Here is a 115,343-nt window from a genome sequence, read left to right on the forward strand (position 1 = left end):
ATCAAGGTCGTGACCAAGGAACCGGGCAGCGAAACCACGGGCAGCGTCGAGGTCACCGCGGGCAGCTACGGCCTGTTCGAGACCAAGGCCTACGTCGCCACGCCGCTCAGCGACACCTGGGGCCTCAGCGCCGCGCTGGTCGGCACCGGCAACGACGGCTACGTGAAGGATCCCGTCACCGGCAAGCGCTACAACGACGACGACACCAAGGCGATCCGCCTCAAGCTCGTCGGCAACCCGAGCGACACGTTCAAGGCGGTGTTCTCGGTCGACTACACGCACCAGGACGCGGCGCTCACGCTCGGCCATGCGGAGGCGCCGCTGATCCGCACCGACATTCCGGGCGGTCCGGTCGTGCTGCGCCCGGTCGATGCCGGCGACTACAACTACCGCACGCGCACCTCGTTCGATCCCGACCAGGGCCAGAAGCTCATCCACAAGGGCGCTTCGGCGGCGCTGACGTGGACGCCGTCGGATGCGTGGATGTTCAAGAGCATCACCGCCTACCGCGACCTCAGCTCGAAGGCCTTCATCGACATCGATGCCTCGCAGTTCTCGCTTGGCGACGTCTACGTCGGCATCGACCAGGACCAGTTCAGCCAGGAACTGCAGGCGCAGTACGACAACGGCGGCAACCTGCACGCGACCTACGGCCTGTACTTCATGCGCGAGCACGTGCCGTCGACGCAGTACGCGTGGGCGGACGACCTCTTCAGTCTCGGCGGCGTGCCGGCGACGTTCCTCCGCACGATCGGCGACGATCTCGAGACGCGCAGCGCGGCCGCCTACGGCCAGGTCAACTGGGAGTTCGCGCCGAGCTGGACCCTCGGTGCCGGCATCCGCTACACGCGCGAGACCAAGGACTACGAGCGCTCGACGAGCACGTTCTGGGGGCCGCCGCTGTCCTTGATCCTTCCGAACGGCACGGTCGCGTTCGACGCGAAGAAGACCTGGAACGCGGTCACGCCCTCGCTGAGCCTGCAGAAGGCCTTCAGCGACCAGCTCATGGGCTACGTCTCGGCCAACCGCGGCTTCAAGTCGGGCGGCTTCAACGGCCGCGCCAACGCCGCCGCCGAAGCGGCGCGTCCCGAGTTCGATCCCGAGTTCGTCTGGACCTACGAGATGGGCCTCAAGATGAGCTCGTCCGACGGTCGCCTGCTCGGCAGCGTCACCGCGTTCCACAGCAACTACGACGACTTCCAGGCGCGCGTGAGCGGCGAGGAAGCGGGCAGCTTCCCGGTGCTCAACGCGGCCAAGCTCAAGATCGACGGCGTCGAGTTCGAAGGCACCGCGCTGGTCGGCGAGGGCACGCGCCTGTCGGCGCAGGTCGGCTGGATGGACGCGCGCTACGACGAGTTCAACGATCCGCGCGTGCTCACCACGCCGGCGCTCGCGGGCCTGCACGACCACGTGCCGTTCTCGCCGAAGTGGACCGCGCGCCTCGCCGCGAGCCAGGTGTTCAGCCTCGGCGATTCGGGCAGCCTCACGTTCGGTGGCGACGTGTCTTACCGCGCCGACAGCTGGCTCAGCGTCGACAACCGAGACGTGCTCAAGCAGGACGCCTTCACGACGGCCGGCCTGTTCGGCATCTGGGACTCGCCGGACTACCGCTGGCAGCTGCGCGCCGGCGTGCGCAACCTGACCGACAAGCTCTACAAGACGGATGCGCAGGAGTTCTCGAGCGTCGGCAACATCCAGACGGCGTACTACGCGATGCCGCGCAACTACTACGTCACCGCGCGGTACAACTTCTGATGAACCACGTCCGCAACGCTGCCGCGGCCGGTTTCGCCGCGGCGATGCTGGCCTCGCTGTCGGCCTGCGGCGGTGCCGAGGCTCCGGCCTCGGCCCTGCCCACACTCAAGCTCGACGCTTCGCGCACGACCGTGTCGGGCCTGTCGTCGGGCGCGTACATGGCCACGCAGGTGCACCTCGCGTTCTCGGATCGCATCGCCGGTGCGGCGCTGCTCGCGGGCGGTCCCTACGGCTGTGCCGAAGGCAGTCTCGAGACCGCGCTCGGGCGTTGCATGAATCCCGCGCAGGGTGTCAGCGGTCCCGATGCGGCAGCGCTCGCCGCACGTGTTCGCGATCGTGCGGCCTCCGGTGCACTCGCGCCGCTGGCGGGACTCGAAGGCGATCGCGTGTTCGTGTTCCACGGCACGCTCGATACCACGGTCGGTGCCGGCGTCAGCGCGGCCTCGGCCGAGCTGTACCGCCAGCTCGGCGGTGCGGTCGTCGAGGAAGACGCCGCGCGTGCGATCGCGCACACGTTCCCGACCGAGTCGGCCGGCGCGGCCTGCGACAAGGCCGAATCGCCTTACCTCGGCAAGTGCGGTTTCGACGGTGCGCACGCGGTGTTCGCCGCGCTCGTGCCGTCACTCGCGGCGACGCCCGGTGCGGGCAACGGCGAGCTGCGCACGTTCGAGCAGGCGGCGTATGCCGACAAGGACAAGGCCCCGCATCTCGCGGAGAAGGGCTACCTCTACGTGCCCAAGGCCTGTGCGGCCGGCGAGACCTGCGCGCTGCACATCGCCTTCCACGGCTGCCAGCAGAACGTGGATGCGGTCGGTCAGGCCTTCGTCGCCGAGGCCGGCTACAACCGCTGGGCCGACGCTGCGAACGTGGTCGTGCTGTATCCTCAGGCGCAGGCGAGCTACGCGCCGCTCAATCCGAAGGCGTGCTGGGACTGGTGGGGCTACGGCGGTGCCGACTACGACACGCGCACGGGCGCGCAGCTTCGCTGGGTGGCCAACCTCGCGAAGGCGCTCGGCGCTCCCCTCGAGTGACGCGATGCTCCGCGGCAGGCATGCCGCGGAGCCTGCCGGCGTGACGACGGAGGCCGGCAGTGTGGTGGATGTGCCCGAGCCTCGTGTCGTGTTCTGCATGAACCACGATGGCCGCGTCGACCGGCGCGCGCATGATCGTCCCGCATCCCGCGTGCATCGCATGTCGAACATGCGCGCAGCCTCGCGATGTTGACCGATCTCGGCATCCTCGCCGCGGGCCTGCTCTGGCTCGGCCTGCTGTTCGGTGTCGCGCTCGTCGGTGACCGCCAGCCACGCATCCTCGCGCGGCACTGGTCGATCGTCTACGCGCTGTCGCTCGCGGTGTACTGCACCTCGTGGACGTTCTACGGCACGGTCACGCAGGCCTCGCGGTCGGGCTGGTGGATGCCGCCGACCTTCATCGGCACGATCCTGCTCTACGCGTTCGGCTTCGGCGTGCTCATGCGCCTCGTCGCGATCGCGCGCGCGCACCACAGCACCTCGATCGCCGACCTCGTCGCGATCCGCCTCGGTCGCAACCCGGTCATCGCGGCGCTGATCACGCTCGTCGCCGTGCTCGGCATCGTGCCGTACGTCGCGCTGCAGCTGAAGGCGGTCGCGATGAGCTACGGCATGCTCGCGCGGCGCCAGGAGCTCGCGGTCTCGGCCTGGCAGGACAGTGCGCTGTGGGTCGCGCTCGCGATGGCACTGTTCGCGATGCTGTTCGGCACCCGTCGCGCAAGCGCGATCGAGCACAACCGCGGCCTCGTGCTCGCGATGGCGTTCGAATCGCTGTTCAAGCTCGTCGCGATGCTCGCGCTCGGCGCACTCGTCGTCTCGGGCCTCGACCTGCCGGCCTCGACCGCCGTCGAACCGCCGCCGGCCGGCGGCGCGTCGGGTTTCGCGACGCTGGTCATGCTCGGTGCCCTCGCGACGTTCACGCTGCCGCACCAGTTCCACGCCGGCGTCGTCGAATGCCGCGATCCCGCGCACGTGCGCACGGCGCGCTGGCTGTTCCCGCTGTACATGCTCGTGGTCGCGCTGCCGATCCTGCCGCTCGCGCGCGCGGGCGATGCGCTGCTCGCGCCGGTCGGCGTGCCCTCGGATCTCTACGTGCTCGCGCTGCCGCTCGCGCAAGGCCACGACGGCCTCGCGCTCGTCGCGTTCCTCGGCGGCCTCAGCGCCGCGACGAGCATGGTCGTGGTCGCCACGCTCGCGCTGAGCCTCATGATCGGCAACCACTGGATCGCACCGTTGCGCGTGCGCTGGGGCTGGCGCCGCGCCGCCGGCGACCTGCGCGGCGAAGTGCTCGTGCAGCGCCGCATCATCATCCTGTGCGTCGTGCTCGCGGCGTGGATGTACAGCCGCGTGCTCGTCGCCAACGACGCGCTCGCCGACATCGGCGCGCTGTCGTTCTCGGCGCTCGCGGCGATCGCGCCGGGCGTGCTCGCCGCGGTCTACCGCCCGCAGATCGGTGCGCGTGCGGTCGGCGCCGGCCTCGTCGTCGGCACGCTCGTGTGGCTTTACGCTCTGCTGCTGCCGACGATCGCCGATGCCACGTCGCCGTGGATGCGCGAGGGGCCGTTCGGCCTCGCCTGGCTCGCGCCCGATCGCCTTTTCGGCCTCGACGACTGGAGCCGGCTCGGACGCGCCGTCGTCGCGAGCCTCGCCGCGAACCTCGCCGTGCTCGCGCTGGTTGCGCGTTCGCGCTTCGCGCATGCCGCCTCGACGCCGCGGCTCGGCGGCGTCGGCATCGACGAGCTGCGCGCACTCGCGACACGCTTCCTGCCGCCCGAGCAGGTCGCCACGCTGCTGCCGGCGGAAGGCGAGGGCATGCTCGCGCCGGAGGACACGGTCGCCGCGGTCGAGCACGAACTCGCCGCGGTGATCGGTGCGGCGTCGGCGCGCCTGCTGCTCACGGTCGCGCGGCGCGAGCAGGGTGCGGAACTCGAGACCGTCGCCGCGATCGTCGGCGAGGCCTCGCAGGACCTGCGTTTCAACCAGCGCGTGCTCGAGGCCGCGCTCGAGAACATGAGCCAGGGCATCAGCGTCGTCGACAAGGAGCTCGCCCTCGTCGCCTGGAATCGACCGTACGCGGCGCTGTTCGACTACCCGCCCGAGCTGCTGCGCGTCGGCGTGCCGGTGGCCGACCTCGTGCGCTGGAATGCGCGGCGTGGCCTCGCCGGCAATGACGAACTCGAGCATGAGGTCGGCAAGCGTCTTGCCCACATGCGTGCAGGCACGCCGTACGTCACCGAGCGCCGCTTCCCGGGCGACGACGACGGGCGCGTCGTCGAGATCCGCGGCAACCCGATGCCGGGCGGCGGTTTCGTCGCGACGTTCACCGACGTCACCGCGTTCCGTCGCAGCGAGACCGAACTCAAGCGCGTCGCCGAGACGCTCGAGCAGCGCGTCGGCGAGCGCACCGCCGAGCTCGCCTCGGCCAAGCGCGAGGCCGAGCGCGCGAACAAGGCGAAGGGCCGCTTCCTCGCCGCGGTTAGCCACGACCTCGCGCAGCCGCTCAATGCCGCGCACCTGTTCACGCACGCGCTCGCGCAACGCCTGCGTCACGAGGAGTACCGCGAGGCGCTCGGCCACATCGACGGTTCGCTGACCTCGGCCGAGGCGTTGCTGTCGGGCCTGCTCGACATGTCGCGCCTCGACAGCGGGCGCATGCAGGCGCAGCGGCGTGCGTTCGCGCTCGACGACTGGATGCGCGGCCTCGCCGCCGAGTTCCGCGTGCTCGCCGAGGAGCGCGGCCTCGGCCTGCACTGCATCCCGACGCGCGCCTGGGTCGACAGCGATCCGCAGCTGCTGCGCCGCGTCGTGCAGAACTTCCTCGCCAACGCGGTGCGCTACACGAGCCGCGGACGCATCGTGCTCGGTTGCCGGCGTCGTGGCACGTCGCTGTCGATCGAGGTCTGGGACACCGGTGTCGGCATCGCCGAGGCCGACCGCGGTCTCGTCTTCGAGGAATTCCGCCGCCTCGGCGACACGGGCGATGGCCTCGGTCTCGGCCTCGCGATCGCCGAGCGCATCGCGCGTCTGCTCGGCCATCCGTTGCGCCTGCGTTCGCGCGTCGGCCACGGCACGATGTTCGCGATCGAGGTGCCGCTCGCGGCGGCGAGCACGCCGTCACCGGTGCGCGCGGACGTCCCCGTGCCTGCCTTGCCGCGTAGCCGCGTGCTCGTCGTCGACAACGACGCCGCCGTGCTGCGCGCGATGCAGGCCTTGCTCGACGGCTGGCAATGCGACGTGCGTGCGGCGCGCACGCCCGAGCAGGCACTCGCCTCGTTCGAGCAGGACGGCGCCGACATCCTGCTGTTCGACTACCACCTCGATCACACGGTCACCGGACTCGACCTGCGCGAGGCGCTCGGCGCCGAGGCGCGTGCGCTGCCGTGTGCGATCATCACCGCCGACCACAGCGACGGCGTGCGTGACGCGGTCGCGGCTGCCGGCTGTCATCTGCTGCACAAGCCGCTCAAGCCGCTCGCGCTGCGCACGCTGATGGCGCGCATGCGCATGGTGGCGTCGGGGCACGTGTAGCGCAGGCTCGTTTCCGCCGAATCCTTCGCGTGAAGGGAGCGAAGGTCATGCGGGCCCGCCGGGAGAACGCCCTGGCGGTCACCGCCATGACGGCGTGCTGGTGCTCGACGCGACTCGCTTCGCGTATCCGTCGAGGTCTCGCGACTCGACACGTTCCGGAGCGACGGCATGCGCCGCCGCTCCGGTGCACGATCACACGGCGCGTCGGCGACGCGTCCATGCCGTCGCGAGCACGAGCAGTCCCGCGAGTACGGCGAGTGCGACGCGATCGAGCGTCGGCAGCGGCACGGCGTCGGGCGTGCCGCGCGGTGTCACCAACGCGGCCGTCGATGACACACCGTCCGCGTCATGCGTGCCGGTCGCGGACACCATGCCGGATGCCGCTGACGACGTTGCCTTGTCCGCCTGCGACTCGGCCACCGACGGCGATGCGATCGAGGTGCGCGCATCAACGCCGGTATCGGCCGTCGACGTCGCGATCGCCGCTCCCGTCGGTGTCGGCGGGACCTCGAAATCGTTCGCGAACAGCACGTCGGTATCCAGGGCGCAGGCGATGCCGACATCGTCGATATGGTCGTGACCGATCGTGCCGCCGCCGTTCGAGAGCGTGCAGACCTGGTGCGGGAAGCGCGGCGGCGACGCGATCGCCACCGCGTAGGTCGATCCCGAGGCGACGCTGTTGGGAAACACGAAGTTCGTCGCGTAGGCAGGGACGATCAACGTCTGGCTGCCGAGGGTCAGCCTAAGTCCCGAGCCGACGAGATCCGAGATCGTGCCACCGACGGTGAAACGGTCCGTCGTGCAGGCGATGCCGAGGAGGACATCCGACGTCGCCGTGCCGGTGCCCGCGTTGGTCGTGCACGTCTGGGACGGCGTGCCGGGTTGTGTCTCGACGGCGACGGTGTAGGCCGTGCCCGGCGCGACGTAACCCGGGAAGCGGAAGATGCCGTTCTGGCTGATCGCCATCGGCGCTCCGCCGTCAAGCGTGACGGTGAGACCGCTGCCGGTGAGGCCGCTCACGATGACGCCGATCGAGTACTCGGGTGGACCGGCCGTGTAGCTGACCGTGTCGAGGCCGATGAAGTCCGAATGTGCACCGCTCGGTCCGGCGCTCGTGACGTGATAGCGGAACGCGATGCGTCCCGAGCCCGAGTGCGGCAATCCCTCGGCGTGCGACAGCGTGAAGGACGTCCAGGTGGTCGGGTAGACGCCGAGCGCAAGATCGGGATTGATCGAGAGCAGCAGTCTCGAGAAGTCGCCGGTGCCGCTCGCGCCGCTGCCGACGTTCGTGCCCGCACCGTTGAGGCTGAGGCGCACCTCGATGCGGTCGGCGAAATTGTCGGGCAGCGACTTGCGCGTATGGAACGTGAAGGTCGCGCCGGCGCCGAAATCGAGCTCTGGCGTCACCAGCCAGTTGCTGATCGAGCCCGTACCGCCGGTGGTGTTGTTGAAGTTCGCGCTGATGAAGCTGTTGGCGCTGCCGGCGTGTGCATCGATGGGCCCTCCGTTGGCCACGCTCGGTCCTTGCGACCAGCCCGTGATGCCCACGGGCTGGCTGTTGTTCTGCTGGAACCATCCTCTGCCGGCGAGGAGCGCGATGTTCTCGAAGCCTTCCGAGAGCGATGACACGCGCGGTGCAGGGAGGGTTTCCGTCGTCGTCGACGTATTCGTGGAAGACGGTGCCGAGACGGTGTGGCCGCGCGAGCCCGTCTGGGCCGTGGCGTCCGTCATGGCGACAAGCGTGAGCAATGCGCAGAGCGCGTGATGGGGCGTTCGCATCGAGGGACTCCTTGTGGACATGGCGACGTACGCCTTGATCCAGCGAAGGAGAGTCGGTCGAACTATCACACGATCGGTGATCCGGGCTCCCGCAGGTCGTCCGTGGGACGTCGTGCCGCGTCCCGCAGGCGGCCGCGATCAGTCGCGGAAGTTCTCGTACTGCAGCGGCATCTCGACGTCGCTCTTGCGCAGGAACGCGATCGCGTCCTGCAGGTCGTCGCGCTTCTTGCCGTTGACGCGCAGCTGGTCGCCCTGGATCTGCGCCTGCACCTTGAGGCCCGAATCCTTGATGAGCTTGACGATCTTCTTGGCGAGCGTCTGGTCGATGCCCTGCTTGAGCGTGACCTTCTGGCGCGCGCTCGCGAGATTGGTCTCGGGCTCGGCGATGTCGGCGCAGCGGATGTCGATGCCGCGCGCGGCGAGGCGCTGCAGCAGCACGTCCTGCATCTGCTTGAGGCGGAACTCGGCATCGGCCTTCAGCGTGACCACGCCGTCGGCGAGTTCGAACGAGGCGCCGCTGCCCTTGAAGTCGAAGCGCTTGTCGAGCTCGCGGTTGGCCTGGTCCACGGCATTGGTGACTTCGTGGTCATCGAGCTTGGAGACGACGTCGAACGAGGGCATGGCGAGGCATCCGGAGGTGGGACCTGCCAGTTTAGCGCGCCGCTGCCGCGGGGTCCGCCAAGTGGATCGAGCTGCGTCCGATCCGAGCCAGGCTGCGAGCCGGGGTCAGGTTCATGTGTCCCGCGTTACTCACTCGAACGTGCCATCACGTCAGGACAAATGAACCTGACCCCATTCACCGGACCCCATTCACTTGCGCTGGCTTTACATCCGTTTGCGCGACGAGCGTCAACGGTGCGCGTGCGCCGGCGTTGAACACGGTGCAGCGGCCCACTCGCGCCGCCGCAACCGGTGCGCGATCATCGCGCGGCCGGCCCTGTCCCGAACCCGGAGAACCCCATGACGGTACGTCCCCTGCTGCTCGCCCTCGCCCTTGCGTCGACCACGTCGTTCGCGGCCGATCCCGCGCCGGCCACGCCCGCACCGGGCACCTTGCCCGAGCGCATGAAGAGCGCCGACGCGAACGGCGATGGCCTGCTCGACAAGGAGGAAGCCAAGGCCTTCCCGCGCCTGTCCAAGCGCTTCGACCAGATCGACACCGACAAGGACGGCAAGCTCTCGCCGGCCGAACTCGAAGCCGTGCGCGAGCGCGTCGCCGAGCGCCGCAAGCACTGAGTCAGCGCAGCACCTGCACGCCGACCTGCGCCCATGCGCCGGTCGGCGTCATCGCGGTGACCGTCTGTGCACCGGTGTCCGCGAAGGCATGTTCGAACGGCTGGCTGCCGCTCGTCTGTGCCTCGACACGACCGTTGACGAGCCAGGTCACCTCCTCGGTCGTGCCGAGGGCGCGCAGGCGCAGCATCGCGGGCTTGTCGCTGTTCGGCGCGCGTGCGATCGCGCCGCCGTCGTTGATGCCGTCGATGCGCAGCGACTGCGTCGCGTCGAGGCCGTCGGCAGTACATCCTGCCGCACGTGGCGGCAGGTTCGCGCGACGACGCTGCTCGCGGGACAGCCACGGGTACGCGAGAGCGGGCCAGCGTGCGACCTCGAGGCCGCGCTCCTCGGCCGCCGTGCATCCTGCGGTGAGGCGTGCGCCGGTCTTCGCGTCGACGCGCACGTGCACGAGTCCGCTGGTCCAGTGCGAAGCCTCGCGCTCGGGCAGCGTCGGCGGCACCACGCCGTCGAGGATCCAGGCCTTGCGCTTCTGGTGGCAGGTCGTCGCCGAAGCCGCATCGTAGGCGAGGCCGAGAGGCCAGCAGATCTCCGTCTCGGTCACCGATGACGGCGGCGCATCGGGCACCGCCGACAACGCCGCACGCGGCAGGCTGTCGACGACCTGGAACATGAGCGGCAACGCCGTGACCGCGCCGTACTGCCCTGGCAGCGGTGTGCCGTCGGGACGGCCGATCCACACCGCGACCGTGTGCCGGCGCGTGCCGCCGATCGCCCAGGCATCGCGGAAGCCGTAGCTCGTGCCGGTCTTCCACGCCACGCGCGGCTTGGCGCCGGTGTCGAACGTGTCGGCGCGGTAACCCGGGCGTGGGTTCGCCTCGAGCATCTCGCGCACGATCCACGCGGCACCTTCCGAGAGCACGCGGCGATCCTGCTGCGGGGCGTCGTTCGTGTAGCGCACGCGTCCGCCGACGCCCTTGCGGTTGAGCGAGGCGTAGGCGCCGACGAGATCCTCCATGCGCACGCCGGTGCCGCCGAGGATCACCGACAGGTTCGGCACCACGCCGCGCGGCAGGCGCAGCGTGAGACCCGTGTTGGCGAGACGCGCCGCGAAACGCACGGGGCCGACGCGATCGAGCAGGTCGACCGCGGGCACGTTGAGCGACAGCCGCAACGACTCGGCCGCACCGACCGGGCCGTTGAAGGCCATGTCGAAGTTGCCGGGACGGTAGCTGCCGAACGACTGCGGCGCGTCGACGAGCAGGCTTTCGGAATGGATGAGGCCGTCGTCGAGCGCGAGCCCGTACAGGAACGGCTTGAGCGTCGAACCCGGCGAGCGCCATGCGCGCACCATGTCGACGTGGCCGAGGCGCGCCTCGTCGCCGAACGTGGCCGAGCCGACGTAGGCGCGTGCGGCGAGGTCGGCGTTGTCGACGACGAGCAGTGCCGCCGAGGTGCGCTCGGGCAGCCGCGCGAGGTAGTCGCGCACGCGGCCTTCGAGCGCGCGCTGCAGCTCGATGTCGATCGTCGTCTCGATGCGCCGCGCGCGCGGTTGCGCGCTGCGCAGGCGTTCGGCGAGCAGCGCCGCGCTGAGCGGCGGTTCGAGCGTGCGTGCGACGACGCTCTCGACGCGCGCGTCGTGCACCTGCGCGGGCGTCCACACGCCGAGCGCGACCATGCGGTCGAGCACCTTGTCGCGCGCGGCGCGTGCGCGCTCGGGTTCGCGGTCCGGGCGCAACCGGCTCGGCGCCTGCGGCAACACCGCGAGCAGCGCGGCCTCGGCATGCGAGAGCCGGCGCGCCGACTTGCCGAGGTAGGCCCACGACGCGGCCTCGACGCCTTGCAGCGTGCCGCCGAACGGCGCGCGGTCGAGGTACAGCGTGAGGATCTCGCGCTTGGACAGGTGCGCCTCGAGCTGCAGCGCACGCAAGGCCTGGCGCAGCTTGCCGCCGAGGCTGCGCGACTGCGGCTCGAGGATGCGCGCGACCTGCATCGTCAACGTCGAGCCGCCCGAGACGATGCGGCGGTTCGCGACCATCTGGCCGAGCGCACGCGCGGCGGCGACCGGATTGATGCCGGGATGCCGGTAGAACCAGCGGTCCTCGTAGCCGAGCAGCGCATCGAGGTAGAGCGGCGAGACGTCGTCGGGCGTGACCGGATAGCGCCAGATGCCTTCGGCATCGGCGAACGCACGCAGCGGCGTGCCGTCGCGCGCGAGCACCACCGTGCTGCCGCCCGAGTCGGTCGGCAGCGGCAGCGGGAACAGCCGATCGAGCACGAACGCGGCCACGAGCAGCACGGCGATCGTGATGCCGATGCGGCGCATCCATCGGCGCAGGCGCGGGAATCGACGCGGCGTCGCGGCGTCGTGCGTGGCCGCGGTGTCGGGGCTCGCGGTCATGCGTGTGCGGAAGGTCGTGACGGGGCGGGGAGGGCGGTGATGCGGCGAGCCATCATCTGCATCGCACAGGCCCGCCGCCGGCACAGGGCCGGCGGCGGGTGGCGTGGATCAGGGCTTGCCGACCGTCACGCTGGTGACGCTGCTGCGGCCGATGCCGCGGACCTCGGGACGGTACATGTCCTCGACCAGCGGCGGCGGCACGAGGAACGTGCCCGGCGAGACCGCACGCACGAGGTAGAACACGTTCGCCTGCTGGCCCTGGTCGAGCTTGAGCGCGGCCACGTAGCGGTCGTCGCGGAACTCCTCGTGCTGCACGTCGGCGGCGCTGCTGCGGTCGCTCAGCGTGATGCCGTTGACGACCACGTCGGCCCACTGCTTGGCGTCGGTGAGGTTGAAGTTCTCGATCTCGAGGCCGCCCGGCAGCAGGTCGACGAGCAGCGCGTCGGGCATCGCCTCGCGCGCCTCGATGCGCAGGCCGACGATGAGGCCGTCGCCTTCCTTGAGCGGCGCGACCTGCCACGGCTTGCCGTCCAGCGTGTAGTAGCTGCGCTGGATGAACACCTTGCTGTCGTCGATCGCAGGCGCCGTGCGCGGCACGCCGGCGATGTCGATCGAGGCATACAGCGGCGGGTTGCCCTGCGGCGTCATGCGCACGCCGGCACGCAGCGCGGCGGCGTCGAAGCCGCGGCTCCAGATGCGGTCCGGCGTGACCGGGGTCGCGGTGCCGCCGATCTCGAGGCTGCCCGACACCACCGCGTCGCCGTCGGCGATGAGGTTCTTGCCGAGGCGCGCGATCGCGATCTGCTCCTGGGTGCTGAGGTAGAGGCGAGCGGTGCCACCCCAGCGTTGCGCGGACTGCTCGCCCTGGCGCTGCTCGACCTTGAGCGAACGCGCGAGGTCGAACACGCGTGCACCGTACTCGGGCTTCGAAAGGCCGTGGCGCTGCACGAGCGAGACCATCAGCGCGGTGTCGCGCAGGTCCGAGCCGTAGTCGCCGAGCCAGCGCGGGCGCTTGACGTCCTTCGCGAACGCTTCCTCGACAGCTTTCTCGGCGCGCGGCGCGTCGCCCATGAGCTTGAGCGCGACGCCGAGCTGCGCGAGCGGCAGCGCGGTCAGCGACTTCTGGCGCTCGTTGTCGAACAGCACGCGCAGCGTGCCGAGCGGCGCGCGGTTGACGCGGGCGAGCACGTAGGCCGACCATGCCTGGCCGGCGAAGCGCAGGTGGTCGGAGTTGTCGTAGCCGTAGTACGGGTTGCCGCCCGAGAGCAGGTCGTCCGACAGGCGCTTGAGCGCCTTCTGCAGCATCTCCTCGGGCACCACGAAACCCTCGTCGCGCGCATCGAGCAGGAACTCGGTGACGTACGGCGTGATGTACGTGTTGACGCCGGTGTCGCCGCCCCACATCGAGAAGTGACCCGTGCCGGCCTGCATCGAGGCGATGCGGCCGATCGCACCTTCGATGCGCTGGCGGCGCGTGTCTGCGTCGAGGCCGTCGACGTGCAGCTTCTCGGCCGTCGACGCATCGAGGATCAGCGCGGCGAAGCCCTTGCTCGTGGTCTGCTCGACGCAGCCGTACGGGTACTTGAGCAGGTCGGTCAGCGCGGCCGCGAACGGCAGCGGCGGCAGCGCGCTGACGGTCATGCGCGCGCTGACCGAATCCGCGATGAGGCCGTCGAGCGCACCTGCGCCGAGCGTGATCGGCGCGAGCGTGTCGAGCGACTGCGGCGTCGAACGCATGATCGACGGCCAGCCCGCGCGCACGACCATCTCGAACGCACGGCGGATGCGGATCGCCTCGCCGGCCTGGTCGGTCGAATCGGCCTCGACACGCACCGTGCCGACGCCGTAGCCCTCGAGCGCGGTCAGCGGTACGTTGATCGTCTTCTTGGCGTTGTCGGCGAGCGTCACCGTCTGTTCGCCGTCGCGCACCGCGATCGGCTTGTCGGCGAGCACGCGCACGCGGAACGAGCGCTCGGCGCCCGAGAAGTTCTGCAGGTCGAGCGTGACCGTGGACTGGTCGCCCGGCGCGAGCACGCGCGGCGTGCTGATCTCGGCCACGAGCGGCGCGCGCACGACGGTCTCGGCATCGGTGCTGCCGTAGCGGTCCTCGGCGAACGCGACCGCGGTCACGCGCAGCGTGCCGTTGAAGTCGGGCACCTCGAGGGCGATCTTGGCATTGCCCTGCGCATCGAGTTCGACCGCACCCGAGAACAGGTCCACGGTGAGCACCTTGGCGGTCGGGCGACGTGCCTGCGGCAGCGCGTCGAGCGCCATGTCGCCGCCGTAGCGCAGTTTCGCGGTGCCGCCTTCGAAGCTCTCGATGACGCGGCCGTAGAGGTCGTACGCATCGACGCCGAGGCGGCGCTGCGCGAAGAACCATCCGATCGGGTCGGGACGTGCGAAGCGCGTGATGTTGAGGATGCCGACGTCGACCGCCGACACCGTCACCTGCGCGGTCTTGCCGGCCAGCGCGGGCACCTTGACCGTCACCGGCAGCGTCGTCTGCGGCTTCATGAGCTGCGGCGCCTCGATCTGCACCTCGACCTTGCGGTCGCTGCGGTCCATCGGGATGAAGGCCTCGCCGACCGCACGCGCGGGCGTGATGCGCTCGGCCGCCGAACCGCCGCGGAACACCAGCGCGGTCAGGTAGACGTCGTGGCGCTCCCACTCCTCGGTGACCGGGATCTCGAAGGTGCTGCCGGCCTTGGCGTCGATGTTGCGCGTGTAGAGCATCTTGTCGGATTCGACGATCAGCACGCCGGGGCCGTTGTGCGGCGGCGTCAGCGTGACCTTGAGCGTGTCGCCCGCGCGATAGCTCTGCTTGTCGAGCGCGAGCTTGACCTTGTCCGGGCGCGCCTCGTCGCCGCGGTTGTCGTCGTTCCAGCTCCAGCCTGCGGTGAACGGGAAGCGCGTGACCAGGCCCGTGGCCGGGTCGAGGATCTCGACGCGGTAGCCGCCCCATTCGACGTCGACGTCGAAGCGGATCGCCTTGCCGGCCTCGGCATCGAGCTCGCGCGTCTGCGCGGTCTCGTAACGCTCGTTGTAGTTGAAGCGCCAGCCGCTCTCGCGGTCCCACACCCAGTGGTAGTCGCGGCGCTCGCGCACGAGCGTGAGCTTGAGGCCCTTGCCGTCAAGCAGGTCGCCCGCGGCGTTGCTGCGCACGAGCTCGAAGCCGGCGCGGCTGTTCGCGCTGGCGCCGTCCTTGACGTCGAACAACGGGCGCACGCCGACCAGCGCGTCGGCCGGCCACACGGTGCGCACGAGCGAACGCGTGACGGTACGGCCGCCGGTCTCGTAGAGGCTGCCTGCGACGACGGCCGAGACGGGCGCCTTCACGTTGCCGTCCTCGAGCACGGTCACGTCCTCGGTGTGGGCGCCGGCTTCGTCGAGCTCGGCGTCGATGATGTCCTTGGCTTCCTTCGGCAGCTCGATCGTCGGATCACCGAAGAAGAAATCCTTCTTGCTCGCGACCGGGTGCACGTCGGGCGCGAGCGTGAGGCGCGCGCTGAAGCGGTTGCCCGAAGCGGGCGCGCCGTAGAGGTAGTCGCCCTGCACCTCGAGCTTGAGCGGCTCGCCGGGCTTGAGCTGCTCCTGCGCGGTCTTGAGGTCGAGCTTCATGCGCTCGGGCAGGAACTCCTCGATGCGCAGCGTCATGCCCTGGGTGGCTTCCTTGCTGCCCGGGTCGAGGCGGAACTCGACCTGCCAGCGGCCGGTCGGCGCATCGGCCGGGATCTCGCGCGACCACTCGAAGTAGCCGAGCGACTTCGGCTCGAGCTTGGCCTCGGCGTAGAGGCGGCCGTCGGGCTGCTTGAGCGTCACGAACAGCGGCTGCGGCTTGATCGCGCGGCCGTCGTTGTCGCGCAGCAACGCGGACAGGCGCACGGTCTCGCCCGGGCGGTAGAGGTCGCGGCCGCTCCATGCGAACACGTCGAACCAGGCCTGGCGGCGGCCGGCGACGTCGAAATCGGAAAGATCCAGCGCGGGCTGGTTGAACGGCACCAGCGACACGTCGCGGCCCGAGCGCGCGACGAGCACGTGCTCGGCCTTGAGCGTGTACGACAGCAGCGCGTTGCCGCTCTCGTCGGCCTTGCCGCTCGCGACCGTCTCGCCCTTGCCGTCGAGCACGTGGAACTCGACGCCGCCGATCGCGTCGCCGCTCTTGAGCGAGGCCGCGTGCACGAACAGCGAATCCTTGTAGGCGCGCGTGTGCACGCCGATGTCGCTGACGAAGAAGAAGCTCGTCTCGAGCTCGTCGCGGAACGTGCCCGCCTGGCGCAGCGTCGCGAAGTACAGGCCCGGCTTGGCGAGTTCGTTGATGTTCTGGATCGGCAGGTAGTTGAGCGCGCGCTCGTTCTCCTTGCCCGCGAGCAGGAAGCGGTTGGCGTAGACGGAGTCCGCGATCTGCGCGACCGGCCTGCCCTCGCGACCGTACCAGCCGTACTGCGGATCGAGGTCCCACGAGCCGCGGCGGCCGTTCTTCTGGTACGCGGCGAAGAAGTTCGCGACCTCGTCGTCGCGCACGCGCAGGAACTCGACGTCCACTTCGTTGACGTTGACCGACACGACCGGCAGGCCGCGCGTCTCGCGCGCGGGCAGCACGCTGCCGTGCGCGGCGAAGCCGGCGGCGGGTTCGAGCGGGCCGGTGTAGACGTCCTTCGTGGCCTCGTTGCCGAGCGTCTTGCCGTCGGCGGCGGCGAGGCCAGGCTTGAGGCGCACCGTGTAGTTCGCGTTGGCCTGGATGTACGGGAAGCGCAGCGTCTTCGCATCCTCGTCGAGGCCCCAGCTGCCGGTCACGGCGGCGCCCTTCGAGTCGGTGACCGCGATGAGGTCGTCGAACGACTGCGAGCCCGCGACGGCCTGCGTGAACTCGATCGCGAGCGCGAGCTGGCCCTGGTGCTGCTCGGCGCGCGCCGAGGCGATCGCGAACCCGGCCGTGGCGGCCGGCGTCGCGGCCTCGGCCTGCACGGGGGGCTTGCCTCCCTGCAGATCGGGCACGCCCGACGGTGGCTTGCCGCATCCGGCGAAGAGGAGGAGCGACACGACGGCAGCAGCACCGACGCGACCGAGGCGCAGCACGGACGAGCGAGAGATCATCACGGATACCTTCCAGGTGAGGCGTGCAGGATCAGGCGGCGCCGCAACGGCTCCGCTCCCCGCACGAAGTATAGCGGGCGGGTTGTGGCGGCCTTCGGGCGGCGTCGTGCGCGTGGGGTGGCGTTCGCAGTGGGGGTGTGGCGTGGTTCACGGTTCGGGCGAGGCTGTGGCGCGCGATGGCGTGCCGGTCCGCGGCTTCCTCCGGCAGCCGTGCGCGGTTAGAGTCGGGGCGCGAACAGGCACCGGCCCCGACGGCCTCCTGTCACGGACCGTCGAGGTCCGTGCGAAGTGACGCGCTTCGTCGAAGCCGGTTCGGGCGTCGTCGGTTGGCCATCGGCAAGGAGCAGGGCATGGCATCGGGACATGACGTAACGATCATCTGCGCGCCATGCGGTGCTTCTGTCGGGCTGTGCCAGACGCGCTCACCGCTGTGGATGCTAAATCTGGCAGAGCTTTCAATGGCTTACTGGGTGATAGATAAGGCTGCACCGCGCGGTCTGCGTTCGTCCCGCGATACAGTAGCTTGTAGCGATGGTAGTGACGCATGATCGAGAGTCGCTTCTGTCTTCACTCGCTGAGTTGATGGAGCATTCTTGAGAACCGTTCGCTCGAGTGTCCTCTTCGAGGCCAGCGATGAGAGTGCGCTGAGAGCGCTTCTGGCCGACGTCGATACCGATGTACCACCACGCCACGAGCGCCGCACCACCGCTCACGTCGAGCGGTACGAAATAGTGCACCTGCTTGCAACGATACCCGCTGGTCAGTGGATATATCCGTTGGTCGTTCTTCACGCGGACCGCCCAGATTTCGTTCTCATTGATGGCGCTGCTCACCGAATCGCAGTTGAATGTGTGGAGGCGATCCCCGAGAACAATGCCAAGAAGGCTTTCTTGCGTGGCTTGGGGCACGGGCCTGAAATGCATTTCATCGAGCGTGCCGTGCCTGGAGAGAAGGTCCGTCCCACCGAACAGCTTCTTAAAGAAATCAACCAGGACAAGCCAGGCCCGCCATGGTATGGCGACAGTGCAGAGCGCGAATGGGCGGCAGCCATCGCACATTTCGCGGCGAAGAAGGCCGAATCTGTTGTGAAGATGGGCTATGAGCGGGGCGATGAGACTTGGCTGCTCGTCTACGACAACTGGCCTCTCCCAAAAGTCGAACCCGAGAGCGCTGCCCTGCACTTCGAGAAACATCCCATGTTCGCTGATATCTGCGACACCTTCGGTCGCGTGTTTGTGATGGGCGGACGGGGCGTTTGGGAATTTGGTGCAAGTAGCAGGAGATATTATCTTATCCGTAGTCCGCGTGAGGGGTAAGGCATGGCGTTTCCGAAGATGCTTCTGAGTCGATTTCGAAGCGGTCAGATGATGGATGCAACGCCGGGCTCGTTGGTTGGCATTATGCGGGATCGTCGCATGTGCACCGGCATCGCTTTGGGTGAGCAGGGCGCAGCTGCATCTCACTTGCTTGTCGACGAGGACGGGATGCCCACCATTTATGCGCTCGCGGCGATTGGAAGCCGCCACGTTCTACTCGCAGATGCGGGAGGGGGAATGTTTCTTGAAATTCCCGCTACGGAGTTCGACACAAACCGTTTGTCGCAGTGCGTTGGACAAGTCGCTCTTACGAAGGAAGGTCCGATGCTGTGTGCATCAGTGGGAGTTGACGGATTCCGTCGACATGTAGGGCAGTTCGTCTGTCTTATGTCGTTCCGACTGCTGGCGGACCGCGAAGACCTTCACCGCGGCGCGGAGTGGGTGGTTCAGTGGTCGTTATCGATCCGTAATGCTGTTGACGAGACGAGTCGCATTATTGGTAATCCTCCTTGGCCTGCCACTTCTCGACTGCAAGGATAGGAGGTTGCATGTGGAATTGATGCCATAGATAAAGGAGTTTTTCATGGCTGCGCGGGTATTTTTTTCCTATTCGCACGATGACGAAGAGCAGCGTAATCAGATCGAAAAGCACTTGGCTTTATTGAAGCGACAAGGGCTTATCGATGCATGGCACGATCGTCGTATTCTTGCTGGCGATCGCATCGGTGATGTCATCGATGCGGAGATCGAAAAGGCCAACATCATCCTGTTGCTTGTAAGTGCCAGCTTTATCGCGTCGGACTACTGCTACTCTCGCGAGATGGCACGGGCGATGGAGCGACAACGGCGCGGTGAGGCGATAGTTGTACCCATCATCGTTCGAAACTGCGATTGGCACAGCGCGCCATTCGGGAGTATCAAGGCGGTTCCCAGAGATGGCAAAGCCATCACGTCTTGGGCCAATCCGGACGACGCCTACACCGATGTCGCCAGAGAGCTCCGTGCACTGGTCGAGTGGTCCTTGGGGGTAGACAAGGTGGCTGCAGAGGTGCCAACCGTGGCACATGCCCCCGAAGTAAGCCGTGCTAGCGCGCATGAGGCTTTTCCGCGTTCAGGCAATCTTCGCGTTAAGCGGAATTTCTCTGATTTGGACAAGTCTCGATATTTGACTGATGCTTTCGATTTCATGGCGCGATACTTCGAGGGCTCGCTCGATGAGCTGTCGAAGAGGAATGCGGACATCCAAGGGGAGTTCCGTAGGGTGGATGGCGTGTCGCTAACAGCCATCGTTTACCGTAATGGCAAACGGATGTCGGCGTGCGCTGTTCGATTGAATGGAGGCGGTGCGCTGGGTGCGGGTATAACTTACTCTCAGGATGTGTCTCGAACGGACGGCAATAGCTTCAACGAGCGGGTTTCGGTCGAGGTAGACGACCAGTCGCTCTTCCTGCGTTCAATGGGTATGGCATCGATGTACTCAGGCCACGCCGACCGGGAGAAGCTTTCGCACGAGGGTGCGGCGGAACTATTTTGGGGTATGTTGTTAGGGCCACTTCAGTAGAGTTCGGGGAGGAGTTGTGGTAATACATACCGCAACGACAAAGTTTCCGCATTGGAACTATTTCATCGCATTGGAGGAGGATCTTGAGCGTGCCTCAAGGTATGTTGAGCTAGTAGAAGATAACGAGAAAACGTATTCTTTGGAGTTTGTGCACCTTCTCTTTGCAGCTGCAGCCGAAGTTGAGACGGTGATGGTTCTACTATGCCATCTGTTCGATCCTAAGTCGGAAGCGTCAAAATTTTCTCATTGCGTTAAGCCCTTGCGCGAAGCTTTTCCAGAAATGTGGCGAGAAAAGGTTGTGGTTCCTAGATTCGGGCTTACCCTTCAGCCATGGGATGAGTGGAGGAAAAAAAACAAGACACCCTTCTGGTGGCAGAGCTACAACCACGTTAAGCACGCGAGGCACAAATCGTTTGCCGAGGCTACGATGAAGAATGCGGTGAATGCGATGGCTGCCCTTTACCTGGTCACACTTGAGCTAAGTTGTCGAGAGCGGACTCATGATGGGCTGCACATTCTGGCGACCAAAGATGTGATGACCTCCATGATAGTGCCGCGGGCACGCCTGTTTGAGGTCGGTGGACGTCGTTGAGATCGATGTAGATCCCTTACTCAAGCTTCGGTCATTTTTATGGCAGTTGCTTCCGTTCAACGACGCCGACGATAGAGTCGCGGCATCTTGGGTGTGGGGCCCAGAGGCGTCTGAGCTGCGAGGATGCGTGTTCGGGCTAGACAGTCGACGCGTGAACCCTTCCCCGCCATCGGGTAAGGTGTCGCGCTTCTTCGTGGAGTCCTCGCCCTGTTCAACGATCTGCAACGGCTGTGGCGACAGCGGTCCTGGCGTCTGGTGCTGCTCGCAGCGACGCTCGCCGCTGCGATCGTCGCGCTCTCCGGCGGCTTCCGCCGCGCGGATGCGACCGGCGGCACCATGCCGGTTTCCGGTGCCGGCGTGCCGATCACCTCGGATGCGTTCATCGTCACGCCGCTGTGCGCGTGGAGCGCCGACCAGCGTCCCGGACAGCTCGCATCGAGGGCAGGGGAGCCGCGCTACCTGATCCTGCGCGCGAAGGTCGAGAGCCGATCGCGCGACTGGCTCGCGATGCGCGCCTACCTCGACAAGGATGTGGTCTGGCTTCCGCAAGGCCTTGGTGATCCCGTGCCGGCGGAACGCTCGCAGCGCGCCGACGACGCGACGCTGCGCTTCGATCTCGGCCCCGGCTTGCCGGTGCTCGTCGATTTGATCTGGGCGTTGCCGGCCGGCATGGCGCCGCCGGCGACATCGACGTGGGGCATGTTCAAGCGCCGCTTCGTCGAACGCAGCCACGCGAGCGGCGAGTCGATGTGGTTGCAGGACGGCCCGGGCTGGAAGTTCGCGTTGCCGATCTCGCAGGATTGCGTCGGAGGTGAGGCGTGAACCGCTCGCTGCCGATCCGTTGGGGACTGGTCGTCGCGACGCTCGCCTCGCTCGCGCTGATCGTCGCGCTGCGCCGGCACGAGCCCTCGATGGACGAGAAGACCGCGCCGATGCCGATCCGCGGCGCGACCGGGCAGACGCTTGAGGCGCGCAATTTTTCGGTCAAGGTCGGCAAGCTCAAGCTCGCGCGTGCCTACCTGCTCGATCCGCGCACGAGCGACGGCCCGGTGCGCGAGGCGAAGGCGGACGGCATCTGGCTGTCCGCGCTGGCGGAGGTCACCGTGACGCAGGCGAACGGTTACGTCGGTGCGCAGCTGCGTGCACGCGACGGACGCGTCTATCGCGCGGCGCCGGCCGAGCGCCCGGACCTCAAGGGATTCAATCTGACCGACCTGTACCTCGTGACGGGCTTGCCCGCCAATGGCGCCTACGTGTTCGACGTACCGATCGATGCGCTCGAGGGCGCGACGCTGCAGTTCTTCAGCGGCAACAGCGCGCCGGCACAGCTCGATCACCTCGCCGACGTCGACGTCGGGCTCGATGCCGCACACGTGAAGACGTTGCTCGACGCGGCGGCGCCGATGCTCGACCTGCGTTCGCCGGAGCGCGCGCCATGAGCGACATCGCACACGCTTCACCGGGATGGTGGCGTCGCCAACGCGCCTGGCTTGCCGCAGCAGTCGTACTCGGCGTGCTCGCGTTCTACCTGCCGTGGCGCATCAACGAGCGTGAGCTCGACCGCATTCGGCCGCGCACCGCGATCGCTGCGGCGACCGATGCGCAGGCATGGAGCGACTACGAAGGCGCGCGCTGGCGCATCGTCGGCGTGCGGCGCGAGGTAGCGCCCATCGGGACGGCCGCGGAATACCTGCATGCCGAGGCCACGCGGCTGGTGATCGATTTCGAAGTGATCGCCGGCCCTGGCATCGACGCGCAGCGCCTCGACCAGTGCAAGGGACGACTCGTCGACGCGGCCGGACGCAGCTGGGAAGCCAACTTTCCGGCCAAGCTCTCGACCTGGATGATGCGACAGCGCCTCAACGGAACCTGCGGCTCGCGCGCCACGGGCGAGCCCGCGACGGCGGTCGAGGGACAGCCGTTCGCGTTCACGCACGCCTACCTGATCCCTTCCGACGTCGCGCTGCAGGATCTGCATGTCGACCTGTTCTTCCCGCCGTTCACCACGACGCCGAAGATGGGCACCTACCTGCGCTTCGCGTTGCCGGCGCCGCGCGACTGAGCGCCCTCAGCCGCGCATCGCGCGCAGGCCGGCGATCGCGCGATCGAAGGTCGCGGCGAGCAGCACCACGCGCAGCAGCTGCGTGAACAGCGCGGGCCGCAGCGACATCGGTCCGTTGAAGAGCAGCGACAACGGTTGCCCGAACACGCGCCAGTCGTCCCAGGGCTGCGGCCCGACGAGGGTGGTCGCGAGGCCCCACGCGTGGGCGTCGACGAAGTCCAGCAGTGCCCAGCCCACGCACAGCACGAGCAGTGCCGGCAGGCCCGCGCGCAGCACGAGCCGGATCGCGTTGAGGATCGGGATGCCCTTGCCGTTCCAGCCGCCGCTGGCCTTGTCGACCGCCTTCTTCCACACCGGATGCAGGTGGCGGTAGCGGCGGCTGACCAGTCGCGCATGCGCATCGTGGCGGTCCAGGCGACCGCGGCGGCGCAAGTCCATGCCGTACACGATCGCGGCGATGGCCAGCCACACCAGCGGCATCACCATGGCGCTGCCGGCGGTCGACAGCAACGCCCACGCCGGATCGAACACCTGCTTGATCGGCGCGAGCGAGATCACGCCGACGAACGGGTTCTCCCACCATGTCGTCAGCGCGACATAGACCACGCGCGATTCCCACCATGTCGTCGCCCACGCCCAGCCGCGCGCGATCACCGCGGCACCGACGAACAGCCAGTAGGCCTCGCAGGCCGCGACCACGATCGACCAGCCGCCATGCTTCGTCGCCGCGAACCGGCGCTTCGATACTTCGCGCAAGCCCCACGACAGCACCAGCGCGATCCACAGGCCGCGCAGCGCGAGGATGTCCTGCAGCGGCTCGCGCCGCTCGAACGACACCCACGTCTGGTAGGTCAGCACGAAGTCGCGCTTGATCCCTTCCAGCAGGCCCCAGCCGGCGTAGTAGGCGAAGAACGGCAGCAGCGCCACCGCGAGCACGCTCAGCCAGGAACGCTGCGCGACCATCGGCGGCAGTCCGGCGGACGACTGCATCGTCGGCATCGATGGGCGCAGCACGAGGAACATCGCAATCGCGCCGATCAGCTGGCTCACGATCAGCACCGCGATCGCCGCATATGACAGCAGCACGCCCGTCTCGGCCAGCTGGATCGCACCGAACAGCAGCACGTCGTAGGCGACGCGCTGCGCGAAGAAGCACGCGAGCAACGCAGGCCAGTGCTGCCACAGCAGCCGGCCGGCGAGCCGCGGGATGTCCATCCACGCGTGCGTGGTGTCGCGTGAGGTACCGCCGCCGTCCGAGGCCGAGACATCCGACATGGAGGTTGCGACAGGGTGCATTGGGGATGCTGCCATCGTGCTTACCGGCTGAATCGATGGGGACCATCATCGCGGAATGCGGACTTTGTCGGCAATTCGGGATGCGCACACAAGGCCCGTTCAGATGCACGGCTGTCAGGGGAACATCCGCACACTGCGTCGCGCCATCAGTGGAGCCGGCGCGTGTTTACCGACGGTGGGCGTCGCGCGACCGCTTACATCGGCGTGTCCTCACGAAGTGGTGTTGCGCTTGAGTCCCTCTCCCTCCGGGAGAGGGGTTGGGGAGAGGGTGCGGGATCGCGACCACGTCCGATCATCGTCACGATCCCGGACCCTCATCCGGCCCTACGGGCCACCTTCTCCCGGAGGGAGAAGGGACACATGCAGCTCCGTTCGACACTGCGTCCAACGGCGAGGCCAGCCGGCCGATGACGGGAGAGGCGGTGGAAAACATGCTCGGTACTCGATCGATCACCGACACCGCCCACCCAGAAAACCCCAGATCCTCTGCTGTTGCCCGCCGATCACGTGGCCGCCGTTCTCGACGAGGATGAGCTGGTACTTCTCGCAGGCCGGTGACCAGCCGGTCAGGTCGTAGCGGCGCGCGGTGGCACCGCCGACCGCGTAGGTCTCGCGCAGCACGCCGCTGTCGCGGCCGGTGCTGTTGTCGCCGCCGAAGCAGCCGTTCTGCGTGGCCCACAGTTTCATCGGATAGAACACGCGCCAGTCGACGCCCCAGTTCACGGGCGTGTTGAACGTCGCGGTCGGCGGCGGTGCAACGGCGGTGTCGTTGGTGCCGTGCAGGTGCAGGATCGGCGTCGCTGCGCCGTGGTTGACGGCCTGTGAGCCCGAGGCGACGCAGTCGGTGTCGCCGCTCTGGCAGTAGAGCAGGCCGGCGTTGATCGCGACCGCGGCGAAGCGCGCCTTCGTCGACGGGCGCTGCAGCAGGTAGTAGGGCATGTAGGCGCCGCGCGATTCGCCACCGACGTAGATGCGGCGCGGATCGACGCGTTGGCCGGCGAGGCCGTCGGCGACGAGCGTGTCGAGGATGCGGCTGATCGCCTGCGCGTCCTGCGGCCTGCCGGGCAGGTCGGCGGCGGCGTGCGTCCAGGTCTGGTTGATGCCGCTCGGCGTGACGATGATCGCACCGTCGGGATCGGTGAACGGGCGGAACGCGCTCGCGAGCCCGCTGCCGTTGCCGCCGTCGCCGTGCAGCCACATGAGCACCGGGCGCCCGCGCGGCGGCGAGGGCGTCGCGGGGATGCGGTAGAACCAGGTATGCGTCGCGCCGTCACTGGTCTGCAGCGTCGCCGAGCCCTGCAGCGGCGTGGCTGGCGCGGCGATGTCCTCGAAGCCGTATCCGAACACGTCGTCGCATTGCGCCTGCGCCTGTGTCGCGAAGGCGCACGACGCGAGACACGCGAGGGCGTGCAGGCTTCGCGTCATTGCGCGCGAGCGCTTCCGCCACGCAGCCTGCACGGTCGTCGACGTGTCCATCGCGGCACTCCCCGGAGCCGGCGTCGTGCCGGCGACGCGAGCTTACGTCCGCGACGCACGCGGCGATCGTGCGTGGCGTCGCGGAATGCCGCTGGTCGCGCGATGACCAATCTGACCGTGCACCGCGTCGCGCCGCCGCTCGCGGGCGTCGCTCCCAAGGTTGTCCACAGGACTCTCCACGGCCGGTGTGGATAACCCACGACACGGCTGCGAGGTGATCACGCGGATCGCAAGACGACGCGCTGCGGCGGATCGCCGCGATGCACGCGCGGCTTGACGCCGATCAAGCGGCCGGCACGCCCGTTCGCGCAGGCTGCACGCGACCCGATCCGCACGGCGCCCCCCATGAGCAGCTGCTTCCATTGCCTGGAACCGATTCCCGCCGGCCTCGACCTGCGCGCGCGCGTACGCGGCGACCTGCACGCCGTGTGCTGCATCGGCTGTCGCGCCGCCGCGGAGTGGATCGCCGGACTCGGCCTCGACGACTACTACCGCGTGCGCGAAGCACCGGCACCGCGCGCGCATGCCGTCGGCGACTACGCGGGCTGGGACCGTCCCGGCCTCGCGCGCCTGCACGTGCGCTCGCGCGACGCGACGCATGCGGAGGTCGTCGTGCTCGTCGACGGCTTGCGTTGCGCGGCGTGCGCGTGGCTGATCGAGCGCGCGATCGGTGCGCTCGACGGCTTGCACGAGATCGGCGTCAACACGGCCGCACGGCGCGTCGTGCTCGTGTTCGATCCGACGGTCGCGCCGCTGTCGACGCTGCTGGCCGCGCTCGGACGGCTCGGCTACGCCGCGCATCCGCTCACCGCCGAGGCGATCGACGCCGCGCGCCGCCGCGAGACGCGCGACGCGCTCAAGCGCCTCGTCGTCGCCGGACTCGGTGCGATGCAGGCGATGATGTACGCGGTGGCGCTGTACGCGGGCGTGTTCGACGGCATCGATCCGGCCGTGCGCGACTTCTTCCGCTGGCTCGGGTTCCTCGTCGCGACGCCGGTGGTGCTGTACGCGGCGCAGCCGTTCTTCGCGGGGGCATGGCGCGAGGCACGCGCGCGGCGCCTGTCGATGGACACGCCGGTCGCGCTCGCGATCGCGGCGATCTACGTGGCCAGCCTCGTCGAAACGCTGCGTGGCGGCCACGAGATCTATTTCGACTCGGTCAGCATGTTCGTGCTGTTCCTGCTCGCAGGGCGCTTCGTCGAGATGCGCGCGCGCCATCGTGCCGGCGATGTCGTCGACGCTTTCGCGCGCCTGCAGCCCGCGCTCGCCGAACTCGTCGCGGGCGATGCCACCGAGATCGTCGGCGTGCACGAGCTGGTGCCGGGCGACGTCGTGCGCGTCGCCGTCGGCACGGCGGTGCCGGCCGACGGCGAACTCGCGGGCATGGCCTGCCGCATCGACGAGTCGCTGGTCAGTGGCGAATCGACGCCTCGCCGTCGTGTCGCCGGCGAGGCGGTCGTCGCGGGCAGCATCGTCGTCGAAGGCCCCGCCGAGGTCGTCGTGCGCCGCACCGGTGCCGATACCGTACTCGCCGGCATCGTGCGACTCGTGACGCGCGCCGCTTCGGAGCGGCCACGTCTCGCGCGTCTCGCCGATGCGCGTGCGGCGCGCTTCGTCGCACGCGTGTTCGCGTTGACGGCGTTGACCGCACTGGCCTGGAGCTGGATCGATCCTTCGCGTGCGTTCGCAGCCTCGCTGGCCGTACTCGTCGTGAGCTGTCCGTGTGCATTCGCGCTCGCGGTGCCCGCCGCACTGACGCGCGCGGTCGCGGTGCTCGCGCGGCGCGGTGTGCTGGTCGTCGATGCGGATGCGCTCGAAGCGCTCGCGCGGGTCGACCACATCGTGTTCGACAAGACCGGCACGCTCACCGAGCCGGCGATCGACGTGGCCGCGATCGAGGTGCTTCGCGGCACGCGCGCCGAGGCGATCGCGAAGGCGGCCGCACTCGAGGAGGGCAGTGCGCATCCGCTCGCGGCCGCGCTTCGCCGCGCGGCCGATGTCGATGCGGGCCTGCGTACGGTCGAGGCACGCGACGAGGTCGCTGCTGCGGGCGTCGAGGCGATCGTCGACGGCGTGCGCCATCGCCTCGGCCGTGCGGGCTTCGCGCTCGGCATCGTCGAGGCAGGGCATGCCGATGCGATGCGTGACGACGAAGGCGATGCGCTCGTGCTCGCCGATGTCCATGGCGTCATCGCACGCTTCCCGGTCGTCGAGCGCGTGCGCGGCCGTGCCGAGGCGATGCTCGAGGCGCTGCGTGCGGATGGCGTCGGCATCGCCCTCGTCAGCGGCGATGCGGCGACGCGCGTGGCCGTGGTCGCGAACCGGCTCGGCATTGCCGATTGGCGGGCCGCGGCGCACCCAGGGGACAAGCTCGACCACCTGCGTGCCTTGCGCGCGCGCGGGCATGTCGTCGCGATGGTCGGCGACGGCGCCAACGATGCGCCCGTGCTGGCCGGCGCCGACGTCGCGATCGCGATCGGCGAGGGCGCGTCGCTCGCGCACGCGTCGAGCGGCATCCTGCTCGCGACGCCGCGCCTCGAGGCGATCGCGGAAGCGCGCGCGGTCGCGCAGCGCATGCTCGTGACGTTGCGTCGCAATCTGGCCTGGGCGCTCGGATACAACCTGTCGGTGGTGCCGCTCGCCGCGCTCGGCTTCGTGCCGCCGTGGCTCGCCGCGATCGGCATGTCGGCGAGTTCCGTGGTCGTGCTGCTGCATTCGCTGCGCATCGACGTGCCTGCGACAAACGATGCGTCCGGCGCGGCGCACGCGAACATGGCTGCTGCAGACGAGGTGTCGGCATGAACATCATCCTGCTGCTGATCCCGCTCAGCCTCGTGCTGCTCGCGCTCGGCACGTGGGCGTTCTTCTGGGCCGTCGACCACGCGCAGTTCGACGATCTCGATACGCCCGCGCTGAGTCCGCTGCTCGACGATCCGCTGCCCGTGGACGAGCACACGCCATGAGCACGCTGTCGACCGCCTTCGCGGCGCTGCTGCTCGGCCTGCTCGCGAGCGGGCATTGCGTCGTCATGTGCGGCGGCATCGGCAGCGCGCTCGCGATGGCGACGGCACGCGATGCGCGTGGCCGCCCGAGACGTGCCTTGCTGGTCGGCTACCAGCTCGGGCGTATCGCCTCGTACACGCTGGCAGGTGTTCTCGTCGGCGGCATCGGCGGTTCACTGGTCGCCTGGCTCGATGCAGAACCCGTGCGGATCGCGTTGCGCGTCGTCACGGCGGCGACGTTCGTGTTCGCCGCCGCGGTCATGCTCGGCCTCGTGCGCGATCCGTCGACGCGCATGGGTTCGCGCGCATGGTCACGACTCGCGCCGCTCGCGCGACGCCTGCTGCCGGTCGCGACGCTGCCGCGCGCGTTCGCGTTCGGCGCGTTGTGGGGATGGATGCCGTGCGGCTTCGCGTACACGATGCTGCTCGTCGCCGCGTCGACGGCCGATGCCCGGCATGCCGGCGTCGTCATGCTCGCGTTCGGTGCCGGCACCTTGCCGGCCCTGCTCGCGACATCGTGGGGCGCGGGTCGCCTGCTCGCGTTCGTGCGCAGGCCTTCGATGCGACGCGCGACGGCCGGCGTGCTGGTCGGCAGCGCGGTGCTGACGCTGGTCGCGCCGTGGCTGCTCGGCCACGCGACGTGGCTGCATGCCTGGCTGCCGTTCGATTGCGCGCCGCGTGTCGCGGGCGTGCCTTGATGCCGCGATGGACGCGAGTGGCACGAAGCATGGCGTGCGAAGCACGGGGTCAGGTCATGCATGGGGTCAGGTTCATTTTTCCTCGATCGCCACACGTTCATGACGCGTCGTCACGGGAAAAATGAACCTGACCCCATGTCTCGCATGCGCGAATCGCGGTCGACGGCGGGCGGGACGCCAATCGACGCACGGGTCATCGCGGCGGTATCCGGAGGGCGGACGTCCGGATGAGGCGCAACCGCCCGAGGCGATTTCTCGTTGACGTGAGGCGGCGTCATGCGTCCAAGCACGTGCAATGCGATGCACATCCCCGCGATTGAGCGCCATTCCCGCGGTCGGCTAGACTGGCAGCCTCTCGCGCCCCAGCCGATCGTGCCCGGGCAGCCCAACCCCGGAACCTCCCCATGAAAGTCTTCGCGCCGCTTGCCGGCCTCGTCATCGCGTGCATGGCGTCGTTCGCGCACGCCCATACGCCGTACCTGCTGCCGGCCAGCTTCGATCCGATGCACGGCAACCTCGTCACGCTCGACGGCGCGTTCGCCGAGGATTTCTTCGAGCCCGAGGTCGTGTTCGACGACAGCACGTTCACGGCCACGCGCCCGGACGGTACGACGGTGCCGGTCGACACCGTGCAGCGGCTCAAGACGCGTGCGGTCGTCGAGCACATGATCGGCGACGGCAAGGGCACGTGGCGTTTCAGCAGCGGCAAGCGCCTCGGCGCGGTCATCCGCACCTGGGAACTCGACGGCAAGAAGGAGACCACGCGCGATCCGGCCAAGCCGATGCCGGCCGGCGCCAAGCTGGTGTCGCAGTACCAGTCCGTCTACCTCAGCGAGACCTACGTGACCGCCGGAGCACCGTCGAAGGCTGCGCTCAAGCCCTACGCGAGCGGGCTCGAGATCGTGCCGGAGACGCATCCGAGCGATCTCTACTCGGGCGAGCGTTTCGCGTTCGCGGTGCATTTCGACGGCAAGCCGCTGGCCGGCGCCAAGGTCGAGGTGTTTCCGGGCACCGGCGACGCGCGCAGCAAGAAGGGCACGACGCTGACCACGGCCGCCGATGGCACCGCGACGTTCCCGCTCGCATCGGCCGGCACATGGCTGGCCGTGGTCAAGCATCGCGGTCCGGCCCCCGCCGGTGCGGCTGCGCCCGAGTACGGCTACGGCTACACGCTGACGTTCCGCGTGCTCGATCCCTGAGGGGCGCGGGCTCGGGGCGAAGGCCGAGGACTAGGATCAGGTTGAGGACTGGGGTCAGGTTCATTTTCCCGAATCGACGCGCGGCTCATGAGCGCGGCCAGGGAAAAATGAACCTGACCCCAGCTGCTGTCTCTGCAGCGCGGCAGCGTCCGTTTCGAGGGGCTGCCGAAACGCGGAGATTTTGCGCAAGTCGCTGCAGCCTGCGGCGGGCCCGGGGGCGCGTGACATAATGGCCATCCGCGAATGGGAATCGATCCCATCGCGCCGGCACCCATGCCGAAGGCCAGGTCCCCGTGCTGCTCTCCGAGATGCCCCGCCATGTTTCCGCCACGGTCGTCGGCGTGACCGACGTCGGCGAGGACGACCGCATCGCGCGTCGCCTGCGCGAGCTCGGTTTCGTCGACGGTGAACCCGTCAAGGTGGTCGCGGTCGGTCCGGTCGGCGGCGAGCCGCTGCTCGTGCAGGTCGGTTCGACGCGTTTCGCGCTGCGCCTGCGCGAGGCTGCGCGCGTCGACGTGGTGCCGGTCGACCCGGCCGGATGAACCGATGACGCCGCTGCACCTCGCCCTCGTGGGCAACCCGAACGCGGGCAAGACCGCGTTGTTCAACCGCCTTACCGGTGCGCGCCAGAAGGTCGCGAACTACGCCGGGGTCACGGTCGAGCGCAAGGAAGGCCACTACACCTCGCCTAGTGGACGCGCGGTGCGCGTGCTCGACCTGCCCGGTGCGTACAGCCTGTCGCCGACGAGCCCGGACGAGGCGATCACGCGTGACGTCTGCGCGGGCCGCCATCCCGACGAGCCGGCGCCCGACATCGTCGTCTGTGTCGTCGACGCGACCAACCTGCGCCTGCACCTTCGTTTCGCGCTCGAGCTGCGCGGGCTCGGCCGTCCGGTCGTGCTCGCGCTCAACATGATGGATGCGGCACGCAAGCGCGGCATCGCGATCGACACCGCGGTGCTCGCGCGCGAGCTCGACCTCGAGGTGATCGAGACGATTGCGGTGCAGGCCGACGGCGCGAAGGCGCTCGTCGAACGCCTCGACGCGCCGCCGCCCGCACCGTCGACGCGGCCGTTGCCCGACAACGTGCATGCCGAGGTGCGACGCGTGCTCGCGGCCGCCGTGCGCATGCCGCGTGACACCAGTGCGGTCGACGACGCGATCGACCGCGTCGTGCTGCATCCGGTGTTCGGCCTCGCGATCCTCGCAGTGGTCATGTTCTTCATCTTCCAGGCCGTATTCGCGTGGGCCGAGCCGGTCATGGACGGCATCGAGGCCGGCTTCGCATGGCTCGGCGGCGTGCTCGGCGAGGGCATGTCCGACGGCATCCTCAAGAGCCTCGTCGTCGACGGCCTGATCGCGGGACTCGGCGGCGTGCTCGTGTTCCTGCCGCAGATCCTGATCCTGTTCCTGTTCATCCTCGCGCTCGAGGAATCGGGCTACCTGCCGCGCGCGGCATTCCTGCTCGACACGCTGATGCTGCGCGCAGGGTTGACCGGTCGTGCGTTCATCCCGCTGCTGTCGAGCTTCGCCTGTGCGATTCCCGGCATCATGGCCACGCGCAGCATCGCCGATCCGCGTGACCGCCTGACCACGATCCTCGTCGCGCCGCTCATGACGTGTTCGGCGCGTCTGCCCGTGTATACGCTGCTGATTGCGGCATTCGTGCCGGAGCGCACGGTCGCACGCCTGCTGAACCTGCAGGGCATCGTGCTGTTCGCGCTGTATGTGGCCGGCATCGCGACGGCGCTCGCCGTCGCGTGGATCGCCAAGCGGCTGTCGCGCGACACCAGCGAGCACGCGCTCGTCATGGAGTTGCCGTCGTACCGCCTGCCGCACGTGCGCGACCTCGCGATCGGCCTGTGGGAGCGCGCGTGGATCTTCCTCAAGCGCGTCGGCGGCATCATCCTCGCGCTGACCGTGCTGCTGTGGTTCCTGTCGACGTTCCCGGCACCGCCCGAGGGTGCAACGGGGCCGGCGATCCAGTACAGCTTCGCGGGGCGCATCGGCGCCGCGCTCGCGGTCGTGTTCGCGCCGATCGGCTTCAACTGGCAGATCAGCATCGCGCTGGTGCCGGGACTCGCGGCGCGCGAGGTCGCGGTGTCGGCGCTCGCGACCGTCTACGCGCTGTCGGGCCAGGAGGAAGGCCTGCAGGCCGTCGTCGCCTCGCAGTGGTCGCTCGCGACCGCGCTGTCGCTGTTGGCCTGGTACGTGTTCGCCCCCATGTGCCTGTCGACGCTGGCCACGGTGCGCCGCGAGACGGGCTCGTGGCGGCATGTCGCGATCATGGCCGGCTACCTGTTCGCACTGGCCTACGTCGCCTCGTTCCTCACCTACCGGATCACCCTCGCCCTGTCGTGAACGCGTTCCTCGACATCGCCGTGGTCGGCCTGATCGTCGCGTGGGCCGCCCTGTTCGCATTGCGCAGGCTCATGCCGCGCACGTGGCGGCGCGGGCTGGCGGCGTGTGCGAACCTGCTCGATGCACCGACACGGCCCGCTGCGATGCGCCGCGCCGGTGCGTGGTTGCGCCCGGTGTCGGTGACCGGCGGATCCTGTGGCGACGGCTGCTCGACCTGCGGCAGCTGTGGTCCTGCGCCGGCGACGGCACCACGGGACGAGGACGCAAAACCGCTCGTGTTCGACCGGCATCCACGGAGTGGGGCGGGGCACTGATCGCGGATCGCCGCGCGCGGCGCGACGTCCCCCTCTCCCCACCCCCTCTCCCGCGAGGGGAGAGGGGCTTCAGACTGCCAACGCCGGCGTGCATGCATGGATCCTGAGGCTGCTCGACCTGAGGCGGCTGCGGTCCTGTGTCGAATATGCCGGCGCAGGACGGCGACGCCGGACGGCTCGTCTTCGTCCGGCATCCATGGAGTGGGGCGGGGTGCTGATCGCGGATCGTCGCGCGCGGCGCGACGTCCCCCTCTCCCCAACCCCTCTCCCGCGAGGGGAGAGGGGCTTGAAGCCCTCGGCGGTTGGACGTGGCTCCAGGCCATGGGCGTCTGAGAAGGAACTTGAAGCCGCTTGCACTTGTGAAGCCGCTCGCACTCGCATCCTCACGTCGCGAGGCTGCAGTCCTGCGTCTGCCTGTCTCCCCTCTCCCGCGAGGGGAGAGGGGCTTGAAGCCTTCGGCGGTTGGGCGTGGCTCCAGGCCATGGGCGTCTTAGAAGGAACTTGAAGCCGCTTGCACTTGTGAAGCCGCTTGCACTCGCACCCTCACGTCGCGAGGCTGCAGGCTCGCGTCGGCCTGTCTCCCCTCTCCCCTTGCGGGAGAGGGGCTGGGGGAGAGGGGGGCTTCTCGCGTGAACGCATCGGCACATCGCCGGTCGGGCCGCTCGCGTCGCGCGACCATGCCCCGGCCTGCGGTCCGCCACGATCTGCCCTATACTGCGCGGCCAACCTTTTCCTTCCTGCCGGCGCCTCGCGGCGACGGTGACACGCTTTCGCTTCACGGAGCCGTCCATGAGTATCGAACAGCTTGAAAGCATCGCCCAGGCGATGGTCGCGCCGGGCAAGGGCATCATCGCGATCGACGAGTCGAACGCCACGATCAAGAAGCGCTTCGACACGGTCGGCGTGCCGAACACCGAGGAAAACCGTCGCGCCTACCGCGAGATGCTGCTGACGACGCCGGGCCTCAACCAGCACATCTCCGGCGCGATCCTGTACGACGAGACGATCCGCCAGTCGACCAAGGCCGGCGTGCCGTTCACCAAGCTCATGCTCGACGCGGGCATCCTGCCGGGCATCAAGGTCGACAAGGGCCCGTTCCCGCTGGCCGGCTTCCCGGGCGAACTCGTCACCGAAGGCCTCGACGGCCTGCGCGACCGCCTCAACGAGTACGCCAAGCTCGGCGCGAAGTTCGCCAAGTGGCGCGCGGTGATCACGATCACCAACGAGGCGCCGAGCGGCACCTGCATCGAGGCCAATTGCCACGCGCTCGCGCGCTATGCGGCGCTGTGCCAGGAAGCGGGCATCGTCCCGATGGTCGAGCCCGAGATCCTCATGGACGGCGAGCACGACCTCGAGGAGAGCTACGAGGTGACCGAGGCGACGCTGCGTTCGCTGTTCGGCGCGCTTTACGAGCAGAACGTCATGCTCGAGGGCACGATCCTCAAGGCCAGCATGGTCATCGCCGGCAAGAATGCCGCCGAGCAGGCCAGCGTCGACGAGGTCGCCGAAGCGACCGTGCGTTGCCTCAAGGCCGCCGTGCCGGCGTCGCTGCCGGGCATCGTGTTCCTCTCGGGCGGCCAGTCCGACGAGCAGGCCACGGCGCACCTCAACGCGATGAACCAGCAGGGCCCGCACCCGTGGCCGCTGTCGTTCTCGTACGGCCGTGCGATGCAGCAGGCCGCGCTCAAGCTGTGGGGGCAGGACATGGCCGCCAACTTCGCGTCCGCGCAGAAGACCGTCGCCCAGCGTGCGAAGGAAAACGGCCTCGCCGCGCTCGGCCAGTGGAAGAAGGGCGCCTGATCCAGGCGCTGTCGTCGCGCGGCGTGTCGAACGCCGCGTGACGTACCGAAGCACGTACGGACTACATTCCGTGCGTGCGCTCCGGTGATTGCGGACATCACACGCGCTTCGTAACGAGGCGCGTCGTGGTCTGCCTGCAACACGGAATCGTCGACCGGCGCCTCCGGCCTGCGAGTGTCCCGCATCGATCCGATCCCGGCGGCGAGGACGCGGGCGTATCATGACGGTCCTGCCGCAGGCCCGCATCTCGATGACCGCGCTCCGCATCGCTCTCGCCCAGTTCGATTTTCCCGTCGGCGCCGTCGCCGCGAACGCCGATCGCATCGGCGCGATGATCACCGAAGCGCGCGACCTGCATGGCGCCGACCTCGTCGTGTTCCCCGAGCTCGCGCTGAGCGGTTATCCGCCCGAAGACCTGCTGCTGCGTCCCGCGTTCCTCGCCTCGTGCGAAGCGGCAATCGCTCGCGTCGCGTTGGCGGCGAAGGGCATCACCGCCGTGGTCGGCTGGCCGCAGAGCGCCGGGGCGGTCGTCTACAACGCCGCGAGCGTGCTGCGCGACGGCATCGTCGAGGTCACGTACCGCAAGCGCGAACTGCCCAACTACGCAGTGTTCGACGAGCGTCGCTACTTCGACGTCGATCCCGATAGTGAGGCCTGCGTGGTCGACGTGAAAGGCGTGCCGGTCGGCGTGGTCGTCTGCGAGGACCTGTGGTTTCCCGAGCCGCTCGCCGCGACCGTCGCGGCTGGCGCCGAGCTCGTCGTGGTGCCGAACGCCTCGCCGTTCGAGCGCGGCAAGCACGCGCAGCGTGATGCGCTGATCGCCACGCGCGTGGCCGAGTCGGGCGTCGCGCTGGCCTATCTCAACACCGTGGGCGGACAGGACGCGGTCGTGTTCGACGGTGCCTCGGTGCTCGCCGATGCGGACGGCCTCGTGCACGCGGCCGCGCGGGCGTTCGAGGACCACTGGCTGGTCGCCGACTACGACCCCGCCACGCGCGCGTTCACGCCGCACGACTGGCCCGTCGAGGTCGACGAGAGCGACGACGCGATGGCGTGGCGCGCGGTCGTGCGCGGCACGCGCGACTACTGCGCCAAGAACGGCTTCGGCAAGGCCTGGGTCGGCCTGTCGGGCGGCATCGATTCGGCGCTTGTGCTCGCGATCGCGGTCGAAGCGCTCGGCGCGGAGAACGTGACCGCGGTCCGACTGCCGTCGCGCTACACCTCGGGGCAGAGCAACGACCTCGCCGCCGACCAGGCCCGCGTGCAGGGCGTGCGCCTCGAGACCGTCGCGATCGCCGAGCCTTTCCAGGGCTTCCTCGCCGCGCTCGGTCCGCTGTTCGAGGGACGCGAGCCCGACATCGCCGAGGAAAACCTGCAGTCGCGCTGCCGCGGCGTGCTTCTCATGGCGCTCGCCAACAAGTTCGGCGGCCTGCTGCTGACCACCGGCAACAAGAGCGAGTACGCGGTCGGTTACGCGACGATCTACGGCGACATGTGCGGTGGCTATGCGCCGATCAAGGATCTCTACAAGACCGAGGTCTACGCGCTCTCGCGCTGGCGCAACGCGCGCGACGGCGAGACGGTGATCCCGCAGCAGGTCATCGACCGCGCGCCGTCGGCCGAGCTGCGCGACAACCAGACCGATCAGGATTCGCTGCCGCCGTACGACGTGCTCGACGCGATCCTCACGCGCTTCGTCGACCTCGAGCAGTCACGCGAGGACATCGTCGAAGCCGGCTTCGATCCGGCCACGGTCGACCACGTGCTGCGCCTCGTGCGCATCAACGAGTGGAAACGCCACCAGGCGGCGCCGGGTCCGAAGGTGTCGCGACGCGCGTTCGGCCGCGAGCGCCGTTATCCGATCACGTCGGGATGGCGCGAGGGCCGCGGCGCCTGAGGCACGCGCGGCGAGGGGACCTCACTCGGCGGTGAGGTCCGGCGGCGGCTTGGAGCCGCGCTGGCTCAACGGGATCAGGCGCCACCAGTTCGAGCGCCAGTCCGGCCACTTGCCGCCGTCGAGGGCGGGGTGCTGCGGGCTGTTGGCCTTGAGCACGCGCTCGGTGTCGGCGGCGAGCGCTTCCTGGCCGAGGTTGCGGTAGCTCTGCATCATGATCGCGAGCGCATCGCCGGTCTGCGGCGCGCGGTCGTAGTTCTCGATGATCGCCTTGGCACGGTTCGATGCGGCAACGTAGGCGCCGCGACGCAGGTAGTACAGCGCGACGTTGAGTTCCGCCTGGGCCATGCCGTTGCGCAGGTAGATCATGCGCTGGCGGGCGTCCTCGGCGTAACGGCTCGTCGGGTAGCGCTTGACCAGTTCGGAGAAGTCGTCGAACGACTGGCGCACGTAGGACTGGTCACGCTGGGTACGGTCGAGGCCGGCGTAGCGCTCGAGCAGGCCTTCCTCGCGGTCGAAGTTGATCAGGCCGCGCAGGTAATAGGCGTAATCGACGTGCTTGTGCGTCGGATAGGTGCGGATGAAGCGGCCGATCGTCGAGTAGGCATCCTCGGGCTTGTTCATCTTGTACTGCGCGTAGGCCTGTTCGATCTGCGCCTGCTCGGTGTACGGGCCGAACGGGAAGCGCGCGACGAGGCGCGTGAACGTGCGCACGGCGACGTCGTAATTGCCCTTGTCGTTGGCCACCTTGCCGCGCTCGTAGAGCTGCTCCACGGGCAGCGTCTCGAGGGGGTCGGCCTTCTTCTTGCCGAACAGCGAGCAACCCGACAGCGCGACGACGAGCAGCAGGAAGAGGGCGCGGACAACGGCCCGGTCGAATCGGGAAACTCGCATGCGAGGGGGGGCTCTGCGATGATACGGAGTTCCGATCATAACCCGAACGCGAGGCCGGCCGGAAACGCCGCGAGCCTTCACGTTTTCTGCTGATTTGCCGATGAACACGACCCCTTCCACGCTGAACGCGACCATTCCCGACGAGGCCGCGGGACGCCGGCTCGACCAGGCCCTGGCCGAGCTGTTCCCGGATTTCTCGCGTTCGCGCCTGACCGCGTGGGTGCGCTCGGGCGCCGTGCTCGTCGACGGCGAGGTCGTGCCGCCGCGCCACATCGTGCACGGCGGCGAGGCCGTCGAGCTGACCGTGGTCATGCAGCGCGAGGTCGGCGCTCAGGGCGAGGCGATCGAGCTCGACATCCGTTACGAGGATGACGACGTGTTCGTCATCAACAAGCCCCCGGGCCTGATCGTGCATCCGGGCGCCGGCAACCCGGACGGCACGCTGCAGAATGCGCTGCTGCACCGTGATCCGAAGCTCGCCGAGATCCCGCGCGCGGGCCTCGTGCACCGCCTGGACAAGGACACCTCGGGCCTCATGGTCGTCGCGCGCACGTTGCGCGCACACACCACGCTGGTCGAACAGCTGTCGGAGCGCTCGGTGCACCGCCAGTACGAGGCCGTCGTGTACGGGCCGATGGTCGCCGGTGGCCGCATCGACAAGCCGATCGGCCGCCACCCGGTCGACCGCCTGCGCCAGGCCGTGCGCGAGGACGGCCGCGAGGCGGTCACGCATTACCGCGTGCGCGAGCGTTTCCCGGCGCTGACGGTGGTCGAATGCCGCCTCGAGACCGGCCGCACCCACCAGATCCGCGTGCACATGGCGCATGCCAAGCATCCGATCGTCGGCGATACGACGTACGGCAACCTGCGCCTGCCCAAGGGCGCGACGCCGGAACTCGCCGACGCGTTGCGCGGCTTCCGCCGCCAGGCGCTGCATGCCGAGAAGCTCGAGTTCGCGCATCCGGTCGGCGGTGCGCCGATCACGGTCGAAGCGGCGCGCCCGGTCGACATGGAAGCGCTCGTGCAGGCCTTGCGCGACGACGCGCGCGCCCGCGCGTGACCGATCCCGTCGCGGTGGCGGCGACACGCGGCGAAGGTTTCGTGCGCCCCGACCTGCTGCTCGCGCCGGGCGTGCACGTGGCCGTGACGACGCGCGCGCTGGCCGGGGCGTCGCACGGCGCGTACGCCGGCTTCAATCTCGGCGATCGTTGTGGCGACCAACCGGCTGCGGTCGCCGCGAACCGCTCCGCGCTCGTCGACCTGCTCGGCCTTCCGGCCCCGCCACGCTGGCTGCGCCAGGTGCACGGTGTCGAGGTCGCCACGTCCGGCGCGGACGAGGGCGAACCGCCCGAAGCCGATGCCGCGTTCGCCGACACGCCGGGTTCGGTGCTCGCCGTGCTGACGGCCGACTGCCTGCCGATCGTGTTCGCCTCGCGCGAAGGCCGAGTGATCGCGGCCGCGCATGCGGGATGGCGCGGCCTCGCGGCGGGCGTGCTCGAGGCGACGCTGATGCACTTCGCCTGCGCCCGGGAGGACGTGGTCGCCTGGATCGGACCCGCGATCGGCGCGGCGTCATACGAGGTCGGTATCGAGGTTCACGAGGCGTTCGTCGGCGCGCATCCGTCCGATGCCGACGCATTCACGGCGACGCGGGCGGGCCACTGGCTCTGCGATCTCGAGGCGCTGGCGCGCGCAAGGCTGTCGCGCGCCGGGCTCGTCGACGTGCGCGGCGGCGGTTTCGACACGTTGCGCGATGTGCGCTTCTATTCCCATCGCGGTGCCGCGCCGACCGGGCGCTTCGCGACCCTGATCTGGCGCGACGCTCCGCGAGCCTGACGCCTCAGCGCGCGAGCGCGTCGAGGAACGCGTCGCGCCATGCCCCGATCGTGTGCACGGCGAGATGGTCGTGCATGGCCTGCCAGCGTGCCTTGCGTTCCTCGAGCGGCATGCCGAGCGCGCGCTCGAGCGCGTCGGCGGTGTCGTCGGCGTCGAACGGATTGACGATCAGCGCGTCCTTCAGCTCGAACGCCGCGCCGGCGAAGCGCGACAGCACGAGCACACCCGGATCGTCGGCCGGCTGCGCCGCGACGAACTCCTTGGCGACGAGGTTCATGCCGTCGCGCAACGGCGTCACGAGGCCGATCTGCGCGACGCGGTAGTAGCCGGCCAGCGTCGCGTGCTGGAAGCTGCGGTTGATGTAGCGGATCGGCATCCAGTCCGGCTCGGCGTGGCGGCCGTTGATCGCGCCGGCCTGCTGCTCGAGGCGTTCGCGCAGTTCGCGGTACTCCGGCACGTCCTCGCGCGTCGGCGGGGCGATCTGCATCATCGAGACCTGGCGGCGCCGTTCGGGATGCTGCGCGAGGAAGCGCCCGAACGCCTCGAAGCGTTCGGGCAGGCCCTTGGAGTAGTCGAGCCGGTCGACGCCGATCGCGAGCGCACGGCCCTGCAGGCTCGTCATGAGGCCGCGTGTCGCCGCGTTGGTGGCCGCGGCCTGGGCCTGGCGGGCGATGTGCGCGGTGTCGATGCCGATCGGAAACACCGCGGCGCGGAACCGCCGCCCCGACGGCATCACGATCGCATCGCCGTCGAGGTGCGCGCCCGCTTCGCGTTCGAAGTAGTCACGCAGCGCACGCAGGTCGGCCGGCGTCTGCAGGCCCACGAGGTCGTACGCCGACAGCGAGCGCAAGAGGTCGTGGTGACCAGGCAGGGTCGCGAGCAGCTCGGCCGGCGGCAGCGGGATGTGCAGGAAGAATCCGATCCGAGCGCCGACGCCCCGCGCGCGCAGCGCGAGGCCGAGCGGGATGAGATGGTAGTCGTGCACCCACACGGTATCGTCGTCGGCGAGGCGCGCGGCGAGCTGGGTGGCGAAGCGCTCGTTGACGCGCAGGTAGCCTTCGAGGTCGCGGCGTTCGAACTCGAGCAGGCCGGGGCGATGGTGCAGCAGCGGCCACAGCGTGCGGTTCGAGAAGCCGAGGTAGAACGCCTCGTAGTCGGCGCGGGCGAGGTCGGTGACGACGTAGGTGATCGCACCGGCGGTCTCGACACGGGGTTCCTCGGCCACGTTCGCGGCGACGCGTCCGCTCCAGCCGAACCACAGGCCGCCGCGCTCGGTCAGCGCCGCGTGCATCGCCGAGGCGAGGCCACCGGCGCGCAGCTCCTTGGGCAGCGCGACGCGGTTGGAGACGACGACGAGGCGGCCGCTCATGCGTCGGGCTCCGTCCGTGGCGCCCGGACCGGGTTCACAAGAGGTCTTCCCAGCTGCGCGACAGGCGCATCGCCGAGTTGATCAGGCCGACCATCGAATAGGTCTGCGGGAAGTTGCCCCACAGCTCGCCGCTCTCGGGTGCGATGTCCTCCGACAGCAGTCCGAGCGTGTTGCGTTGCGCGAGCAAGTGCTCGAACAGCTCGCGAGCCTGCTCGGTACGGCCGATCGCGGCGAGTGCGTCGACGTACCAGAAGTTGCAGATCGTGAAGCTCGTCTCGGGGGTGCCGAAATCGTCGGGCGCGATGTAGCGGAACATGTGGCGGCCGCGCGAGAGGCCGCGCCCGACCGCCTCGACCGTGGCGACGTAGCGCGGATCGCTTGCCTCGACGAAACCGAGCTCGGCGAGCAGGAGCAGGCTCGCGTCGAGGCCATCACCCTCGAACGCGTCGACGAAGTGGCCGTCGGCGTGCACGGCGCGAGCGAGGATCGTCGCGCGCATCGCGTCGGCGCGCTGCCGCCAGTGGGCCTCGCGCGCGTCGAGGCCGAGGTGGGCGGCGATGCGCGCGAGGCGATCGCAGGCAGCCCAGCACATGACCGCCGAGTACGTGTGCACGGACGCGCGGCCGCGGAACTCCCACAGGCCGGCATCGGGCTGGTCGTGCAGGCGCCAGGCCGCGTCGCCCGAGGGTTCGAGGCGACGGAACGCGGCCTCGTCGCCGGGTGTGACCAGGCGACGGTCGAAGAACAGTTGCGTCGCCGCGAGCACGACGCTGCCGTAGACGTCGTGCTGGACCTGCCGCCACGCGTCGTTGCCGATGCGCACGGGTTTCATGCCGCGGTAGCCGTCGAGATGCGCGGCCTCGCCTTCGTGCAGCTCGCGCTCGAAGCGGATGCCGTAGACCGGCGCGAGTGCGCCGTCGGCGGCGGCGAGGTTGAACAGATAGCGAAGGTATTCCTCCATGCTGCGCGTCGCGCCGAGCCGGTTGAGCGCACGCACGACGAAAGCGGCATCGCGCAGCCAGCAGAAGCGGTAATCCCAGTTGCGCACCGTGTGCGGCGCCTCGGGGATCGAGGTCGTCATCGCCGCGACGATCGCGCCCGTACCTTCGTGCTGGCACAGCTTGAGCGTGATCGCGGCGCGGATCACGGCCTCCTGCCATTCGGCCGGGATCGACAGGTAACGCACCCATTCGTGCCAGTAGTCGAGCGTGGACTCGAGCGCGTCGCGAACGTAGCGCGACGGGCTTTCGGGCAAGGTCTCGTCGGGGCCGAGCACGACGTGCATCTCGCGGTCGAGCAGGAACGGCAGCTCGTCGAGCAGCATCGGCAGCGGCGCGTCGGTGGTCGCGCGCAGCACGACGTCGTCGAGCAGCCAGCGCACGTGGTTCGATCCGGCGGTGCGTTCGGGCACGCGCGCGCCGTAGCCGACCAGCGGGCGCAGGCGCAGGCGGATGCGCGGCGCACAGGACAGCGGGCGGATGCGGCGGATCATGCCCATCGGATGGAAGATGCGGCCGTGGCGCTTGTAGCGCGGTGCGAAGTCGACCACCTCGACCGAGCTGCCGTCGGCGGCATCGAGGCGCGTCACGAGCACCGCGGAGTTGTCGAGGTAATGCTGGCGACTCGCCGTGAAGCCTTCGAGCGCGACCTCGAAGAAGCCGGCATCGGGGGTGGTCGGCGAGAGCAGGTCGCAGAACACGGGATCGCCGTCGAAGGTCGGCAGGCACGACCATACGATGCGGGCGCGTGCGTCGAGCAGCGCGCTGAAGCTGCCGTTGCCGATCAGGCCGAGTTCAAGCGAAGCAGGCGGTGACGTCATCGGTTCTCCTCGTGCGGGGCGGGATCGAGCCGGTTGGCCGCGTGCGCGAGCCAGTCGCGCACGGCCTGCGGCGTCGCCAATGCGTAACGTGCATCGGTCGGCCGGCGAGGACCGACGATCACGCTCGTGCCGCCGCGCTCGTTCACATGCCGGAACGCGTGCTCGTCGGTGAGGTCGTCGCCAAGCATCCACGGCGTGCGGCCTTCGAACGGTGCGCGGGACATGAAGCGTGCGATCGCCACACCCTTGTCGACGCCCGCCGGTTTGAGCTCGATCACGCGGTTTCCATGCTGCAGTGCAAAACCTGAACCCGCGATGCGCAGGAGGTCGTCGGCCGCGAGCGCGACCGCGGCGGCGGCCTCCGGCGCGAGGCGGTAGTGCAGGGCGAGCGCATCGGTCTTGTCCTCGATGAAGACGCCGGTTGGCAAGGTCTCGACGAACGCGAGCGCCGCGCGACGGGCCTCGTCGAGCGCGGCCGGTGCGATCGCGAGCGCATGCAGATCGCCGTCGCCGTCGCGCCATTGCGCGCCGTGCAGGCCGGCAGCATGTCCACGCCAGTCCAGGAGACTGTCGATCTCGGCGACGGGTCGGCCGCTCACGAGCGCGAGCGCACCGCCGAGTGCGTGGCGCAGGCGAGCGAGCGACGTACGCAGGGTGTCCGCGACGACGACATCCTGAGGATGCAGTGCGAAATCGAGCAGCGTGCCGTCGAGGTCGAGGAACAGTGCCGCGTGCGCGGGCAGCGGTGGTGGTGCGGGCAACGGTGACGAAGCGATCGTGGCGTCGGTCATGGCGCGTCGCGTCGGGTCCCTGTGCGGGCCAGCCGGAAGGCGGAATCCCGAGCATCGCGCCTGCCGCATGAAGATCAGGGGAACGCGGCGGCCGCGGATCGCGTGCGACATGTTCGGTCATCGCTTGGAACGGCGCCGGCACGCCCACATTTGAGGGCCATCCGCCGGATCGTCCCGGCCATCTTTCCAGAAGGGTTTTCCTCCATGCGCATGGACAAACTGACCTCGCGCTTCCAGCAGGCCCTCGCCGACGCGCAGAGCCTCGCCGTCGGGCGCGACCACAACATGCTCGAGCCCGCGCACGTGATGACCGCGCTGCTCGACCAGCAGGGCGGCTCGACGCAGCCGATGCTCGCGCAGTCGGGCGTCAATGTCGCCGCGCTGCGCACTCGCCTCGGCCAGGTGCTCGAGCGCCTGCCGAAGGTCGCCGGCCAGGAAGGCAACATCGGCGTCGGCAACGACCTCGGCCGCCTGCTCAACCTCACCGACAAGCTCGCCCAGCAGCGCGGCGATGCGTTCATCGCGAGCGAGCTGTTCGTGCTCGCCGCGCTCGACGACAAGGGCGAGGTCGGCGCCGCGCTCAAGGCGACGGGCGCCGACAAGGCGCGCCTCGAATCCGCGATCGAGGCGATGCGCGGCGGCGAGAAGGTCGCCGACGCGAACGCCGAGGAGAACCGCCAGGCGCTCGAGAAGTACTGCATCGACCTGACCGCGCGCGCCGAGGCCGGCAAGCTCGATCCCGTGGTCGGCCGCGACGAGGAGATCCGCCGCGTCGTGCAGGTGCTGCAACGGCGCACCAAGAACAACCCCGTGCTGATCGGCGAGCCCGGCGTCGGCAAGACCGCGATCGTCGAAGGCCTGGCCCAGCGCATCGTCCACAATGAGGTGCCTGAAGGCCTGCGCGACAAGCGCGTGCTGTCGCTGGACATGGGCGCGCTGATCGCCGGGGCGAAGTTCCGCGGCGAGTTCGAGGAGCGCCTCAAGGGCGTGCTCAACGACCTGTCCAAGCAGGAAGGCCGCGTGATCCTGTTCATCGACGAACTGCACACGATGGTCGGCGCCGGCAAGGCCGAGGGCGCGATGGACGCGGGCAACATGCTCAAGCCCGCTCTCGCACGCGGCGAGCTCCATTGCGTCGGCGCGACCACGCTCGACGAGTACCGCAAGTACATCGAGAAGGATGCCGCGCTCGAGCGTCGTTTCCAGAAGGTGCTGGTCGGTGAGCCCAGCGTCGAGGACACGATCGCGATCCTGCGCGGCCTCAAGGAGCGCTACGCCGTGCACCACGGCGTCGAGATCACCGATCCCGCGATCGTCGCCGCGGCGACGCTGTCGCACCGCTACATCCCGGACCGCCAGTTGCCCGACAAGGCGATCGACCTCATGGACGAGGCGGCGAGCCGTATCCGCATGGAGATCGATTCCAAGCCCGAGGAGCTCGACCGCAAGGAGCGCCGCCTGATCCAGCTCAAGATCCAGCGCGAGGCTTTGCGCAAGGAAAAGGACGCCGAGTCGAAGCAGCGCTTCGCCGACCTCGAGGGCGAGATCGACGTGCTCGAGCGCGACTTCTCCGACCTCGAGGAGATCTGGAAGGCCGAGAAGGCGGCCGTCACGGGCACGACGAAGATCAAGGAAGCGATCGAACACGCGCGCGTCGAGATGGACGCGGCGATGCGCCAGCAGGATTTCGCGAGGGTTTCGGAAATCCAGTACGGGCGCATTCCGCAGCTCGAGAAGCAGCTCGCCGCGGCGGCCGAGACCGAGCAGCAGGGTTTCCGCCTGCTGCAGGACAAGGTCACGGCCGAGGAGATCGCCGAGGTCGTCGCGCGCTGGACCGGCATCCCGGTCAGCAAGATGCTCGAGGGTGAACGCGAGAAGCTGCTGCGCATGGAGGACGAACTGCACCATCGCGTCGTCGGCCAGGACGAGGCGGTCAAGGCCGTGTCCGACGCGATCCGCCGTTCGCGTGCGGGCCTGTCGGATCCGAACCGGCCGAACGGCTCGTTCCTGTTCCTCGGCCCGACCGGCGTCGGCAAGACCGAGCTGTGCAAGGCGCTCGCGTCGTTCCTGTTTGACACCGAGGAAGCGATGGTGCGCATCGACATGAGCGAGTTCATGGAGAAGCACTCCGTGAGCCGGCTCATCGGCGCGCCCCCGGGCTATGTCGGCTACGACGAGGGCGGTTACCTGACCGAGGCCGTGCGGCGTCGTCCGTACAGCGTGATCCTGCTCGACGAGGTCGAGAAGGCGCACCCCGACGTCTTCAACATCCTGCTGCAGGTGCTTGACGACGGCCGCCTCACCGACGGCCAGGGTCGCACGGTCGACTTCCGCAACACGGTCATCGTGATGACCTCGAACCTCGGCTCGCAGTACATCCAGGAACTCGCCGGCGGTGACGAGGCGCAGTACACGCAGATGAAGGCTGCGGTCATGGGCGTCGTGCAGGCGCACTTCCGTCCCGAGTTCATCAACCGCCTCGACGAGATCGTCGTGTTCCGGCCGCTCGAGAAGGCGCAGATCCGCCACATCGCGCGCATCCAGACCGACTACCTCGGCAAGCGCCTCGCCGAGCGCCAGCTGCGCCTGTCGATCAGCGACAAGGCCCTCGACCTGCTCGGCAACGTCGGTTTCGATCCGGTATACGGCGCGCGTCCGCTCAAGCGCGCGATCCAGCAGCAGCTCGAGAATCCGCTTGCGCGCGAGATCCTCGAGGGACGCTTCGCGTCGGGCGACACGATCGCGGTCGAGGCCGAGGGCGGGCATCTCGTGTTCGCGAAGCCGTAGCCGTGTGACGTCGGGCGGCCTCGTGCCGCCCGGCGCATTTCCGGCGATCCCGCGATCGCGCACGCGTGTTGGCGCGTCCCTGCACGCATGCGATAGTCCCCGCACTGCTGCAGCAGGACTGGGGAGTCGCGCATGCGTCGTGTCGTTCGCGTCGGGCTGGCAGTCGCCGGCGCGCTGGTGTCGCCTCATGCCCTCGCGGGCACGATCAACGTCACGGCCTCCGGAGCGTCAGGCGTCGCCACCTGCACGCTCGCGCAGGCCATCGATGCGGCCAATCGCGCCAACAACGCGGCGGGGACCTGGGGCGCCACGCCGCCTGGTGCGACCACCCTCGATCCGCTGCGCTACTCGGTGGCCAGGCACATCGGCAGCGGCTCGTGCAGTGGCGCGACCGCGGGCGCCAACACGATCAGCCTGCAGCCGCTCGCGCGGCAGACCATCGTGTTCGAGCCGACCGCTGCGCAGTATCCGAACCAGGGCTGGAATGACGGCGTCGCCGATCGCGCCGACAACTACTGGTACGGCCCCAACGCGCTGCCGCCGATCGCGAGCGACATCACGATCGAAGGCCATGGCGTGACGCTCAGGATCGCCGACGGCACGCGTCGGCTGCGCTTCTTTTTCGTCGGTGCGGATGCGCGGCTTTCGGCGACCAACGCGTTCGGTGAACCGGTGACGCCGGGTTTCAACACGCCCGGTGCGGGACGCCTAACGCTGCGCGGCATCGTGCTCTCGGGCGGGCGCCAACTCGGCGGCTACTCGAGTTGCCGTGCCGGCGGCGGTGCGGGTATGGGCGGCGCGATCTTCAACCAGGGCACGCTCGTCGTCGATTCGAGTGTCCTCGCCGGCAACGAGGCGCGCGGTGGTCCCGCCGACTGCGGCCGCATGTTCGTCGGCAGCGGCGGCATGGGGTCAGACCCCGGGAGCGGTGGGCGCGGTGGTGGCATGGGCGGACGGGTACCGCTCGGATCCGGCGACACGCCGGACGATGTCGAGGCGCGTGGACACTTCAGTGGCTTGTCGGGATTGGGGGCGTTGTATACGACCCGCTACGCATCCTCCGGTACGACGGGGGGACCCGTCGAAACGCTGGCCATCCTGCCCACCACCGGACACGGTGGTGCGAGCGGTGCGCTCCAGGTGTTCGATCGCGACGGGCAACTGACCTACGGCAACCGGCTCGGAGCAGGTGGCGGTTTCCGCGGCGGACTCGGTGCGGCGACGCCACGGCCCGGCGGCGCGTTCGGCGAGGGCGGTGCGGGAGGCGGATGGGCATCGGCCGGAGGTGGTGTCGGTGGCGGCGCAGGCCAGTCGGACTTCATCAGCGGCGGCGGTGGCGGGTTCGGTGGTGGCGGCAGCTCGGTCGGCAACTTGGGCTGTGCGTTCTGCGGTGCTTCGGGATTCGGTGGATCCGGTCATGCGCCCGGTTACGGCGCGCGCGCCACCGGTGCCGGCATGGGCGGCGCGATCTTCAACCTCGCCGGCGACGTGACCCTGCTCAACGCGACGCTGTCCGGTAATGCAGCGCGCGGCGGCACGCGTGATCCTCACCTGCCGCCTTCGACGGCGTGGGGCCCGGATGGCTCGGGCCTCGGGGGCGCGGTGTTCAACCTCAACGGCGCCTTGCAGGTGGAGTTCTCGACGCTTGCGGACAACCGCGTATCGGGCGGGCCCGGCTCCGATGCGGGCGCGATCCACAGCGTGGCCTACAACGGCGACGCGAGCGACGATGCTGCGGCTCCCGGATTCACCGGCAGCCATGTCGCGAGCGTGCAGCTGCGCTACGCGATCCTGTCGGGCAGCCGCCGCAGCGACGACGGCGTCGCGGTCAATGACCTCGTCGTGGATCGCCCGGTCGCGGTGCAGGGCGACATGCCGAACCTCGGCGCGGCGCTGATCCAGGCACCCGAGACGGGAGCGCGCAACCTCGTCACGCGCTGGCGCATCGACAACGCGATCGGCGAACTCGCCGCGAACACCGTGACCATGGATCCGCGCCTGCTTCCGCTCATGCGCAACGGCGGCACGACGCCGACGATGATGCTCGGCGAGGGCAGCCCGGCACGCGACGCGGCGCCGGCTGCCGACTGCAACGGGCGCGTTGATCAGCGCGGGGTGGTGCGCCCTCTCGGCATGGGCTGCGATCTCGGTGCCGTCGAGCAGGAACAGCCGATCCTCGTGACCACGGCCGTCGACGCCGTCGTGAACGACGGCCAGTGCTCGCTGCGCGAGGCACTCAACAATGCGAACGGCGCCACGCATCCGGACTGCGGATTCGGTTCGGTGTCGGTGCACAACATCGTCCGGTTCGCCCCGGGGATCTCCACCATCACGCTCGCCGGGGGTATCGCCGGTATCTTCTCGAACGTGACCGTCGACGGCGATCGCGACGGTGATGGCGCGCCCGACGTGACGGTGGACGCGCATGGTGCGAGCGCCGTGTTCGTGCTCGGCAACGGCAAGCGCATCAACCTCAACGGTCTCGCCCTCGTCAACGGCAATGGCGGCAGCATCGCCGGTGGGGCGATTCGCATCGACGGCACCGACAACACGGTCACGATCAGCAACAGCCGCATCGCGGGTTCGCGCACGACCGGTTCCGGCGGTGCGATCGCCGCGCCGATCCAGAACGAACTGTCCGTTCGCCACACGCGTTTCGAGAACAACGAGGCCGGCGGCAACGGCGGCGCGATCCACAGCCTCGCGCTGCTCGACATCGAGGCATCGCACTTCACGGGCAACCGCGGCGCGAACGGTGGCGCGCTGTTCAACGGCCTCGCCGCAACCGTTGCGCGCTCGACGTTCGAGGCGAACACCGCCACGGCCAACGGTGGCGCCCTTCGCAACGAGGGTTTCCTCGATGTCGCGGCCTCGACGCTCGCCGCGAACACGGCCGCGGCGTCCGGCGGCGGCCTGTCGAACACGGTGTCGGTGACGCTGACCAACGCGACGCTCTCGGGCAATGTCGCGAATGTCTCGGGTGGCGGCGTGCACAATGCGAACGTCAATGGCGCGATCGTCGACCTGCGGCAGGCCACGGTGGCCGACAATGTGGCGCCCAGCGGTGCCGCGCTCGCCAACGCACGCTCGCTGAGGCTGTCGCGCAGCGTCGTCACGGGCACGGGATCGTCCACGTGCACCGGAGCCCTCACCGACGACGGCGGTAACCTCGCCTGGGGGGACACGAGCTGTAGCGGACTCGCGATCGGCAATCCCCACCTGCAACCACTCGCCGACAACGGCGGGCCGACGCGCACGCGCCTGCCGGGCGTGGGCAGTGCGCTCGTCGACGTGCTGGCGTGCAACGGTTCGATCCATGTCGACCAGCGAGGCCGCCCACGACCCGACGGCATGCTCTGCGACATCGGTGCGACCGAGAGCCAGGTCGGCTACGCGGTGGCAGGAGCCGTGTCGGGACTTATCGGCGAGGGCATGTCACTCGAACTCAATGGTGGCACGGAGGTGTTGCCGATCGCCGCCGATGGCCCGTTCGCGTTCACGAGCCGCCTGCCACGCAACGGCGAGTACGAGATCGTCGTCTCGGCGTCGCCGACTGCCCCCTGGCAGACGTGTTCGGTCGCCGCCGGGTCGGGTAACGTCGGCTCGGCCGATGTCACGAACGTGCAGGTCACCTGCACGACCGAAATGTTCGGCATCGGCGGCAGCGTCATCGGACTCGCCGGCAGTGGACTCGTGCTGTCGCTCAACGGCGGCGCACAGACGCAGGCGGTCTCCGCGGATGGTCCGTTCGCGTTCGCGCAGCCGCTCGCGAGCGGCACGCCGTACACGGTCGCGATCGCTTCGCAGCCGTCGTCACCGGCGCAGGTGTGCAGCGTGCAGGGCGGCAGCGGCACGGTCGCGGGAAGCGGCATCGACGACGTCGTCGTGACGTGCATCGAGCGCATCTTCGCCGACGGCTTCGATCCCTGATCCACCGCCCGGCGGGATCCCGCCGGGCGGTGATGCCGGTTACGGCGTTGCCGGCGGCGTGTCGACGTGCGCCGCGAAAGGATCGGCCAGGACGGCCTTGCGTGCCTCGGTACGTGGCACGGCGTCGTTCGTGGCCGCACGCGTGAAGCGCGTCGCGGTCGCCGAGGGTTCGCCACGCACGGCGGCGAGGAACTCGCGGCCCCAGCGGGCGATGTCGCGGTGCTGCACGATGTCGAACATCTGGCGCATGCGGCTGCGCGCCTCGTGGCGGTTCATGCCGATCGCGTGGCGTGCCTGCGCGACGAGGTCGGTGATGTCGTGCGGATTGGTCAGCACGGCGCCCTTGAGCTCGGCGGCGACGCCGGCGAACTCCGACAGCAGCAGCACGCCGCGGCCCCTGGTGAGGCCTTGCACGGCGACGTACTCCTTGGCGACGAGGTTGAGGCCGTCGCGCAGCGGCGTGATCCACATCGTGTCGGTCACGGCGTACCACGCGGCGAGCTCGTCGAACGGCAGCGGCCGGAAGAAGAACTGCAGCGGCGTCCAGTCGACCTGCGAGAAACGCCCCTTGATGCGGCCGACGACCTGCTCGATCTGCGTCTGCAGTTCGTCGTAGACACCCATGCCGCCGGACGCCGGCACGCAGATGCACACGAGCGTGACCGCGCGGTGCAGGTCCGGCGAGGTCTCGAGCAGGCGCTCGTAGGCGAGCAGCTTCTCGAGCGTGCCCTTGGTGTAGTCGAGGCGCTCGACCGACAGCATCACGTGCTGGCCCTCGAGCGAGCGACGCAGCACGCCGGTGCGCTGCTTCACGTCGTCGCGCGCGAGCACGTCGCGCACGCGTGCGACATCGAGCCCGACCGGATGTGCGCCGAGGCGCACCTCGCGTCCGCCGGCCTCGATGCCGCGCGTGTAGCGGTCGAGTCCGACCGCGCAGCCGTAGGTAAGGAAGCGTGGCGCACAGCTTTCGCGGCGCGTCACCTTGACCGGCAGCGCGCCGCGTGCGACGTCGACGAAGTTCTCGACCTGGCGCGGCACGTGGAAGCCGATGTAGTCGCACTGCAGCAGGCTCGCGACGATCTCGCGGCGCCACGGCACCACGTTGAATACGTCGGCCGACGGGAAGTGGGTGTGGTGGAAGAATGCGATGCGCACATCCGGGCGCGCCTCGCGCAGGAACGCCGGCACCATCCACAGGTTGTAGTCGTGGATCCACACGGTCGCACCGGGCGCGGCCTCACGCGCGGCGGCTTCGGCGAACGCGCGGTTCACGCGCAGGAACACCTGCCAGTGGTCGTCGCGGAACTGCGCGCGCTCCCAGAACGTGTGCAGCAGCGGCCAGAAGGCCTCCTTCGAGAAGCGCCGGTAGAACACGTCGATGTCGTCGGGCGTGAGCGGCACGAGTGCGGTGCGCAGGTTCGGGTAGCGCTCGAGGTCGACGGCCGCGTGCGCGCGGTAGTCGGGGTGCGTGGTCGACTGGCCGGTCCACGCGATCCACGAGCCTTCGCGGCCATCGCCGAAGAACGACAGCAGGGTCGGGATGATGCCGTTCGGCGAGCGGTGCGGGCGGCGCTCGATGCGGCCGTTCGCGAGCACTTCCTCGTACGGCAGGCGGTGGTAGACGATGACGAGATCGGCACGGCCGGCCGGTGCGTCGCTCGGCTGGGGCATGAATGTCGCAGCATCGAGCATGCCGAAATGCGCGATCGCCTCGAGGATGCCGCCACAGCCGGTCGTATCGGCATGCAGCACGTGCGGCTGGCCGTGCGTCGCCGCGAGCAGCGCGGGTTCCGAATCGCCGACGCAGACACCGCGGAAGCCTTCGCGGTACATGGACAGGTCGTTGAGCGTGTCGCCGGCGACGAGGACGTGCGCGGGATCGACGCCGAGGTGCTGCACGAGGGCGCGCAGCGTGCGCCCCTTGTCCACGCCCTTGGGCAGCACGTCGAGGTAGCGGCCGGCCGAGAACAGCAGGTCGCAGTCGATGCCCGCGACGGCGTCGCGGAGGTCCTGGCCGATCGCGGCCTCGTCGCAGAAGTAGGAGCAGCGGCGTTGTTGCGGCACGTCCTGGCGTTCGAGGCCGGGGATACCGGTGACGGCACGCGCGACGGCGTGCTCTCCCGGCCACAGTGCCTCTATCGAGGCCTGCAACGGCTGCACCGTCTGCAGCGTGGTGCCGTCGACGACGGTCGCACCGACGTCGCAGACGATGTAGCGCGGGCGCGGCAGGATCGGATCGGCGAGCAGCGGCAACACCGCCTCGAGGCCGCGGCCGGTCACGTAGACGAGGGTGACGTCGTCGCGGCGCGCGAGCGTCTGGTAGAGCTGGGTGCGTTGCGCGGAATCGCCGGCCAGGAACGTGCCGTCGAGATCGGTGGCGAGCACGAGGCGCTTGCGCGACGAGAAGGGAAGGGCTGGGGTGAGGGTGTCGGGATGGAAATCGATGGCCAAGACGGCTCCTTTGCTGGATGGAACGGAGAGGGAATGCAGACGAGCGACGGCACCGCCCACCCGGGCGGGCGTGGTGACCGCGCCGGGCGGTCAGGGCTCGCGCGCGTCGCGCGCGGCGGGCATGAGTTCGAGCGCCTGCGGCGTCGTGCGCAGCATCGGCAGGAAGTTCGCGTCGTGCGCGGCCTCGTCGCGGCGCGCGCGACGCTGCCAGACGTAGGCGGCCATGAGGCCGAACACCGCGCTCGAGTACACGAGCAGCGCACCGGGCGTGCCGCTGCGCGTCATGAGGAAACCGGCGAGCAGCGGGCCGATCGCCGAGGCGACGCCGTGCACGAGCAGCAGGCTACTGCTGCCGGCGAGCACGCGATCGACGGGAATGCGATCGATGAGGTGGGCGACCGCGAGCGGATACACCGCGAACGACAAGCCGCCGAACGCGAACATCGCCACGAGCATCGCGATGCCGTCGCCGAGCGCGAGCACGAGCAGCGCGGCGACGGCGGCGCCGGCACCGCTCGCGGCGAGCACGCTGCGGCGGTCCATGCGGTCGGACAGGCGGCCGAGCGGCAGCTGCAGCGCGGCGCCGCCGACGATGGTCCAGCTCATGAACGTCGCGACGCCGCCTTCGTCGAGGCCGATGCGCGCCGCGTAGACCGGGCCGAGGCCCCAGAACGCGCCGAGCGCGAAACCCGAGGCCAGCGTGCCGAAGATCGCCGACGGCGCGATGCGCGCGAGTTCGCGCACGCCGAGGCGTGTCGCGGTCGGTTGCGCGGGTTGGCCGAGGCGCGTCCACGTGACCGGCATGACCGCGAGCGAGACCAGCATCGCGACGAGTGCGAACAGCACGAAGCCGCCGGCATCGGCGAGGCGCAGGAACTGCTGGCCGATCGCGAGCGCACCGAGGTTGACCAGCATGTAGGTCGCGAACACCTGCGCGCGGCGCTCGGTCGGCGCGGCCGCATTGAGCCAGCTCTCGATCACGGTGTAGAGCACGACCAGCATCGCACCGACGCCGATACGCAGCACGACCCAGGCGAGAGGATCGACGAGGATCGCGTGCAGCAGCACGAGTGCACCGGTGGCGCCGGCCGCAAACGCGAACGCACGGATGTGGCCGATGCGGCGGATCAGGGCAGGCGCGAACAAGGTGCCGCCGAAGAAGCCGACGAAGTAGGCCGACGAGATCAGGCCGATCGTCTGCGCGCTGAAGCCCTCGAGGCCTCCGCGTACCGCGAGCAGCGTACCGAAGAGCCCGCTGCCGAGAAGAAGTAACGCCACGCCGCCGAGCAGCGCGGACAATGGGGCGATCAACGCCAGCATCGGTCCGTCTTTCGTAGGTGGGTTTTTACCCTAGCACGGAATGTTGCGACGCGTCATGCTCGCCGTCCCCGGTTGAAAGTACTCGGCGTGCCACCATGTCGCGCGCCGCCCCGAAGAACCGAACACGCGAACGCACGGACACGCCATGCCGATCTACGAATTCGAATGCCCCGCCTGCGGCCACCGCTTCGAGCGCCTGCAGAAGCTGTCCGATCCCGATCCGACCGACTGCCCCGAGTGCGGCGGCACCGGAGTGAAGCGCTGCCTGACCGCGCCGGCGTTCCGCCTGTCCGGCTCGGGATGGTACGAGACCGACTTCAAGAAGGACGGCGACAAGAAGCGCAACCTCACGAGCAAGGAAGAGGGCGGATCGTCGTCCGCGACCTCGTCGGGTGGCGACGCGCCGAAGGAGTCGCCCAAGACTGAGCCTGCCAAGCCCGCGCCGAAGAGCGACACGCCCGCATCCTGATACGCAGCTGTTCAGGTTTCGTCTGCCTACACTACTTCTGTTCACGAACATTTGAAGGAGAGGGGACGCGATGAAGACTTGGGCAGCTTTGGGACTGGTCGTGGCCGGTGCATTCGCGGCGATGCCGCAGCAGGCCGAGGCGCAGCCGCCGCGCGGTGGCTACGGCCCGGACCGCGTCGAGTGCAACAGCCGTGACTACCGCCTGACCCGTTGCGACGTGTCGTGGCGCGAGGCCGACCTGGCCCGCCAGACGTCGAGCGCGCGCTGCGTGCGTGGCCAGACCTGGGGCATCGATCGCCGTGGCCTTTGGGTGGACCGCGGCTGTGCCGGCGTATTCGTCGAGGCCGGTCGTGGCGGCGGTCGTCCGGGACCGGGTGGTCCGGGCGGCTGGGCGCCGGGTCCCGACTGGGATCGCGAGATCCGCCTGTCGTGCTCGAGCAGCGACTTCCGCTACCGCTTCTGCCAGGTCGACATCGGTCCGGCCGGTCGCGTGCGCATCGAGCGTCAGCTGTCCGACACGGCGTGCATCGAAGGCCGCACCTGGGGTTACAACCGCGCCGGCGTGTGGGTCGACCGCGGCTGCGCCGCGTTCTTCTCGGTGGGCCGTCGCTGGCGCTGAGCCCGCGCCACGCACCGACGATGCACGGAACGCCCGCCGCAAGGCGGGCGTTCTCGTTTGCGGTGTCGCAACATCGGCTATAGCATTCCGCGCCTTTCCCCGGAGCCACCGTTCCCCATGCGCAGTCATTTTTGCGGCCTCGTCGACGAATCCCTGGTCGGGCAGACCGTCACGCTGTGCGGCTGGGTCGATACGGTCCGCCTGCAGAGCCACGTCGCGTTCGTCGACCTGCGCGATCACGAGGGCGTCGTGCAGATCGTCGTCGAGCGCGAGTCGGCCGAGGCCTTCGCGGTCGCCGGCGAGCTCGGCTACGAATACTGCGTGAGCGTGTCGGGCGACGTGCGCCGCCGCATCGCCGCCAACGAGAAGCTGCGCAGCGGGCAGGTGGAAGTGCTCGCCGCGCGCATCGAGATCCTCAACGCGGCCGCGAACCTGCCGTTCGCGCTGCACGAGAACCCGAGCGAGGAGACGCGTCTCACCTACCGCTACCTCGACCTGCGCCGCCCGGACATGCAGCGCAAGATGCGCATGCGCACGCGCCTCGTCGCGGCGCTGCGCCGCTGGCTGGACGCGCGCGGCTTCCAGGACCTCGAAACGCCGATCCTGACCAAGGCCACGCCCGAGGGCGCGCGCGACTACCTCGTGCCGAGCCGCGTGCATCCGGGCGAGTTCTTCGCGCTGCCGCAGTCGCCGCAGCTGTTCAAGCAGCTGCTCATGGTGGCCGGCTTCGACCGCTACTACCAGATCGCGCGCTGCTTCCGCGACGAGGACCTGCGCGCCGATCGCCAGCCCGAATTCACCCAGCTCGACATGGAGTTCGCGTTCGTCGGCGAGCGTGACGTGCAGGATGCCGTCGAGGGCATGATCCGCGAGATCTTCCGCGAGGTCGCCGGCGTCGAGCTCGACGCGGCGTTCCCGCGCATGACCTACGCCGAGGCGATGCGCCGCTACGGTTCGGACAAGCCCGACCTGCGCATCGACCTCGAGCTCGTCGACGTCGCCGAGCACGTGCGCCATGTCGAGTTCAAGGTGTTCGCCGAACCGGCCAACGATCCGGCCGGCCGCGTCGCCGCGCTGCGTGTGCCGGGCGGCGCGGTGTTCTCGCGCAAGCAGATCGACGATCTCGGCCAGCTCGCCGCTAAGTACGGCGCCAAGGGCCTCGCGTGGATGCGCGTGGAAGACCGCGCCAAGGGTCGCGACGGCATCAACTCGCCGGTCGCCAAGTTCCTCGACGATGCCGCGCTCGACGGTGTGCTCGCCGCGACCGGTGCCGCCGACGGCGACCTCGTGCTGTTCGGTGCAGGCAGCTACAAGGTGGTCTGCGATGTGCTCGGCGCGCTGCGCCTCAAGGTCGCGCGCGACCTCGGCGTCGTCGCCGAAGGCTGGCGCCCGCTGTGGGTCGTCGACTTCCCGATGTTCGAGTACGACGCCGAAGCGGGCCGTTACGTCGCCCTGCATCATCCGTTCACGGCGCCGAAGATCGACGACGTCGCCGACCTCAATGCGAACGCAGCGCACGCGGTCTCGCGCGGCTACGACATGGTGCTCAACGGCAACGAGATCGGTGGCGGCTCGATCCGCATCCACCGCAGCGACATGCAGAGCGCGGTGTTCGAGCTGCTCGGCATCGGTGCCGAGGAGGCCAGGGCCAAGTTCGGTTTCCTGCTCGAGGCGCTGCGTTTCGGGGCGCCCCCGCACGGCGGCATCGCGTTCGGCATCGACCGCATCGCCGCGCTGATGGCCGGCACCGAGTCGATCCGCGACGTCATCGCGTTCCCGAAGACCGCGAGCGCGCAGTGCCTCATGACCTCGGCACCGTCGCCGATCCCGGCGGCGCAGCTGCGCGAGCTGCACGTGCAGGTCGTCGAACCCGACAAGAAAGCCTGATCCGGGGCGACGGACCCCGCGCGTGAACGACCACGTCGTCCTGCTGCACGGCATCTGGATGCGCGGCTTCACGATGGCGCCGTTCGCACGGCGCCTGCGCGCGGCCGGCTTCGCGTCGCTGGAATCGTTCGACTACGCGAGCGTGAGTGGCGATTTCGACCTCGCCGTCGATCGCCTCGCCGCGCGCATGCGCGCGGTCGACGGCCCGGTGCATCTGGTCGGCCACAGCCTCGGCGGCATGCTCGCGGTCGAGACGCTGCTGCGTCGTGGCGATCTTCCGCCCGGGCGCGTGGTCTGCCTCGGCGCACCGTTGCGTGGCAGCGCGGCAGCGCGTGGCGTCGACAAGGTGCAGGTCGCACGCTGGGTCATGGGCCGCAGCGCGCCGATCCTGACGCGCGGTTTCGAGCGCTGGGACGGTGCGCGCGAGCTCGGCATCGTCGCCGGGCGCACGCCGCTCGGTCTCGGCCGTTTCTTCGGCCGCTTCGACGGTCCGAACGACGGCACGGTCAGCGTCGAGGAAACGCAGCTGCCGGGTGCGACCGATCACCGCATCGTCGCCTCGACGCATTCGGGCCTCGTGTTCTCCGACGAAGTCGCCGCGCTGACGGCCTCGTTCCTGCGTGCCGGACGCTTCCCGCCCGCGGCATGAACACCGTGCCATCCGACGATGTGATCATCACGGGCCGCCCCGGCGCGGTCGTATACTGCGCGCCGGGCTTCCGGTGGGCAGGCATGAACGATCGGCGGGACGTCGTCAGGGCAGCGGCAGGCGTGGTGCGTGCGCGATCGCAGCGCCTCGCCATGCGGGACGCCGCGCGATGACGACGCTGCTCGCCACGCGGGCCGTGTCGCCCGCGACCGCTTCGCCCGTACGCATCCTCGGCATCGATCCGGGCAGCCAGCGCACCGGTATCGGCATCATCGACGTCGCTCCCGACGGGCGCACGACGCACGTGCACCACAGTGCGATACGCCTGCTCGGCAACGACACGTTCCACCTGCGCCTCAAGCAGATCTTCGACGACGTGCGCACGCTCATCGAGGAGCACGCGCCGACCGAGGTCGCGATCGAGAGCATCTTCATGGCGCGCAACGCCGATTCGGCGCTCAAGCTCGGCCAGGCGCGCGGCGCGGCGATCTGCGCCGCGGTCAGCATGGGCCTCGTGCTCACCGAGTACGCGCCGAGCGAGGTCAAGAAGGCCGTCGTCGGTGGCGGTGCGGCCGACAAGACCCAGGTGCAGCACATGATCGGCGTGCTGCTCGGCCTGCAGGGGCCGTTGCAGGCGGACGCGGCCGACGCGCTCGCGATCGCGGTCACGCATGCGAACACGCGTGCGAGCCTGCTCGGTGTCGGCCTCGCGCGCGCCTCGTGGAGGCGTCGCCGATGATCGGTCGCCTCAAGGGCATCCTCGTGACCAAGCAGCCGCCGTGGCTGCTCGTCGACGTCAACGGCGTCGGCTACGAGCTCGAGGTGCCGATGTCGACGTTCTACGACCTGCCCGACGTCGGCCGCGAGGTCACGCTGGTCACGCATTACGCGGTCAAGGAGGATGCCGTCGCGTTGTACGGCTTCCTGCGCGAGGCCGAGCGCAGCCTGTTCCGTGGCGTGCAGAAGGTCAGCGGCATCGGCGCGAAGATCGCGCTCGCGGTGCTGTCGGGCGTATCCGTCGACGACTTCGCGCGCTTCGTGCAGACCGGCGACCACGCCGCGCTGACGCGCATCCCGGGCATCGGCAAGAAGACCGCCGAGCGCATGGTGCTGGAGCTGCGCGACCGCGTCGACGGTTTCGGCTCGGGCGGCGCGCCGATGACGGCGTTCGGCGAGGTGCCGAAGGATCCGGTGGCCGAGGCCAGCGTCGCGCTGCAGTCGCTCGGCTACAAGCCCGCCGAGGTCACGCGCCTCGTCAAGGACGCGCACGCGGCCGGCGACACGGCCGAGGACATCATCCGCAAGGCGCTCAAGGCGGCGCTGCGCTGACCCATCGAGGCATCCTTCCATGACGTCCACGTCTTCCGGCGGCCACGGCCGCACGAAGCTGCTCGCGCTGTGCTTCGGCGCGATCGGCGTCGTCTACGGCGACATCGGCACGAGCCCGCTCTACGCGTTCCGCGAGGCCTTCGGCCAGCACGGTGTGGAGGTCGGGCGCGAGAACGTGCTCGGCGTGCTGTCGCTGATCTTCTGGTCGCTGATCCTCGTCGTCTCGGTCAAGTACGCGACCTTCATCCTGCGCGCCGACAACAAGGGCGAGGGCGGCATCATGGCGCTCATGGCGCTCGCGCAGCGCGGCGTGCAGAGCGTGCGCACGCGCTGGGTGCTCATGGTGATCGGCCTTTTCGGCGCGGCGCTGTTCTTCGGCGACGGCGTGGTCACGCCGGCGATCTCGGTGCTGTCGGCGGTCGAGGGCATCGAGGTGATCCGGCCGGAACTGCACCCGTTCGTCGTGCCGGTCACGGTACTGATCCTGCTCGGCCTGTTCGCGATCCAGAAGCACGGCACGAGCCGCGTCGGACCGGTGTTCGCGCCGGTCACGCTGGTGTGGTTCCTGACGCTCGGCGCGCTCGGCGTGCACGGCATCCTGCAGGAGCCTCACGTGCTCAGTGCGCTGAGCCCGCACCACGCGATCGTGTTCTTCGCCCACAACGGCAAGTTCGCGATCTTCGCGATGGGCGCCGTGGTGCTCGCGATCACGGGCGCCGAGGCGCTGTATTCGGACATGGGTCACTTCGGACGCACGCCGATCCGCATCGTATGGTTCGCGCTCGTGCTGCCATGCCTCATGCTCAACTACCTGGGGCAGGGCGCGCTCGTGCTCGCCGACCCGGCCAAGGCCGCGAACCCGTTCTACCTGCTCGTGCCGCCGTCGCTGCTGATCCCGATGATCGTGCTCGCGACGATGGCGACGATCGTCGCCTCGCAGGCGGTCATCTCGGGCACGTTCTCGATGGCGCGTCAGGCCATGCAGCTCGGCTACCTGCCGCGCCTGCAGGTACTGCACACCTCACGCGAGACGATCGGCCAGATTTACCTGCCGTGGATCAACCGCATCCTGCTCGTGCTGACCATCGCCGCCGTGATCGGCTTCCGCTCGTCGGAGAACCTCGTCGCGGCGTATGGCCTCGCCGTGGTCGGCACGATGCTCATGAACACGCTGCTCGTGGTCGTGGTCGCGCGGCGCATCTGGGGCTGGAACCGCTTCGCGGTCGGCCTGGCCTGCGTGCTGTTCCTCGGCATCGACGTCGTGCTGCTGACCGCGGTCGCCGACAAGATCGAATACGGTGGCTGGTTCCCGCTCGCGCTCGGCATCGGCGTGTTCACGATCCTCATCACGTGGCGGCGCGGCCGCGAGCTCGTGCTGCGCGAGGTGCGCCGCGGCGGCCTCGCGCTGGGGCCGTTCATCGCCTCGATCAGCGCGCATCCACCCGTGCGCGTGCCCGGCACGGCGGTGTTCCTGACCGCCAACCGCGACGGCGTGCCGAATGCGCTGCTGCACAACCTCAAGCACAACAAGGTGCTGCACGAGCGCAATGTCGTGCTCACGGTCGAGATCCTCGACGAGCCGTTCGCCGAATCCGGCGATCGCATCGAGGTACGCCCGCTGGCCGACGAGTTCTACCTGCTGATCCTGCGCTACGGCTTCGCCGAGGATCCGGACATCCCGAGCGCGCTCGCGCGCGTCACCCAGTGCAGCTTCCCGTTCGACATGATGGACACGACGTTCTTCCTGAGCCGCGAGAGCATCATCGCGGGCGACCGTCCGGGCATGATGCTGTGGCGCGACCGCCTGTTCTCGTTCCTGCAGCGCAACGCCACGCCGGCGACCGCGTTCTTCCAGATCCCTGGCAACCGCCTCATCGAACTCGGCACGCAGGTCGAGATCTGAGCTGCACGTAAAGATTCGTTCGCGGGCACGCGTGCCGCTATCACGCGCGACCGAACCCGACGATAATCGCCGGCATTCCTGCCGGCCGAGCGCCCACGCCGATCTTCCGATGACCGATCGCCTCATCGCCGCCAGCGCCAACCGTGACGACGAACTCATCGAGGCGAGCATCCGTCCGCAGCGCCTCGGCGAGTACCTGGGCCAGGAAACCGTCCGCGAGCAGCTCGGCATCGCGATCGAGGCGGCGCGCCGCCGCGGCGGCGCGCTCGACCACGTGCTCATCTTCGGGCCGCCCGGACTCGGCAAGACCACGCTCTCGCACGTGATCGCGAACGAACTCGGCGTGAGCCTGCGCACCACGTCCGGCCCGGTCCTCGAACGCGCCGGCGATCTCGCCGCGCTGCTGACCAACCTGCAGCCGCGCGACGTGCTGTTCGTCGACGAGATCCACCGCCTGTCGCCGGTCGTCGAGGAAGTGCTGTATCCGGCGCTCGAGGATTTCCAGATCGACATCATGATCGGCGAGGGCCCGGCCGCGCGTTCGATCAAGCTCGACCTGCCGCCGTTCACGCTGATCGGCGCGACCACGCGCGCGGGCCTGCTCACGGCGCCGCTGCGCGACCGCTTCGGCATCGTGCAGCGCCTCGAGTTCTACACGACGACCGAGCTCGCCGCGATCGTGCGCCGTGCGGCCGTGATCCTCGGCATCGCCTGCGACGCCGACGGTGCGGTCGAGATCGCGCGCCGCTCGCGCGGCACCCCGCGCATCGCCAACCGCCTGCTGCGCCGCGTGCGCGACTTCGCCGAGATCCGCGCCGACGGCGTCATCACCGCGAAGGTGGCCGACGACGCGCTCGCGATGCTCAAGGTCGACGCCGAAGGCTTCGACGCGCTCGACCGCCGGATGCTCAACACGATCATCGAGCACTTCGATGGCGGCCCGGTCGGCGTCGAGTCGCTGGCCGCCGCGCTCAGCGAGGAGCGCGGCACGCTCGAGGACGTCGTCGAGCCGTTCCTGATCCAGCAGGGCTTCCTCGTGCGCACGGCGCGCGGCCGCATGGTGACCCAGAAGGCCTGGCGCCACCTCGGCCTCAAGCCGCCACGCAACCTGCCGCAGCCCGGGGAACTGTTCGGCGATGAATGAACCGTTCACGATCGCTCCGGCATTCTCGTGGCCCGTGCGCGTCTACTGGGAAGACACCGATGCCGGTGGCGTGGTCTACCACGCCGGCTACCTTCGGTTCTTCGAGCGTGCGCGCAGCGAGTGGCTGCGTGCGCGCGGCTTCGGCCAGCAGATGCTGCGCGAGGAACTCGGCATCGTCTTCGTCGTCCATCGTGTGGACATGCGTTTCAACCGTCCGGCGCGGCTGGACGACCTGCTCGAGGCGACCGTCGCCGTCGAGGAGGCGCGCGGCGCGAGCTTCGGCATCGTGCAGCGGCTGCTGCGACCGGGTGATCCGTCTTCCCTCGTCGATGCGCGCGTGCGCATCGCCTGCCTCGACGCGGAGCGCTGGCGCCCGCGACCCATCCCCGACAACCTTCTGGTCGAGATAGCGAAAACATGAACCACGACCTCAACGTGCTTGCCTTGATGTGGGGCGCGAGCCTGCCCGTCAAGATCGTCATGCTCATCCTGATCGGCTTCTCGATCGCCTCGTGGTTCATCATCTTCCGCAAGAAGGCGATGCTCGACGCGGCCAACCGCACCGCCAACGAGTTCGAGGAGCGCTTCTGGTCCGGTGCCGACCTCGCCGCGCTGTTCAAGGAGGTCAACGCGAGCGGCGAGCGCGTGACCGGCATCGAGGCGATCTTCGAATCGGGCTTCCGCGAGTTCGCGCGCCAGCGCCAGCGCCGTGGCGTCGATTCGCGCACGCTGCTCGAGAGCGCGCAGCGCGCGATGCGCGTGTCGCAATCGCGCGAGGTCGAGCGCCTCGAGCAGAACCTCGAGTTCCTCGCCAACGTCGGCTCGATCAGCCCCTACGTCGGCCTGTTCGGCACGGTGTGGGGCATCATGATCGCGTTCCAGGGCCTCGCCAACGTCAAGGAAGCGACCATCGCGATGGTCGCGCCGGGCATCACCGAGGCACTCATCGCGACCGCGATGGGCCTGTTCGCAGCGATCCCCGCGGTGTGGGCGTACAACCGCTACGCCAACCGCGTCGAGCGCGTCAGCCTGCGCTACGAGACCTTCCTCGAGGAGTTCTCGTCGATCCTGCAGCGCCAGACCCATGCCGACGACTGATGCCGGCGGTGCCGCGGTGCATGCGCGCAACCCCGCGCGCCGCGCCACGGCGTTGACGATGACCGTGCAGGCCACGCGCGTGGCCGGAGCCTCCTGATGCAGAGCCACCGCTACCGCAAGCGCCGCAAGCTCAAGGCCGAGATCAACGTCGTGCCGTACATCGACGTGACGCTCGTGCTGCTGATCATCTTCATGGTCACGGCGCCGCTCATGAACCTCGGCGTCGACATCCAGCTGCCGCAGTCCAACGCGACCGCGATCCAGAACGACAAGGAACCGGTCATCGTCAGCATCGATCAGGACGGCGCCTACTTCCTCACGCTCGGCCGCAGCGACCGCGAGCCGATCGACGAGGCCGGCCTCGTCACCAAGGTGTCGGCGTTCGTGCGCCAGAACCCCGGCGTGCCGGTGCTCATCGGTGGCGACGAGCGCGTCGCCTACGGCCGCATCTACCAGGCCATGGCGGCACTGCAGTCGGCCGGCGTGCCGAAGGTCGGCCTCATGAGCCAGCCCGTCTCCCAGCAGCCTCCGGCGAAGCGCTGACCGACGCGCGATGGAGAGTACTTCCGACAAGGCCCGCGCACTGCTCTTCTCGCTGCTGCTGCACGCGCTGATCGTGCTCGCGGCGCTGATCGGCGTGTTCTGGACGCGCGAGACGCGTCCGGTCGTCATGCCCGGCCCGATCATCGAGGCGACGCTGGTCGGTCCGACCGCGGCGCCGAAGCCGTCGGCGACGCGTGCGAAGCCGGCACCGCCGAAAGCCGAGTCGAAACCCGAGCCGCCGAAACTGGCCGAGCCCGTCGCGCCGCCGCCGACGCCGGAACCGCCCGCGCCGAAGCCGACGCCCACGCCGCCCGAACCGCCGCCTCCGCCGCCGAAGCAGGACACGGTCGACCAGGAGCGCGTCGCCGCGATGGCGGCCGAGAAGGCCGAGCAGCAGAAGAAGGAACAGGAAGCCAAGCAGCGCCAGCGCCAGATCGAGCTCGAGCAGGAAAAGCAGGAGGCGGCACGCCAGAAGGAGCTCGAGGATATTCGCAAGAAGCGCATCGCCGCCGCCAAGAAGACGGAGCTCGAGAAGCAGAAACTCGAGCAGTTGCAGGACCGGCAGGCCGCCGCTGCCGAGGCACAAAAGGCTGATCAGGCCAAACAGCTTGCGCAGCAGGCCGAGCATGAGGCGAAAGAGGCACAGACCGGCGCGAACGGTCAGGACAACGACCTGCGTGCGCGTTACGCGGCGGCAATCCAGGCCGCCGTGACGCGCGCATGGAATCGCCCCGAATCGGCGCAGGGTGGGCTGCGCTGCGCGCTGCGCATCGTGCAGATCCCGGGCGGCGACGTGCTCTCGGTCAGCGTGGCTTCACCATGCAACGCCGACGGTGCCGCGAGGAACTCGATCGAACAGGCGGTCATGCGCGCCGCGCCGCTGCCGTACGAGGGTTACCAGCAAGTATTCGAACGCGACATCACCTTCAACTTCCGATACGACGGGTAAGGATCGACCACCGATGATCAACCGAAACATCCTGCGTACCTGCCTGGCGATGTTCCTGCTCGTAGCCGGTTCGCTCGCCGGTGCGCAGGGGCTTGTGATCGACATCAACAACGGACTGAGTTCGGCGCAGCCGATCGCGGTCGTGCCGTTCGGCTTCGAAGGAGCAGGGCTGCCGCCCGAGACCGACGTTGGCGAAGTCGTGCGCGCGGATCTCGCCCGCTCGGGCAAGTTCTTCACGCTGGCCAAGCGCGACATCATCGAATTCCCGACGCGCGAAGGCGACGTCAAGTTCGCGACGTGGCGCATGCTCAAGCAGGACTACCTCGTCGTCGGGCGCATCGCCGACGCGAGCGAAGGCGCGCTGCGCGTCGAGTTCGAACTGTTCGATGTCTCGCGCCAGTCGCGCATCCTGGGTCTTTCGATCAGCGGCCAGCGCAGCGACCTGCGCGGCGTTGCCCACCAGATCGCCGACCTCGTCTACGAGAAGATCATCGGCGAGCGTGGCGCGTTCTGGACGCGTATCGCCTACGTCACCTCGACGGGGCTGGGCCAGAACACCAATTACGCGCTCATGGTCGCCGACTCGGACGGCTTCAATCCGCAGACCGTCGTGCGTTCGCGCGAGCCGCTGCTGTCGCCGGCGTGGTCGCCGGATGGTCGCCGCCTCGCGTATGTCTCGTTCGAGCGCGGCAATTCGGCGATCTACATCCAGGATCTCTCGACCGGCTCGCGCGAGCTCGTGTCCTCGAGCCGCGGCATCAATGGCGGCCCGGCGTTCTCGCCGGACGGCACGCGCCTCGCGCTCACGCTTTCGGAGAGCGGCAACCCCGAGATCTACGTGCTCGACCTCGCGTCGAAGCGCAAGACCAAGCTCACCACGCACTACGCGATCGACGTCGAGGCCGTGTGGGCCGCCGACGGCCGCTCGATCATCTTCACCTCGGACCGCTCGGGTAAACCGCAGCTTTACAGCATGTCGTCCGGAGGCGGTGATGCGACGCGCCTGACATTCCAGGGACAGTACAATGCGCGAGCTTCCATCTGTTGCGACGGCAAGAAGATCGCCATGGCGCAGGGCAATGGAAACGTGTATCGTATTGCGGTTTTGGATCGGGCCACGAACGGTTACAGCGAGATCTCGACCGGCAACGTCGACGAATCGCCGAGTTTCGCGCCGAACGGGAGCATGGTGCTTTACGCCGCGACGGAGGGGCCGCGGGGCGTGCTCTACGTGGTGTCGGCCGATGGCCGCGTGCGCCAGCGACTCGTACTCGCCGAGGGCGATGTACGCGAGCCCGCGTGGGGCCCGTTCCGCCAGCGTTGATTCATAATGAAAGCCGGACAACCGGCTGTGTAGGTTCTTTGCTGCTGTCGTTTTGAAACCACCGCCACCTTGCCAACCGATTTGAGGGGAACACCATGAACAACACCGTCCGTATCATTGCTGCCGTGATGCTCGTCGCCGGCGTCGCCGCGTGCAAGAAGAAGCAGGAAGTCCGCCCGACCCAGCCGACCGAGAACACGTCGGCCACGACGACCACGCCGACCCAGTCGACCGGCCGTTACCAGAAGGGCGACCTCGCGACCGACGCGTGCCTGCGTCAGCGCGTCGTCTACTTCGATCTCGACCGCACCGAGATCAAGGGCGAGTTCCAGGCCCAGATCTCCTGCCACGCCGAGTACCTGCGCCAGTTCCCGGAAGCCCGCGTGACGCTGGAAGGCCACGCCGACGAGCGCGGCACGCGCGAGTACAACCTCGGCCTCGGCGAGCGCCGTGGCAACGCCGTGTCGAGCGCCCTGGGCGGCGCCGGTGCGTCGTCGAGCCAGCTCAACGTCGTCAGCTACGGTGAAGAGCGTCCGGTCGATCGCGGCCACGACGAGTCGGCGTGGTCGAAGAACCGCCGCGTCGAGATCGTCTACACGGCCGAGTGATGTTCTCCCGCACAGCCAAGGTTGTGCTGCAGGTGACGGCGGTCCTCGCGACCGCCGTCGCTTTCGCGTCCCCGGCTTTCGCGCAGCAGCGCCTGAGCCTGGCCGAACGCGTGCAGCGTCTGGAAGACCAGTCCAGCGGTCGTGGCCAGGGCCAGAACAGCGTCGACCAGGTCAATCAGGTCCAGGCGCTGCAGTCGACGATCCAGGAACTGCAGGGGCAGGTCGAGGAGCTCAGGCACAAGCTTGGCGAACTCGAGCGCCGCAGCAAGGACCAGTATCTCGACCTCGATTCGCGCATCTCGCGCCTCTCGGGTGGTGCCGCCGCGGCAGGTGCCACGCTTCCGCCGCAGGGCAACGCGCCTGCGCCGGTCGAAGACATCCAGCTCGGTTCACCGAGCTCGTCCGATACCGGAAACCTCACTTCCGATGATGCCGCGCTGACGCCGTCGTCCGATGGTGGTTCCGCGTCTGCGCTGCCGCCGCCGGTCGCGCCGACCGAGTCGGTGTCGACGACGACGGCCGATCCGGCCGCCGAGCAGCGCACCTACGACGAGGCCTTCGCGGCGCTCAAGGACGGCCGCTATTCGGAATCGGCGCGCCGCTTCCAGGGCTTCATCGACCAGTATCCGAACAGCGCACTGACCGGCAATGCGTATTACTGGCTCGGCGAGTCGTACTACGTGACCCAGAATTACCGCATCGCGCTCGAGACGTTCAACACGCTGCTGACGCGTTTCCCGGCCAGCCAGAAGGCGCCCGACGCGCTGCTCAAGACGGGTTACTGCCAGTACGAGCTCAAGCAGTGGGAGTCGGCCGAGAAGTCGCTGACCGACGTGACCACGCAGTATCCCGACACGCAGGTCGCGCGTCTCGCGCAGGCCCGCCTGCGCGCGCTCAGGCTCGAGAACCGGCGCTGAGCGGCGCCGGAGCGTCGTGGCCGCGGTTCCCGTCGCATCGCCCGAGGCCACGCCGGCCGACGGGCGCCTCCGCATCACCGAGATCTTCCACTCGCTGCAGGGCGAATCCGACAGCCTCGGCTGGCGCACCGTGTTCGTGCGTCTCACGGGATGTCCGCTGCGCTGCACGTGGTGCGACACGACTTACTCGTTCCACGGCGGTGAATGGCGCGACATCGACGCGATCCTCGACGAGGTCGCCTCTCACGGCGCGCGCCACGTCTGCGTGACCGGTGGTGAGCCGCTCGCGCAGAAGCGTTGTCTCGTGCTGCTGCGCCGCCTCTGCGATGCCGGCTACGAAGTCTCGCTCGAGACGTCGGGCGCGCTCGATGTCGCCGCGGTCGACTCGCGCGTGCGTCGCGTCGTCGACCTCAAGCCGCCGGGTTCGGGTGAGGCCTCGCGCAACCTGTGGAGCAACCTCGACCACCTGCGTGCGCACGACCAGGTCAAGTTCGTGATCGCCGACCGCACCGACTACGACTGGTCCGTCGAGGCCGTACGCGCGCATGCGATCGACGCGCGCTGCCAGGTGCTGTTCTCGCCCGTGCAGGGCACGCTCGCGCCGCGCGACCTCGCCGAATGGATCGTCGCCGACCGTTTGCCGGTACGCTTCCAACTGCAGCTGCACAAGCTGCTGTGGGGCGACCGCCCCGGCGTCTGACCCTTTCCGGGAGTCCGTGACGCGTTCGATGCGTCGAGCGCCGCGGTTCCCTTCCGTTTTCCTGCAGAGCCCGATGTCCCGATGAAGAACGCCGTCGTCCTCGTTTCCGGTGGCATGGATTCCGCCGTCACCCTCGCGCTCGCGCGCGAGCAGGGCTTCACCTGCCACGCGCTCAGCGTCGCCTACGGCCAGCGTCACTCGTCCGAGCTTGCCGCCGCGTCGCGCGTCGCGACCACGCTGGGCGCCGTCGCGTACAAGACCGTGTCGGTCGACCTGCGCTCGATCGGCGGTTCCGCGCTCACGGCCGACATCGACGTGCCCGAGCAGGGCGGCGCCGGCGTCCCGGTCACCTACGTGCCCGCGCGCAACACGATCATGTTGTCGATTGCGCTCGGCTGGGCCGAAGTGCTCGGCGCGTCCGACATCTTCTGCGGCGTCAACGCGATCGACTATTCCGGCTATCCGGACTGCCGTCCCGAGTTCATCGAGGCCTTCGAGCGACTCGCCAACCTCGCCACGCGCAGCGGCGTCGAAGGGGCGGGCCTGCGCGTGCACGCGCCGCTGATCCGCATGAGCAAGGCCGACATCGCCCGCGAAGGCCAGCGCCTCGGCATCGATTTCTCGACGACCGTCTCGTGCTATCAGGCCGACGATGAAGGCCGCGCCTGCGGTCACTGCGACGCCTGTCGCCTGCGCGCAGAAGGTTTCAAGGCAGCCGGCATGACGGATCCCACGCGCTACCGCTGAGCGCTCCGCTCAGACCAGCGGACGGAACGCGAGCAGCGCGGCGATCGAAAGCATGAACACCGCGATGCCGCCGTCGAGCACGCGCCACGCGTTCGGGTTGCGGAACACGGGCAGCAGCACGCGCGCACCGTAGCCGAGGGCCGTGAACCACACGACGCTCGCCGCGCACGCGCCCGCGGCGAAGATCCAACGTTGCTCATCCGGATAGCGCGCGGCGAGGCTGCCGAGCAGCAGCACCGTGTCCAGATACACGTGCGGGTTGAGGAACGTGAAGGCGAGGCAGGTAAGCAGCACGCGGCGCCATGATCCGCCACGGTCGCCGCCCGGAGCGAGGCCGCCGGCACCGCGCCACGCGCGCATGGCCGCGAGCACGCCGTACGCGGCGAGGAAGGCCGCGCCACCGTAACGCAGCGCATCCACCAGCCACGGCCAGCGCGTGACGAGCGAGCCGACGCCGGCGACCCCGCACAGGATCAGCGTGATGTCACCGAGCATGCATGTCGCGACGACGAGGCCGACATGCCGGCGCTGCAGGCCCTGGCGCAGCACGAACGCGTTCTGCGCGCCGATTGCGATGATGAGGCCGGCACTGGCGAGGAAGCCGGCGAGGGCGGGTGCGTACGGCATGATGTCGTGGCGTTGCGTGGAAAGGGACGCATCATCCTGCCAGGAGCACGGAAACGGAACGGACACGCGAGGCGCGGCGTCCCCTTGCACGCGTGACGCTCAGGTCGCTCGCATCACGCCGACGTCACGATGCGACGACGGGCGCGCGCCAGGCGCGAACGATCTGCAGGCCGTCAGGAAGCGTTGGAGCGGTGGATAGTCAAGAGGCTTGCGTGCGCGTGTTCCTCGCGATGCCGCACTCGCGTTGGGCGATGTGCGCGTGACTCCCCCTCGGCAGGTTCGCGTGCGGTATGCATCCTTCGTGCAGCGCGCATCGCACTCCGGGCCAGGGCGACCGGATGACGCGCGCGTCGCCGTGCGAGACGGGTTGACCCTGCGTGCGGTGTTCAGCACGATGCATGCGTCATGGACGCATCGCCCGGGGGAGCTTGGCCGTGGAAGGGCCGTTCCCTGACCGCTGCTCGCCGGTCCCGCACGTCATCACCCGGGGAAAACCTGATGGGTCATTCATTCCGCAACGCGGGGCTTCGCCTCACACCGCTCGCTGCCTGTGTCGCGCTCGCGTGCAGCATGGGAGCCACGTCCAGTCTCGAGGTTCACGCCCACCAGAACGGAACACGTGGCGAGCGCGCACCGCTGTCCGAACGTCTGCGCCGCACCGGAGACGGTTTCCGACGGATCGAGCAGGTTCGTCTCGAGGCAGGGTGGGCCGCAGCCCGCTCCGTTCCACCGCGTCCGGCCGGCACGATCCCGGTCACGTCGTGCGCGGACGACGGCAGCCCGGGCTCGCTGCGCGACGTCATCGTCAACGCGGTGGACGGTGATGTCGTCGATCTCGGCGCGCTGACCTGCAGCACGATCACGCTGGCGACGGGCAGCCTCCGCATCAACGTCGACAACCTCAGTGTCATCGGTCCCGGTGCGGAATCGCTGACGATCGATGCTGCCGGCGGCGGCTCGGTGTTCGACTTCTTCGGCGCCGAATATGGTGGCGACGGTGTGCTGTCGGTCACCGGCCTTACGCTGACCAACGGCTACATCCACAATGCTTCGGGCGGCGCGATCTGGGCCGGCAACGGTGGCAGCATCGTACTCACCGATTCGGTCGTGACGAACTCGATCTCGACCGGCAAATACGGGAGCGGCGGTGGCGTCTTCGCGGACGGCGATGTCACGATCGTCAATTCGACGATCAGCGGCAACCTCGCCGACAGCAGCCGATACGACGGCCTCGGTGGCGGCGTGTACGCCAAGGGCAATGTGTCGATCCGCAACAGCACGATCTCGGGCAATACCGCACGCTCGAACGGCAGCCATACCTATGGCAGCTACACGTACCACGGCGCCGGCCTCGGCGGTGGCGTGTCGGCCGGTGGACTTGTGACCATCTCGAACTCGACGATCAGCGGCAACGACGCGAGCTACGGTGGTGGCATCGCGGTCGCCGCGATCGGCGCACTGACCAACAGCACGATCACGCTCAACTCGGCCGATGTGACGAACAGCTCCGGCGCGTTCGGTGCCGAAGGCGGCGGCGTGGTGATCCTTGCAGGCATGTCTCTCGTCACCGAGGGGGGCGGTGTGACCGACATCGGCAGCTCTATCCTGTTCGGCAACTCGGGAGGAGGTGCGCAGTTCGGAGCCGATCTCGGCGGTTCGCCAGGCTCGGCCGTCACTGGAACTAACGCCCTCGTCGGCGCATCCACGCTGATACTGCCTGCGGGAACGCTCAGCTCCGATCCGCTCCTCGCGCCACTCGCCGACAACGGCGGCCCGACGAGGACGCATGCGCTCGGCGCAGGAAGCCCCGCCATCGACGCTGGCAACAACGCGCAGAACCTGACCACCGACCAGCGAGGCAAGGGCTTCCCGCGTGTCCACGGCCCAGCGGCCGATATCGGTGCGCTCGAGACGCCTCCCGCATCCGACGTGATCTACGCGGACGGCTTCGAGGACTTCGGGTCCCGCCAGGACCTCGCCGGGATCGATCAGCAGAAGTGCATGGTCGCGTGTCGGGGGTGAGGGTCGGCCAAAATGATCTCGATGGGGGCGCGTCGCACATCGCGCCCAAGCGCGCATGTCGATCTGATCGCACATGGCGGATTCGCTTTTTCTTCGCGGCGGCGCTGCCAATGACCCGCTCGCCCCTGCGAAGGCCGGATCGCGCACGCGCCCCTCGTTCTGGTCGAGTGGTCGCTGCGGTAGAGAACGTCGCCGTCGAGCAGGTATCGGAGCCAGGGAATCAGATCGACGGCATCTTCGAACCGCGCGTTTCGCACGCGAGCGTCAGGCCACGCGCTGCGGCATACGGAGGGTGCGCGCGCTGCCCGAACCGGCCGCGATCCGCGGCTCGACGTGCCCGATCCCACCTCCCCGCCACGATGCGCTAAACTTCGCGCTCCCGCCGGCGCCGTCCCTGCACGACGTCACCCGCATGCCGCCCAGGCATCGCCGCGGCGGCGGGCTCGCGCCTCGCGCGAACGATCTCCAGGGCCGTTAGCTCAGCGGTAGAGCAGTGGACTTTTAATCCATTGGTCGATGGTTCAAATCCATCACGGCCCACCATCGCGCAGATGGGTATGTAGACACCATCTGGCGTGTCCTGTGGCCTGCGCCGGGCGTGGACGCCGCTCCTGCGCATGCTTCAAAGACCGAGCCGATCGAGCCAGTGCCGCAACCGGTCTGCGTCGTCGATGCCGCGCCAGCGCAGCACGGTCACGGCGTCGAAACAAGGCACAGAGGGGCCGGTCGCGTCGAGCGGCGCATAGCCGAGTCCGGCAAGCAGGGGTTGCCAGTGCGCGCCCATCACCTCGGACCACGCCGGTTGCCAGACCTCGCGCCACTCGTCGGGTCGACCGCGACGATTCAAGCGGCGCGTGGTCGGATCGGCCGCGGCGAGCGCCTGCTCGATGTCCAGCAGATGGCCGACCTCGGAAGCCTCGGCCGCACGTGCCACGTCCGCATCGGTGGCGTCGATGCCGAGCCAGCGCACCGTCTCGCCGAGGACGTCGAGCGGTGCGCGCTTCCAGTCCTCGAAACGCAGCAGCCGGTGCCGTTCCGGCGCCCGTTGCCGTTCGCCCTGCCATGCATGCAGGTGCAGCCAGAGCATGTCGACGACGCTGATCGGACCACCGAAGAACGGCTTGCGTGCGAACACCTCGAACGGATCGGTGACGCCGAGGATGCGGCGATGGCGCTGCCACTCGGAATGCAACGCGTCACGCGGGTCGCGCGAGACCAGTACGGTCTGCGCGGCCGTGTCGTGATGCCAGGGCTGGGTATGGCTGAAGCTGACGCGGATGTCGCGGCGGAAACGGAAGCGCCTGTCCACGCGCAGGCTGGCGAGGGTCTGTCGCCAGGGCAGATGGCGCGCCACATAGCGATGGCGGCCATCGCGCTCGGCTTCCCATTCCGCTGCCGTGTCCGTGCCCCAGAGTTCGGGAAGAGCGACATCGAGCTCGAGCAGGGCATTGGCCAGCCATGCGGCGCCGCAGGGGAATTCCGGCGAAACCACCCTTGCGAAACATGGCGTCACCTGCGAGGTCATGCGCGTTGCAATCCATTCCATACGTCCATGACGCGAGCCAGCCGCGCCGAAGGCGCGTCGATGGCGACGTCGTCCAGCACGAGTTCGGGATGGAGCGGAAACTCGGCGACGATGTCGCGGCCGACCACGTCGCTGGCCGAGTACAGGTGTGGGCGTCGACGACGCAGCTCGGCCTCGCCCGCGGTCAGCAGCACCTCGGCGTACGGCGCGGGGCCGGCCCTGTTCCAGGCCTGCACGGCATGCAGCAACGAGATCGTCGCCACGACCACCGGGATGTCCTGCAGCGCGGCGAGACGCGCCAGTCGCGCGATGCGCCAGGCGCGTTCGCGTCGCGTCGCGGCGTCGTGGATCTCCTGCATCGCCGCCGGCTCGAGGGCTTCGCGCACCTGATCGCCGTCGAGCAGCAGGGGAGCAATGCCGCGAGCGCGCAGTTCGGCGACGACGGCGGTCGCGAGTCGGGTCTTGCCGGTGCCCGCGAGGCCGGTGATCCAGAGGATCGGTGCGATACGCGTGGCGATGGCATCAGCTCCGGAAGTCATGCAGGAAGCCGTGCTCGTCGAGCGCGGCGTCGACGGCGTCGATATCCGACCGCTGGTCGATCTCGACCCAGCCGCCCTCCACGTCGACGCAGCCTACCGTTTCGCCGGCCGCCAGCAGGCCCGCGAGCAGGCGCGTCATGTCGAACGTATCGGCATGCCGCGCGCCGTGCAGGGTGTCGAGGTGATCCACGTGATGCGCGATGCGAGCCCAGGCCGACGGCGTGCAACGCAACAATCCCATGAACTGCGCTTCGACGTCGTCGAGATGACGTGGCTTCGCGCCGATCGCGAGCAGGCGATCGCCATCGCGTCGCAGGCTCTCGGCATCCGTGAGCGGATCGTCGAAGCGGCGACGCCAGAGATCGAGCCAGTCGCGATCGATCGGCACGACGAGGTCGTGCGGGGACGGCTGCAAGGCGTGCCGGATCGCGCGTGGTCCGTAGGCGCCGTCGCCGTAGGCCACGAGGCATGGTGCGGCGGCGAGCCAGTCGGCGGCGCACTGCAGGCTGCGCACGACGCCGCTGTGCTCCCAGTGCGGATTGAAGCGCTGTTCGCTGCCCCATGACCGCAGGCGTTCGTGCTGCCAGCCACCGATGACGAGGACGTGCTCGATGCCGTTGGCGTGCAGGGCGTCCAGCGTCCACGCGAGGATCGGACGTCCCGCGAGAACGGTCAGGCCCTTCGGCATCGCCTGCGTCGTGTCGCCGAGTCGGCTGCCACGACCGGCGGCTAGGATGACGGCGTGTCGTACGCGCGATGCGGTCACCGTCGCGCCGTCCACGCGCGCGTCACGTACGGGATGCGCAGCATGTCGTGGCCGCGAACCAGATTCGCGATGCCGGTGAGGATCGCCTGCAGGCGTGGCCCGGCCTGGCGTTGCAGCGTGGCGTGCGAGCGCCATGCCGCCAGCCAGTCGTCGGTCGCGATGTCGGCGAGGAAGCGTTGCTCGTAAGCGCGGATGTCGCCGAACACGGCATGCGCCTGCAGGTCGGCTTCCGGAGAGCGGCGACGGCTGCCGTGATCGTAGTCGGGCAGGTGGCGTCGTATCACGGCTTCCACGTCCCGTTGCAGCGGATCGTCGAGATCGCGATGGTTCCACAGCGCCATCCAGTAGCCCGGCTCGCGCAGCACGCGCACGCATTCGTCCAGCGCAACGCGCGCCGGCAGCACGTTGAACGACGAGCCGTAGGCGACGAGCACGAAGCGGTTCGACTGCACCGGCAGCGCCTCTCCGCGTCCCGCGATCCAGCGCGCCGCCGAGCCGACCGGTTTGGCCATCGCGACCGCGCGCATTGCGGCATTCGGCTCGACTGCAGTGACGTCGAGCCCGTGAGCGCACAGCAACCCGGTCAGCTTGCCCGTGCCGGCACCGACCTCGAGCACCGCATCGCCGGGTTCGAGTCCCATCTCGCCGATCACGTGGCGCAGCAGGCCGGCGTCGTAGTCGACGCGCGCATCGTAGTTCGCGGCCAGTGCGCTGTAGTCCCATTCCAGTACGGGCGATCCGCTCATCGCGTCTCCCTGATCGGTGAGGTCGATGTCGTCGTGCGGTGTGTTCGCCGGACGGCGGTGCGCACCACGACGCGCGTGCAAGGGATCAGTCCAGCCACAGCGCACCTGCCGACGGGTCGATGCGTGCACGGGACGCGAGGCACGCGCGTGCATGCACGGCCTCGCCACAGCCGATGGCCGCCGACACGCCTGCTTCCGCGCAGCGGATGGCCAGATGCGAATTGGCGCCACCCCATGCCGTGACCAGCCCGGCGATGCCGCAATCGAACAGCCAGTCGTAGCCGGGATCGGCCTGCCGCAGCACGACGATGCATCCGCGAAGGCTCGCGTCGCGACGCGGCGTGGCGTCGACGAGCACGGCGATCGCTCCGCCGATGACGGACCGCCCGATGAAGTTCGGCAGGGTACCGAGGCTGTCGGCGACGTAGCGGTCGTGCTCGCCACGCAAGACGGGGCTGCACATGAGGCGTGCCTCGTCGGCGTGTCGTCTGCGCGCGTGCTCCGCTGCATGCGTCCAGCGTGCGTGACGCTGCTCCAGGCCTTCGCAGGCACCTGCGCGCAGCGTGGCCAGGTCCAGCCACGAGGCGTGTTCGCGATCGAGTCCGACGGACACGAGCTCCTCGACCATCGCGTCCATCGCCGCTGAAAGGTGACGCGTGAACACGTGCTTGCCCCATTCGCGGGCACTCGACGAGCGCTGCACGAACGCGACCCAGTGGTCGGCGTCCAGCGGAAGGTTCGCCTCGGCGAGCAACTGCGCCAGTGCGCGACGCTCGTCGCCGCGAAGCCGGAACGCCCGTGTCGCCGGCGCGGACGGAGGCGGGCGGTAGTTGGCGCTGGACCAGCTCGGTCGCGTGATCTCGAAGCTGCCGGGCCGCAGATGGCCTTGCGAGGTCTCGTCGCTTGGCGACGATGGTATGGACTCGCCACAGGCCTGCATCGACCGGGCCGCCGAGCGCAGCGCGAGCGCGCGTTCCGGCGCGAGCGCTCCGCGCACGATCGCCGAACGCAGCTGCGCCTCGCCTGCGAACGCCAGTCGTGCGAGCGCGGCGAATACGAACGTGCCTTGCCTGCACGCGTCGAGCAGCGTCGGCCATGACGGCGTCGGCGTGAGCGACGCCAGCTCGGTCATCCTTGCGAGCAGCATGTTCAGAGGTGCCGCGGGATGCACACGCACGAGATCGCGCATGAGGGTGTCCAGCCTGTCGTCCCAATCCTGCAGTCCGGCGGCATCGAGCGTGCCGTGGATATGCCCGCGGCGTGCGTCGTCGGCACCGAAGTCGCGGATGCTGCGGTACACCTCGAATTCGACCTTGTCGTGCAACTCGGGCCGGTCCATGACGTGTCCGATCCACGCGTCGACGATCGCCGCGGCAGTACGTGCGGGCAGCCCGGCCGGCAACAGCGAGTTCGCACTGCGCCTCACGTCGACGAACGGCCGGCCGCGCAGAGTCCGCAGCAGCGCGATGTCGTCGGCGGGAGGCGCCGCGTAGCCCAGCGCCGCACGCGCCCGCCACCAGATGCCGTTGCCGATCAGGTCCTCGAACAGCGACAGCGCGAGCGGTCGCGGATGCACGCCCAGCAGTTCCGCCGGATTCCAGTCCGACATCAGCGACAGTACCGCGCAACGGCCGGCGATGCCGGGCACTTCGTCTGCGCGTTCGAGGAAAGCCAGGCTGTCCAGCGTCGTCGTCGAGGTCGACGACCAGTGCCGCGCGCTCGCGATCGGACGGACCTGCAGCAGCCAGACCTGTATCGCGTCGTCGGAGCCCGCGAGCGCGAACTCGATCTCGAGCGGCTGATCACCGCCGGCCAGCCGTTCCACCTCGAGCAGGGCATCGAGTGCGAGGCAGGCCATCGTGCCGAGCCGGCTCCGCTGCATCGGATCGTTCGCCAACGCGCGCGGGATCGCCTGCTGGCGCCCGCTCGCGCGTCCACCGGTGACGGCGGCGCCGTCTCCGCGATCCATCTCGATGCAATAGCACCCGGCGCCGTCACCGATCCTGTGCGTGCTCGCGACGCCAGCGAAGCGCAGGTCCGCGACCATGGCCTGGACCATGATGCGATCGCCCGCATGGCCCGGCAGGCTGTCCACGACCGCCCCGATCGCATGCGCGCGGTTTCCGGATTCGATGTCGAGCAGACTGAGGAAGGCGCCGGCGCGCGAGGCGTGGACACCATCCTCGTTCGCCGCGTCGCTGCGCACGGCGACCACGGCATCGCCGAAACGGCGTGTGCAATCCGCGAGCACCGCGGCCGCATCGATCTTCGCGTGATCGGCGGTGAAGACGAGGAACGGCGGTACGCGCGCACGTCGCACCCGATCCTCGTACCAGCGCAGCGCGTTCGACTTGCCGAGGCCTGGCCGGCTCGCCGTCGTGCGGGAGTCCGGCGCGTGTCCTGGCGCCGTTTGCGGCATCGATGAGCGCAGGTCGTCGCACGAGGCGCCGGATTCGTCCATGGAGTCTGCTGTCGCTGGCAGCCGGCGAGGGCCGATGGTCGATCTTAGCCCGCGCATGGACGCGCAGGGATGACGCCGATCACGACGGCGGGCATCCGGGGCCGTTGCACGCGACGTCGCACGGCGGCGTGCAACCCGCGATCGATCAGTCGGTGGCCGGCCTCGGCAGCGAGATGCGCGCCACGAGCCCGTGCGGCTCGGCGTTGACGAGGGTGAGCGTTCCGTCGTGTGCGCGCACGATCTCGAGCACGATCGACAGGCCGAGGCCGATGCTGCCGGGACGGTCGCTGCGTGACCCGTCGAGGCGGAAGAACGGTTCGAGCACATCGCGCAGGTGTTGCGGCGGAATGCCCGGGCCGTCGTCGGCGACGTCGATCGTGATCGCGTGCTCCTCGACCATCGCCTTCACGATGACCGTGTTGCCGAACTGCGTGGCGTTCTCGACGAGGTTGAACAGCGCGCGCTGCAACGCGCCGGGCCGTCCATGGAAGCGGATGTGGCCGGGACCTTCGTAGCGCACCTCATCGCCCGAGTCGGCGTACTCGTCGCACAGCGTCGCGAGCAGCGCGTCGAGGTCGAGCCACTCCTTCTTCTCGTCGTCGAGGCCGCTGCGCAGGAAACCGAGTGCGGAGGCGACCATGGCCTGCATGAGGTCGATGTTGCGCGTGAGCTTGTCGACGTCGATGTCGCGCGGCGAGGTCTCCAGCTGCAGGCGCATGCGCGTGAGCGGCGTACGCAAGTCGTGGCCGATCGCGGCGAGCGTGCGCGTGCGCTCGTGCATCGAGCGCGTGATGCGTTCCTGCATGCGGTTGAACGTGCGCGCGACGGCGCGGATCTCGCTGGGGCCTTCCTCCTCGATCGGTGTCGGCGCGAACTCGCGGCTGAAGGCGTCGGCACGCTCCGAGAGCCGCCGCAGCGGGCGCACGACGCGCCAGATCGCCCAGGTCGACATCGTCGTCACGCTCACGAACAGGAACAGCAGTGCGCCGACGCCCGGCATGCCGAAGCGGAACGGGCCGCGGCCGACGTTGCCCGTGTAGATCTCGAGCACGTGCGCACCCATCGGCACGAGCACCTGGATCGCGCGCTCGGGTTCGGCCTCGTCGCAGGAGCGCACGCTCAGCTCGGGCGTGTTGCGCAGGTCGGCGAGCAGCACGCCTTCGAGGTCGAGCGCGTCGAGCGAGTTGCCGCGACAGGCGACGATGGCCTCGCCGGGCGGCTCGCGCACGGTCACGGACAGGTTCGGCCGCTGTGCCGAGGTCACCAGCGTGGCACGCTTGCGCTTGTCCTCGGGCACACCCTCGAGCAGGTTGACGAGACTCGTGATGCGCAGGGCCTCGTCCCACGGCCATGGCGGTGACGGCGGCGGATTCGGAACCAGCACGATCGCGACGAACAGCAGGAACGTCGCCAGCGTCGAGCACGCGATGATGGCGAGGATCTGGCCGAGCGTGGAGCCGATCCAGCGCCGGATCATGCGCAGGCGACGGTCGCGTGGAACGCGTAACCGTCGGCACGCATCGTGCGGATGAGATCGTCGAGCGGGCTGTTGCCGGCGAGCTTGCGGCGCAGGCGGCTCACGAGCAGGTCGATCGAGCGCGTCGCGATCGGGAAGCCCTCGCCACGGGTGAGGCGGATCAGCTCCTCGCGCGAGAGCACCTGCTTCGGATGCTGGCACAGCACCAGCAGCAGGTCGGCCTCGGCACCGGTGAGCGGCACGCGCAGGCCGGTCGGCGAGCGCAGCAGGCGGCGCGTCGGCGTGAACGTGAAGCCTGCGAAGCTCAGCGTCTGCGCGAACGCTGCAGATGCCGGCGCTACTTCGCTTCCGAGCGGTGATCGCCGCAGCAACGCACGGATGTGCGCGAGCAGCTCGCGCAGGTCGACCGGCTTGGTCAGGTACTTGTCGGCGCCGACCTCGAGGCCGACGACCTTGTCCATCGATTCCGAAAGCGCCGTGAGCATGATGATGCGCGGTCCGTCGGCCGTGTAGACGCGGCGGCAGAAGCTGATGCCGTCCTCGCCGGGCAGCATCACGTCGAGCAGGATCAGGTCGATGCCGCCCTTGGCGAGCTCTTCCTCGGCCGATAGGGCGTTCTGTGCCGTGCGCGACTCGAAGCCCTTGCCGTCGAGGAACAAGGCCAGGGGGAGGCTGATGTCGGCGTCGTCGTCGACGATGAGGATGCAGGGGCGGGACACGCGGCACGACCTTCGTGATGCGGGCCGGAGCGTCCATGCGGTGGGCCTTGCGGCGCGGCAACGGGCGACTTCGCGACCCGGCGGCGGCAGGGGAGACCCGTCGATTGTGCGGCACACGACGCCAAGCTTTGTGTGTCAATCCGGATACAAATTGTTGATGCTTACATAAAGCATTGACTTTATTAGTTTTATTGTCGAGATTGGTTCTCATTCGCGAATGGGGCTGGCGGCGCCATGAGTCGAATGACCGCCTGCGCGCCCTTCGCGCGCCTCTCGAATCAGGAGTTCCGAATGAAGAATCGTGCCGTCTCCACGGCCGCCCCGCGCCTGCGCCTCGCGGTGCTCGCGCTCGCCTTGTCGCTGTGTGTGGAAGCCTCGTGGGCCCAGCAGGGCCGCCGCGGCCCCGAAGGTCCCGTCGTGCGCGCGACCGCGCCGCTGGTCGAAGCCGGCAAGCCCACCGATGTCGCCGGCAGCGGCTTCAAGCCGGGCCAGAAGGTCGACCTCTCGGTCGCCGGCAAGACGCTCAACGACACGGCGTTCGTCACGGATGCGGAAGGCGCGTTCAAGGGCGCGATCCAGGTGCCGGCCGATGCCGCGCTCGGCACGCTCGTCGTGCAGGTGGTCGCGGACAGCGGTGCGCCGATCACGACCGAGATCAAGATCTCGCGCCAGCTGCCGCTGTCGGGGCAGGAGCGCTTCACGCTGGTCGGCGACAGGCTCGTGCAAGGCCTCTACCAATCGGCCTACAGCGCGCGCAACGATGCCGTGTTCGTGACCAGCGCGGTCGGTCGTCCGCCGGTGCGTCAGTCCGAGCTGCTCAAGCTCGATGCGAAGACGCTCAAGGTCGTCGCGAAGGCGACGCCGGCTGCGGCGCCGCCGCGCCCGCCGCGTGAAGGCGCGCCCGCCGCGCCGGCCGGCGAGTCCGATCCGGGTGTGTACGCGGTCTACGGCGTCGGCGTCGACGACATCAACAACACTGTGTGGGTGACCAACACGCGCCAGGACACGGTCGCGGTGTATCGCCAGAACGATCTCGCGCTGGCCAAGCAGTTCCCGGTCGGCGCGGTGCCGCATGCGCGCGACGCGGTGGTCGATGCCAAGCGCGGCCGCGCCTACGTGTCGGCGACCGGTGAGGACTTCATCGCCGTGTTCGACACGCGCTCGCTCGAGCAGCTGGCGCCGATCCGCATCGCCTCGTCCAAGGCGGGCGAGCAGTTCGTGCCGGCCAGCCTCGAACTCGATGCAGCGGCCGGCAAGCTCTATACGGTCGGCCTGCGCACCTCCGAGGCGGCGATCGTCGACCTCGCCAGCGGCAAGGTCGACAAGGTGATTCCGCTCGACGGCGCGAAGGGCGCGATCGGCGTGGCCTGGGATGCGGCCGGCAAGCGCCTGCTCGTGGTCTCGCAGGGCAGTGACAACCTCCTCATCGTCGATCCGGCGACCGGCAAGACGCTGCACGATGTCTACGTAGGCGCAGGCGCCCTCAACGTCGCCTACGACCCGATCGGCAAGCTCGCCTACGTGAGCAACCGCGCGGCGGGTACGGTCACCGTGGTCGATCCGGCCAAGGGCGCGATCGTGGCGAACCTCGACGGCGGCACGTTGCCGAACCATGTCGTCGCGGACGGCAAGGGCAACGTCTACGCGGTGAACAAGTCGCGTGGCACCGACGATCCGAAGGGTGACCGCATCACGCGCATCACCGCGAAGGCCCCCTGACGGCGTGCTTCCACCGCCGCGACGCGCACGGTCCACGCCGCGCGCGTCGCGGCGTTCGTGCATCTCCGGGATCGCCATCCATGACGCGATCCCTTCCTCGTTTCCGAACCTGCGAACCGCGATGACCCGACCGCTCCTTCATCCCATGATCACCCTCGCTGCCGCGATCAGCCTGGCCTTGTGTGCACCCGCGAGCGCCGCCGACGCGCCGGCTTCCGACAACCTCGGCACGGTCGTCGTGACCGCGGGTGGCTACGAGCAGCTCGTCGAGGATGCGCCCGCGAGCATCACGGTGATCACGCGCGAGGAGCTCGCCTCGGCGCCGTTCGCCGACCTGCAGGATGCGCTGCGCAGCGTGGAAGGCGTCGCGATCGGCGGATCGAACGTCGCGCGCCAGGACATCCTGTTGCGCGGCATGCCCGGCAACTACACGCTGATCCTCGTCGACGGCCTGCGCCAAGGGACGCGCGAGAACTCGAGCCGCGAGGACATCGGTGCGGCGCAGGCCGCGCAGATCCCGCCGCTGCAGGCGATCGAGCGCATCGAGATCGTGCGCGGGCCGATGTCGTCGCTGTACGGGTCGGACGCGATCGGCGGCGTCGTCAACATCATCACGCGCAGACCCGGCGATGCCTGGCACGGCGCGATCGATCTCGACGCGACCGTGCAGCAGCATTCGGATCTCGGCAACCGCCGTGGCGGCAACGCCTACATCGCCGGTCCGCTCGTGCAGGACCTGCTCGCGCTGCAGGTCTACGGCAAGGCCAGCGAGCGCACCGAGGCCGAACACATCGACGGTGCCTACGGCCTGCGCGACGAAGGTGCGACCGTGCGTCTGCTGCTGACGCCGAACGAGCGCCACGAGGTGCTGTTCGAAGCCGGCGAGCATTCGCTCGACATGCACACGACGCCCGGCAGGACGCTCGCGACCGCGCTGCCGATGGACCTCGACTACGCGCGCTCGCACCAGCTCGTGCGTCATCGCGGCAACTGGGATTTCGGCACCTCCGAACTCAGCGTCTCGCGTGAGAGCGGCGAGACCGCGCACCTCGTCGGCGACGCGCCGAGCAACACCTGGCCCGTGAACCGCATCGTCAACCGCATCGTCGAGGGCAAGCTCAACCTGCCGTTCGGCGCGCACGCGCTCACGCTCGGCGGCCAGTACCAGCACAGCGAACTGGGCGGCGTGAACAACGAAGGCAGCAACACGATCCGCAGCCTCGACAATGCCTCGTACGCGCTGTTCGCCGAAGACGAGGTGCGCCTGCTCGACGACCTGCTGCTCACGGGTGGCCTGCGCTGGCAGCATGATCGGCGTTACGGCGGCGAGTGGAGTCCGCGCCTCTACCTCGTGCATCACCTCGACGAGCGCTGGTCACTGCGCGGCGGCGTCGCGCGCGCGTTCCGTGCGCCGACCCTGCGCCAGACCGCGCCCGAGTACGCGAGCGCCGAAGGCGTCGGCATGATCGGCGTGCCGAGCGGGCGTCTGCCCGGCAATCCGGACCTCGAACCCGAGACGAGCACGAGCACCGAGTTCGGCGTGCGCTACGAAGGCGACGGCGGCGCGAGTGCTGCGGTCACGCTGTTCCACAACGATTTCAAGAACAAGATCTTCAGCCAGTGCGTGGTCGCGTGTACCGGTTCCACCGGCGCGACCTACGCGTGGGGCAACATCGGCAAGGCGCGCATCCAGGGTGTCGAGGCGAGCTTCGGCTGGCCGCTCACGGAACGCGTCGAGGTCACCGGCAACTACACCTACACGGATTCGAAGCGCCTCAGCGACGAGGAGATCGCGTTCAACCGCGAATCGCTGCGCGGCCAGCCGCTCGATCGCACGCCCGAGCACGCCGCGCACCTGCGTGCGGACTGGCGCCCCTCGGAGTCGCTGTCGACCTATGCCGCAGTCAACGCGAGCAGCGAACAGATCTGGGCCAACTTCCGCAATGCCGCGCAGTCGATCCGCACGCGGCCCGGTTCGACGACCTACGACTTCGGCGGTCACTACCTCTTCAACGAGCACGTCGTACTGCGCATGGCGCTGCTCAACGTCACCGACAAGCGCGTGTGGGTCGACCGTCGCAATCGTCTCACCGGCCTCGACGGCAACTGGCTCGTCGATGACGGCCGTCGCCTGTGGACCAGCCTCGGCGTGTCGTTCTGATGTCGACGCGACCTTCACGCACCCTCGCCGCCACGGAGTCCACGATGTCCTCCCGTTCCCTTCGCCACCTGCTGCCGTGGTGCTTCGGCCTGCTGCTGTGCTGCCAGGCGTTCGCCGCCGACATCGTGGACCTGCGCGGTCGCACGGTCAGCGTGCCCGACGACATCAAGGCGATCTCGATCGACGATGGCCGCTACCTCGTCGCGCTCGCACTGATCCTCGACGATCCCGTGCAGCGCCTCGCCGCGTGGCCGCGCGACATCAACCGCATCGGCGACGAGACCTACGCGCAGTATGTCGCGCGCTTCCCGCGCCTCGAGGACCTCCCGCAGGTCGCGAGTTCGGCCGGCGCGTTCAATGTAGAGTCGGTGCTCGCGGCGGCACCCGACGTCGCGCTCGTGTCGCTCGGCAGCGGGCCGAGCGAGGCGCAGGTCGCGCAGCTCGAAGCGGCCGGCATCGCGGTCGTCTTCATCGACTTCTTCACGCATCCTTTCAAGAACCAGGAGGCGAGCCTGCGCATCCTCGGCGAGCTGACCGGTGGCCAGGCCAAGGCGCAGGCGTTCGCGACTTTCCGTCGCGAGCGCATCGAGGCGATCTCGAAAGGCGTCGCCGGCCTCGCCGACGCCGCGCGTCCGACCGTGTTCCTCGAGGCGCACGCCGGTCGCACCGGCGACTGCTGCAGCGCGCCGGGCAACGGCAACGTCGGCGACTACATCACGTTCGTCGGTGGCCACAACATCGCGGCCGACGTGCTCAAGGGACCGTTCGGCAAGGTCAACATCGAATACATCATCGCGCGCGATCCCGCGGTGTACATCGCGACCGGCGGTCCGCATCTCGCCAAGAGCGGCGGGCTCGTGCTCGGTGTGGGCTACGACGCCGCGGCATCGCTCGCGTCGCTGCATAAGATCGCGGCACGCCAGGGCATCGCCGAGCTCGGCGCCGTGAAGCACAAGCGCTTCCATGGCCTGTCGCACCAGCTCATCAACTCGCCGATCGACATCGTCGCGATCGAGGCGTTCGCGAAGTGGATCCACCCCGAGCGCTTCGCCGATCTCGATCCGGCGCGCACGCTCGAGGCGATCAACACGCGCTTCCTCGCCGTGCCGTACGGCGGCACGAGCTGGATCGACCTCGAGTGAGCGAGGTGACCCGCATGCAAGGCGGGCGTACCGCGGGCCTCGATGCAGGGGTCGTGCTCGGGAGGTACCGCGCGCTCGTGCGTCGCCGCGTCGTCATCGTCGCCGGCATGGCGCTGGTGGGCCTCGCTGCATTCGCCTGTGACCTCGTCACCGGGCCGTCGGCGCTGACGCCGGGGCAGGTGATCGCAGGCCTGCTGTCGCCCGACAGCCTCACGCCGCCGCAACGCGCGATCGTGTTCCAGGTGCGCCTGCCGTACGCGCTCATGGCCGTGCTCGTCGGCGCCGCGCTGTCGCTGGCCGGCGCCGAGATGCAGACCATCCTCGACAATCCGCTCGCGAGTCCGTTCACGCTCGGTGTGTCGTCGGCGGCGTCGTTCGGCGCGGCGCTCGCGATCGTGCTCGGCATCGGCATCCCGGGCCTGCCGACCGACTGGATCGTGCCGATCAACGCGTTCGTGTTCGCGTTCGGATCGGTCATGCTGCTGCAGGCCATGGCCGCACGCGCGCGTGGCGGTGGCGTCGAGACAGTCGTGCTGCTCGGCATTGCACTCGTGTTCGCGTTCAACGCGCTGGTCGCGTTCGTGCAGTTCTTGTCCTCGCAGGAGGCGCTGCAGCAGCTCGTGTTCTGGAGCATGGGTTCGCTGTCGCGCGCGACCTGGGGCAATGTCGGCGTCATGGCGCTCGCGCTGCTGCTCGTCGCGCCGTTCTCGTGGCTCGCGGCGGGGCGGCTCACGTCGCTGCGCCTCGGCGAGGATCGCGCACGCAGCTTCGGCGTCGACGTCGGGCGGCTTCGCTTCGAGACCCTGCTGCGCGTCAGCGTGCTCGCCGCGACCTCGGTCGCATTCGTCGGCACGATCGGTTTCGTCGGCCTGGTCGGCCCTCACATCGCGCGCCTGCTGATCGGCGAGGACCATCGTTTCCTGCTGCCGGCCAGCGTGTGCAGCGGTGCGGTCGTGATGTCGCTGGCCTCGGTGGCGAGCAAGACCCTCGTGGCGGGCGTGCTGATGCCGGTCGGCATCGTTACCGCGATCGTCGGCGTGCCGGTGTTCCTGCTGCTCGTGTTCCGCAAGCCGGGGCGCGCGTGATGGCCGGGCAGAAGGACACGCTCGACGTCGTCGACCTGCACGCGGGCTATCCGCGCCGCAAGGTCATCGACGGCGTCACGCTCCCGCCGCTCGCGCGTGGCGGCGTGCATGCGCTGGTCGGTCCCAACGCCGCCGGCAAGAGCACCCTCATGCGCGCACTCGCGGGCCTGCAGCCGGCCAGCGGCAGCGTGCGCCTCGACGGCGAGGAGCTGCTCGGCCTGCCGCTCGCCGCGCACGCGGCGCGCGTCACCTACATGCCGCAGACGCTGCCGTCGGGCGTCGGCCTCAACGTGCTCGAGAGCGTCGCCGGTGCCGTGCGCGCCTCGGGCACCGGGCAGGATCCGCGAACGCCCGAGCAGCGCGCGCTCGGCGTGCTCGAACGCGCCGGCATCCTCGCGCTCGCCCTCGAAGGGCTCGACCGTCTCTCGGGAGGCCAGCGCCAGCTCGTCTCGCTCGCCCAGTCGCTCGTGCGCGAGCCGCGCGTGCTGCTGCTCGACGAGCCGATCAGCGCGCTCGACCTGCAGCACCAGATGCGCGTGATGCGCCTCGTGCGCGAGCTCGCGCGCGAGCGCGGCATGATCGTGCTCGTCGTGCTGCACGACCTGCAGATCGCCGCGCGCTGGGCCGACGGCATCGTCATGCTGTCGAGCGGCGCGGTCGCAGCCACCGGCACGCCGGCCGAGGCGATCACGCCGATGACGCTCGCGCGCGTCTACGGCGTCGACGCGCGCGTCGAGCGCTGCTCGAAAGGCAGCCTGCAGATCATCGTCGACGACGACCTCCACACCGCGGTGCCACGCACGTGAGCGCAGCGCAGACGAAGGGCGGCGATCGCTGGCCCGCGGTCACATGGCCGGGCACGCAGACGCGGCGCCCCCGTGCGGCGTCGAACGGTGCCTCGTATCGTGTCGACGTCTGGATCCCCGAGGGCACGCCGCCGCCGTCCGGATTCCCGCTCGTGGTCGTGCTCGACGGCCAGGCGATGTTCGGCACGTTCGTCGAGGCCATCCGTCGCTCGAGCCGCAGGCCCGACGCGACCGGCATAGGCCCTGCGGCCGTCGTCGCGATCGCGCACGACGATGCGCTCTACGACGCCGACCGTCGTCGCCTCGACTACACCACGGGTCCGGCCGGCATCGAGGGCACGGGTGGTGCCGACGCGTTCCTCGCCTTCCTGCTCGACGAACTCGCGCCGTCGCTGCAGGCCGAGTGGCCGCTCGATGCGCGACGTCGCGTGCTGTTCGGCCACTCGATGGCGGGCTACTTCGCCTTGCTCGCGCTCGGTGCGCGTCCGGACGCATTCGACGTCGTCGCGGCGATCAGCCCGTCGATCTGGTGGGACGAGCGTGCCTTGCGCGCGTGCCTCGGGGATCTGCACGGCGCGGGGCGCGTGTTCATCGCGGTCGGCGAGTGGGAAGACGAACTGCCGCCATGGCAGATCGAGGCGAAGGATCGCGCCGACGTCATCGCACGGCGTCGCGAGCGCGCGATGATCGAACGCGCTGCATCGCTCGCGACGACGCTGGCCTCGCGCCTCGGCGCCGCGCGTGTCGCGTTCCATCGCTTCCCCGACGAAGACCACGCCTCGGTGCTCATGATCGCGATCCAGCGCGTGCTGCGCTTCGCGCTGGCAACGCGCCGCAACGACTGAAGCCATCAGCGGCACGTAATGCGCGCAGCGCGTCTCCCACCTCCGTTCACATCAGGCTGTGTCGATCCCGACACATTGCGTCAATGTCGTTATGAATCAATGATTTGATTGATGACGATAATGAGAATCACTATCGTTGTCGGGCTCGGTGTCGATCGCTGGACACGTCTCGCGTGCCCTCGTCGAAACGCGATAGGGGCCGCCGTTCGCGCCGCCACGCGACGCTGCCCCCTCGTTCGACTACCTGCCATTCGACACGCCCTCAACCGTTCCCGCGCGACTCGCGTCGGCGAGGGAACGCATGTCATTCCGCACACCTCCGAGGTTCCATCGATGTCCATCCAAGCACGGCTGCGCGCGCGCGCGGCGCCCCATTCCACCCGATCCGTCGCGTCGCCCGCACGTCGTCCGCTCGTCATGGCGCTCGCCGCGGCATGGATCGCACTCGGCGCGACGACGCCCGTGTTCGCGCAGACCGTCTCCGACGACGACGCGCGCAGCACGGCGAACGAGGACAAGGACGATGCGGAAGCCCTGCAGGCCGTGCGCGTGACCGCGGCCGAGATCGCACGCCAGGCGCTGGGCACGTCGACGATCACGGCCGACGACATCGCGCGTCGTCCGCCCGCGAACGACCTCTCGGAACTGCTGCGCACGATGCCGGGCGTCAACCTCACCGGCAACAGTGCCTCCGGCCAGTACGGCAACAACCGCCAGATCGACCTGCGCGGCATGGGGCCCGAGAACACGCTCGTGCTCGTCGACGGCAAGGCGATCGGTTCGCGCAATGCGATCCGCATGGGGCGCAGCGGCGAGCGCAACACGCGTGGCGACACCAACTGGGTGCCCGCCGAGATGATCGAGCGCATCGAGGTGCTGCGCGGTCCCGCCGCGGCGCGTTACGGCTCGGGTGCGTCGGGTGGCGTGATCAACATCGTCACGAAGCGTCCGACCGGCGAGTTCAAGGGCTCGGCCAACCTCTACATGCTGTCGCCGCAGCACGACGAGGAGGGCGGCAGCGAACGCGCAGGCGTGCAGATGAGCGGGCCGATCAGCGAGAACCTGTCGTTCCGCTTCTACGGCAACGCCAGCAAGACCGAGGCCGACGCGCTCGACCTCAATGCCGACTACGCCACCGGCGTGACGCCGCCGGCCGGTCGCGAAGGCGTGCGCAACAAGGACGCCAACGCCCTCGTGCGCTGGGACCTCCATGACGACCACGTCGTCGAGTTCGAGGGCGGCATGAGCCGGCAGGGCAACATCTACGCGGGCGACCGCGCCGTGAGCGGTGGCGGCAGCGACCTGCTCACCGAACTCGCCAACGCGGGTGCGGAGACCAACGTCATGCTCCGCAACACGGCATCGGTGACGCACCGCGGCCAGTACGGCGAGATGTCGTCGCGTCTGACGCTGTCGGGCGAGGCGACCAACAACAAGCGGCTCAACGAAGGTCTCGCGGGCAGCTCCGAAGGCAGCATCTCGGGCGGCGTATGGTCGACTTCGCGCCTGCGCAACACCGCGCTCGACGGCGAGCTCAACGTGCCGACCACGCTCGCCGGCACGAGCCACATCTGGACGTTCGGTTTCGAGGTCGCGGACAACCGCCTCGAAGATCCGTTCTCGGTGTCGCAGACCGGCGGCAACGGCGGTGGCATCGGCGGGCTCGATCCCGATCGTGCCGGCGGCAAGGCCGATGCGCAGACCGCCGCGCTCTATGTCGAGGACAACCTCTACGCCGGCGACGACTGGATCATCACGCCGGGCCTGCGCGCCGACCATCACAGCCAGTTCGGCAACAACCTGAGCCCGAGCCTCAACGTGCAGTACCGTTTCGCCGAGGACTGGATGGTCAAGGGCGGCGTCGCGCGTGCGTTCAAGGCGCCCAACCTCTACCAGTCGAACCCGAACTATCTCTATTACACGATGGGCAACGGCTGCCCGAACAGCTTCCCGAGCATGGGGGCGGGCTGCTACGTGCAGGGCAATGCGAACCTCGATGCCGAGACCAGCGTCAACAAGGAGATCGGCGTCGAGTGGGCGCCGGCCAGCGGTCACCATGCGTCGCTGACCTATTTCCACAACGACTACGACAACAAGATCAGCGCGGGCTACGTGCCGATCGGGGTCACGATCGGCGGCACCGGCCGCATCTTCGAATGGGAGAACGCGCCGAAGGCGGTCGTGCAGGGCTTCGAGGGCAACTTCGTGATCCCGCTGCTCGGCGACGCGGGCGACGTGCTCAAGTGGAACACCAACGTCACGTACATGATCGAGAACGAGAACAAGACCACGGGCCAGCCGCTTTCGGTCATCCCCGAGTACACGGTCAACACTTCGCTCGACTGGCAGGCTACGGCGAAACTCTCGCTGCTGCTGACCGGCACGTTCTACGGCGACCAGGAGCCGGCCAGCGCGAACATCAACAACGACCCGCTGACCGGCGACTACCTCAGCACGCGCGGGCCTTACAGCATCTGGGGCGTGAGCGGCCGCTACCGCATCAACGAGAAGCTGAGCATCGGCGCCGGCGTCAACAACCTCGCCGACAAGCGCCTGTTCCGCGAAGCCAACAGCAACGCATCGGGCGCGGCGACCTACAACGAGCCCGGTCGCGCGTACTTCGCCTCGCTCAACGTCGGGTTCTGATGGCGCCTGCGACGGCGTTGTCCTGGCCATCACGTCGTCTTGCGTGATGGCCAGGCACGCCGTCGCCTGGCCGTCGCGACGCGACGCATCGCTGCAACGTGCGACCGCAAGGTCGCGGGAGCCACGATCGATGCACGACCTTCCCACGGGCTATCCCGACGCGGTCGCCTATCCGGACACGTTCCAGCGCGAGCTGATGCCGACATGGCTGCGCTCGACGACCGCGGCGCTCGGCTTCGGTTGCCCGGATCTGGGCGCCGGCTACCACGTGCTCGAGCTCGGCTGCGGCGGCGGGCTCAGCACGCTCGTCGCGGCCGCGTGCAACCCGGAAGGCCGCTTCACGGGCGTCGACGTCGATGCGCGCCAGGTCGCGCACGCGAAGGCACGTGCGGCGGCGCTCGGGCTCGACAACGTGGACTTCATCGCGGCGGATCTTCGCGACGCGTCGCTGCGCGAAGGCACCGAAGACGTGGACTTCATCGTGTCGCACGGCCTGTGGTCGTGGGTCGCGGCCGAGGTGCGCGAAGCCTTCGTCGCGATCGTGCGCGAACGGCTCGCGCCGGGCGGGCTCGTCGCGCTCGGCTACATGAGTCACCCCGGCGCGGCGCAGACGCAGGCCTTGCATCGCCTGCTGCGCGAGTGCGCTCGGCACGTGCAGGGCGATGCGGTCACGCAGGTGGTCGCGGGACTCGAGCTGCTCGGTCGTCTCGCCGATGCGGGAGCGGGCTTCTTCGCCGAGCATCCGGGTGCACGCGCGCAGCTCGACGCGATGCGCCGCGAGCGTCCCGAGTACCTCGTGCACGAGTTCCTCGCCGAGCATCGCGAGCCGCAGCACGTCGCCGACGTCATGCGCGCGTTCGCGGGCGCCGGCTGTGCGTGGATCGGTAGCGCGACGCCGCTCGAGAACATCGATGTGGTCTCGGTGCCCGGTGCCGTGCAGCCGCTGCTGCGCCAGTTGCCGCCGGGGCCGCTCGCCGAGACCACGCGCGACCTCGCGCGCAACCAGAGCCTGCGTCGCGACCTGTTCCAGAAGCGCGCCGAACGCCTCGCCCCCGAGTCGCGCATGGCGGTGCTCGATGCGATCACCTATGCCGCCTTGCCCGGTGCGCCGCAGGGCGGGGATCTCGTGTTCGATACGCGCATCGGTCCCGTGCCGGGACCGGCCGAGCGCTTCGCTCCCGTTCTCGCTGCACTCGCACGACGGCCGCACCGCTTCGGCGAGCTGCGCGCGCTGCCCGCGTACGCGGAGCGCCCCGGTGTGTTGAACCAGGTCGTGCAGATGCTGGTCTGGGCAGGCCTCGTGCATCCGTTGCGCGACACGCCATCGATGCGTGCGCTGCCGCCCGATGCGCTCGAAGGCGTGAACTTGCTCGATGCAGCGGGCACGGCACTGGTGCGCGCTGCAGCGTGAGCATCCGGGCATCCGATGCATCGTCATCGAACGACGTGTCGTATCGCCGCATGCCGTGCGGCAGTGACGCCTGACACGCGACGCGGTGGCGCGCTGCGGGCACGGTGATCCCGACATCGCGCCGTACGCGGCACCGCTTTCCAACCTGCCAACGCGAGCCACACGCAAGCCATGCCATCGAATCCTACCGACACGACATACGCCTGGCGCGACACGCCCGAACGCTACGGCCGCATCAGCCGCATCCTGCACTGGAGCATGGCGCTGCTGCTCCTGTGGCTGTTCACGGGCATGATCCTCAAGAATGCACTGGGCCTGCATCCGCGTGACTCGTGGATCGTCGGTTCGCACGCGAGCTTCGGCGTGATCGCGTGGTGCCTCATGCTCGTGCGCGGCGCGTGGGCGCTCGCGAACCTGCGTCGCCGTCCGTCCTACGGCGAGGGGCGCGTCGCACGCCTCGCCGGCCTCGGCCACCTCGGCCTCTACGTGCTCATGTTCCTCGTGCCGACGCTCGGCCTGCTGCGCCAGTTCGGCAGCGGGCGCGCGTTCGCGCTGTTCAACACGATCCCGGTGTTCGGCGCCGGCGAGCCCGTGCAAGGCCTCGTCGACGCGGTCAATGCGACGCGCGATGTGATCGGCTTCTCGGTGCACGGCCTGCTCGCATGGACGATGCTCGCGCTCATCGTCGGTCACCTCGTGATGGTCGTCGTGCATCACGTCGTGTGGAAGGACGGCACGCTGCGTCGCATGGTGGGTGCATCACGCGCGGCATAGGTGCCTGAGCGACGTCCCGTCGCGACGGGGCGTGATCATCGATCGTATGGAAGCGCTCTCTCACCCCAGCCCCTCTCCGCAAGGTGAGCGGGGAGCTGGTCGGTTCGATGCAGGCTGACGACGTTCGGTCATCGGCGTTGGCGCAAGAGCGGTGCGCGACAGTATCGTGTCCGTCGGCATCGCGTTCGGGGAAGATCGCGACGCTTTTTCTCCCCTCTCCCCTCGCGGGAGAGGGGTTGGGGGAGAGGGGGACGTTTTTCCTCGCGACGCCGCGCGGTCTGCATGTCCGACCCGTGCAAGCGCCAGCGGCTGACGCGCGGCGCTCAGTCCAGCGTCGAACCGCGCAACGCGCGCACCTCTCCCGGCGCGATCGCGGTCGCCTCGTTGCCCCAGCTCGAGCGCACATGGTTGAGCACGTCGGCGATCTGCGCGTCGTCGAGCACCTGCGAGAACGGGGGCATCGAATGCGGCCGGGGATTGCCGGCCGTGGTCGGCGGGATGCCGCCCGCGAGCACGAGGCGGATGCTGTTGACGGGATCGTCCGCGACGACGTGCGGGTTGCCCGCGAGTGGCGGGTAGTCGAGTCCGCGGCCGCGACCATCGTCGCCGTGGCAGCTTTCGCAATGCTCGGCGTAGAGGCGACGTCCTGCCGTGCCGACCACGCGGCCCGCGGCGTGGCGCTGGCGCAGATCGCGCTCGGTCGCCGACATCGCCGGTGCGGGTGCCGCGGGCACGGTCTTGAGATAGGTCGCCATCGCGACCGCGTCGTCCTCGCGCAGGTGGCGCAGGCTCACGTAGATCACTTCGGCCATCGGACCGTAGGCGGCACCATGCGTCGACACGCCGTGGCGCAGGTAACCGGCGAGTTCGTCGACGCTCCAGCGTGCGAGGCTGTTCGTGTCGAGCGGCGGTGCGTACCAGTTCTGGCCGAGGATGCGGCCGCCTGCGAGGTAGCGATCGGCCGGCAGCGAGGCCATCGCACCGCGGCCGCTGTGGCACATCGCGCAGTGGCCGAGGCCGTCGACGAGGTAGCGGCCGCGATTCCACGCCTCGGACTGCGACGGTTCGGGCGTGAAGGGATGCGGGCGATGGAACAGCATGCGCCACGCGAGCAGCAGGCGGCGCGAACTCGCCGGGAAGTCGAGCGCGTTCGGCGTGCGCGGGGCGTCGACCGCGGGCTGCTGGCGCAGGAACGCGAACAGCGCGGCGAGGTCCTCGTCGGTGAGGCGCTTGAAGTGGTCGAACGGGAATGCCGGGTAGAGCAGGCCTTCGCGGCTCGCGCCTTCCCGCATCGCGTGGCGGAACTCGGCGAGCGACCAGTCGCCGAGGCCGGTCGCGGCATCGGGCGTGAGGTTGGTCGAGTACAGCGTGCCGTAGTCGGAGCGGAACGCGCGACCGCCGGCGTACGGCGTGCCGCCGCGCGTCGTGTGGCAGGTCACGCAGTTGCCGAGGCGCGCGAGGTATTCGCCGTGCGCGAGCGTGGCCGCATCGGTCGCGAGCGGTGTGGCATCGCCGTGCGGCACGCGCAGGGCCGCGAAGCCGCCCTGCGCGTGGAACAGCACGCCGCCGACGACCGCGACGAGCGCGACGAACGGGAACAGGATCGCGAGCTTGAGCAGGCGCAGTCTCGTCGAGGCTTTCATGGCGCAGCCTCCACGGGCAGGTCGCCGCAGGCCAGCGGCAGCGCGCGCGTCCCGGCCGCTGCGGGACGTTCGCCGTCGGGCGCCGCCTGGCGCGACAGCCACGTCGCGACGATGCGCAGGTCGGTCGGCTCGAGCTTGCGGGCGATCGAGGCCATGCAGTCGGGCGCGGTCGACTGGCGCACACCGGTGATCCAGCCGCCGAACTGGGCAATGGTGTACTCGGTCGGCAAGCCGACCAGCGCGGGCACGCCGGGCTCGAGTCCGGCGAGGGCACGGCCATGGCAGGCCGAGCATGCGGGAAGCCCTTTCGCGGGATCGCCGTCGAAGACGAGCTGGCGCGCGCGCGCGACATCGGTGTCACGCATCGGCGTGCCCGATTCGGCCTGCTTCACGATCGGCGGCTGCGCCGCGTACCAGTCGGCGACCTCGGCGAGCCAGGCATCGTCGAGGTATTGCATGAGGTAGATCATCTGCGCGTAGTGGCGCTTGCCGTCGCGGAACGCGCGCATCTGCTCGAGCAGGTAGCCGGCGGGCTTGCCGGCGAGGTGCGGGACGTACTTCGCTCCGTGCGCGCCTTGGCCGCGGTCGCCGTGGCAGACCGCGCAGCCGGCGAGGCGCTCGCGCATGCCGGCGTCGGCATCGTCGGCACGTGCGTGACCCGGCATCGCAAGGCCGGTGAGCGCGATCACGACGACAAGGGCGTTCGCGATCCGAGGCAGGAAGGGCAGGGGAGACATGGCGTGGAGAGGCTTCGTCATCGTGTCGGTGCGGGTGGCGTCACGCCGCGCGCGAGGCGGCGGCGAGCCGGCCCAGCGTCGCGATCGCGGCGTCGACGCGGGCGTCGAACGGATGCCCGCAGTTGAGGCGCAGGCAGTGCCGGAAACGGCCCTGCAGCGAGAAGATCGGGCCCGGCGCGACACTGATGCCGTGCGAAAGCGCATGGCGGTGCACGTCGAGCGCGTCGACGTGCGCGGGCATCTCGACCCAGATGAAGTAGCCGCCGGCCGGTCGCGTCGCGCGCGTGCCTTCAGGGAAATGCCGCGCGATCGCACGCATCATCTCGCCCTGCTGCACCGACAAGGTGTGGCGCAGCTGCCGCAGGTGGCGGTCGTAGCCGCCTTTCTCGAGATAGTTCGCGAGCGTGGCCTGGGTCGGCGCCGCGGTGGCGATGCTGGTCGACAGCTTGAGCCGGGCGACGTCGCGCACGTGGCGGCCCGCGGCGGCCCAGCCGATGCGCCAGCCCGGCGCGAGGCATTTCGAGAACGACGAGCAGTGCATGACGATGCCGTCGCGATCGAAAGCCTTCGCCGGCGTCGGCCGGCGCGCGCCGTAGTAGAGCTCGCCGTAGACGTCGTCCTCGATGAGCGGCACGGCGTGGCGCGTGCACAGGTCGACGAGCGCGCGCTTGCGCTCGTCGGCCATGAGCGCGCCGAGCGGGTTCTGGAACGTGGTCATGAGCCAGCAGGCCTTCGGCTTGTGGCGCGTGAACACGCGTTCGAGGGCGTCGAGGTCGACGCCTTCGCGCGGATGCGTGGGCACCTCGATCGCCTGCAGACCGTTGCGTTCGAGCGCCTGCAGCGCGCCGTAGAACGTCGGCGATTCGATCACCACCGAATCGCCCGGCCGCGTGACCGCCATGAGGCAGAGGTTGAGCGCCTCGAGCGCACCGTTGGTGACGACGATGTCGTCGGCACGCACGTGCAGGCCGTCGGCGAGGTAGCGCAGCGCGATCTGGCGACGCAGCGCGGCGTTGCCGGGGCCGAGGTCGTCGACGCTGGCCCACGGGTCGAGCCGGTGCACGGTCGAGGCCATGACGCGCGCGAGGCGCGGCAGCGGAAACAGCAGCGGGCTCGGGAACGCCGAGCCGAGCGGCACGACTTCGCGCGCGCGCGTCGCCTCGAGGATCTCGAACACGCGCGCGCCGAGATCGACGGGCCGGCTGCCTTCGTCGGGCTGCGAGGCCGTCTCGGGTTCGGCCGGCAGCGTGCGCGGGCCGGCAGTGACGTAGTAGCCCGAGCGGTCGCGTGCGCGGATCATGCCGCGCGCCTCGAGCAGGTAGTAGGCATGGAACACCGTCGACGGGCTGACCTCGCGCGAGCGGCTGGCCTGGCGCACCGACGGCAGGCGGTCGCCCGGGCGCAGCACGCCTTCGCGGATCGAATCGGCGATCTCGTCGGCGAGGTGCTCGTAGCGCTTGGCGGCGGCGGTGGGCATGGCTGTATTGTCCGCGCCTCGATCTGATCGGAACAGATGCAGGATTGGTGAAAAACACCATATCAGTTGGCTCTGCGCCGCCCGGGTGCCCCGATTCGCCCGCGTTTCGGCCGATCCCGCCGCGGCCCGGCCCGCCGCGCGCGCTGCAATGCCTCCATCCCGCCATCGGAGGAGATGATTCATGCAGTTCAGAGACGGACAAGGTGCGACGCTCAAGGCGCTCGGTGTGGGATTCTTGGGCTTGCTCATGCTGATCCCGCTGCTGCAGGTGCGCCTGCTCATCGCGGAGCGCGAAGGCCTTGAACAGGAATCGCGCGCGACGATCGCTTCGCGCTGGGGCGGCGAGCAGGTCGTCGGCGGCCCCGTGCTCGTCGTGCCGGTGCGCACACAGGTGCAGAACGACAAGGGCTGGAGCGCGGTCGTGGTCAACCACTACCTGCTGCCCGACACGCTGCGCATAGGCGGCAGCCTCGCCACCGAGCGGCGTCGCTACGGCATCTACGAGACGCCGGTCTACACGGGCGATCTCGAGGTGTCCGGGCATTTCGAGACCGCCGCACTGGTCCCGCTCGGCAGCGGCGGTGGCGAGCCGCTGTGGGCCGACGCGCGGCTGCGCGTGCCCGTGTCGGACGTGCGCGGCATCCGGCGCATCTCGGCGATGCGCGTTGGCGGGCGCGAGTTCGCGTTCGGCCCCGGCGGCGACGTCGGCGGCATGTCGGCGACCGAGGTGGCGGTACCGCTCGCCGACCACGAGGCCGAGCGCATCGCGTTCGCCTACGACATGCGCCTCGCCGGCACCGCGCTCATGCGCTTCCTGCCGCTCGCACGCCAGACCGATGTCTCGCTCACGGCGCCGTGGCCCGATCCCGGTTTCACGGGCGCGTTCCTGCCGACGCGCCACGCGATCGACGAGAAGGGTTTCGAGGCGCAGTGGCAGGTGCTCGACCTCAACCGCTCGTTCGGCCAGCACTGGCGCGAGGGCACGATCAGCTTCGGCGCGCTCGATGCGGCCGCGTTCGGTGTCGAGCTGTACCAGCCTGCGGGCACCTACCAGCGCAACGAGCGCGCCGGCAAGTACGGCATCCTGTTCGTCGCGCTGACGTTCGTCGCGCTGTTCCTGTTCGACGCGCTCGGGCGCTGGCGCGTGCATCCCGTGCAATACCTGCTGGTCGGCCTCGCGCTGTGCACGTTCTACGTCGTGCTGCTCGCGCTTTCCGAACAGATCGGCTTCGGTCCTTCGTACGCGATCGCGGCCTGCGCGGTGATCGGCATCGTCGCGGGCTACGCGGCCGCGGCATCGCGGCGTCGCAGTGCGGGTGCCGCGCTCGGCGCGCTGCTGGCCGGTGTCTACGTGCTGCTGTACGGCCTCGTCATCAGCGAGCAGTACTCGCTGCTCATGGGCGCGATCGCGCTGCTTGCCGCCGTCGGCCTGCTCATGTACCTGACGCGTCGCGTGGACTGGTACGCTCTCGGCCCCGTCGTCGCGCCGCAGCCGGTGCCGCCTCCCGCCCCGCGCGCCGCCATGGAGTCCGCATGAACCTCCTCGCCATCGAAACCGCCACCGAGGGTTGCTCGGTGGCCTTGCTGGCCGGCGACGAGCTCGTCGTGCGCAGCGAGATCGCGCCGCGCCGCCACGCCGAACTGTTGCTGCCGATGTGCGACGCGGTCCTCGCCGAGGCGGGTCTGTCGCGCCGTAGCCTCGATGCGATCGCGGTCGGCCGCGGACCCGGTGCGTTCACGGGTGTGCGCCTCGCGATCTCGGCCGCGCAGGGCATCGCGCTCGCGCTGCACCTGCCGGTCGTGCCGGTGTCGTCGCTGGCCGCGCTCGCGATGGATGCACCGATCGAACACGGCCACATCCTCGCCGTGATCGACGCGCGCATGGGCGAGATCTACGCGGGCACGTTCCGCCGCACGGCCGACGGGCTCGTCGAGGCGAGCGGGCCCGAGACGGTCGGCCCTGCCTCGGGCCTCGCGGTGCATGGCCACCACGCCTGGGCCGTCGTCGGCACGGGTTGGGACACCTATGCCGAGGTGATCGCGGGCCGGCTCGACACGCCGCCCGCGTGGACCGCCGGCCAGCGCTTCCCGCAGGCCGCGGCGGTCGCCCGTCTCGCGATGCCGCGCCTGCGTGACGGCGAAGGCCTCGCCCCCGAACTCGCGCTGCCGGTGTACCTGCGCGACAAGGTCGCGCTCACGAGCGAGGAGCAGCGGCGCGCGCGTGCGAATGCGTGAGCGGCGCCCGCAGTGTTTCGATCAGGGCTGGGGTCAGGTTCATTTTTCCGATCAGGGCTGGGGTCAGGTTCATTTTTCCGGATCCACCCGTCGCCGTTGCGAGCACTGCGACTGAAAATGAACCTGACCCCGGGCTTCTTGCCGTGGCGTCACGCGGTCGAGTACGGGCACTCCCTTGGGTGGCAGCCCGCGAGGATGTCTCGCACGATGGCAGCGATGTTCCGGACGCCATGATGCCGCGACATCGCCGGCGTCCCGAGGCAGGTTGAGCGCGTGCGGCCGTCGCGGCCATCGCGTCGTGGCCGATCGACGGTCCATGCCGTTGCCGCGCCGTGCAGGCATGCTCAGCGTGTCGTGGCGTCGTCGCCTGGCATAGGGGCCGTGCACGCGGCATGGCCGTCGAGCGTTTCACAGCGCATGCGTGCGCGTGCCTCGGGAAATCGTGTCATCCAGGGTTCGTCTACGATCACGTAGAGCTCGTCGGCGCGCAGGTCCACGCGCGTGAGCTGCTCGCCGAGCGATGTGCAGTAGCTGGCCAGCTTTCCGCTGTCGATGCGCGCGAGATAGGCCGAGTTCAGGGTCATGCGGTGCTGCGCGGCGAGCATCAGGAACGGCATGAAGATGTCGTTCGGGCCGCAGCCTCGGGCGGGCAGCACGACGAGGTGGCGACGGTCCGTGGCCAGCGTGTTCCAGCGCGGATCACGCAGCAGCGAGCCTTCGGGAGCCTGCAAGGTGACGCTGCGCTTGACGAGCGCGTAGCCCATGGACTGGTTCGAGTCGAACTGCTGCACGGCCAGTGCGACGACGAGCATGCCGGTCGCGGCGCTTGTCCCGAAACGTCGCGCGACGAGCGCCAGCGACACGAAGAACAGCAGGTAGTAGAGCGGCCAGATGAAGCGGCCGGAGCTCCGGTACATCGCGATGAACGGGTTGTCGATCGGAGCATCGACGAGGACATGAGGTCCGAGCACGACGACGGTGCTCGTCGCGAACGCGGTCATCGCGAGCATGCTCGCGGCGAGTGGCCAGTGGCCGCGCACGGTGGCCGTCGCGTTGCGCCAGCGCGCGAGCGCCAGCCCGGCGGCGAGCAGAAAGACCAGCCACATGCCGGCCCCGGGCCACGCCGAACCTTCGTACTGGCCAGGTCCGACCGGGATCGACGGGATGTGGCGCGAGTTGTCCAGCGGATTGAGGAAGCCCAGGAGGTTGAACGAGTAGTAGCCGTACTGGACACCCGACAACGACGCGCTGTCGCGGATGATGAACGCGCCCGATAGCCACCACGTCACCAGGACGACCACGACGGCGATCAGGAGCTCGAGCAGCGCGCGCCGCCATCCGAGTGCACGTTGGATCACCCCGCGGTGCACGAGTGCTGCTGCGAATATCGGCAGCACCATCGCGGGAAAATACGGATGCACGAGGGCCGAGACCACGGCGAGCGAGCGCCACCGCCATCGCGCGACGACACCTCGCGTGGATGGCGCCGTGGTCGTGGACGCGTACAGCCACAGCGCCGCGAGGAGAAGCCATTGTGCGGTCAGCGTGTCGTGATTGAAGCGCGTCGCCATGATCGGTGCCGACACGAAGAGTGCCGCCGCGATGACGACGACCGGTGGTGATGCGCATACGCGCCGCATGAGCAGCGCGGCGAATCCGCCCAGCAACGTGTACGAGACGAACATCCACAGGCCGATGTACTGGAACGTCGGCGGCAGCCAAGTGGAGAGCGGCTTGAACAGGAACGCGAACAGCGGGAGCGAGTCGGTGTAGACGACCGAGGTGCCAATCGGGTACGTCAGCGTGGTGGTCTTGCCCGGCGGCCACGCCCACGGTGCGTCCCGAAACATCTCCCAGCCGCCGTAATGCTGGCCGAGATCGCCCGCGAGCAGCCAGTTGATCGAGGTCGGATCGAGCAGCGCACTGCCTACATCGCGCATGAAGACGGCGCTGCCGTAGAGGCTCCCGAGGACGAAGGCGCCTCGCGCATCGAAGCGGTTCGAGCGGATCATCGAAAGGCCCGCGAGCGCGAGCAGTGCCGTGATCACGAGGACGCTGGCGATGTCGCGCGCGAAGATCGGCGAAAGCGCCGCGGGCAGTCCGCCGTCCTGCAGCCACATGCGCATGATCGGCCACGCGCTGGCGGGCAAGGTCAGACACACCAGCATCCAGGCCAGTATGTCCTTCCTGGATGACGGTGCCACGGATGCGGGTATCGCGACCGCGACCATCGGGAATCCTTTCCGCCGCGCCGGGGGCCGTGCGCAGTCCATGCTGGAACGACGTGGACCGTCGCGCGGCGCATGCCGGCGACGACCCGGTGAACGTTACGGCGAGATCTCGAACGCGGTCTTCGCGAGAGGCTCGAGCGTGTCGCGTCGAAGGAACGCGATGACCAGCGGCTTGCGGGCGGCATCGGCGGGAACATAGCCGTCGAATCCGCGCTTGCCGTGCCATCGCCACGACATGGCGTCGCGCGTCGAGAAGCTCGTCTTCGCGAGGCCTGCCAATGCGCCGTCGGTGTCGTAGATCGCGATCACGGGTGCCGGATCCGCAGGGATGTCCTCCGGCAGGTATCCCTCGAACACGACCATATCGCGATCACCGCGCGTATCTCTCGCCTCGCGCACGCGACGACCGTGCATGACCGGCTCCGCGGCAGGCATGTCGCCCGCGAGCGGCGCATGGTCGCGCCACAGCGTGTATTCGGCCTCCGAGAACATCGATGCGCCGCGTTCCTCGAGCAGTTCCAGCGACATCGTGACGTCGTCGTAGCTCGCATCCGGGCCATCCGGGAACAGCGCCGCATCGCGGATGCCCATCTGCGCCGCGACGGCCGACAGCTGGTTGTTGCGATGCACGGCCGCCGACCATCCCGCCCACCAGGCCTGGCTTGGAAGGACGAGTGCGGCGACCACGAGCGCTGCGACGGCGATGCCGGCCGTGCGTGCGCGTCGTGAGGGATCGAGCGAAGCCACGAGATAGAGCGCGAGCCCCATCCAGAACAGTGCGCTCCACGGGAGATAGCGTTCCGCGACGATGTCGTGGGGCACGCTCTGGAAATGGCGCATGCGGGCGAGGCAGATGATCGCACCGACCGCGACCGACAAGGCCGCCATCCCTGCGGCGACGACTTGCCCGCGCGAGAGGTTCCTGCCCCGGCGTGCCGCGTGCGCGAGCATTGCGGCACCCGCGACGGCACCCAGTGCGCCGACCATCAGGGCTGCCCGCTCGGGCCAGCGGTCGCCGACGAGCGACGCGCCCGCCTGGGCCGTGGCCAGCAGCACGTTGCCGGGAATGCTGCCGCGTGCCTCGCGTTGCGCCCAGTCGATGAGCGGCGGATCGGCGAGGCCGAGCCAGGCATGCATCCACGGTGCCGCGAGCCATCGGAGCCCTACGGAAAGCCCGGCGAGTGGATCGAACAGCAGCGAACCGCGAACCCCGTCGTCACCCGGCATGCCGCCGAGGTAGGCGTATCCGACGATGCCCGCGCACGCGAGCGTGAGCAGGACGGCCCTCGACGGAAGGCGGAGCAGGACGGCTGTCACGAGAACTGCTGCAAACGCCGCCATGCCCGCACCGAAGCTGAAGGTCGCCGCCGTCGCGAGCAGGCTCGCGAGGGTCATCCACGCAAGCGCCCGGCTGCGTCGCGCGGCATGCGTGGCGACCAGCGCGAGTGCCGTGAACGCGGTGATGAAATAGACGTGCGTGACCTCGTTGCCGTGGATCAGCATGCGCGCGCTGCCGAGCCAGAGCACGCCGAGCGTGCCGATCAGGCAGGCCAGCATGACGTGCAGCCCCGGCGCGCGTTCGCCCGTTGCGGGAGACGCCTGGCGCGTGGACCAGGCGACGATCGCGACCGTCGCGAAGGCGGCCAACCCGCCCAGCAGGCGCTGCAGCGACTGGTCGGCGCCGAACCATGCGAGTTCGGCGACGCGCACCATGGCCGGCAGCACGGGGCGATGTCCGTTCTCGTTCTGCAGCACCGAGTCCGGGAACGGTACCGTGAGGTACTTCGGGTAGAAGTGGTACTGGTCGAAGGCGATGTAGCCGAGGCCGAAGTTCACCATGACGCTCAGCGCCCCGAGCATCCAGAACAGCGCGAAGGCGCCGGTGGCCCAGGTCAGGATGACGGTGAATACACGCGCTCGGGGAATCGACAAGCCAGCCTCCTGCCATGTGCGCCGCACGGCGCACTCCAGATGACGACATCGGGTGGATGCGCGTCGCAGGCGCATCGTCGTCTCGTTGTCGGAACGTTGCGGCGCCACGCATGACGCCGCACGTTCGATCACGCAAGCATAGCGTCAGCGGCGCGCAGGGGGCGAGGCCGGTCGAGCGACTGCGCGATGATCTCGTCCGATCACGGTGTTCCGGCGAGCACGCGACTGCGCAGCAGGCAGAACGCGCGCTCGTCGCCTTGCTGGGACGCGGGGTCGGAATTGCGCGTGTCGCCGACGGTGACGAAGTCGAGCACGTCCCAGCCCGTGCGGTCGATGATGCGGCGCAGTCCCTGCTCGGAGAAGATCCAGTAATTGGTCGGATCGTTGTTGGTCTCGGTCGGCGCAACGAGGTACGCCGCGGGGATCGAGCGCAGTTCGACGCGCTCGGGGTTCACGCCGCCGGCGCCGCGTGCCGACGGCACGACGTTGTAGCGCGTGATGCGTGTGCTCAGCACCGCATGCCGCGCGAGCCGGGCGAGGCTCTCGAGTGCGTTGTACGGGTTCTTGAGGTGGTAGAAGATGCCGAGGAAGAACGCGAGGCCGTAACGCTCGCCGGGGAGATCGAAGCGCGCATCGAGGTCCACCTCGTGGATCGACACCGACGATGCAAGGTGCTCCTTGATCAGCTTCACGCCCCTGCAGCCGTTGAAGTTCGTGGGCGAGTAGTCGATGACATGGGCGTCGAGTCCGAGCGACTCGAGGAAGAACGCCGAATCGCCGTCGGCGGCGCCGATGTCGGCGACCGGGGCGCCACCCGCGAGCGCGAGCAGGTCGCGGTTCGCGCCGGTGAGCAGCCGGTCGAGATGATCGAAGTTGGTCAGCGTGCCGTAGGGATACCAGCCGAAATCGGGAGACAGCGCCTGCTTCTTCTCGTCGAGCTGATTGCCGAACGCGCGCGCCTGGCGTGCGATGTCGCGGATATCCATCGATGGCGTTCCTGGTTGCTGGGATTGTCGTGCCGACGGGGCCGGTCGCGTGCGCCGATCCCGGCATGCGCACGTACCGCGTCGCCACGGCACACGCCACCATCGCTCACGCCGTGATCGATCGGAGGCATGCGGACGCCGAGCGTGCTCGAAGCAGCGCGGCAGCGCAAGCCTGTCGCGCGCCGCGGACAACCGTGGTCTAGGCTTCGTCGCCGGGATGTCTTGGTTGCGGCAACCGTGCCAGCGCGTCGTCGATGTCCTGGCGTCCGCGCGCACGCAGCAACGGCGGAGCGTGCCGCCTCAGTTCGCGCCGATCCAGTGCATTGACCACTTCGCGCACCTCGAGGATGAGGCCCGGGTGCATGCTGAAACTCGTGAGGCCGAGCGCGAGCAGCAGCGCGGTGTGGCGTGTCTCTCCGGCCATCTCGCCGCACAGCGTGACGGGGCGGCCCGCACGGCGGCCGACCGTGATGACGTGGGCGAGCAGCTTGAGCACGGCCGGGTGCAGCGGATCGTAGAGCGTGCCGAGTTCGTCGTTGTTGCGGTCGACCGCGAGCGTGTACTGCACGAGGTCGTTGGTGCCGATCGAGACGAAGTCGAGGTGCTGGATCATCGAGGGCAGCGCGATCGCGGCGGCCGGCACTTCGATCATCGCGCCGAGCTCGACATGGTCGGCTATCGCGTGGCCCTGGCCGCGCAGCTCCTGCGCACACTCGCCGAGCATGCGCCGGACGGTGTGGATTTCCTCGATGCAGCTGATCATCGGCACGAGCACGCGCACGGGGCCGTAGGCGGTCGCGCGCAGGATCGCGCGCAACTGCGTGTACATGAGCTGCGGCGTGCGCAGCGACAGGCGCACGCCGCGCACGCCGAGCGCGGGATTCGGCTCGTCGCGCAGCGCGAGGCCGGCGCCGTCGACCTTGTCGGCGCCGAGGTCGAGCGTGCGGATCGTCGCGGGCAGGCCGCCCATGCCGAGTACGACGTCGCGATAGGCGAGGAACTGCTCTTCCTCGCCGGGCGGATCGCGGCGCTGCAGGAACAGGAATTCGGTGCGGTACAGGCCGATGCCCGAGGCGCCGCAGGCACGTGCCTGGGCGACATCCGAGGCGAGTTCGGCATTCGCGTTCAACTGGATCGGCATGCCATCGAGCGTGCGCGTCTCGGCCGTGCGCAGGCGTGACAGGCGCTTGTCCTGCTGCGCCATCTCGCGCTGCCACTGGCGATAGCCGGCGAGGTCCTGCGCGGTCGGGTGGACGATGACCTCGCCGCTGTCGCCGTCGACGAGCACGAGGTCGCCGTCGCGCAGGTGCGAGAGTGCGTCGTGCGCGCCGACGACCATCGGCAGGCGCATCGAGCGCGCGAGGATCGCGCTGTGCGAGAGCGTGCTGCCCGCACTGAGCACGAGGCCGAGCAGACCGTGTTCGGCCAGCGGCACGAGCTCGGCCGGCGCGACCGTGTCGCTGACCAGCACTTCGCCGACGCGCGAGGCGAGCTTGCGTTCCTCGACGCTGGATTCGCGCGCGAGCGCGCCCTGCACGCGGCCGATGACGTGCTCGATGTCTTCGCGGCGGCTGCGCAGGTAGGCGTCGTCCATCGCCTCGAACACGGCGACGAGGCTGTCGCGCTGCAGCTTGAGCGCGGCGCTGGCGCGGTAGTGGCCCTTGCCGATGAGGTCGTGCAGGCCGCGCACGAATTCCGGATCCTGCAGGATCAGGCTGTGCGCATCGATGAATTCGGCGACCTCGCGTGCGAGCGGACCATCGAGCTTGTCGCGCAGCGCACGCAGTTCGGCCAGCGCGATCGTCAGCGCGGCGTCGAGGCGCTCGAGTTCGTCGGCGACTTCGGCATGGTCGAGCGGAGTCTCGTCGACGAGGTAACGGCTGGGCTGCTCGAGGCGAGCGCGTCCGAGCGCCTTGCCACGCGATGCACCGCTGCCGGTGAGAATGAGTCGCACTCGCGGTCCTTGTCCTTTGAGCCACGCGCTCCCTGTCCGCGCGGCGTGTCGGGGATGTCGTTCGTTACTGGCCCTCGTCGAACTTGCGCTCGAAGAGGTCGACGAGCGCCGCGATCGCGGCTTCCTCGTCCGGGCCCTCGGCGCGCAGACGGATGACCGAACCGAGTCCGGCCGCGAGCATCATGACGCCCATGATGCTCTTCGCGTTGACCTCCTTGCCGCGGTGGATCATGAACACGCTGGACTGGAAGCCGTGCAGGGTCTGCACGAGCTTGGCCGACGCGCGCGCATGGAGGCCGAGCTTGTTGCTGATGGTGATGTCCTGTTCAAGCATGATCGATGAAGATTCCTCCGCGCCCGCCGGTGGCTGCCGTCTGGGCGAGCTCGTCGAGCGATTGTTCGGGATAGTTGAGCACGCGCAGCAGCATCGGCAGATTGAGGCCGGAGACGCAGTGCGTGTTGAGGCCGAGCGACGGCATGCGCTGGGCCACGTTGCACGGGGTGGCACCGTAGAGGTCGGTCAGCACGAGCACGCCGTCGCCCTCGTCGAGGCCGCGCGCGTGCGCGGCGGCGTCACGCAGCGTATGTTCGGGATCGGCACTGGCACCGACTTCGAGCACGTCGAGCGGCATCGGCAGCTTGCCGAGCACGTGGCGTGCGGCGCCGACGAGTGCTTCGCCCATTGCCTCGTGCGTCATCAGGAGAACACCGACACTCATCGCAGGGACCCCGGGACGCCATCGTCCAGTGGTGCAGGGTACCCGAGTGCGAGAACCGGCGGGAGGGGGCCGCGCCGGAAGCTCATTCGAGCTCGCGGTGGTAGGTCAGCACCTGCTCGTAGGTGCCGCGGAAGTGCTCGGCGAGGCGTTCGACGAGGTGGACCGAGCGGTGGCGGCCACCGGTGCAGCCGATGCACGTGGTGACGTAGCTGCGACCTTCGTTGCGGAAGCGCGGCAGCCACGTGTCGAGGAACGTGCGCAGCTGTTCGAGGAACAGCGCGGCGTCGCCCTGCGCCTCGAGCCAGGCGCGCACCGGCGCGTCGCGCCCGGTCAGCGGGCGCAACTGGGCGTTCCAGTGCGGGTTGGGCAGACAGCGCGCATCGAACACGAAATCGGCGTCGGTCGGCACGCCGCGCTTGTAGGCGAACGATTCGAACAGCAGCGTGAGTGTGCCGGCCGACATGCCGAGTTCGGCGATGACGAGGCGGCGCAGCTGGTGGACGTTGAGCTCGCTCGTGTCGATGACGCGGTCGGCGATCGCCGCGGTCGGCTGCATGAGCTTGCGTTCGACCGCGATCGCACCGGCCAGGCCGAGGCCATCGCCCGACAGTGGATGGCGGCGGCGCGTCTCGGAGTAGCGCTTGATGAGCACGTCGTCGCGCGTGTCCAGGAACACGAGCTCGTAGTCGATGCCGACCTCGGCGAGGCCGGCGAGCACGCCGGGCAGGCGGTCGAGGTCGTCGGCGCGGTTGCGCACGTCGACGCCGACCGCGAGCTTGGGATGCAGGCCGGCGTCCTCGCTGACGGCGCGCACGAACGCCGGCATCAGCGCGCTGGGCAGGTTGTCGACGCAGTAGTAGTCGAGGTCCTCGAGCGTACGCAGCGCGACCGACTTGCCCGAGCCGGACAGGCCGCTGACGACGATGAGGCGGGTCTTGCCGGTTGCTTCGCTCATCGCGTCACCACGGCGGCAGGCGGCGCAGCTGGTGCGCCTGGCGGTCGACGAAGGTCTGTGCGGGATCCAGTCCCTTGGACTTGAGCATGTGGCTGCGCACCGCGGCTTCCGCGAGCACGGCGATGTTGCGGCCCGAGGCGACCGGGATGACGATCTGCGGGATCTGCACGTCGAGCACCTCGCGGTAGCCGACGTCGCCGTACAGGCGCTTCATGGCGTCTCCGGTGCCGAAGTTCTTCATCGGCTCGAGGTGGACGATGAGGCGAAGGTACTTCGACGGCTTGACCGCGGTGTGACCGAACATCTCGCGCACGTTGAGCACGCCGAGGCCACGCACCTCGAGCAGGTCGCGCAGCATCTCGGGGCAGGTGCCGTCGACGACGTCGGGCGCGATCAGCGTGAACTCGGGTGCGTCGTCGGCGACGAGGCGGTGGCCACGCGTGATGAGTTCGAGCGCGAGTTCGCTCTTGCCAGTGCCGCTCTCGCCCGTGATCAGCACGCCGATCGAGTTCACCTCCATGAGCACGCCATGCAGCGTGATCTGCCGCGCGAGCCCGCGCGCGAGGTGGTACTGCAGGTACGTCAGCAGTTCGTGGCCGCGCTTGGGGCTGATCCACAGCGGCGTCTGCGATTCCTCGGCCGCTTCGCGCACGTCGCCCGGGATCGGCTGGTCCTTGGTGACGAGCAGCGCGATCGGCTTGTAGGCCATGATCTTCTCGACCGTCTCCCAGCGCTGGCGCGGATCGAGGCTGTCGAGGTAGTTGAGCTCCTCGGTGCCGATGATCTGCACCTTGTTCGGGTAGATGATGTTGAGGTAGCCGATCTGCGAGGGGCGTCGCGACTGGCTGTCGCCGGGCTCGATGGCGCGGTTCTCGCCGCGCATGCCGGCGATCCAGCGCAGCTGCATGCGTTCGCCGACGGTGTCGTAGAGTTGCCGGGCGGTCAGTCGGTCCATCAGGGGCCTCGCACGCGGTTGGCGCTGAAGGTGGCCAGCTCTCTGCGCAGCGTGGCGGCATCGCCGGCCTCGCGCAAGGCTCCGGTAACGCCCGCGTCGGAGAACAGCTCGGCGAACTCGGCGAGCAGGATCAGGTGCTGGTCGGTGAAATGGCTCGGTACCACGAGTGCGGCGACGAGGTCGACGGGCTTGCCGTCGATCGCACCGAAATCGATCGGCGTGGCCAGGCGGACGAACGCCGCCCGCGGTGTGGACACGGCGTCGAGGCGTCCGTGCGGGATCGCGACGCCGTGGCCGAGCCCGGTCGACACGAGGGCCTCGCGCGCGACGAGCGCATCGCGGACCGAGCCGATGTCGTCGGGCGATCCTGCGAGGATGCCGGCGAGCGTGTCGAGCAGGGTGGCCTTGTCGGGTACGTCGAGGCACGCGCGCACGCGTTCGACCGGGAGGATCTCGAGGAAGGGCATCGCGGGTGGTCTTGCGGAATCAGCCGGAAGTATTGCATCGGCATGCGCGCGTTGTCGCGCGTGGACCACCGTGCCGCGGTGTCCCGCCGCACGAGGCGGCGGGACGGGCAGGGAATCAGGCGTAACGCGCGTCGCGTACGTCGTGGTTGTGGTGGTCGGTGACCTTTTCCTTGTGCTTGCGCACCTGGTTGGTCAGCTTGTCGGCCAGTGCGTCGATCGCGGCGTACATGTCGGGGGCGACGGCATCGGCATGCAGCGCCTTGCCGGAGACGGTCAGGGTCGCTTCGGCCTTGTGCAGCAGCTTCTCGACGCTGAGCACGATCGACACGTCATGCAAGTGATCGAAATGCTTCGTCAAGCGCTCGAGTTTCGCCTCGGCGTGCTCGCGCAGCGCGGGCGTGACGTCGATCTGGTGGCCTTTGACGGTGATCTGCATGACTGCCTCCTTCGTGGTTCGCCTCGGCAGGTGCCTCGGCGTTTGAAAAAGCATGGCGCTGATCGTGTGACCTGCGATGGCTCCGAGTGTTCCCCAGACGACATGATCGTCGTGTGAAGAAATCGCTCAGCCGAGCCGGCAGCGGTCGTTGGATGACGGAATGTTCAGGGCTTCCCGGTACTTGGCGACGGTGCGGCGCGCGACGCTGATGCCGCGGCGGTTCAGTTCGGCGGCGAGCGCCTGGTCCGACAGCGGGCGTGCGGCCTTCTCGTCGTCGATGAGCTTGCGGATCATGGCCTGGATCGCCGTGGCCGAGGCGGCGCCGCCGTCGACCGTCGACACGCCGCTCGAGAAGAAGTACTTGAACTCGAACGTGCCGCGCGGGGTGTGCAGGTACTTGCGCGTGGTGACGCGCGAGACCGTCGATTCGTGCATCTCGATCTCCTCGGCGACATCGCGCAGCACGAGCGGGCGCATCGCCTCGGCGCCGAATTCGAGGAAGCCCTGCTGTGCGCGCACGATCGCCTGCGCCACCTTGAGCATGGTCTCGGCGCGCGTCTTGAGGCTCTTGATGAGCCAACGGGCTTCCTGCAGCTGGCCGCGCAGGTAGTTCGCATCGTCGCGGCGCGCGCGCGCGATCAGGCTGGCGTAATGCTCGTTGATCGCGAGGCGCGGCTGGCAGTTGGCCGACAGCGAGACCTGCCAGCGTCCGTTGACCTTGACGGCGTAGGCATCGGGTGCGACGAACTCCGACGGGCCGCTCGAGAAACCCGCGCCCGGTTTGGGCGTCAGCGAGCGCACGAGCGCGATCGCGACATCGAGCTGCTCGGGTGTCGCGCGCAGTTTCTGGCACAGGCGAGCGCGATCGTTGCGGGCAAGCGTCTCGAGGTGTTCCGCGACGAGCTGGCGCGCGGTGTCGAGGCCGGGTGTGTCGACGTCGAAACCGTCGAGCTGGACCTCGAGGCACTCACGCAGCGAGCGCGAGGCGACGCCGACGGGGTCGAAGCGCTGGACGAGGTGGCGCACGGCCTCGACCTCGTCCTCGCCGACCGCGAACAGGCCGACGAGGCTGCCCGCGATCGCCTCGTTGGACTCGGACAGGTAACCGTCCTCGCCGATCGCCTCGATGATCGCCGTCGCGATGGCGCGGTCTCGCGCCGACAGTGGGGTCAGGTTCAGCTGCCAGAGCAGGTGGTCGCGCAGGTCCTCGGCTTCGGCGTCCTGCGACTCGAGGCCTTCGTCGTCGGCACCCGCGGCATTGCGATGTTCGTTGCGCTCGGCGCCGAGGTCGAGCGGGCCATCGTCGAAATCGGGCGTGGCGTCGATGGGTTCGGCGTCCGACGCCGTCTCGACCGGCACGCTGTCGGTGTAGTCCTGGAGCGCGACCTGCTCCTCCTCCGTGGCTTCGTCCTCCTCGGCCTCGGCGAGGTCGAGAAGCGGGTTCGATTCCAGCGCGAGGTTCAGTTCCAGCTCGAGCTCCATGCTCGACAGCTGCAACAGCTTGATCGCCTGCTGCAGCTGGGGCGTAAGGGCCAGTTGGGACTGGACGCGGAGTTGTAGCGCGGGTTTCATGCCCCAGCGGTCTTCAGTGCAGTTGCATGCAATCCTAACGCCAAGCCAACGGGGCGTCATGTCTTGACGGCGGCGCGATGCAGGTCCAACCTCCGGGGCTGACCTCGGCCGAACCTGTTTCCTCCCGACGGCATGCCGCATCACCGCGTGCGACCGTCGTCGCGATGCGCCGGCGGCGTCTTCCCTCGATCTTGCCGGAAGCGGCGCTCCTGCCGTCACGAACTGTGCGTCGCACGGCCTGTGTCGCTCCACCGGACGGTGGCCCGCGCTCGCCGGGGCAGGTGCTCACATGCGGAATTCGCGGCCGAGGTAGACCTCGCGCACCTGCTCGTTGGCGAGCACCTCGTCCGGCGCGCCCTCGGTGAGCACGCCGCCGCCACTCATGATGTAGGCACGATCGCAGATGCCGAGCGTCTCGCGCACGTTGTGGTCGGTGATCAGGATGCCGATGCCGCGCGCCTTGAGCTGGCGCACGATGCGCTGGATGTCGACGACCGAGATCGGGTCAATGCCCGCGAACGGCTCGTCGAGCAGCAGGAAGCGCGGCTTGGCCGCGAGCGCGCGCGTGATCTCGACGCGTCGGCGCTCGCCGCCCGAGAGGCTCACGCCCTTGCTCGACGCGATGTGGGTGATCTGCAGTTCGTCGAGCAGCGCGTCGAGCTCGGCCTTGCGTCCGGCTGCATCGAGGTCGCGGCGCAGCTCGAGGATCGCCATGACGTTGTCGGCGACCGACAGGCGCCGGAACACCGAGGGCTCCTGCGGCAGGTAGCCGACGCCGAGGCGTGCGCGCTCGTGCATCGGCATCGAGGTGATCGGCCGGTCGTCGATCGCGATGTCGCCTCCGTCCGCCGCGACGAGGCCTACGACCATGTAGAAGCACGTGGTCTTGCCTGCGCCGTTCGGGCCGAGCAGGCCGACGACCTCGCCCTGGTCGAGCGAGAAGCTGAAGTCGCGGACGACGGTGCGGCCGGCGTAGGCCTTGCGCAGGTGACTCGCGGTCAGCATCAGGGCGTGCCGCCGGGGGCCTTGGGCGGCTGTTTCGGCTTGGGCTTGAAGATCAGTTCGACCTGGCCGCCGCTGCCCTCGGAGGAGCCGCCCTCCATCGCGCCCGTGTTGGTGTTGTAGACCATGTGCGGACCGCGGAACTGGCTCTTGCCTTCCTGGATCACGACGACGTCGCCGGTCAGTTCGGCGATGCCGGTGCCGTCGTTGTAGTCGATCGTCGCGGCCTGGGCGCTCATGCTGCCGCCGTCGTCGAGGCGCTGCTCCATGCGCGCGGGCGCACCGGTCAGCACGAGACGGCGCACCGCGGTGTCGGCGTCGGGCGCGCTGACGTCGAAGATGCGCGCCTGGTCGCCGCGTGCCTTGAGCGAGCCCTGCACCATGCTTACGGCACCGGTCAGCAGCGTGTGGTCGGGTTCGCCTCCCGGGTTGCGCGTGCCGCCGAGCATGCTCTTCTGGTGGTTCGCGCGCACCTTGAGCTCCTGCTCGCGGTCGCTGCTCAGCGCGAATGCGGGCGCCGATGCAAGGATCAGGAGAAGACACGGCGCGAGCACGCGCACCGCACGGTCAGCGGCGCTTGCGGTTCGGCTCGAAGGTGTTCTGGACATCGGACAGGAACTCCATGGTTCTCGTGTTCAGATCGCCGCGCAATCCGGTGCCGCTCAGTATAGAGCCGGGCTGCGTGATGCGCGCCGGCGCATCGGTGGCCAGCGTGCGCGCCTTGGGATGGATGGTCAGGTCGGCCGTCTCGATCGTCGCCGGCTTGAGCGTCGGCGTCGGCGTGCGACGCATGCGCACGTCGCCTTCCAGGCGCATCGTCGAGCCATCGCGGTTGACCCAGGCCGACTGCGAGGTGCCGATCCACGGATTGCCGTCGTTGTCGACGAGCACGTAGTCCGGCGTCGTCACGAAGATCGAGCCGTCCTCTGCACCACGCACGAGGCGCGGGCCACTGACCGTCATCGCGAGCTTGCCCTGGTCGTCGAGCGCGTGCAGCGTGAAGGTCTCGAGGGCATAGCCCGAGCGCGGCGGGCCGCGGAACGGCTCGGGTTCGGGGCGCGGGCGGGTCAGCCAGAGCAGGATCTGCGTCGTCGCGGCGACCAGCGCGAGCACGACGATGACGATGCGACGACGCCCGCTCATGGCGTGCTGCCGCGCACGACGGCGCCCGGACACGACATGGCCGGCCCGCGCACCACGGGATCAGCGCGTTCCGAGATGATGGGCGAGCTCGCTTTCGCCACGGCCCTGCGCACACAGCAGCAGATCGCAGACCTCGCGCACGGCGCCATGCCCGCCGGCGAGGCGCGTGCGCCAGTTCGAACGCTCGCGCACCCATGGATGCGCGTTGGCGACCGCGATCGACAGGCCGACCGCCTGCATGACCGCGAGGTCGGGCAGGTCGTCGCCGGTGTAGGAGCATTGCGAGGCGTCGAGGTCGAGCGATGTCAGCATCGCCTGCAGGCAGGCGCGCTTGTCCTTCTGGCCCTGGTGCACGTGGGTGATGCCGAGCTCGGCCATGCGCCGGGCGACCAGCGCGCTCGTGCGTGCCGTGATGATGGCGACCTCGATGCCGTTGGCCTGCAGGCGCTTGAGGCCGAGGCCGTCGTGCACGTGGAAGGCCTTGGTCTCGCGGCCATCCTCGGCGTACCAGAGCTTGCCGTCGGTGAGCACGCCATCGACGTCGAACACGGCGAGCTTCACGCGCGCGGCGCGCTCGCGGAGGTCGGCGGGCAGGTCGTCGAGGTGGCTGTAGGGCATGCGAAGGAACCGCGTGCGAAAGGGCGCGCAGTCTAGCGCGCCTGGCGTGAACGGGCGTTCAGACGACGCGCGCGCGCATGAGGTCGTGGATGTTGAGCGCGCCGACGACGCGATTCTCCGCATCGACGACGAGCAGCGCGTGGATCTTGTGCGCCTCCATGACGCGCGCCGCCTCGACCGCGAGCTTGTCGGCGGTGATCGTCTTCGGGTTCTGCGACATGAGGCGGCCGACCGGGGTGTCGCGCAGGTCGATGTCGTCGTCGTCGACGGCGCGGCGCAGGTCGCCGTCGGTGAACACGCCGGCGAGGCGGCCCTCCTCGTCGACGACCGCGGTCATGCCGAGGCCCTTGCGGGTCATTTCCACGAGCGTCGCGGTCAGCGAGGCGTTGCGGTCGACGACCGGCACGCGGTCGCCCGAATGCATGATGTCGCTGATGTGCACGAGCAGGCGGCGGCCGAGCGAGCCGGCCGGGTGCGAGCGCGCGAAGTCCTCCGACGTGAAGCCGCGCGCCTCGAGCAGCGCGATCGCGAGCGCGTCGCCCATCGCGAGCGCGGCCGAGGTGCTCGCGGTCGGCGCGAGGCCGAGCGGGCAGGCCTCGGCGGGTACGGCGACGTCGAGGTGCACGTCGGCGAGGCGCGCGAGCGAGGAGTACTCGTTGCCGGTCATCGCGATCAGCGGCACGTTCTGGCGCTTGATCAGCGGCAGGATCATGAGCAGCTCGTCGGTCTCGCCCGAATTGCTCAGCGACAGCACGACGTCCTTGTGCGTGATCATGCCGAGGTCGCCGTGGCTGGCCTCGGCCGGGTGCACGAAGAACGCCGGCGTGCCGGTCGAGGCCAGCGTTGCCGCGATCTTGTTGGCGATGTGGCCGGATTTGCCCATGCCGGTCACGACGACGCGGCCCGGGCAATCGAACATGAGCTGGCAGGCGCGCAGGAAGCTGCCGTTGATGCGGTCGCGCAGCGCGTCGATCGCGCGTGCCTCGGTGTCGATGACGGCCAGCGCGCTGCGCCGGATCGTCTCGGCATCGAGCAGGGGGTGGGACAGGGAGAGCGCTGCGGCGTGGTTGGGGTTCATCGAGAGGGTCGGATCGAGCAGCGAGAGGGCCCGGTCGGCCGGGTCGAGTTTTCGGCGCCGGAGGATTTTGAGTACCATGTCGCCCCCCCAAGTGTAACGGTAACCCGCGTCCGTGCTAAGACGGACGCGCACGGCCCGCCGTCGCAAGCCCGCCAGGATTCCGCCCCATCGTGGACACCCGAACCATCCAGACTCTCATCGAGCAAGGCCTTCCCGGCGCGGAAGTGCTCGTCGAAGGCGCCGACGGCGTGCATTTCGAGGCGCGTGTGGTCAGCGCGGCGTTCGCCGGCAAGTTGCCGCTGGCGCGTCACCGCATGGTCTACGCGACGCTCGGCGAGCTCATGGGCGGCGCGATCCACGCGCTGTCGCTGCGCACGCTGACGCCCGAAGAGGCCGCGCGCGCAGGTTGACACGATGCCGGTGCGCCATCTGGCGCGCCGGTCCCGGGATGCCGCGATCCTTCGCGCTTCCTTTCCTTACCTACAGCGACCCGACATTCCATGGCCAAGATCGTGATCAACGGCGGTGCGCCGCTCCAGGGCGAGGTGCAGATCTCCGGCGCCAAGAACGCCGTGCTGCCGATCCTCGCCGCGAGCCTGCTCGCCGACGAGCCCGTGCTGATCGGTAACGTGCCGCACCTGCACGACGTCACCACGACGATGGAACTGCTCGGCCAGATGGGCGTGCAGCTGGTCGTCGACGAGCGCATGAAGATCCACGTCGACCCGCGCACGGCCGACCGTTATTTCGCGCCGTACGACCTCGTCAAGACGATGCGCGCGTCGATCCTCGTGCTCGGCCCGCTGGTCGCGCGCTTCGGCGAGGCCGAGGTGTCGCTTCCCGGCGGCTGCGCGATCGGCTCGCGCCCGGTCAACCTGCACATCCAGGGCCTGCAGGCGCTCGGCGCCGACGTGCGCGTCGAGAACGGCTACATCAAGGCCCGCGCCAAGCGCCTCAAGGGCGCGCGCATCAACCTCGACCTGGTCACCGTGACCGGCACCGAGAACCTCATGATGGCCGCCGCGCTGGCCTCGGGCACGACCATCATCGAGAACGCGGCTCAGGAGCCCGAGGTCGTCGATCTCGCCAACTGCCTCAACAGCATGGGCGCGAAGGTCTACGGCGCCGGTACCAACACGATCACGATCGACGGCGTCGAGCGCCTGCACGGCACGACGTACGACGTGCTGCCCGACCGCATCGAGACCGGTACGTTCCTGGTCGGCGCCGCGATCACGGGTGGCAAGGTGCTCGCGC

93 protein-coding genes and 1 tRNA gene (2 of these 94 only partly in view) are annotated in these 115,343 nt (G+C 69.2%); 55 read left to right on the top strand and 39 right to left on the bottom strand.

All coding sequences use genetic code 11. From position 1 onward, the window contains the following. From ACQQ2N_RS13270 to ACQQ2N_RS13280, 3 genes are all read left to right on the top strand, one after another. A protein-coding gene (locus ACQQ2N_RS13270; protein ID WP_440222051.1) for a TonB-dependent receptor crosses the window boundary here: on the top strand, positions 1-1,755 show its 3' portion. 492 nt of this gene lie to the left of the window's left edge; 1,755 of the gene's 2,247 nt are visible here — the last part of the coding sequence; its start codon lies beyond the left edge, outside the window; the stop codon is at positions 1,753-1,755. Next, positions 1,755-2,786 carry an extracellular catalytic domain type 2 short-chain-length polyhydroxyalkanoate depolymerase gene (locus ACQQ2N_RS13275; protein ID WP_440222052.1) on the top strand — a complete coding sequence of 344 codons (1,032 nt, stop codon included), beginning with the start codon at positions 1,755-1,757 and terminating at the stop codon, positions 2,784-2,786. Before ACQQ2N_RS13270 ends, ACQQ2N_RS13275 begins: the two co-directional genes overlap by 1 nt. Before the next feature lie 186 nt (positions 2,787-2,972). Continuing rightward, a complete protein-coding gene (locus tag ACQQ2N_RS13280) occupies positions 2,973-6,314 on the top strand; it encodes a hybrid sensor histidine kinase/response regulator (protein ID WP_440222053.1) in 3,342 nt (1,113 codons plus the stop codon). Between the two features lie 192 nt (positions 6,315-6,506). Here ACQQ2N_RS13280 and ACQQ2N_RS13285 read toward each other — a convergent pair whose 3' ends face one another. Then, a complete protein-coding gene (locus ACQQ2N_RS13285; RefSeq protein WP_440222054.1) occupies positions 6,507-7,943 on the bottom strand; it encodes a choice-of-anchor J domain-containing protein in 1,437 nt (478 codons plus the stop codon). Positions 7,944-8,231: 288 nt separating this feature from the next. Then, positions 8,232-8,714 (bottom strand): YajQ family cyclic di-GMP-binding protein, encoded by a 483-nt coding sequence (locus tag ACQQ2N_RS13290; protein WP_440222055.1) that lies wholly within the window; start codon positions 8,712-8,714, stop codon positions 8,232-8,234. 339 nt (positions 8,715-9,053) lie between these two features. On the opposite strand from ACQQ2N_RS13290, the gene ACQQ2N_RS13295 reads away from it, so the two are divergent. After that, complete coding sequence (locus ACQQ2N_RS13295) at positions 9,054-9,329, top strand: hypothetical protein (protein ID WP_440222056.1); 276 nt, start codon at positions 9,054-9,056, stop codon at positions 9,327-9,329. A 1-nt stretch (position 9,330) separates the two neighbouring features. Here ACQQ2N_RS13295 and pbpC read toward each other — a convergent pair whose 3' ends face one another. Beyond that, positions 9,331-11,727 (bottom strand): penicillin-binding protein 1C, encoded by a 2,397-nt coding sequence (gene pbpC / locus ACQQ2N_RS13300; protein ID WP_440222057.1) that lies wholly within the window; start codon positions 11,725-11,727, stop codon positions 9,331-9,333. Positions 11,728-11,835: 108 nt separating this feature from the next. Next, entirely contained in the window at positions 11,836-16,821 is a 4,986-nt protein-coding gene (locus ACQQ2N_RS13305) for an alpha-2-macroglobulin family protein (protein ID WP_440222058.1), read from the bottom strand. 593 nt (positions 16,822-17,414) lie between these two features. On the opposite strand from ACQQ2N_RS13305, the gene ACQQ2N_RS13310 reads away from it, so the two are divergent. The 6 genes from ACQQ2N_RS13310 (at position 17,415) to ACQQ2N_RS13335 (ending at position 22,352) form a co-directional block, all read left to right on the top strand. Next, positions 17,415-18,137 (top strand): hypothetical protein, encoded by a 723-nt coding sequence (locus tag ACQQ2N_RS13310; protein ID WP_440222059.1) that lies wholly within the window; start codon positions 17,415-17,417, stop codon positions 18,135-18,137. A 583-nt stretch (positions 18,138-18,720) separates the two neighbouring features. Further along, entirely contained in the window at positions 18,721-19,698 is a 978-nt protein-coding gene (locus ACQQ2N_RS13315; RefSeq protein ID WP_440222060.1) for a toll/interleukin-1 receptor domain-containing protein, read from the top strand. 16 nt (positions 19,699-19,714) lie between these two features. Next, positions 19,715-20,290: a hypothetical protein gene (locus ACQQ2N_RS13320; protein ID WP_440222061.1), complete on the top strand. Its 576-nt coding sequence runs from the start codon at positions 19,715-19,717 to the stop codon at positions 20,288-20,290. 255 nt (positions 20,291-20,545) lie between these two features. Beyond that, positions 20,546-21,112 carry a hypothetical protein gene (locus tag ACQQ2N_RS13325; RefSeq protein WP_440222062.1) on the top strand — a complete coding sequence of 189 codons (567 nt, stop codon included), beginning with the start codon at positions 20,546-20,548 and terminating at the stop codon, positions 21,110-21,112. Further along, positions 21,109-21,729: a hypothetical protein gene (locus ACQQ2N_RS13330; protein WP_440222063.1), complete on the top strand. Its 621-nt coding sequence runs from the start codon at positions 21,109-21,111 to the stop codon at positions 21,727-21,729. The genes ACQQ2N_RS13325 and ACQQ2N_RS13330 overlap by 4 nt, the downstream gene beginning before the upstream one ends. Beyond that, positions 21,726-22,352: a hypothetical protein gene (locus ACQQ2N_RS13335; protein WP_440222064.1), complete on the top strand. Its 627-nt coding sequence runs from the start codon at positions 21,726-21,728 to the stop codon at positions 22,350-22,352. Before ACQQ2N_RS13330 ends, ACQQ2N_RS13335 begins: the two co-directional genes overlap by 4 nt. A gap of 6 nt (positions 22,353-22,358) precedes the next feature. Here ACQQ2N_RS13335 and ACQQ2N_RS13340 read toward each other — a convergent pair whose 3' ends face one another. Continuing rightward, entirely contained in the window at positions 22,359-23,627 is a 1,269-nt protein-coding gene (locus ACQQ2N_RS13340; protein ID WP_440222065.1) for a hypothetical protein, read from the bottom strand. Between the two features lie 471 nt (positions 23,628-24,098). Next, positions 24,099-25,124, bottom strand: coding sequence for an alpha/beta hydrolase family esterase (locus tag ACQQ2N_RS13345; protein ID WP_440222066.1), 1,026 nt, complete (start codon positions 25,122-25,124; stop codon positions 24,099-24,101). A 345-nt stretch (positions 25,125-25,469) separates the two neighbouring features. On the opposite strand from ACQQ2N_RS13345, the gene ACQQ2N_RS13350 reads away from it, so the two are divergent. The 9 genes from ACQQ2N_RS13350 to ACQQ2N_RS13390 all read left to right on the top strand — a co-directional run bounded on the left by ACQQ2N_RS13350 (position 25,470) and on the right by ACQQ2N_RS13390 (position 36,395). Then, on the top strand, positions 25,470-27,926 hold the full coding sequence (locus tag ACQQ2N_RS13350; protein ID WP_440222067.1) for a heavy metal translocating P-type ATPase: 2,457 nt from the start codon (positions 25,470-25,472) through the stop codon (positions 27,924-27,926). Then, complete coding sequence (gene ccoS / locus ACQQ2N_RS13355; protein ID WP_440222068.1) at positions 27,923-28,087, top strand: cbb3-type cytochrome oxidase assembly protein CcoS; 165 nt, start codon at positions 27,923-27,925, stop codon at positions 28,085-28,087. The genes ACQQ2N_RS13350 and ccoS overlap by 4 nt, the downstream gene beginning before the upstream one ends. Further along, on the top strand, positions 28,084-28,824 hold the full coding sequence (locus ACQQ2N_RS13360) for a sulfite exporter TauE/SafE family protein (RefSeq protein ID WP_440222069.1): 741 nt from the start codon (positions 28,084-28,086) through the stop codon (positions 28,822-28,824). The genes ccoS and ACQQ2N_RS13360 overlap by 4 nt, the downstream gene beginning before the upstream one ends. Positions 28,825-29,228: 404 nt before the next feature. Beyond that, positions 29,229-30,023, top strand: a complete 795-nt coding sequence (locus ACQQ2N_RS13365) for a DUF4198 domain-containing protein (RefSeq protein WP_440222070.1) — start codon at positions 29,229-29,231, stop codon at positions 30,021-30,023. A gap of 293 nt (positions 30,024-30,316) precedes the next feature. Further along, positions 30,317-30,565, top strand: a complete 249-nt coding sequence (locus ACQQ2N_RS13370) for a FeoA family protein (RefSeq protein ID WP_440222071.1) — start codon at positions 30,317-30,319, stop codon at positions 30,563-30,565. A gap of 4 nt (positions 30,566-30,569) precedes the next feature. After that, complete coding sequence (gene feoB, locus ACQQ2N_RS13375; protein ID WP_440222072.1) at positions 30,570-32,384, top strand: ferrous iron transporter B; 1,815 nt, start codon at positions 30,570-30,572, stop codon at positions 32,382-32,384. Beyond that, entirely contained in the window at positions 32,381-32,698 is a 318-nt protein-coding gene (locus ACQQ2N_RS13380; RefSeq protein ID WP_440222073.1) for a DUF6587 family protein, read from the top strand. The genes feoB and ACQQ2N_RS13380 overlap by 4 nt, the downstream gene beginning before the upstream one ends. A gap of 789 nt (positions 32,699-33,487) precedes the next feature. After that, positions 33,488-34,498, top strand: a complete 1,011-nt coding sequence (locus ACQQ2N_RS13385) for a class I fructose-bisphosphate aldolase (RefSeq protein WP_440222074.1) — start codon at positions 33,488-33,490, stop codon at positions 34,496-34,498. A gap of 250 nt (positions 34,499-34,748) precedes the next feature. Further along, on the top strand, positions 34,749-36,395 hold the full coding sequence (locus ACQQ2N_RS13390) for an NAD+ synthase (protein WP_440225763.1): 1,647 nt from the start codon (positions 34,749-34,751) through the stop codon (positions 36,393-36,395). 21 nt (positions 36,396-36,416) lie between these two features. Here the strand turns inward: ACQQ2N_RS13390 and ACQQ2N_RS13395 are convergent, their stop codons facing one another. Next, complete coding sequence (locus ACQQ2N_RS13395) at positions 36,417-37,286, bottom strand: outer membrane protein assembly factor BamD (protein WP_440222075.1); 870 nt, start codon at positions 37,284-37,286, stop codon at positions 36,417-36,419. Between the two features lie 100 nt (positions 37,287-37,386). Here ACQQ2N_RS13395 and rluD point away from each other — a divergent pair, with 100 nt between their 5' ends. After that, positions 37,387-38,346 carry a 23S rRNA pseudouridine(1911/1915/1917) synthase RluD gene (rluD, locus tag ACQQ2N_RS13400; protein WP_440222076.1) on the top strand — a complete coding sequence of 320 codons (960 nt, stop codon included), beginning with the start codon at positions 37,387-37,389 and terminating at the stop codon, positions 38,344-38,346. Next, positions 38,343-39,122, top strand: coding sequence for a peptidoglycan editing factor PgeF (pgeF, locus tag ACQQ2N_RS13405; protein ID WP_440222077.1), 780 nt, complete (start codon positions 38,343-38,345; stop codon positions 39,120-39,122). Before rluD ends, pgeF begins: the two co-directional genes overlap by 4 nt. Before the next feature lie 4 nt (positions 39,123-39,126). Here the strand turns inward: pgeF and ACQQ2N_RS13410 are convergent, their stop codons facing one another. Genes ACQQ2N_RS13410 through otsB form a run of 3 tightly spaced genes read right to left on the bottom strand, consistent with a single transcriptional unit; the run spans position 39,127 to position 43,101 of the window. Next, positions 39,127-40,491, bottom strand: a complete 1,365-nt coding sequence (locus tag ACQQ2N_RS13410; RefSeq protein ID WP_440222078.1) for an alpha,alpha-trehalose-phosphate synthase (UDP-forming) — start codon at positions 40,489-40,491, stop codon at positions 39,127-39,129. A 34-nt stretch (positions 40,492-40,525) separates the two neighbouring features. Continuing rightward, positions 40,526-42,310: a glycoside hydrolase family 15 protein gene (locus tag ACQQ2N_RS13415; protein WP_440222079.1), complete on the bottom strand. Its 1,785-nt coding sequence runs from the start codon at positions 42,308-42,310 to the stop codon at positions 40,526-40,528. Next, a complete protein-coding gene (gene otsB / locus ACQQ2N_RS13420; protein WP_440222080.1) occupies positions 42,307-43,101 on the bottom strand; it encodes a trehalose-phosphatase in 795 nt (264 codons plus the stop codon). Before otsB ends, ACQQ2N_RS13415 begins: the two co-directional genes overlap by 4 nt. A gap of 204 nt (positions 43,102-43,305) precedes the next feature. On the opposite strand from otsB, the gene clpB reads away from it, so the two are divergent. Then, positions 43,306-45,888, top strand: a complete 2,583-nt coding sequence (gene clpB, locus ACQQ2N_RS13425; RefSeq protein WP_440222081.1) for an ATP-dependent chaperone ClpB — start codon at positions 43,306-43,308, stop codon at positions 45,886-45,888. 132 nt (positions 45,889-46,020) lie between these two features. Next, complete coding sequence (locus tag ACQQ2N_RS13430) at positions 46,021-49,818, top strand: choice-of-anchor Q domain-containing protein (RefSeq protein WP_440222082.1); 3,798 nt, start codon at positions 46,021-46,023, stop codon at positions 49,816-49,818. A gap of 39 nt (positions 49,819-49,857) precedes the next feature. On the opposite strand, the gene ggpS is transcribed toward ACQQ2N_RS13430, so the two are convergent. Beyond that, positions 49,858-52,269, bottom strand: a complete 2,412-nt coding sequence (ggpS, locus tag ACQQ2N_RS13435; RefSeq protein WP_440222083.1) for a glucosylglycerol-phosphate synthase — start codon at positions 52,267-52,269, stop codon at positions 49,858-49,860. 90 nt (positions 52,270-52,359) lie between these two features. After that, the gene (locus ACQQ2N_RS13440) at positions 52,360-53,577 is read right to left on the bottom strand and encodes an MFS transporter (RefSeq protein WP_440225764.1); all 1,218 of its coding nucleotides are present in this window, start codon (positions 53,575-53,577) and stop codon (positions 52,360-52,362) included. A 157-nt stretch (positions 53,578-53,734) separates the two neighbouring features. On the opposite strand from ACQQ2N_RS13440, the gene ACQQ2N_RS13445 reads away from it, so the two are divergent. The 17 genes from ACQQ2N_RS13445 (at position 53,735) to queC (ending at position 68,475) form a co-directional block, all read left to right on the top strand. Beyond that, positions 53,735-54,058, top strand: coding sequence for an FmdB family zinc ribbon protein (locus tag ACQQ2N_RS13445; protein WP_440222084.1), 324 nt, complete (start codon positions 53,735-53,737; stop codon positions 54,056-54,058). A 70-nt stretch (positions 54,059-54,128) separates the two neighbouring features. Beyond that, the gene (locus ACQQ2N_RS13450) at positions 54,129-54,677 is read left to right on the top strand and encodes a DUF3011 domain-containing protein (protein ID WP_440222085.1); all 549 of its coding nucleotides are present in this window, start codon (positions 54,129-54,131) and stop codon (positions 54,675-54,677) included. A gap of 117 nt (positions 54,678-54,794) precedes the next feature. Then, complete coding sequence (gene aspS / locus ACQQ2N_RS13455) at positions 54,795-56,564, top strand: aspartate--tRNA ligase (RefSeq protein ID WP_440222086.1); 1,770 nt, start codon at positions 54,795-54,797, stop codon at positions 56,562-56,564. Positions 56,565-56,586: 22 nt separating this feature from the next. Beyond that, positions 56,587-57,213, top strand: coding sequence for an esterase/lipase family protein (locus ACQQ2N_RS13460; protein WP_440222087.1), 627 nt, complete (start codon positions 56,587-56,589; stop codon positions 57,211-57,213). A gap of 169 nt (positions 57,214-57,382) precedes the next feature. Continuing rightward, positions 57,383-57,952: a crossover junction endodeoxyribonuclease RuvC gene (gene ruvC / locus ACQQ2N_RS13465; protein ID WP_440222088.1), complete on the top strand. Its 570-nt coding sequence runs from the start codon at positions 57,383-57,385 to the stop codon at positions 57,950-57,952. Beyond that, complete coding sequence (gene ruvA, locus ACQQ2N_RS13470; protein WP_440222089.1) at positions 57,949-58,542, top strand: Holliday junction branch migration protein RuvA; 594 nt, start codon at positions 57,949-57,951, stop codon at positions 58,540-58,542. Before ruvC ends, ruvA begins: the two co-directional genes overlap by 4 nt. A gap of 19 nt (positions 58,543-58,561) precedes the next feature. Continuing rightward, positions 58,562-60,445 carry a potassium transporter Kup gene (locus tag ACQQ2N_RS13475; protein WP_440222090.1) on the top strand — a complete coding sequence of 628 codons (1,884 nt, stop codon included), beginning with the start codon at positions 58,562-58,564 and terminating at the stop codon, positions 60,443-60,445. 109 nt (positions 60,446-60,554) lie between these two features. Further along, complete coding sequence (gene ruvB, locus ACQQ2N_RS13480; RefSeq protein WP_440222091.1) at positions 60,555-61,589, top strand: Holliday junction branch migration DNA helicase RuvB; 1,035 nt, start codon at positions 60,555-60,557, stop codon at positions 61,587-61,589. After that, positions 61,582-62,010, top strand: coding sequence for a tol-pal system-associated acyl-CoA thioesterase (gene ybgC, locus ACQQ2N_RS13485; protein WP_440222092.1), 429 nt, complete (start codon positions 61,582-61,584; stop codon positions 62,008-62,010). The genes ruvB and ybgC overlap by 8 nt, the downstream gene beginning before the upstream one ends. Continuing rightward, on the top strand, positions 62,007-62,687 hold the full coding sequence (gene tolQ, locus ACQQ2N_RS13490; RefSeq protein ID WP_440222093.1) for a protein TolQ: 681 nt from the start codon (positions 62,007-62,009) through the stop codon (positions 62,685-62,687). Before ybgC ends, tolQ begins: the two co-directional genes overlap by 4 nt. A 96-nt stretch (positions 62,688-62,783) precedes the next feature. Continuing rightward, positions 62,784-63,230, top strand: a complete 447-nt coding sequence (tolR, locus tag ACQQ2N_RS13495) for a protein TolR (protein ID WP_440222094.1) — start codon at positions 62,784-62,786, stop codon at positions 63,228-63,230. A 10-nt stretch (positions 63,231-63,240) separates the two neighbouring features. Continuing rightward, positions 63,241-64,179, top strand: coding sequence for a cell envelope integrity protein TolA (gene tolA / locus ACQQ2N_RS13500; RefSeq protein WP_440222096.1), 939 nt, complete (start codon positions 63,241-63,243; stop codon positions 64,177-64,179). A gap of 13 nt (positions 64,180-64,192) precedes the next feature. After that, positions 64,193-65,503, top strand: coding sequence for a Tol-Pal system beta propeller repeat protein TolB (gene tolB / locus ACQQ2N_RS13505; protein WP_440222098.1), 1,311 nt, complete (start codon positions 64,193-64,195; stop codon positions 65,501-65,503). Positions 65,504-65,598: 95 nt separating this feature from the next. Beyond that, complete coding sequence (pal, locus tag ACQQ2N_RS13510) at positions 65,599-66,111, top strand: peptidoglycan-associated lipoprotein Pal (RefSeq protein WP_440222099.1); 513 nt, start codon at positions 65,599-65,601, stop codon at positions 66,109-66,111. A 32-nt stretch (positions 66,112-66,143) separates the two neighbouring features. Then, a complete protein-coding gene (gene ybgF / locus ACQQ2N_RS13515) occupies positions 66,144-67,028 on the top strand; it encodes a tol-pal system protein YbgF (RefSeq protein WP_440222100.1) in 885 nt (294 codons plus the stop codon). 16 nt (positions 67,029-67,044) lie between these two features. Then, positions 67,045-67,728, top strand: a complete 684-nt coding sequence (gene queE, locus ACQQ2N_RS13520) for a 7-carboxy-7-deazaguanine synthase QueE (protein WP_440222101.1) — start codon at positions 67,045-67,047, stop codon at positions 67,726-67,728. A gap of 81 nt (positions 67,729-67,809) precedes the next feature. Then, the gene (gene queC, locus ACQQ2N_RS13525; RefSeq protein ID WP_440222102.1) at positions 67,810-68,475 is read left to right on the top strand and encodes a 7-cyano-7-deazaguanine synthase QueC; all 666 of its coding nucleotides are present in this window, start codon (positions 67,810-67,812) and stop codon (positions 68,473-68,475) included. A gap of 9 nt (positions 68,476-68,484) precedes the next feature. On the opposite strand, the gene ACQQ2N_RS13530 is transcribed toward queC, so the two are convergent. Continuing rightward, positions 68,485-69,102, bottom strand: a complete 618-nt coding sequence (locus tag ACQQ2N_RS13530; protein WP_440222103.1) for a LysE/ArgO family amino acid transporter — start codon at positions 69,100-69,102, stop codon at positions 68,485-68,487. Between the two features lie 498 nt (positions 69,103-69,600). Between ACQQ2N_RS13530 and ACQQ2N_RS13535 the strand changes: the two genes are divergently transcribed. Both ACQQ2N_RS13535 and ACQQ2N_RS13540 read left to right on the top strand, forming a co-directional pair. Next, positions 69,601-71,124 (top strand): choice-of-anchor Q domain-containing protein, encoded by a 1,524-nt coding sequence (locus ACQQ2N_RS13535; protein WP_440222104.1) that lies wholly within the window; start codon positions 69,601-69,603, stop codon positions 71,122-71,124. A gap of 468 nt (positions 71,125-71,592) precedes the next feature. Beyond that, positions 71,593-71,667 (top strand) — tRNA-Lys (locus ACQQ2N_RS13540). Positions 71,668-71,746: 79 nt separating this feature from the next. Here the strand turns inward: ACQQ2N_RS13540 and ACQQ2N_RS13545 are convergent. From ACQQ2N_RS13545 to ACQQ2N_RS13575, 7 genes are all read right to left on the bottom strand, one after another. Then, a complete protein-coding gene (locus tag ACQQ2N_RS13545) occupies positions 71,747-72,649 on the bottom strand; it encodes a sulfotransferase domain-containing protein (protein WP_440222105.1) in 903 nt (300 codons plus the stop codon). After that, positions 72,646-73,188, bottom strand: a complete 543-nt coding sequence (locus ACQQ2N_RS13550) for an adenylyl-sulfate kinase (RefSeq protein ID WP_440222106.1) — start codon at positions 73,186-73,188, stop codon at positions 72,646-72,648. The genes ACQQ2N_RS13545 and ACQQ2N_RS13550 overlap by 4 nt, the downstream gene beginning before the upstream one ends. Next, entirely contained in the window at positions 73,172-73,954 is a 783-nt protein-coding gene (locus tag ACQQ2N_RS13555; protein ID WP_440222107.1) for an NTP transferase domain-containing protein, read from the bottom strand. Before ACQQ2N_RS13555 ends, ACQQ2N_RS13550 begins: the two co-directional genes overlap by 17 nt. Beyond that, positions 73,951-74,700 (bottom strand): class I SAM-dependent methyltransferase, encoded by a 750-nt coding sequence (locus tag ACQQ2N_RS13560; RefSeq protein WP_440222108.1) that lies wholly within the window; start codon positions 74,698-74,700, stop codon positions 73,951-73,953. The genes ACQQ2N_RS13555 and ACQQ2N_RS13560 overlap by 4 nt, the downstream gene beginning before the upstream one ends. Positions 74,701-74,785: 85 nt before the next feature. Next, positions 74,786-77,161, bottom strand: a complete 2,376-nt coding sequence (locus ACQQ2N_RS13565; RefSeq protein ID WP_440222109.1) for a PEP-utilizing enzyme — start codon at positions 77,159-77,161, stop codon at positions 74,786-74,788. 145 nt (positions 77,162-77,306) lie between these two features. Beyond that, complete coding sequence (locus tag ACQQ2N_RS13570; protein ID WP_440222110.1) at positions 77,307-78,638, bottom strand: ATP-binding protein; 1,332 nt, start codon at positions 78,636-78,638, stop codon at positions 77,307-77,309. Beyond that, positions 78,635-79,357: a response regulator gene (locus ACQQ2N_RS13575; protein WP_440222111.1), complete on the bottom strand. Its 723-nt coding sequence runs from the start codon at positions 79,355-79,357 to the stop codon at positions 78,635-78,637. Before ACQQ2N_RS13575 ends, ACQQ2N_RS13570 begins: the two co-directional genes overlap by 4 nt. Positions 79,358-79,648: 291 nt before the next feature. Here ACQQ2N_RS13575 and ACQQ2N_RS13580 point away from each other — a divergent pair, with 291 nt between their 5' ends. The 9 genes from ACQQ2N_RS13580 (at position 79,649) to ACQQ2N_RS13620 (ending at position 91,946) form a co-directional block, all read left to right on the top strand. Next, complete coding sequence (locus tag ACQQ2N_RS13580) at positions 79,649-81,076, top strand: YncE family protein (RefSeq protein ID WP_440222112.1); 1,428 nt, start codon at positions 79,649-79,651, stop codon at positions 81,074-81,076. 145 nt (positions 81,077-81,221) lie between these two features. Next, positions 81,222-83,237 (top strand): TonB-dependent receptor domain-containing protein, encoded by a 2,016-nt coding sequence (locus tag ACQQ2N_RS13585; RefSeq protein WP_440222113.1) that lies wholly within the window; start codon positions 81,222-81,224, stop codon positions 83,235-83,237. A gap of 44 nt (positions 83,238-83,281) precedes the next feature. Beyond that, a complete protein-coding gene (locus ACQQ2N_RS13590) occupies positions 83,282-84,379 on the top strand; it encodes an ABC transporter substrate-binding protein (protein WP_440222114.1) in 1,098 nt (365 codons plus the stop codon). Beyond that, entirely contained in the window at positions 84,376-85,464 is a 1,089-nt protein-coding gene (locus ACQQ2N_RS13595; protein ID WP_440222115.1) for a FecCD family ABC transporter permease, read from the top strand. Before ACQQ2N_RS13590 ends, ACQQ2N_RS13595 begins: the two co-directional genes overlap by 4 nt. Continuing rightward, a complete protein-coding gene (locus ACQQ2N_RS13600) occupies positions 85,464-86,270 on the top strand; it encodes an ABC transporter ATP-binding protein (RefSeq protein ID WP_440222116.1) in 807 nt (268 codons plus the stop codon). The genes ACQQ2N_RS13595 and ACQQ2N_RS13600 overlap by 1 nt, the downstream gene beginning before the upstream one ends. Then, on the top strand, positions 86,267-87,115 hold the full coding sequence (locus ACQQ2N_RS13605; protein WP_440222117.1) for an alpha/beta hydrolase: 849 nt from the start codon (positions 86,267-86,269) through the stop codon (positions 87,113-87,115). Before ACQQ2N_RS13600 ends, ACQQ2N_RS13605 begins: the two co-directional genes overlap by 4 nt. A 333-nt stretch (positions 87,116-87,448) precedes the next feature. After that, positions 87,449-89,761, top strand: a complete 2,313-nt coding sequence (locus tag ACQQ2N_RS13610) for a TonB-dependent siderophore receptor (RefSeq protein WP_440222118.1) — start codon at positions 87,449-87,451, stop codon at positions 89,759-89,761. A 130-nt stretch (positions 89,762-89,891) separates the two neighbouring features. Beyond that, positions 89,892-91,172 (top strand): class I SAM-dependent methyltransferase, encoded by a 1,281-nt coding sequence (locus ACQQ2N_RS13615; protein WP_440222119.1) that lies wholly within the window; start codon positions 89,892-89,894, stop codon positions 91,170-91,172. A 171-nt stretch (positions 91,173-91,343) separates the two neighbouring features. Beyond that, entirely contained in the window at positions 91,344-91,946 is a 603-nt protein-coding gene (locus ACQQ2N_RS13620) for a cytochrome b (RefSeq protein ID WP_440222120.1), read from the top strand. Positions 91,947-92,269: 323 nt separating this feature from the next. Here the strand turns inward: ACQQ2N_RS13620 and ACQQ2N_RS13625 are convergent, their stop codons facing one another. From ACQQ2N_RS13625 to ACQQ2N_RS13635, 3 genes are read right to left on the bottom strand one after another with little or no spacing between them, the layout of a single operon-like run. Then, the gene (locus ACQQ2N_RS13625; protein WP_440222121.1) at positions 92,270-93,589 is read right to left on the bottom strand and encodes a c-type cytochrome; all 1,320 of its coding nucleotides are present in this window, start codon (positions 93,587-93,589) and stop codon (positions 92,270-92,272) included. Then, positions 93,586-94,326, bottom strand: coding sequence for a c-type cytochrome (locus ACQQ2N_RS13630; protein ID WP_440222122.1), 741 nt, complete (start codon positions 94,324-94,326; stop codon positions 93,586-93,588). The genes ACQQ2N_RS13625 and ACQQ2N_RS13630 overlap by 4 nt, the downstream gene beginning before the upstream one ends. A 40-nt stretch (positions 94,327-94,366) precedes the next feature. Beyond that, positions 94,367-95,803, bottom strand: coding sequence for a PLP-dependent aminotransferase family protein (locus ACQQ2N_RS13635; RefSeq protein ID WP_440222123.1), 1,437 nt, complete (start codon positions 95,801-95,803; stop codon positions 94,367-94,369). 181 nt (positions 95,804-95,984) lie between these two features. Between ACQQ2N_RS13635 and creD the strand changes: the two genes are divergently transcribed. Both creD and tsaB read left to right on the top strand, forming a co-directional pair. Beyond that, positions 95,985-97,340 (top strand): cell envelope integrity protein CreD, encoded by a 1,356-nt coding sequence (creD, locus tag ACQQ2N_RS13640; RefSeq protein ID WP_440222124.1) that lies wholly within the window; start codon positions 95,985-95,987, stop codon positions 97,338-97,340. Next, the gene (gene tsaB, locus ACQQ2N_RS13645; RefSeq protein ID WP_440222125.1) at positions 97,337-98,038 is read left to right on the top strand and encodes a tRNA (adenosine(37)-N6)-threonylcarbamoyltransferase complex dimerization subunit type 1 TsaB; all 702 of its coding nucleotides are present in this window, start codon (positions 97,337-97,339) and stop codon (positions 98,036-98,038) included. The genes creD and tsaB overlap by 4 nt, the downstream gene beginning before the upstream one ends. A gap of 344 nt (positions 98,039-98,382) precedes the next feature. Here tsaB and ACQQ2N_RS13650 read toward each other — a convergent pair whose 3' ends face one another. The 16 genes from ACQQ2N_RS13650 to ACQQ2N_RS13725 form a co-directional block, all read right to left on the bottom strand. After that, entirely contained in the window at positions 98,383-100,200 is a 1,818-nt protein-coding gene (locus tag ACQQ2N_RS13650; protein WP_440222126.1) for a DUF6311 domain-containing protein, read from the bottom strand. A 165-nt stretch (positions 100,201-100,365) separates the two neighbouring features. After that, positions 100,366-102,201 carry a hypothetical protein gene (locus ACQQ2N_RS13655; RefSeq protein WP_440222127.1) on the bottom strand — a complete coding sequence of 612 codons (1,836 nt, stop codon included), beginning with the start codon at positions 102,199-102,201 and terminating at the stop codon, positions 100,366-100,368. 200 nt (positions 102,202-102,401) lie between these two features. Continuing rightward, positions 102,402-103,187, bottom strand: a complete 786-nt coding sequence (locus ACQQ2N_RS13660; RefSeq protein WP_440222128.1) for a class I SAM-dependent methyltransferase — start codon at positions 103,185-103,187, stop codon at positions 102,402-102,404. Between the two features lie 199 nt (positions 103,188-103,386). Further along, positions 103,387-105,141 (bottom strand): phosphoenolpyruvate--protein phosphotransferase, encoded by a 1,755-nt coding sequence (gene ptsP / locus ACQQ2N_RS13665; protein WP_440222130.1) that lies wholly within the window; start codon positions 105,139-105,141, stop codon positions 103,387-103,389. 64 nt (positions 105,142-105,205) lie between these two features. Continuing rightward, positions 105,206-105,475 (bottom strand): HPr family phosphocarrier protein, encoded by a 270-nt coding sequence (locus tag ACQQ2N_RS13670; RefSeq protein WP_440222131.1) that lies wholly within the window; start codon positions 105,473-105,475, stop codon positions 105,206-105,208. Further along, on the bottom strand, positions 105,468-105,860 hold the full coding sequence (locus ACQQ2N_RS13675) for a PTS sugar transporter subunit IIA (RefSeq protein ID WP_440222132.1): 393 nt from the start codon (positions 105,858-105,860) through the stop codon (positions 105,468-105,470). The genes ACQQ2N_RS13670 and ACQQ2N_RS13675 overlap by 8 nt, the downstream gene beginning before the upstream one ends. A gap of 82 nt (positions 105,861-105,942) precedes the next feature. Then, the gene (gene rapZ / locus ACQQ2N_RS13680; RefSeq protein WP_440222133.1) at positions 105,943-106,815 is read right to left on the bottom strand and encodes an RNase adapter RapZ; all 873 of its coding nucleotides are present in this window, start codon (positions 106,813-106,815) and stop codon (positions 105,943-105,945) included. A gap of 4 nt (positions 106,816-106,819) precedes the next feature. Further along, positions 106,820-107,773 carry an HPr(Ser) kinase/phosphatase gene (gene hprK, locus ACQQ2N_RS13685; protein ID WP_440225765.1) on the bottom strand — a complete coding sequence of 318 codons (954 nt, stop codon included), beginning with the start codon at positions 107,771-107,773 and terminating at the stop codon, positions 106,820-106,822. After that, the gene (locus ACQQ2N_RS13690) at positions 107,770-108,237 is read right to left on the bottom strand and encodes a PTS sugar transporter subunit IIA (protein ID WP_440222135.1); all 468 of its coding nucleotides are present in this window, start codon (positions 108,235-108,237) and stop codon (positions 107,770-107,772) included. Before ACQQ2N_RS13690 ends, hprK begins: the two co-directional genes overlap by 4 nt. A 115-nt stretch (positions 108,238-108,352) precedes the next feature. Next, positions 108,353-108,673 (bottom strand): ribosome hibernation-promoting factor, HPF/YfiA family, encoded by a 321-nt coding sequence (gene hpf / locus ACQQ2N_RS13695; RefSeq protein WP_440222136.1) that lies wholly within the window; start codon positions 108,671-108,673, stop codon positions 108,353-108,355. Between the two features lie 126 nt (positions 108,674-108,799). After that, positions 108,800-110,245 (bottom strand): RNA polymerase factor sigma-54, encoded by a 1,446-nt coding sequence (locus ACQQ2N_RS13700; protein ID WP_440222137.1) that lies wholly within the window; start codon positions 110,243-110,245, stop codon positions 108,800-108,802. Between the two features lie 285 nt (positions 110,246-110,530). Continuing rightward, the gene (lptB, locus tag ACQQ2N_RS13705; protein WP_440222138.1) at positions 110,531-111,250 is read right to left on the bottom strand and encodes an LPS export ABC transporter ATP-binding protein; all 720 of its coding nucleotides are present in this window, start codon (positions 111,248-111,250) and stop codon (positions 110,531-110,533) included. Further along, positions 111,250-111,855: a lipopolysaccharide transport periplasmic protein LptA gene (gene lptA, locus ACQQ2N_RS13710; protein WP_440222139.1), complete on the bottom strand. Its 606-nt coding sequence runs from the start codon at positions 111,853-111,855 to the stop codon at positions 111,250-111,252. Before lptA ends, lptB begins: the two co-directional genes overlap by 1 nt. Then, the gene (gene lptC / locus ACQQ2N_RS13715; protein ID WP_440222140.1) at positions 111,815-112,390 is read right to left on the bottom strand and encodes an LPS export ABC transporter periplasmic protein LptC; all 576 of its coding nucleotides are present in this window, start codon (positions 112,388-112,390) and stop codon (positions 111,815-111,817) included. The genes lptA and lptC overlap by 41 nt, the downstream gene beginning before the upstream one ends. A gap of 60 nt (positions 112,391-112,450) precedes the next feature. Beyond that, complete coding sequence (locus ACQQ2N_RS13720) at positions 112,451-113,008, bottom strand: KdsC family phosphatase (protein WP_440222141.1); 558 nt, start codon at positions 113,006-113,008, stop codon at positions 112,451-112,453. Positions 113,009-113,066: 58 nt separating this feature from the next. Continuing rightward, a complete protein-coding gene (locus ACQQ2N_RS13725) occupies positions 113,067-114,086 on the bottom strand; it encodes a KpsF/GutQ family sugar-phosphate isomerase (protein ID WP_440222143.1) in 1,020 nt (339 codons plus the stop codon). Positions 114,087-114,256: 170 nt separating this feature from the next. Between ACQQ2N_RS13725 and ACQQ2N_RS13730 the strand changes: the two genes are divergently transcribed. Then, the gene (locus tag ACQQ2N_RS13730) at positions 114,257-114,496 is read left to right on the top strand and encodes a BolA family protein (protein WP_440222144.1); all 240 of its coding nucleotides are present in this window, start codon (positions 114,257-114,259) and stop codon (positions 114,494-114,496) included. Positions 114,497-114,586: 90 nt separating this feature from the next. Beyond that, a protein-coding gene (gene murA / locus ACQQ2N_RS13735; RefSeq protein ID WP_440222145.1) for a UDP-N-acetylglucosamine 1-carboxyvinyltransferase crosses the window boundary here: on the top strand, positions 114,587-115,343 show its 5' portion. The gene runs 503 nt beyond the window's last position; the window shows 757 of its 1,260 coding nt (coding positions 1-757); it begins with the start codon at positions 114,587-114,589; its stop codon lies beyond the right edge, outside the window.

It is taken from the genome of Dokdonella aquatica (assembly GCF_051987395.1).
Lineage (GTDB): Bacteria > Pseudomonadota > Gammaproteobacteria > Xanthomonadales > Rhodanobacteraceae > Dokdonella.

What these genes read in the sequence shown, in the direction of transcription:
- ccoS (WP_440222068.1), top strand. Translation starts at nt 27,923, where the DNA reads ATGAACATCATCCTGCTGCTGATCCCGCTCAGCCTCGTGCTGCTCGCG.
- ACQQ2N_RS13530 (WP_440222103.1), bottom strand. Translation starts at nt 69,102, where the DNA reads ATGCCGTACGCACCCGCCCTCGCCGGCTTCCTCGCCAGTGCCGGCCTC.
- pal (WP_440222099.1), top strand. Translation starts at nt 65,599, where the DNA reads ATGAACAACACCGTCCGTATCATTGCTGCCGTGATGCTCGTCGCCGGC.
- ACQQ2N_RS13630 (WP_440222122.1), bottom strand. Translation starts at nt 94,326, where the DNA reads ATGTCTCCCCTGCCCTTCCTGCCTCGGATCGCGAACGCCCTTGTCGTC.
- ACQQ2N_RS13675 (WP_440222132.1), bottom strand. Translation starts at nt 105,860, where the DNA reads ATGAGTGTCGGTGTTCTCCTGATGACGCACGAGGCAATGGGCGAAGCA.
- ACQQ2N_RS13720 (WP_440222141.1), bottom strand. Translation starts at nt 113,008, where the DNA reads ATGCCCTACAGCCACCTCGACGACCTGCCCGCCGACCTCCGCGAGCGC.
- rluD (WP_440222076.1), top strand. Translation starts at nt 37,387, where the DNA reads ATGAACACGACCCCTTCCACGCTGAACGCGACCATTCCCGACGAGGCC.
- ACQQ2N_RS13335 (WP_440222064.1), top strand. Translation starts at nt 21,726, where the DNA reads ATGAGCGACATCGCACACGCTTCACCGGGATGGTGGCGTCGCCAACGC.
- rapZ (WP_440222133.1), bottom strand. Translation starts at nt 106,815, where the DNA reads ATGAGCGAAGCAACCGGCAAGACCCGCCTCATCGTCGTCAGCGGCCTG.
- ACQQ2N_RS13280 (WP_440222053.1), top strand. Translation starts at nt 2,973, where the DNA reads ATGTTGACCGATCTCGGCATCCTCGCCGCGGGCCTGCTCTGGCTCGGC.
- ACQQ2N_RS13360 (WP_440222069.1), top strand. Translation starts at nt 28,084, where the DNA reads ATGAGCACGCTGTCGACCGCCTTCGCGGCGCTGCTGCTCGGCCTGCTC.
- ACQQ2N_RS13570 (WP_440222110.1), bottom strand. Translation starts at nt 78,638, where the DNA reads ATGATCCGGCGCTGGATCGGCTCCACGCTCGGCCAGATCCTCGCCATC.
- ACQQ2N_RS13535 (WP_440222104.1), top strand. Translation starts at nt 69,601, where the DNA reads ATGGGTCATTCATTCCGCAACGCGGGGCTTCGCCTCACACCGCTCGCT.
- ybgC (WP_440222092.1), top strand. Translation starts at nt 61,582, where the DNA reads ATGAATGAACCGTTCACGATCGCTCCGGCATTCTCGTGGCCCGTGCGC.
- ACQQ2N_RS13550 (WP_440222106.1), bottom strand. Translation starts at nt 73,188, where the DNA reads ATGACTTCCGGAGCTGATGCCATCGCCACGCGTATCGCACCGATCCTC.
- ACQQ2N_RS13315 (WP_440222060.1), top strand. Translation starts at nt 18,721, where the DNA reads ATGGCTGCGCGGGTATTTTTTTCCTATTCGCACGATGACGAAGAGCAG.
- ACQQ2N_RS13390 (WP_440225763.1), top strand. Translation starts at nt 34,749, where the DNA reads ATGACCGCGCTCCGCATCGCTCTCGCCCAGTTCGATTTTCCCGTCGGC.
- ACQQ2N_RS13615 (WP_440222119.1), top strand. Translation starts at nt 89,892, where the DNA reads ATGCACGACCTTCCCACGGGCTATCCCGACGCGGTCGCCTATCCGGAC.
- ACQQ2N_RS13635 (WP_440222123.1), bottom strand. Translation starts at nt 95,803, where the DNA reads ATGCCCACCGCCGCCGCCAAGCGCTACGAGCACCTCGCCGACGAGATC.
- tolB (WP_440222098.1), top strand. Translation starts at nt 64,193, where the DNA reads ATGATCAACCGAAACATCCTGCGTACCTGCCTGGCGATGTTCCTGCTC.
- ACQQ2N_RS13395 (WP_440222075.1), bottom strand. Translation starts at nt 37,286, where the DNA reads ATGCGAGTTTCCCGATTCGACCGGGCCGTTGTCCGCGCCCTCTTCCTG.
- lptB (WP_440222138.1), bottom strand. Translation starts at nt 111,250, where the DNA reads ATGCTGACCGCGAGTCACCTGCGCAAGGCCTACGCCGGCCGCACCGTC.
- hpf (WP_440222136.1), bottom strand. Translation starts at nt 108,673, where the DNA reads ATGCAGATCACCGTCAAAGGCCACCAGATCGACGTCACGCCCGCGCTG.
- ACQQ2N_RS13585 (WP_440222113.1), top strand. Translation starts at nt 81,222, where the DNA reads ATGATCACCCTCGCTGCCGCGATCAGCCTGGCCTTGTGTGCACCCGCG.
- ACQQ2N_RS13450 (WP_440222085.1), top strand. Translation starts at nt 54,129, where the DNA reads ATGAAGACTTGGGCAGCTTTGGGACTGGTCGTGGCCGGTGCATTCGCG.
- ACQQ2N_RS13365 (WP_440222070.1), top strand. Translation starts at nt 29,229, where the DNA reads ATGAAAGTCTTCGCGCCGCTTGCCGGCCTCGTCATCGCGTGCATGGCG.
- ACQQ2N_RS13625 (WP_440222121.1), bottom strand. Translation starts at nt 93,589, where the DNA reads ATGAAAGCCTCGACGAGACTGCGCCTGCTCAAGCTCGCGATCCTGTTC.
- tolQ (WP_440222093.1), top strand. Translation starts at nt 62,007, where the DNA reads ATGAACCACGACCTCAACGTGCTTGCCTTGATGTGGGGCGCGAGCCTG.
- feoB (WP_440222072.1), top strand. Translation starts at nt 30,570, where the DNA reads ATGACGCCGCTGCACCTCGCCCTCGTGGGCAACCCGAACGCGGGCAAG.
- ruvC (WP_440222088.1), top strand. Translation starts at nt 57,383, where the DNA reads ATGACGACGCTGCTCGCCACGCGGGCCGTGTCGCCCGCGACCGCTTCG.
- ACQQ2N_RS13670 (WP_440222131.1), bottom strand. Translation starts at nt 105,475, where the DNA reads ATGCTTGAACAGGACATCACCATCAGCAACAAGCTCGGCCTCCATGCG.
- ACQQ2N_RS13385 (WP_440222074.1), top strand. Translation starts at nt 33,488, where the DNA reads ATGAGTATCGAACAGCTTGAAAGCATCGCCCAGGCGATGGTCGCGCCG.
- tsaB (WP_440222125.1), top strand. Translation starts at nt 97,337, where the DNA reads ATGAACCTCCTCGCCATCGAAACCGCCACCGAGGGTTGCTCGGTGGCC.
- pbpC (WP_440222057.1), bottom strand. Translation starts at nt 11,727, where the DNA reads ATGACCGCGAGCCCCGACACCGCGGCCACGCACGACGCCGCGACGCCG.
- ACQQ2N_RS13475 (WP_440222090.1), top strand. Translation starts at nt 58,562, where the DNA reads ATGACGTCCACGTCTTCCGGCGGCCACGGCCGCACGAAGCTGCTCGCG.
- ACQQ2N_RS13700 (WP_440222137.1), bottom strand. Translation starts at nt 110,245, where the DNA reads ATGAAACCCGCGCTACAACTCCGCGTCCAGTCCCAACTGGCCCTTACG.
- ACQQ2N_RS13350 (WP_440222067.1), top strand. Translation starts at nt 25,470, where the DNA reads ATGAGCAGCTGCTTCCATTGCCTGGAACCGATTCCCGCCGGCCTCGAC.
- ACQQ2N_RS13690 (WP_440222135.1), bottom strand. Translation starts at nt 108,237, where the DNA reads ATGCCCTTCCTCGAGATCCTCCCGGTCGAACGCGTGCGCGCGTGCCTC.
- ACQQ2N_RS13445 (WP_440222084.1), top strand. Translation starts at nt 53,735, where the DNA reads ATGCCGATCTACGAATTCGAATGCCCCGCCTGCGGCCACCGCTTCGAG.
- ACQQ2N_RS13660 (WP_440222128.1), bottom strand. Translation starts at nt 103,187, where the DNA reads ATGGATATCCGCGACATCGCACGCCAGGCGCGCGCGTTCGGCAATCAG.
- ACQQ2N_RS13275 (WP_440222052.1), top strand. Translation starts at nt 1,755, where the DNA reads ATGAACCACGTCCGCAACGCTGCCGCGGCCGGTTTCGCCGCGGCGATG.
- lptC (WP_440222140.1), bottom strand. Translation starts at nt 112,390, where the DNA reads ATGAGCGGGCGTCGTCGCATCGTCATCGTCGTGCTCGCGCTGGTCGCC.
- ACQQ2N_RS13620 (WP_440222120.1), top strand. Translation starts at nt 91,344, where the DNA reads ATGCCATCGAATCCTACCGACACGACATACGCCTGGCGCGACACGCCC.
- ACQQ2N_RS13295 (WP_440222056.1), top strand. Translation starts at nt 9,054, where the DNA reads ATGACGGTACGTCCCCTGCTGCTCGCCCTCGCCCTTGCGTCGACCACG.
- tolA (WP_440222096.1), top strand. Translation starts at nt 63,241, where the DNA reads ATGGAGAGTACTTCCGACAAGGCCCGCGCACTGCTCTTCTCGCTGCTG.
- tolR (WP_440222094.1), top strand. Translation starts at nt 62,784, where the DNA reads ATGCAGAGCCACCGCTACCGCAAGCGCCGCAAGCTCAAGGCCGAGATC.
- ACQQ2N_RS13430 (WP_440222082.1), top strand. Translation starts at nt 46,021, where the DNA reads ATGCGTCGTGTCGTTCGCGTCGGGCTGGCAGTCGCCGGCGCGCTGGTG.
- ACQQ2N_RS13565 (WP_440222109.1), bottom strand. Translation starts at nt 77,161, where the DNA reads ATGGACGAATCCGGCGCCTCGTGCGACGACCTGCGCTCATCGATGCCG.
- clpB (WP_440222081.1), top strand. Translation starts at nt 43,306, where the DNA reads ATGCGCATGGACAAACTGACCTCGCGCTTCCAGCAGGCCCTCGCCGAC.
- ruvB (WP_440222091.1), top strand. Translation starts at nt 60,555, where the DNA reads ATGACCGATCGCCTCATCGCCGCCAGCGCCAACCGTGACGACGAACTC.
- lptA (WP_440222139.1), bottom strand. Translation starts at nt 111,855, where the DNA reads ATGTCCAGAACACCTTCGAGCCGAACCGCAAGCGCCGCTGACCGTGCG.
- ACQQ2N_RS13600 (WP_440222116.1), top strand. Translation starts at nt 85,464, where the DNA reads ATGGCCGGGCAGAAGGACACGCTCGACGTCGTCGACCTGCACGCGGGC.
- creD (WP_440222124.1), top strand. Translation starts at nt 95,985, where the DNA reads ATGCAGTTCAGAGACGGACAAGGTGCGACGCTCAAGGCGCTCGGTGTG.
- ACQQ2N_RS13610 (WP_440222118.1), top strand. Translation starts at nt 87,449, where the DNA reads ATGTCCATCCAAGCACGGCTGCGCGCGCGCGCGGCGCCCCATTCCACC.
- otsB (WP_440222080.1), bottom strand. Translation starts at nt 43,101, where the DNA reads ATGACCGACGCCACGATCGCTTCGTCACCGTTGCCCGCACCACCACCG.
- ACQQ2N_RS13345 (WP_440222066.1), bottom strand. Translation starts at nt 25,124, where the DNA reads ATGGACACGTCGACGACCGTGCAGGCTGCGTGGCGGAAGCGCTCGCGC.
- ACQQ2N_RS13415 (WP_440222079.1), bottom strand. Translation starts at nt 42,310, where the DNA reads ATGACGTCACCGCCTGCTTCGCTTGAACTCGGCCTGATCGGCAACGGC.
- ACQQ2N_RS13410 (WP_440222078.1), bottom strand. Translation starts at nt 40,491, where the DNA reads ATGAGCGGCCGCCTCGTCGTCGTCTCCAACCGCGTCGCGCTGCCCAAG.
- ACQQ2N_RS13340 (WP_440222065.1), bottom strand. Translation starts at nt 23,627, where the DNA reads ATGTCGGATGTCTCGGCCTCGGACGGCGGCGGTACCTCACGCGACACC.
- ACQQ2N_RS13560 (WP_440222108.1), bottom strand. Translation starts at nt 74,700, where the DNA reads ATGAGCGGATCGCCCGTACTGGAATGGGACTACAGCGCACTGGCCGCG.
- aspS (WP_440222086.1), top strand. Translation starts at nt 54,795, where the DNA reads ATGCGCAGTCATTTTTGCGGCCTCGTCGACGAATCCCTGGTCGGGCAG.
- ACQQ2N_RS13725 (WP_440222143.1), bottom strand. Translation starts at nt 114,086, where the DNA reads ATGAACCCCAACCACGCCGCAGCGCTCTCCCTGTCCCACCCCCTGCTC.
- ACQQ2N_RS13290 (WP_440222055.1), bottom strand. Translation starts at nt 8,714, where the DNA reads ATGCCCTCGTTCGACGTCGTCTCCAAGCTCGATGACCACGAAGTCACC.
- ACQQ2N_RS13305 (WP_440222058.1), bottom strand. Translation starts at nt 16,821, where the DNA reads ATGATCTCTCGCTCGTCCGTGCTGCGCCTCGGTCGCGTCGGTGCTGCT.
- ACQQ2N_RS13545 (WP_440222105.1), bottom strand. Translation starts at nt 72,649, where the DNA reads ATGACCTCGCAGGTGACGCCATGTTTCGCAAGGGTGGTTTCGCCGGAA.
- ACQQ2N_RS13580 (WP_440222112.1), top strand. Translation starts at nt 79,649, where the DNA reads ATGAAGAATCGTGCCGTCTCCACGGCCGCCCCGCGCCTGCGCCTCGCG.
- ruvA (WP_440222089.1), top strand. Translation starts at nt 57,949, where the DNA reads ATGATCGGTCGCCTCAAGGGCATCCTCGTGACCAAGCAGCCGCCGTGG.
- queC (WP_440222102.1), top strand. Translation starts at nt 67,810, where the DNA reads ATGAAGAACGCCGTCGTCCTCGTTTCCGGTGGCATGGATTCCGCCGTC.
- ACQQ2N_RS13590 (WP_440222114.1), top strand. Translation starts at nt 83,282, where the DNA reads ATGTCCTCCCGTTCCCTTCGCCACCTGCTGCCGTGGTGCTTCGGCCTG.